Genomic DNA, 112,116 nt, shown 5'->3' with positions numbered 1-112,116 from the left:
GCGGCACGCCGTTTCACGCGCGCCGCCGTGCGAGCATTCAGTTTCGCGAGATGGCGGTCAACGCCGCCTGCAGTTCGGCGTCGCTCATGCGCTCGAGCGGCAGCGGCAGCAGTTGCAGCATCCGGTAGCCGAGCGCCTCGCGCGTCAGTTCGAACGCGAGCCGCTTGCCGGCATCGCCGCCCTCGGCGTTCGACGGATCGGCGTAGCCCCAATGCACTCTCACCGGGCTGCCCGGCCAATACGGGCAGGCCTCCGCGGCCGCGCTGTCGCATACCGTGATGACGATACGCAGGCGCGGCGCGCCGTCGCCGACGAATTCGTCCCAGCTCTTGCTGCGGTATCCGGTGACGTCGACACCGGCGCGCGTGAGCGCATCCAGCGCGAACGGATTGAGCCGGCCGCTCGGCGCGCTGCCGGCGCTGTAGGCGCGCACGTCGCGGCCGAGTTTCCCGGCCCAGTGGTTGAGCATTCCCTCCGCGAGCACGCTGCGCGCGGAGTTGTGGGTACAGAGAATCAGGACGTTGGTGGTCATGGGCGGGCGGGTGTATGCGTGCTCAGGTTTGGCCGGAGCAGGACGTCGAACAGGCGGACACCGGCGTGCACGGATTGCCGCCGCAGCAGTTCTCGGTGAGGTAGCCGATCAGCCCGTTCATCGTTGCGAAGTTCGCGCAATAGAACACGAAGCGGCCTTCCTGGCGGCTCGTGACGAGCTGCGCATGGGCCAGTTCCTTCAGATGAAACGACAGCGACGACGGCGGCACGTCGAGCAGCGTCGCGATTTGCCCGGCCGGCAAGCCTGACGGGCCGGCCTGCACGAGCGCGCGAAAGACGGCGAGGCGCGACTCATGCGCGAGTGCCGCCAGCGCGGCGATGGTCTGGTTCGTTTCCATATTTCGATAATACTCGAAATATGGAAACGATGGCAGGAATGCATCGCTTCCCGCCGCGGCGCGTCACACCGTCACGACCATTCTTCGGGCGGCATCGCGCCGCCGTCATCCTCCCACTGCGGCTCGCCCGCCCCTTCCTTGCGGGTCGGCGCCACCGGCCCGTTCCCGCTGCTGCGTTCGTTTCGCCGCGTGTCGCGGGAGGTCGCCGCGCGCACGCGCGCCCGCGTGCGGGTCGGTGCGACCGTCCGCTGTTCGCTGCCGCGGCGCTCGTCGGTCGACGCCGCGCCCTGGGTCTGTCGCGCATTCGAAGCTGCGTTCATGTGTGCCCTCCCGGCTCATTGAAAGAGACCTTCGTTGAAACGCGCAGCAATTCGGGTGCCGCCCGCCGGGCAAGCGCCTTGCTCCCCCGTTTCGTACCGCAACCCTTTCCGGAGCCGACCATGCCGATCGACCGCAGCACGCCGCCCGCAACGCGTCACCGTCTCGGCGAATGGATGGCCCGCGAGGAATCGCAGATGGCCGGGTACCGCGCGAACATCGCGAACGCAGCGCGCGCGCAGGCCGGCGAACAGCTGCGCACGCCGGCCGTGCAGGCGCTCGCGCGGCTGTTCGACGACAACGCGGTGCTGCGCATGAGCCTCACCCGCGCGATCGACGAGGCGCTCGAAGCGGGCCGCATGCTCGGCTACGCATCGATCGGCGAACTGATGACCGTGATCGACCACCTGATGACCTACACGCCGCCGTTCAGCGAAACGAGCCTGGTCGTGTGCCCGCTGAACGCGTTCCTCGACTGGCCGATGTGCATGCCGTCGGGCCACGCGGTGTTTCGCGACGCGGCGGTCAACGCGCACCTGAAGCAGGTGCTGAACGTGTGGTGCGACTTCCTCGGCGGCCCGCATTCGCGCGCGCATCTCGATACGTCGTCGCCCGACGGCTGGTTCTGCGATGCAGCGCGCACGCGCCTCGGCCTGTCGCAGTTCCAGTATCGCGAGGACCAGCCGCACTGGGGCTTCGACTCGTGGAACGACTTCTTCACGCGGCGCTTTCGCGCGGGTGCGCGGCCGGTCGCGGCGCCGGACGATCCGCACGTGATCGTCAGCGCGTGCGAGGCCGCGCCGTATCACACCGAATCCAGCGTGAAGATCCGCGACAGGTTCTGGATCAAGGGGCAGCCGTATTCGCTGCGCGACATCTTCACGCCCGCGCGGCTGCCGCTTGCCGAGCGCTTCGTCGGCGGCGACCTCTACCAGGCGTATCTGAGCGCGTACAACTATCACCGCTGGCACGCGCCGGTGCGCGGCACCGTCACGCACGCGTACCGGGTCGACGGCACCTACTACTCGGTCGCGGAAGCGGAAGGCCCGGACCCGGCCGGGCTCAACGACTCGCAGGGCTACATGACGGCCGTCGCCGCGCGCGCGGTGGTGGCGATCGACTGCGACGATCCTGGGATCGGGACGGTCGCCGCGGTGTTCGTCGGGATGGGCGACGTGTCGTCGTGCGTGATCGAGGTCGTGCCGGGGCAGCGAATCGACAAGGGCGACGAGATCGGCTATTTCCAGTACGGCGGCTCGACCTGCTGCCTGCTGTTCGAACCGGGCGTGATCGACCGCTTCCAGTGCGCGCCGCCGTTCGACGGCGATACGCCGGCCGTGCAGGTCAACGCACCGGTCGCGATCGCGCACTGAGCCGCGCGGTTCGGCATCACGCGTCGGCACTGCCGAACCCGCGCCCGGCGTGCCGCAGCATGCGCTGCACGATCGACAGCCCGTCCGGCGTCAGGGCGAGCCGGCTCGCGCCCGATGCGTCGGCGCGCATCTCGATCAGGTGTTGTTCCACCAACGCGACGATATCTTCGCGGTCGGCCTGGATCTGTTCCGGCGCGCGATGGACCAGGAATAGTGCGGCAAATTCATGTGCGGTCAGCATGTTGTCTCCCCCATTTGACGGCTTGGCGCGATACGACGATGGCATCGCGCCGGCGCAGGCGCGAATCGTGCGCCGCGATTTGAGGAGACATGCAGGGAGTGTGCCAGTATCTGGGACGGAGCGGCCCGGCGCCCGGCCGGCGCGCGGCGTGATGTGTCACTTCAAGGCGCTCGGGAGCCGCTGCAAACTTTTCAACGGCGTGTAATGGCGCCCAATGGTGCGAATGGAACGGCACGGGCGCACTGCGGCACGCGCCGCATGCCCCACGGACTCACGACTTCCGCGAACGGAACATCCCGGCGCGGGCGGTTTTGCCCGCCGCCTTGTCGCGCACGCGGAAGTAGCCGCTGTGGAGTTCCACGCCGCCCTTGCCGTCGACCAGCACGTCCGCGCACGCGGCCTCGATGCGCGCACGGCCGCGCTCGAACGCGTCGCGCAAGTCGGCTTCGAGCGCGGAGCGCGCGCCGAAATGATCCTCGAGCGCTTCGACCGTGATCGTGCAGGTTTGCGGCTTCCCGTCGACCTCGACGACGAAACGCATCAGCAGCGCCGCGCCGTCGAACTCGGGCGGCGCGTCGGTCAGCGTCACGTGGCGAACGGGTTCGGCCGGCATCGCTCAGGGCCCCCGCGACGCGAGGCACTGCACCAGCGCGCCGTTGAATGCGGGCAGGTCGGCCGGCTTGCGGCTCGTGATCAGGTTGCCGTCGCGCACGACCTCCTGGTCGACCCACTTGCCGCCCGCATTGCGGATGTCGTCCTGCAGGCTCGGCCAGCTCGTCATCGTGCGGCCGTCCACCAGCCCGGACGACACGAGCAGCCAGCCGCCGTGACAGATCGCGGCAATCGGCTTGCCCGCGCCGACGGCCGCGGTCACGAATTCGCGCGCGGCCGGCAGCATCCGGATCGCGTCGCCGTTGACCACGCCGCCCGGCAGCACGACCGCGTCGTAATCGCCTTCGCGCGCATCGTCGAACGTGCGGTCGACCTTCACGCGATCGCCCTTGTCGACGTGCCTGAACCCCTGGATCTCGCCGCGCTTCTGCGAAATCACGTCGACCTGCGCGCCCTCTGCCGTCAGCGCGCGCTGCGGTTCGACGAGCTCGGCTTCCTCGAAGCCGTCGACCGCGAGTATCGCTACCTTGCAATGATCCAGCTTGCCGATCATGAATCGCTCCCTTTCGTGTTGTCGCACCGGGTGTGCCGTACCCTGCCGTATCCATCGACGCAGCAACGGGCGTGCCGCGCCCGTCGGGATGGCGGCCGGCGCGGTGCCGCCTTGATGGGGCGCGACCCGCGATCGGCGGTTGGCGGCGCGCACGCGCGTCGCGGCGTGATGCGTGCCCCCATTGGATAGCGCCGCGCGGCGCCTGCAAAGATTTCAACGGGATGTAACGTGACGCCGGCAATACCCGCGACTATCGGCGGCAGCCGCCCGGTGGCCTGCATGCGAGGCCGTACCCGCCGCCGGCCGGTGCCGGCCCGCCGCGCTCACTGCAGGTGACGCGCGGCGTCGAGCATCGCGTCGGTCAGCTCGATCGTCAGCGTCAGGTCCTCGGTGACGTCGGGCAGCGCGTCGAGCGTGGCCTGCACGCTGTCGTGCAGCATCGCGTGCACGCGCATCCGCGCGGGCTCGTCGAGGTCCGCATAGCGCTCCATCGTGTCGCAGTCGAGCGCGAGCACGACCGCGTGCCGCGCGGTATCGCGCGGCGCATCGGGCGCGAGCGCCCACGCCGCATGAAACATGATCCTGCCGGTCGCGACGTCGACATGAACCGTCGTATCGAGACCCTCGGTCTCGGCGGCGTCGGCGTCCAGCGCATCGTCGTCGAGCGAGATCCGGGAATTCGATTGCATGTTGTCCTCCTGCGTGGTGGCGACTGGCCGGCCTCGCGCGCGGCGTCCGACAGCGCGCCGCGCCGGGCGCCGGCGCGGCGCCGTGATCGTCAATAGCTGCTGGAACCCGCGCTGCCCGTGCCGCCGCCCGAGCCGGTCGCCCCCGGCAAGCGGCTAGTGCCGGCGCCCGCGCCGGTTCCGCCCGGGGCCGCACCGGCACCGCCCATGCCCGCGCTGCCGCCGGCACCGCTCGTACCGGTGCTGCCCGTACCGGGGGTGCCCATTCCGGTGCTACCGGTACCGCTGCCGGTACTGCCCGTTCCGGTGCTGCCGGTGCCGCCCGTCGCGCCGCCGCCCATGCTGCCGGTCCCGGCGCCGGTCATGCCGCCGGGCTTGCTGCGCACGTCCGGTTGACCGCGCGGACCCGTGCCGCGCGGCGCCTGCATGCGGGTCGCGGGCGGCGGCGCCGCCGTGTTGCCGTTCGACAGGTTGCCGCCGCTGCCCTGCGCCGACGTGTCCGGCGGCGACAGGATCGGCGCGCCGGTGCCCTCGTCGGAACGTTGCGAATTCTGTGCCCATGCGGCCGGTGCGGCCGCGACGAGCGCGACGGCCGCGCACGCGAGGATCCGGCGCGCGGCAGATTTCGATTCGGATGCTGGCTTCATGGAGCGCTCTCCCTCAATGGAACCGCCGTAGTGGAATGGCCTGCGCCTTCGATTCAGCAAGGCCCGTGCCGCCACCGACAGGCGGCACGCGAATTGCGGCACCACCCGGACACCCGAGACCCGCGATCCATCCCGATTCCATAGGGAGAGCCCTGCCATGCCTTCAGCTTCCGCTTCCCATCCGCACGGCAAACGCGCGACGCGCCGCCCGGGCCGTGCGCGCAGCAACGATCCGCAGCACCGCAAGCGCTGGTCCGCCGACGTCATGCAAAGAAGCGATGCGCTCGACATCGAGCCCGAGATCTTCAAGTCCGACGACCCGGGCAGGATCGCCGCGTCGCTCAAGCGCTCGGCCGAACACAGCCGCCGACGCAAGGGGACGCCGTTCCAGTCGGCGATGTCGATGCTGAACTTCTACGTGAACCGCGCGGGCCGCAACCTGCCGAAAACGCGCCGCGCGACGCTCGAACGCGCGAAGCGCAAACTGCGCGAGGCGTTCGGCCGCAAGCCGTGACGGCCCCCGCCGGTTCGCCGTCGACCTGCCCGGCCTGCCCGCATGCATGAAACGCTGTGGTATCTGATCATCGGCGCGGTGCTGATGGGCATGGGCATCGTGACGTCGGCGCTGCGTCATCTGCCGTGCAGCAGCGCGATGATCTATCTTGCTCTCGGTGTCGCGCTCGGCCCGTCCGGCGCCGGGCTCCTGCATCTCGACATCCAGCGCGACGCGCCGCTGCTGCGCGAGATCGTCGAGGTCGCGCTGCTGGTATCGCTGTTCGCGATCGGGCTGCGGCTGCGCGTGCCGCTGTCCGACCCGCTGTGGCGCGTGCCGTGCCGGCTCGGCCTGCTCGCGATGATCGTCACGGTGCCGCTGCTTGCCGGCTGCGCGGTCCTGACGCTCGGGCTCGGCTGGGGCCCCGCGCTGCTGCTCGCGGCGATCCTCGCGCCGACCGACCCGGTGCTCGCGCACGACGTGCAGGTGCATGATCCCGGCGATCGCGACCTGGTGCGCTTCGCGCTGTCCGGCGAAGGCGGGCTGAACGACGGCATCGCGCTGCCGTTCGCGCTCGCGGGCCTCGCGCTGTGCGGCGCGTCCGATGCGCCGCACGGGCCGCCACCGCTGTCGGGCGCGTTCGCACTGGCCGCGCTGTGGGGCATCGCGGGCGCGGCCGCGATCGGCGGCATGCTCGGCGCGGCGACCACCACCGCGATCGGCTGGCTGCGCACCCGTCATGCGCAGGCACTCGGCTTCGAAGGCTTCTTCGCGCTCGCGTTGATCGTGCTGTCGTTCGGTGCCGCGCAGCTCGCGCATACGTTCGGCTTCATCGCGACGTTCGCCGCGGGCGTCGCGATGCGCCGCGTCGAGCATCGCGCGAGCGGTGACCGCCGGCCGCGCGAAGTGATCGGCCGGGTCGATTCGGAAGACGTGGTCGCGACCGAGAAGCACCCGGAAAAGGCGCACGCGTTCATGACCGAATCGGTGCTCGACTTCACGATCGAGCTCGAGCGGATCGCCGAGGCGCTCGTGATGACGATGATCGGCGGCGTGCTCGCCACGCTGACGACGCCGCTCTTCACGTGGGGCTCGGCCGCGCTCGCCGTCGCGCTGTTCGTCGCCGTGCGGCCGCTCGCGGTGCTGCCGGCGCTCGCCGGCTCGCGCGCGACGCCGGCGCAGCGCCGGCTGCTGGCGTGGTTCGGGATACGCGGAATCGGTTCGTTCTACTACCTGCTGTTCGCGCTCGAGCACGGGCCGTCGAGCGCCGTGCGGCCGCTCGCGGCGCCGGTGCTGGCAGTCGTGTCGGCGTCGGTGATCGCGCACGGCGTGTCCGCGACGCCGCTGATGGACTGGTATCACCGTCTGCAGCAGCGTCGGCGCTGACGGCGCCGTCACGACATGCCGAGACGCGCACGCATCTGCGCGGTGATCCGCTGCCGCGTGCCGGCATAGTCTTCCCAAGGGTCGCGCTTGAGCCGGTCGAGCCGCTCGTGCAGCGTGTCGATCGTCCATTGCGCGCCGCCCGTGGTGGTTGGCACCTCGTCCCAGCGCAGCGGCACCGACACGCCCAGCCCGGGCCGCGCACGCACCGAATACGCGGCGATTGTGCTCGCACCGCGGCCGTTGCGCAGGTAGTCGATGAAGATCTTGCCGCGCCGGTGACGCGCGCCCATCGTCGCGGTGAAACGGTCGGGCAGCGCGCCCGCGACATGCCGCGCGAGCGCGCGCGAGAAGTCCTTCGCGTCGTCCCAGCCCAGGTGCCGCGCGATCGGCACGACGACGTGCAGCCCCTTGCCGCCGCTCGTCTTGCAGAACGACGCGAGGCCCAGTTCGTCGAGCAGCCCGCGCACGAGCTGCGCGGCGTCGGTCATCGCGCGCCACGGCAGCGCCGGATCGGGATCGAGGTCGAACACGATCCGGTCCGGCCGCTCGATGTTCGACGCGTGCGCGTTCCATGTATGCAGCTCGATCGTGCCCATCTGCGCGGCGCCGAGCAGCGCGTCGACGCTGTCGAGCGACAGCAGCGGACCGTGGCCCGGATCGAGTCCTGCGTGCTGCGTGACGAACGGGATTTCGCGGCGCTCCGCGTGCTTCTGGAAGAACAGCTCGCCCGCGATGTCGCCGGGCGCGCGCACGAGCGCCACGGGCCGGCCCTTCAGGTCCGGCAGCAGCCACGGCGCGACCCATTGCCAGTAATGCGCGAGATCGATCTTGCGCGTGCCGCTCTGCGGATCGAGCACGCGCTCGGGATGGGTGATGCGCACGCGGCCGAGCATGTCGGAACCGGTATCGTCGCGTGCTGCGTGGGGGGACGGGCGTGAACGTGCGTGGTGCTTGCGAGCGCTTGGATCGTGCTTGGCGCGATCTGCGTGATCTGCGTGATCGGCATGCTCGGCGTGCGACGTATGCGACGTATGCGACGTGCGATCGACGTGCGCCGCGTGCTTGCGTTCGTGCTTTTCGTGATGCGTGGTCTGGCGTCGCTCCATCACCCCCTCCGTTTCCGGTTGCTTCGGCACTTCGCGGACGATCTGCGACGCCGGCTTGTCCTCGCGCAGCGCGATGAACGCGGCCTGCCGCACGATGCCGTCGCCGGTCCACTCGGCGAATTCGCATTCGGCGACGAGCGTCGGCTCGATCCAGTGCACGCGCGTGCGCGAGCGTTCGCGCGGCGGCGGATCGAACGGCGTCGTGTCGCGTTGCTGCTTGCGCAGGATCGGTGCGAGCCGGTCGAGCATCCGCGTGTCGAAGCCGGTGCCGACGCGGCCGACGTAGCGCAGCGGCGCAGGCCCGCGCCGCCGCTTGCCGGCCGCTGCCGGCTCGTGCACGCCGAGCAGCAGCGCGCCGAAGCCGTGCCGGCTGCCCGACGGCTCGGTGTAACCGCCGATCACGAACTCCTGCCGGCGCCGGCATTTGAGCTTGATCCACGCGGGCGAGCGACCGCCGCGATAGCGCGATTCCGCGCGCTTGCCGATCAGCCCTTCGAGGCCGGTATCGCAGGCGCTCGCGATCAGCGATGCGACGTCGTCGCCGAGATCCGGCGAAAAGCGCAGCCGCGCGGGGTCGCTGTCGGCGAGCAGCGCTTCGAGCAGGCCGCGGCGCGCGGTGAGCGGTGCGTCGCGCAAGTCGTAACCGTCGAGACAAGGCAGGTCGAACACGAACAGCGTGATCGCATCCGAGTGTCCGGCGCCGATCGCGTTCTGCAGCGCCTGGAAGTCGGGGAGACCGTTCCTGCCGAGCACGACGGCCTCGCCGTCGAGCCAGGCGTCGTCGACGTCGAGCGCCGCGAGCGCGTCGCGCTGCGCGCGCAGCTTCGCGGTCCAGTCGCGGCCTTCGCGCGTCATCAGCTTCACATGCCGGCGGGCGCCCTTGCCCGCAATGCGCGCGAGGATCCGGTAGCCGTCGAATTTCAGTTCGTAGCGCCAGTCGCCCTGCGTCGGCGGGCCGTCGACCAGCGTCGCGAGTTGCGGCGCGACGCGCTCGGGCAGCGGCACGCGTACCGCACCGTCGATCTCGGACGGATCGGCGGGCCGGCGGGCGCGGCTTTCTCTGCTTTCTCTGCTTTCTCGGCTGTCTCGGCCATGATCGTCATGCGCTGCGGCGCGCGTGTCGGTCGAGTCGCGCCGGCCGCGTTGCGCTCCGCGCGCGCGCGTCGAGCGGCTCGCGGCATCCGCACGCGTCGCCGACGCCGCCCCGTCATGCACACTCCCCGGCAGTTCGCCGACGACGTCGAATTCGGCCTCGCTGCGCGCGTCGTCGTCGCGCTCCTTGATCAGCAGCCACTGAACCTGCCGCCCCTCCTGCCGTCCGCTGCGCACGAGCGCCCAGCCGCCGTGCAGCTTTTCGCCGTCGAGCCGGAACGTCAGCTTGCCCGCGCGATAGCCGTCGCGTGCCTGCGCGAGGCCGCCGTCCGGCGTCCACGTGCCTTCGTCCCATACGACGACCGCTCCCGCGCCGTAATGCCCGGCCGGAATCTCGCCTTCGAACGACGCGTATTCGAGCGGATGATCCTCGACCTGCACGGCGAGGCGCTTCACCGACGGATCGACGCTCGGCCCCTTCGGCACGGCCCACGACTTCAGCGTGCCGTCGAGTTCGAGCCGGAAGTCGTAATGCAGGCGCCGCGCGTGGTGCTCCTGGATCACGAAGCGCAGCGGGTGGCCGGCACGCCGGGTCGCCCGCCCGGAAGGTGTCGCGTTCGCCTTCGCGCGCCGCCGCCCGTGCGCGCCTTCGGGTTCCGGCGTCGCGTCGAAGCGGCGTTTGCGGCGATAGGGATCGAGCTTGCCGGCCATCGTGTCACCTCGCGTCGCCGCGCATCATGCGGCGTGCTTGCGGCGCGCGGCGGTTTTCTTCGCCGCATGCTCGCCGGTCGCGGCACGTTTCGCGGCCGTCCGCTTCGCCGCCGGCGTCTTCTCGGCGGAGCCCTTCGGCACGGCCTTCGAAGCCGGCTTGCGGCGCGCGCCGCCGCGCGACGACGCAGGGGAAGACGACGCGTCCGCCTCCGCGCCCTCGTCGTCGCCCGCATTGCGCGGGCCCGCCGCGCGCGCGCCGCCGCCGCCGCCGCCCTTCAGGCTGCGTTTCAGCAGCTCGGTCAGGTCGACCACGTTGGTCGCCGCGCGGCCCGTCTGCGGTGGCCGCTCCTCGATCTCCTCGATCTTGCCCGCGCGCACCTTGCGCTCGACCAGCTCGAGAATGTCGTCGCGAAACGTGTCGTGATACTCGTCCGGCGTCCACTTGCCCGCCATCTCGTCGATCAGCTTCTTCGCCATCCCGAGCTCGCGCGCGGTCACGCCCGCGTGTTTCGCGTCGTCGGCCGGCACCGTCAGTTCGTCGAGCGGCCGCAGTTCTTCCTGCCAGCGCAGCGTGTCGAGCGCGAGCAGCGGCCCGACCGGAATCAGCGCGCCGAGATGCTGGCGGTCGCGCATCACCACGAGCGCGATGCCGATCTTGCCGCTGTCCTTCAGCGCGTCGCGCAGCAGCGCATAGACCTTCTCGCCCTTGCGGTCCGGCACGAGGTAGTACGGCGTGTCGAGATACAGGAACGATACCGCGTCCGCGTCGACGAACGTCAGGATGTCGACGGTTTGCGTCGATTCCGGATTGGCCGCGCGAATCTCCTCGTCGGTCAGCACGACGTAGCGTTCCTTCTCGTACTCGTAGCCGCGCACGATGTCCTCGCGCGCGACCTCCTTGCCGGTGCGCTTGTTGATCTGCCGATAGCCGACCGGGTCCATCGAGCGCTTGTCGAGCAGCCGGAACGACGGCTTCACGGTGCGCGTCGCGGGAAACAGCTGCACGGGCACGTGAACGAGCCCGAAGCTGATCGCGCCTTTCCAGATCATCCGCGATGCCATGCGTGTTCTCCTTTGCCGGGTGCGCGAGCGCGTGGCGGCACACACCAGAAGCCGTCACGGGCATGGATGCGCCGCACGGCGCGTGTCGCGACGGCGGCTAAAGCGTCGATGCGGGCTGCGTCGGTCAGGGCGCGCGCAACGCGCGGTCGAGTTCGGCGCGCGTCACGTCGAGCGCGACGCTGCATTCGATCTCGGCGTCCTCGACACGCGGCTTGTGCTCGTCGACCGCGCGCCGCGCGAGGTCGCACAGCTGCGTGCGCACGCGCAGGCGATCGGCCGCGCCGAGCGACGCATAGCGCGTGAGCACGTCGGGATCGAAACGCAGGTCGACCGCGCAGCGCCATTGACGCGCGTCCTCATCGGACGGCATACGGACCCACGACACCTGGATCGTCAGCCGCCCGGACGCGTCGTCCGCATGCACGACGACGGTAGACTGCGACGGAAAGCCGTTCGCGAGCGCATGCTCGATTTCCGCGATGCGCTGCGAACGGTCGGGGGCGGTCGTCATCGCCTGACAACCCCCAGCAGCAGCGTGACCAGGAAGATCACGACGAAGATGTAGAACAGGATCTTCGCGATCTCGGCCGCGCCGGCCGCGATGCCGCCGAAGCCGAACAAGGCGGCGACGAGCGCGATGATGAGGAAGATGATGGCGTAACGAAGCATGAATGCCTCCTGGAGTCCTGAAGAACGGTGATCGCCGATGCGTGTCGCCGTCGATCACGAATCGTGCTTGTGCCTGGGTTTGCCGTGGACCGGCGTCGAAGCCATTTTTTCGAGTTCCTTTTCGCTCATCGACTTGGCCATCGACTTCGCAGGCGGCTTCAGGTCCTTCATTTTCGTGTCGCCGCGCTTGGCCGACAGGGCGGCTCCTGCGGCGCGTTGCTGTGCCTGGGACTTGGCTGGCATGGCTTTCCTCCTCTCGGTGACGCGCGACGTCCGTGTGGCTCACGGGCGGGCCGCGCGCGGTTCGGACGGTATCGTCATGCGGCGTCGCGCCGGCGCAGGTCGGCCGGCGGAATCTTCATCGCCTGGCGATACTTCGTGACGGTACGACGCGCAAGAAGGATGCCGCGGCCCGCGAGGTTCTGCGCGAGCGCGACGTCGGACAGCGGATCGTTATGGCGCTCGGCGGCGATCATGTCGCGGATCAGCACCTTCGCGGCGGACGCCGAGCACACGCCCTTGCCGGCCGCCTCCAGCTTGCGCGGGAAGAAATGCTTGAACTCGAACGTGCCGTGCGGCGTGGCCATGTACTTGTTGCCCGTCGCGCGCGAGACCGTCGATTCGTGCAGGTCGAGCTCCTCGGCGATGTCGCGCAGCACGAGCGGCTTCATCGCGATCTCGCCGTAGCGGAAGAAGTCGCGCTGCCGGGCGACGATGCACTCGCCGACCCGCTGGATCGTGTCGAAGCGCTTCTGCACGTTGCGGATCAGCCAGCGCGCTTCCTGCAGCTGCTGGCCCAGCGGCGAATCGCGCTCGCCGCTCGACTGCGCGAACAGCGTCGCGTAGCGCTCGTGCAGCCGCGCGCGCGGCAGCACGGCCGGGTTGATCGTCACGATCCATTCGTCGCGCACCTGGCGCACGATCACGTCGGGTATCACGTAGTCGCCGCGCGTGCTGCCGTAGTGATTGCCGGGGCGCGGATCGAGCGCGCGCACCAGCGCGCAGGCGGCCTGCATCGTCGCCTGGTTGCAGCCGAGGCGCCGCTGGATCTCCGCCGTCTCGCGGCGCGCGAGCCGTTCGAGATGGTCGCGCGCGATGGCCTTCGCTTCCGCGAGCGCCGGCGTGCCGGCCGGAATCGCGTTGAGCTGCAGCAGCAGGCACTCGGACAGCGAGCGCGCGGCGATGCCCGGCCGGTCCAGCATCTGCACGAGCCGCAGCGCGACCGTGAGATCCTGTTCCGACAGCAGCCGCGCCGGATCGGCCGCGATCAGCAGCTCGCCCAGCTCCTGCCGCAGGTAGCCGTCCTCGTCGAGCGCGTCGATCACGATGCGCGCGGCCTCGCGGTCGCGCCGGTTCAGCGGATAGAGCCGCAACGCGTCGTGCAGCTGCTGGTGCAGCGACGGCTCGGCGGCCATCCACTCGCCGGGCGACTGATCGCCCGCGTCGTCGGCCTGTCGCCCCGTGCCTCGCGTCGTCGGCGCGGCCGTGTACGACACGTCGCCGTCCGGCGGGCGCACTTCCTCGTGCTCGGGTGGCGGCTCGGGCGGTGCGGCTTCGGCCTCGGGTTCGGGCGCGTCGGCGGCTTCTTCGTCGCCCTGCCCGTCTTCGAGAAACGGATTCGAGTCGAGCGCCTGTCGCAATTCCTGCTGGAATTCGAGCGAAGACAACTGCAGCAGGCGAAGCGACTGCTGAAGCCTCGGCGTGAGTGCCAGATGCTGTCGCATCTGGAGCGCAAGCGTGACGGACATCGATGCCCTCCTGACGGTGTGCGGAATGCGTTTATGCGAATCCATGCAGCTACCGTGCCAGGAAGGCGAAGCGCCGTCCGGCGGGGCTCTCGCGGGTTCGTACCCCGTCGGCCGCGGCCCCGGGCGCCCCCTTTTTTACAAGCGCCAGCAAGTTAGGGGGCACGGCATTCGCTCCGCGCGGATATGCCGTCGCCGTCGCGCGAATATGTCCTCGCAGGCAGTATCGTTGCGCGGCATCCGTGCAGGGTGCCGCGGTCAGTACTGCATCGGCGGCGGCGTGCCCGGCAGCGTTTGACCGCCCTGCACGCCGTTCGGCCCCGGCGGCGGCACGTCGACCGGCTCGCCGCCGGTCGCGCCCGGCGGCAGCGTGTTGTACGGCGACGGGCGCGTGTCGTAACGCGTATTCGCGTCCGGCATCGTCGTGGTCGGCGACGCGCCGTGGCCGTCCGGTGGCGCCGGCGGTGCGCCACGCGTGCCGTAGGGGCCCTGCGGTTGCGTGCATGCGCCCAGTGCGCACGCCGCGGCGAACGCACAGGCGCACACGCGTATCGTCTGGATCGGTTTCATCGGAACCTCCTCCGTGAAGTGCGGTGCGCGGCACCGGGCCGGCCGTGACGGCACGGCTCAGAGCCGGTTGAAATGGAAATCGCCCGCATACGCGTTCGGTGCGCGACGGGCCATCATCGTGTCGAATTCGGCCGCGACGCGCATCAGTGCGCCGCGTTGCCGCTCGATACCGGCCTGCTCAAGCGCCGCGAACGCGTCGGCGTCGAAGGTCACGGTCAGCGACGCCGGATGACCGTCGACGCGAAAGCCGAAATGCAGCGCGCCGGCCGGCTGCTCCTCGGCATGGAACGGCATCGCGCGCGCCTCGAAATGACGGCCGAGCGTCTCGGCCACGTCGCGCAGCATGCCGGGTTTCACGCTGATGCTCATCGTGGGCTCTCCGTGGGTGGGATGGACGCAATCGGCGGCCCGCCGGTCGACGGCGTGTGGACCGGCGGCGCGTGAATGGGCCGCACATGAATCGGCAGCGCGTGAATCGGCCGCACAGGAATCGGCGGCGCAGGAACCGGCAGCCCGTGGTTCGGCCGCGCGTGAATCGGCGGCGCCCGCGTCGGCGGCTCGCGCTCCGGCGGCGGATGCCCGGGCGGGTCGCCTTCCGGATCCTGATAAGGTTCCGGCGTGCCGGGCGGCAAGTCATCCGGCGCGGGCGGCTCGGGGTCCGGTTCGACGTCGGGTATCGGCGGTTCGGGCCGGTGCAGCGACTGGGCGGGGTCTCGGTTCATCGGGGGGCATTCGATCGTTGCGTCGTCCTCGCGGGGCCTGATCGATTGGCGCGGCGTGCGCCGCCCGATCGTCCACGAAAGGCAGGGCCGCAAGCTGCGTGCCGTCTGCGTGCCGGCGTGCACGCCGCCTCGCACGCCGCCTTTCCGCGCGCCGGCGCGCGGTCGCGCGCGCCATCCCGCCGTACGCCGTGCCTTCGCTACACCGCGCGCTGCAATTCTTTCAAGGGCAGCGCGCTACGCGTCGTACGCGGCCATCACGAGCCACAGCTCGTGGTCGTCGTCGCGCACCCGCGCGGCGAGCGCATACGGATCGGCCGGCTCGCACGCGCGCTGCAGCGCGAACCGCGCCGGCTCGGTCGAGCCGAACGTCTCGTCGCCGAGCGGCCGCACGTCGGCCTTGCCTTCGAACATCCGGCGATCCGGCCGGTAGATCAGCGGCTCCTGTTTCCACGCGCTGAAATGGCTCTTCACCGACTCGAACCCGCCGCCGCATACGTTGATCTCATAGCGCACCCCTGGCCGCCGTTTGGGAATCGTCATCGTGCCTCCCGCTTGATTTGCGTGTGTGTGTGCGGAGCATTGCACCGCGCGTTGTGGCCGGCATCCCGCGTCGTCGTCCTGCGTGGTCATCCATCGAAGAAGCGGCAAGTCCCGTGCCGCGCGGTCGCGACGGGCACGGCCGTTGCGCGATCACCGCGTCATCGTCACCGCCTCGGAGCCCAGCTATGAAGGAATCGACCCGAACCGGCCGCGACGCGCCGCACCAACCGCAGCGCGATCCGTCGCCGCCGTTGAAGAACCAGGATCAAACGAAGACGCGCCACTCGGAGCGCCATATCGACAAGCAGCTCGAGGACACGTTCCCCGCGAGCGATCCGCCCGCGACCGGCGGCGTCACGCGCATCGAGCCCGACACGCCGCCGGGCACGCACGACGACGGCCCGTGGCAGGACCCCGCCCGACGCCGCGACGAATGACGGCCGGCACTCGACGGACACCGCTGCCGAACGGCACGCCGCTTGCTGCCCGCTTGTTGCCCCGTACGGCCCGGACTCGCCGACTCACACGGCCCGGACTCAACCCGCAAGGAGGACTTCATGCAACGCGTCAACGAAATCATGTCGCAGGACGTCGTGCGCATCGCGCCGACCGACTCGATCCGTCATGCGGCGCAATTGATGGAGCGCTATGACATCGGCGCGCTGCCCGTATGTGACAACAACCGGCTGATCGGCATGGTCACGGACCGCGATCTCGCGGTGCGCGCGATCTCGGCCGGCAAGCCGCCGGAAACGCGGATCCACGAAGTCGCGTCGGGTCCGATCGAATGGTGTTTCGAGGACGATTCGCTGGAAGAGATCCAGCACTACATGGCCGACGCGCAACTGCGCCGCCTGCCCGTCGTCGATCACGACAAGCGGCTCGTCGGCATGCTGTCGCTCGCGGACATCGCGACGCGCACGGCCGGCCCCGCACGCGACGACGTCGCGAACACGCTCGAAGGCGTGTCGCAACCGAAGCAGACGTGACGGGGCCATTCGCGCCCCGCCCCGACTACCCGCGCGACCCGCAGGGCCCATCCCGGGCACGGTCGCGCTCCACGCAGCCAGGAGGACAACCATGCAGACTCAAGGACAGACCCGCATCGTCGGCAAGGGGGCCGCAACCGCGGCCGGGCCCGGCCCGGACGTGATGGCAGCCGACACGCTGGAAGGCGACAAGGTCTATACGACCGATGGCGACGACGTCGGCAAGATCAAGGACATCATGCTCGATGTGCGCTCGGGCCGCGTCGCGTACGCCGTGCTGTCGAGCGGCGGCCTGCTCGGCATCGGCGACAAGCTGCTTGCGATTCCGTGGAGCGCGCTCACGCTCGATACCGAGCGCAAGTGTTTCCTGCTGTCGGTCTCATCCGAGCGAATCCGCAACGCGCCGGGCTTCGACAAGGATCACTGGCCGGCGATGGCCGACCCGCAATGGGCCGAGCCGCTGCACGAGTACTACGGCAGCACGCCGTACTGGAGCGCGGGCGACGAGCTCGGGCTGACCGATCCGACCGAGGACCTGAACGATCCGCGCGCGCGCGACCAGCATTGATCGCTCTCGATTTGCCGGTGTATTAGCCGACGTGCCCCGCGAAAGCGGGGCTTTTTTTGGGCTTTCTTCGTGACGGATCGCCGGGCCGGCCCGGTCCCGTGAAGCCGGCGTCGCAGGCCGCCGGCCGGGCGTACGGCGCGCCGCACGATTGATAACCAAACAACATCAATCCTTCCAAAATTCGCACTTAACGTTTCCCCGTCTCCGGGCGAACATTGCCAAAACGACAATCGGTCGCGCCCCGCGCCATTCCCGCATTCTCTGGAGACACCCTGATGCACCCCTCGCCCAGCCTTTCGACCGGACGTTCGAAGGCCGCCGCGGTATTCCGCGTGACGGCCGGCAACTTCCTCGAGCAGTTCGACTTCTTCCTGTTCGGCTTCTACGCGACGCAGATCGCCGCCGTGTTCTTTCCCACCGCGAACGAGTTCGCCTCGCTGATGATGACCTTCGCGGTCTTCGGCGCCGGCTTCCTGATGCGGCCGCTGGGCGCGATCGTGCTGGGCGCGTACATCGACGACGTCGGCCGTCGCAAGGGCCTGATCGTCACGCTCGCGATCATGGCGAGCGGCACCATCCTGATCGCGTTCGTCCCCGGTTATGCGACGATCGGCCTGCTCGCGCCCGCGCTCGTGCTGATCGGGCGACTGCTGCAGGGCTTTTCGGCAGGCGCGGAACTGGGCGGCGTGTCGGTCTACCTCGCCGAAATGGCCACGCCCGGCCGCAAGGGCTTCTTCACGAGCTGGCAGTCGGCCAGCCAGCAGGTCGCGATCGTCGTCGCGGCCGGCCTCGGCTTCGCGCTCAATCAATGGCTGAGCGCATCGGCGATCGCCGCGTGGGGATGGCGCGTGCCGTTCTTCGTCGGCTGCATGATCGTGCCGTTCATCTTCATGCTGCGCCGCAACCTCGAGGAAACGCAGGAGTTCAAGGCGCGCCGGCACCGCCCGAGCATGAAGGAAGTGTTCGGCACGCTGGCTCACAACTGGGGTGTCGTGGTCGCCGGCATGATGCTGGTCGCGATGACGACCACGAGCTTCTACCTGATCACCGTCTACGCGCCGACGTTCGGCAAGACGGTCCTGCACCTGAGCACCGCGGACAGCCTGCTCGTCACGCTGTGCGTCGGCGTGTCGAACTTCGTGTGGCTGCCGATCGGCGGCGCGCTGTCCGATCGCATCGGCCGCCGGCCGCTGCTGGTCGGCATGACGCTGCTCGCGATCGCCACCGCGTACCCCGCGCTGTCGCTGCTCGCGCATGCGCCGTCGTTCATCAACATGCTGCTCGTGCTGCTGTGGCTGTCGTTCATGTACGGGATCTACAACGGCGCGATGGTCGTCGCGCTGACGGAAGTGATGCCCGTCGAGGTGCGCGTGGCTGGCTTCTCGCTCGCCTACAGCCTCGCGACGGCCGTGTTCGGCGGCTTCACGCCTGCCATCTCCACGGCGCTGATTCACATGACGGGCGACAAGGCCGCACCCGGTTACTGGATGAGCCTCGCCGCGGTGTGCGCGCTGCTCGCGACGTTCGTACTCTATCGCCGCCACCCGGCGACGCTGACACCGGCGCACTGACGCCGCATTCCGAACCCCTGCCCCGACTTCGCACGACCCAGGCCACGACCACGACCATGAAGAATCTGCTCCTGAAACTGTGCGCGACCGCACTCGTCGCCACCTCCGCAATCGCCGCGAACGTGCAGGCCGCCGAGCTGCACGTGATGAGCTCGGGCGGCTTCACCGCCGCCTACAAGCGGCTCGGCCCGCAGTTCGCGGCCCGCACGGGCAACACGCTCGACACCGCGCTCGGCCCGTCGATGGGCAAGTCGCCCGAAGCGATTCCGAACCGGCTGGCGCGCGGCGAGCCGGCCGACGCGGTGATCATGGTCGGCTACGCGCTCGACGACCTGATCAAGCAAGGCAAGGTGATCCCCGGATCGCGCGTCGAGCTGGCCGATTCGCGGATCGGCATGGTCGTGCGCGACGGCGCGGCGAAACCCGACATCAGCTCGGCCGACGGCCTCAGGGAAGCGCTGCTGCATGCGAAGTCGATCGCCTACTCGGACAGCGCGAGCGGCGTCTACATCGAGCGGGAATTGTTCAAGAAGCTCGGCATCGAAGACCAGGTGAAATCGAAGGCGAAGATGATCCCGCGGATCCCGGTCGCCTCCGTGGTCGCGAACGGCGACTACGAAATCGGCTTTCAGCAGGTGAGCGAACTGCTGCCCGTGAAGGGCGCGACCTTCGTCGGCAAGATTCCCGAAGCGCTGCAGTCCGTCACGCGCTTCGCGGCCGGCATCCCGGTCGGCGCGCAGCATCCGGAGGAAGCGAAGGCGCTCCTCGACTATCTCGCGTCGCCCGACGTGCAGGCGGAAGTCAAATCGACCGGGCTGGATTCCGTCTCCGCGCATTGAGCCCGCAAGCCGGGAAGGCGCGCGTCAGACCGCCTTCCCGTCGCGCCCGGCGCCGGCCCCGGCATCGTCGGCGCCATTCGGGCCTTCCGGCCCGGCCGCGTTCAGCACCCGCACGAGACGCGCACGATCGCACGCCCCTTCCCACGACGATACGAAGATCACCGCGCACGCATTGCTGATCACGCTCGTCAGCGCACGCGCCTCGGACATGAAGCGATCGATGCCGACCAGCAGCGCGACCCCGGCAACCGGCAGGTCGGGCATCACGGCAAGCGTCGCGACGAGCGCCACGAGCCCGCTGCCGGACACGCCGGCCGCGCCCTTCGACGTCAGCAGCATGACGGCCAGCATCGCCGCGATCTGCGGCGCGGACAGCGGCACGTCGCACGCCTGCGCAATGAACAATGCCGCGAGCGTCAGATAGATCGCGGTGCCGTCCAGGTTGAACGAATAGCCGGCCGGCAACACGAGCCCCACCACGCCCTTGTCGCAACCGAGCGACTCCAGCTTGACGATCAGCCGCGGCAATACCGGCTCCGTCGACGAGGTCGCGAGGACGATCAGCAGCTCCTCGCGCAGGTAGCGCAGCAGCCGCCACAACGCGAATCCGTGCAACCGCGCGAGCGGTGCGAGCACCAGCGCGACGAACAGCCCGCAGGCCATGTAGAACGACATCATCAGCCGCGCGAGCGAGCCGACCGAGCCGATGCCGAAGCGGCCCACCGTGAAGGCCATCGCGCCGAATGCGCCGAGCGGGGCGAGCCGCATGATCATCGCCAGCACGCGAAAGACGATCTGCGCGACGCCGTCGATCAGCGCCAGCACGGGCCGGCCCGCCTGCGGAGCCGCATTGAGCGAAAAGCCGAACAGCAGCGCCAGCAGCAGCACCGGCAGCACCTCGCCCTGCTGGAACGCGCCGAGCATCGTGTCCGGGATCACGCTCAACGCAAACTCGACCAAGCCGCGCGGCGGCGCATGCCGCGTATAGGGCGCAAGGACGCTCGCGTCGAGATGGCGCACGTCCACGTGCATGCCGGCGCCCGGCTGCAGCACGAACGCGGCGACGAGCCCGAAGGCGAGCGCTGCGGCGGTCAGCAGATAGAACAGCACCAGCGCGCGGACGATCGTGCGCCCGATGGCCGTTCCGTTCGCCAGCGACGTGATGCCCGACACGATCGTGCAGAACACGACCGGCGCGATCATCATCCGCACGAGGCCGACGAAGGCATCGCCGAGCGGCTTGAGCATCGCGCCCGCCGACGGCCAGAAATGGCCGACGCTCACGCCGAGCACCATCGCCAGCAGAACCTGCACGTAGAGCGAACGAAGCGGTCTTGCCAGCGTCACGATGCGGTCTTGCCCGATGTTCCGGCCGTATTCGCCGTATGCGCCACCTGTTTCGATCCATCGCCGCGCTTCGCATCGACGACCGCCTGGTGGAACGCTTCCGCGGCCGGTGTGAGCGGGCGTCCGCGCCGTTTCACGATGCCCACGCGGCGCTTGACCGCCGGCTCGACGAGCGGCACGCTCGTGAGCAGCGGATGGTCGTGCCCGGGCATCGCCATCGACGGTACCGCGGCGACGCCGAGCCCTGCCTCGACCAGCCCGAGCATGGTCGTCACGTGGCGCGTCTCGCACACGCTCGGCGCCCGCGGCGCGACGCTCGTCAGCGCCTGGTCGAGCAACAGGCGGTTGCCGGACGTCTTGTCCACCGACACGTACTCGTACTCGTAAAGCTCGTTCCAGGTCACGCGCTTCTTGCGCGCGAGCGGATGGTCGCGCCGGCACGCGGCGACGAACCGCTCCTGCAGCAGCAGCTTGAATTCGACCTCGGGCTCCTGGCTGCCCATGAAGCTCACGCCGAAATCGGCCTCGCCGCTGATGACGGCGCTCAGCACCTCGTTCGCGCTCGCGTCCAGCAGCTTGACCCGAATGCGCGGAAAGCGGCGGTGATAGCTTGCGATCACGTTCGGCAGAAAGTAGTAGGCGACCGACGGCACGCACGCGATCGTCACGTGACCGAGCCGGCTCGACGAAACGTCGCGGATGCCGAGCAGCGCGACGTCGAGATCGTCCAGCAACTGCTCGGCGCTCGGCGCGAACACGCGGCCGACGGTGGTCAGCGAGACGCTGCGCGTGGTGCGCTCGAACAGACGCACGCCGAGCGCTTCCTCCAGTTTGTCGATCCGGCGGCTCAACGCGGGCTGCGAAATGCTGATCGCCTCGGCGGCCTTCCGGAAGCTGCCCAGCTCCACCACCGCGCGAAACGCCTGCAAATCGGTCAAATCGAAGTTGATTCCCACGGGCCGTGTCTCCACATCTCGAATGCCCGGTATTTTGCATGATTCGGGCAGCCACACCCAGCCCGGAGATGCCCGGCTCCGCCGCCCCGCTACGCGCGATGCCGCAACGCATCGATCACGATCGAAAACGCGCGCGACGCCTGGCGGCGGCTCGGGTAGTACGCGTGATAGCCGGGAAAGACCGGGCACCAGTCCGGCATCACGATGCGCAGCCTGCCGGCGTGCACGTGGTCGAGCACGATGTCCTCGGTGACGAACGCGATGCCGAATCCGTCGAGCGCCGCCTGCAGCATCTGCGGCTGCGTGTTGCAGGTGATCCGCCCATTCACGCGCGCCTGGATCTCGTTCCTGCCCTTCTTCAGCTCCCATGCGTAGATGCCCTTCGCGGTCGCGAGCCGCAGCGTCACGCAATCGTGATCGAGCAGGTCCTGCGGCGTCTTCGGCGGCTTGCGGCCGTCGAAATAGGCCGGCGACGCAACCATCGCCATCCGGATGTCCGGGCTGATGCGCACCGCGATCATGTCCTTCGCGACCTGGTTGCCGTAGCGCACGCCGATGTCGTAGCGCTCCTCGACGATGTTCGACAGCCCGTAGTCGACCGAGAACTCGACGCGGATGTCGGGGTAGTCGGGCAGCACCTTCCTGAGCTTCGGCCAGATGATCGTGTCGATCGGATGCTCGGTGGCCGTGATCCGCACGACGCCGGCCGGCTTGTCGCGGAAATCGGCCACCGCGGCGAGCTTCGTTTCGATCTCGTCGATGCGCGGCGCGACGGTCCGGAACAGTTCCTCGCCCGCTTCGGTCGTCGCCACGCTGCGCGTCGTGCGCGTCAGCAGCCGCACGCCGAGCCGCGCTTCGAAATCGCGCACCGTCTGGCTCAGCGCCGATTGCGACACACCGAGGCGCGCCGCCGCGCGCGTGAAGCTCCGGTCGCGCGCCACAGCGAGAAACGCCAGCAGATCGTTGAGGTTTTCGCGCGGCATATCGGGCGGCTCCTGTCGAAACGGACGCCCATCCTAGCACCGACGCCGCCGCGCGCCACCCGGTATGGCCTCAGTCGATTCATTAGACTGACTTATAAGTCCAAGCGCGCCGCGCTACTTAATCGATCGATCGTGGGTCGATAGACTGCGAAGCCTTCGGGTCCCCGTGCGGCCGTAGCCGACTTTGGGGATCTCCCCTGCATTCCTTTCCGGAGTCCGTCTCGTGAAATCCACTCTTCTCCTCCTCGTCGCCGCACTCGCCGTGTCCGGCCCGTGGTTCGCCCATGCGCAAGGCTTGACGCGCGAGCAGGTGCGCGAGGACATGATTCGCTACGAAGCCGCCGGCTTCAATCCGGCACGCGCGAATCCGCGCACGTGGGTGGACGATGCCCAGGCCGCGTCCGTACGCGTCATGGCCGCGCACGATGCCGGCGCCCGCACGCATCTGGCCGATCGCGGCGCGGCCGCCGCGCGCTGCGACTGACCGACGCCGCCCCTTCGCCCACGATCCGCACCGCTTCGACGATGCAAGCCGTTGCCACTTCCGACCGGCGCCCCGCGCCCGTTCAAACCGCCGCATGGGGCGCCGTCCTCGCGATGGCGCTCGGCGCGTTCGCGCTCGTCGCGTCCGAATTCATGCCGGTCAGCCTGCTGACGCCGATCGCCACGGACCTGCACGTCAGCGAAGGCCAGGCGGGCCAGGCCATTTCCGTGTCCGGCGCCTTCGCGCTCGTGACGAGCCTGTTCATCGCGTCGCTGGCCGGGCGGCGCGATCGCAAGCGGCTGCTGCTCGTGCTGACGCTGCTGACGATCGTCTCCGGCACGATCGTTGCGTTCGCACCGAATTACGTTGCCTTCATCGCGGGGCGCGCACTGATCGGTGTTGCGATCGGCGGGTTCTGGTCGATGTCGGCCGCGACCGCGATGCGGCTGGTGCCCGATGCCCAGGTGCCGCGCGCGCTGGCGATCGTGAACGGCGGCAACGCGCTCGCGACCGTCGTCGCGGCGCCGCTCGGCAGCTTTCTCGGCGGCATCGTCGGCTGGCGCTGGGCATTCTTCTGCGTCGTGCCGGTCGCGGCGCTCGCGTTCGGCTGGAAACTCGTCAGCCTGCCGCCGATGAAAGCCGCATCGCACGCGGCGCCCGCCAATGCGCTCGCACTGCTCGGCCGCGTGCCGGTCGCGCTCGGCATGGCGGCCGTCAGCCTGCTGTTCATGGGACAGTTCGCGCTGTTCACGTACCTGCGGCCGTTCCTCGAAACGGTGACGCACGTCGGCAATGCCACGCTGTCGCTGATGCTGCTCGCGATCGGCATGGCCGGGGTCGCGGGGACGATCCTGATCGGTGCGTGCCTGAAGAACGGGCTGTATCGCACGCTCGGCGTCACCCCGCTGCTGATGGCCGCGATCGCCGTCGCGCTCGTGTGGTGCGGCGCGTCGACCGCCGCCACCGCGGGCCTGCTTGCCCTGTGGGGACTGACCGGCACGGCCGCGCCCGTCGGCTGGTGGACGTGGCTCGCGCGCACGCTGCCGCATGACGCGGAAGCCGCCGGCGGGCTGATGGTCGCGGTCGTGCAGTTCGCGATCGCGCTCGGCGCGACGACAGGCGGCCTGCTGTACGACCTGCACGGCTATCGCGCGACCTTCGCGATGAGTGCGGCGCTGCTCGTTTGCGCCGGCGTGGCGGCGTTCGCGGCGGGACGCGCCGCCGCTGCGCGCACGGCAGGCGGCTGAGCACCGCACGACGGCGCTCTAGGCCGCTCCGGGCCGCTCGATGCCGTTTTGCAAGTCGTACCGTGCAAGGCGGCTGGAGCATCGCCGGGGGCTGCTTGGATCCCCTGTCCCCCGCCATCACCGGACGCGGTTCCGACACACGACGCGTCCATCGCGACCGCACGCGGCATGCCGGTTGCTGCATCTCGTCGATATCGTCGATACGGGAGCCGCCGATGCACACACTGCCGATGTTCCGCCCCGGCAACGCCTTCGATCGGCCTGTCGCGCGCGCCCGAGCATGCCGCTTCGCGCGCGCGGCGTCGGCCTGCACCGGAGGACTGGCATGAAGCGCGACGCGAGCACGAAACCGGCGGCGGTCCCGGCCGCCGCCGACACACCGGCCACGCTCGACGCATGCCGCCGCTGCGGGCTGTGGGAACATGCGACCCAGCCGGTGCCCGGCGCCGGGCCCGTCGACGCACGCATCATGCTGGTCGGCGAACAGCCGGGCGACCAGGAGGACCGCGCGGGCATCCCGTTCGTCGGCGCGGCGGGCCGCATGCTCGACCGCGCGCTCGACGAGGCCGGTATCGCACGCACGAGCGTCTACCTGACCAACGCGGTCAAGCACTTCAAATGGGAACCGCGCGGCAAGCGGCGGCTGCACAAGACGCCCGCGCAGCGCGAGGTCGCCGCCTGCCGCTACTGGCTCGAACGCGAGCTCGACGCGGTGAGCCCGCGCGTGATCGTCGCGCTCGGCGCGACGGCGCTGCGCGCGGTGCTGCAGGACAACGACGCGACGGTGGAGCGCACGCGCAAGCCGGTGCGCTCGCCGGACGGCTGTCTCGTCGTCGCGACCTATCACCCGTCCTACGTGCTGCGCACGCGCGGCGCCGATTCGCGCGAGCATGCGTACCGGACGCTCGTCGACGCGCTGCGCACCGCGTCGCGCCTCGCGCGCGGCAACGGCGGCGCGCACGAGGCATCGGGAGACGCGGAATGAGCAACCTGCGCGGCGGCGCGTCGCGCGACACCCCGGCCACCACCACCGCCGCGAAGCCCTGGTACCGTCGGCTCGGCCCCGGCCTGCTCGCGGGCGCGTCCGACGCCGATCCGAGCAACGTCGCCGTCTATGCGCAGGCCGGCAGCCAGTTCGGCTTCCACATGCTGTGGATGATCGTGATCACGCTGCCGATGATGGTGGCCGTGCAGCTCGCGGCGGCATTCATCGGGCGCGCCAACCGCGAAGGCCTCGTGGCCGGCATCCGCGAGCAGTTCTCCGTCCGCCTCGCCAAGGCCCTGATCGTCATGGTGGTGATCGTCAATGTCGTGAACGTCGGCGCCGACCTCGCCGCGATGGGTGATGCGACCGCGCTCGTCGCCGGCGGCCGCAGCTACTGGTATGCGCCCGTCTACGGCATCGCGTCGCTCGCGCTGCAGGTGCTGCTGTCCTACGAACGCTACGCGCGCTGGCTCAAATGGATGACGTTCGGCCTGCTCGCCTACGTGCTCGAACTCGGCTTCGTGCACATCGACTGGCGCGGCCTGCTGCACGCGATCGTCCTGCCGCACATCGCGTTCACGCACGACTATGCGACGACGGCGGTCGCGGTGCTCGGCACGACACTGAGCCCGTACCTGTTCGTATGGCAGGCCGCGCTCGAAGTCGAGGAAACCCAGGTCGAGCGCCGCAACGGCGACACCGCGTGCACGCCCGGCGCGCGCCGTGAAACCGGGCGGCGCATCACGTTCGACACCTGGACCGGGATGATCGTCACCAACGCGGTGTCGTTCTGCATCATGGTGATCGGCGCGGCGGTGTTCTTCTCGCACGGCAAGCACGACATCGGCTCCACCGCGCAGGCTGCCGAGGCGCTGCGCCCGATCGCCGGCGAGGCGGCATTCGTCGTGTTCGCGTTCGGCATCGTCGGCTGCGGGCTGCTCGCGATCCCCGCGTTCGCGGGCAGCGCCGCATACGGTTGCGCGGAGGCGTGGCGGTTCCGCGAAGGGCTGAACGAACCGGTGCGGCGCGCACCCGCGTTCTATGCGGTACTGGCCGGCTGCGTGGTCGTCGGCATCGCGATCTGCTTCAGCCCGGTCGATCCGATCAAGGCGTTGTACTGGAGCGCGGTGCTCAACGGCGTCGCGGCGGTGCCGATGCTGGTGCTCGTGATGCTGCTGTCGCAGCGGCGCGATTCGGCCGGCCAGCCGGGCAGCGGCATCGCGTCGAAGGTGTTCGGGTGGCTGGCGGTCGCGCTGATGGCGGCATCGGTGGTCGTGATGGCCGCGGACATGCTGAGCTGATCAGGACGGCATGGTTGCGCCTGCAACCGTTCACGCGTGACGGACGGCGTGGAAAGCGAACGCCCCTGAGGGTCGGGTGACAACCGGGCACGCCGCGCGAGCGGCGTCGCCCGGTTGCCCGACCGGCAGCGTCACATCATCTTGCCGCGCGACTTTTCGGCCCGCGCCGCATCGGCCGCCGACTCGACCTTCTTCACTTCTTCCGGCGGCGGCAGCACCGCCTTGAAGCCCATCGAGTCGATCCACATCTCGCGCGCCCAGCCGCGGGTGTGATACAGGTGATGGTCCTCGTCCGCCTCCACCTCGTCGTGCGCGGCCTTCAGCGCCTTCGCCGCGTCGCGATCGCGCAACTGGTCGGCCGCATAGCCGATCAGCTCCCAGTTCAGGTGGTCCTTCGTCTCGGCGAGCACCACGCACTCGGCCGCGACGATCTGCGCGACCGCCGGGTCGGCCTGCTTCTTCGCCTGCTCGATCACCTGGACGAGCGACTTGCCGGTTGCCGCCACGGCGGCGCGCCCCGGCGACTGCGTATCCGGATCGAGGCCGAGCGTGTCGAATACCTTGCGCAACACTTCCTGGTGATGCATCGTTTCGCGGTGGTACTTCTCCCATTCCTTGTGCAGGTCCTCGTCGGTCGCACACTTGAGCGCGGCCTCGTAGATCTTCGCGCCGCCGAGCTCGGTTTCGTATGCCTGGCACAGCAACGCCAGGATGCCTTCGTGCTTCGATTGCCGTTGGCCCATGACTGCTTCTCCGAAAAAACGGGCCGCCCGCGCGGCCCTGGGGTTGAACCGGGCACGCGTTACTGCGCGCCCACCTTGCGCTGAAGTGCTTCCGCCATGCTCAGGTGATGCCTGAGCGTCGGCAGCGCGGCGGTCGCGAACGCCCGCAGCTGCGCGTCCTGGCCGCCACGCGCCTCGTCTTCGAACAGCGCGACCGCCTTCTTGTGCGCGTCCGGGCCGGCCGCGGCCACATACGCCGTGTCGAAGTCGTGTCCGCTCTTGCCGCGCAACGCTTCGACGTCCGGGTCGTGGATCTGCTCGACCTGCGGCTTCATGCCCGCGCGCGCGGCGACCTCGTCGAGCTTCGCGTTCGCCTTGCCGTGGTCGGCCACCATGCGTTGCGCGAACGCGCGCACGTCCGGCGACCGCGCCTGCTTCAACGCGAGCTGGCTCGCCTGCACTTCGGCCTTGCCGGCCAGCGCGGCCTTGTCGACGAATTCCGCATCGCCGCGCTGCGGCGCCTTCGCGATGCCCGGATCGCCCGCGCCGGCGGCGCCCGACGACGGGTTGATCACGCCGCCCGGCACATGCGAATTCGACGCGGGCGGCTCGCTCGGCGCCTGTGCCTGCGCGAGCCCCGCCATGGCGAGTACGCCCGCGGCGAGCGCCGCGATCGTCCAGTTGGGTTGTTTCATGCGCTTTCTCCTGGTGTGGCGGGCATCGTCACCCGCCGACGATCGAGCCGCCGTTCGGATGCAAGGTCTGTCCCGTCATGTAGCTCGCGCCGTCCGACGCGAGCAGCACATAGCAGCCGATCAGCTCGTCCGGCTGCCCCGGCCGCTTGAGCGGCACGTTCGAGCCGAACGTCGCGACCTGTTCGGCGGTGAAGGTCGACGGGATCAGCGGCGTCCAGATCGGCCCCGGCGCGACGGCGTTCACGCGAATGTCGCGCTCGGCCAGCTCGATCGACAGCGAACGCGTGAACGCGACGATCGCGCCCTTGGTCGCCGAGTAGTCGGGCAGCTTCGGGCTGCCGTGATATGCGGTCACCGACGCGGTGTTGACGATGCGCCCGCCCGCTTTCATGTGCGGCAGCGCGGCCTGAGTGCAGAAAAACATGCCGTACACGTTCGTGCGGAACGTGCGCTCGAGCTGCTCCTCGGTCACGTCCTCGATGCCCGGCTGCGGGTGCTGTTCGCCCGCGTTGTTGACCAGCACGTCGAGGCGCCCCAGCCGCTCGACCGTGCGCGCGACGGCGTCGCGCGCCTGCCGGCGGTCGCCGACGTCGCAAGCGATGGCCTCGCAGCGCCGCCCCGCCTCCTCGATCAGGCGCTTCGTGTGCGCGGCATCGTCGGATTCGTTCAGGTAGACGATCGCGACGTCCGCGCCCTCCTTCGCGAAACCGATCGCGATCGCGCGGCCGATCCCGCTGTCGCCGCCCGTCACGAGCGCGACCTTGCCGGCGAGCCTGCCGCTGCCGACGTAGTCGGCCGCCTCGTCGCGCGGCTTCGGATGCATGTCCCGCTCGGTGCCCGGCTGCCGGGCCTGTTCCTGGGGTGGCAGGGTCTTTGCCGTCGTCATGGGTTCCTCCTTGAACGAGTGTCGGCGAGACGTCGCAAGCGGCATGCCGCGCGGCGGCCCGGCCCGGTGCACGTGCGATGCCCGCGCGCCGCACGCCGCGTTGCAAGCGCGTGCAGAAACGGCATGCTCAGCGCGGCGTGCCCTGCGTCGTGCCGTCCGGCCGGCGCACCGGATCGAAGTCGCGCCATTCGCCGTCCTGCCAGTCGCCTTCGACACGTTCGATCGCTTGCGCACCGGTCGCACGCAGCACGTCTTCCGCGGTGGCCGCGGTCGTCGACGTCACGCGCGCGGCCAGGATCACGCCGGTTTCGGTCTTCGCGAGCGCGCCCTTGCCTTCGGCCTGCTCGCCGCGCATCCGGCCGAGCGCGCCGCCGAACGCACCGAGATAGGCACCGGTGAGCGCACCGGCGGCCGGCACGAACCAGTAGCGCACGCCGAACGCATAGACGATCAGCCCGACGATCGCGCCGATCAGCAGCCCGCGCAGCGCGCCGACCAGCGCGCCGCGGCCGCCGGGCTTCGCAGCCGTATCGGCATACACGTCGCCGCCGATCGGAAAGCGCGCGTGCTGGCCGCCCGGGTTCAGGAAAAAGATCGACACGTCGTCCGGGCCGAACGCGCGCTCGTAAAGGTGGCGCGCCCCACCTTCCGCTTCATCGAACGTCGTGAAGCGGCCTGCGACGATCATCGCCATGGTCGTGCTCCTCGTGGCCGTAGGGTGCCGCACACGCGAGCGCGGGCGCGACGCGACGCGGGGGCGCTCACATCAGCCGCCCGAGCTCCTTGGATACCGATGCCGGCGTGCCGTATTCGCGATCGGGGATCTGCCTGAGCATGTCGAGTACGCGCGGGTCGGCATGCGAGCGCTCCGCGCACTGGACCACCTCCGCCTTGCTCGCCGGATAGTCCATCCCCTTCAGCGCCTTCTGCACGTCGACCGGGCTCGGCGCCTTGCCGTGCCCGCTCTGGTGGCCGCCCTTGTCGTGATCCTGCTGCTCGCGCTCGCCTTCATGCGCGCGCGCGTGGCTGTATTCGTGGCCCGTATGTTGTCGGGATGACATGGAAACCTCCTTCGAATGAAAAACGGAAAGGCACGCCATTACGTCGGGGTGCGCCGCGACCGCGCGAACGCGGCAACCATCAGCGCCGCCGCGCCCAGCGCGACCGCGCCCGCGACCTTCGGCCGCTGCACCACCGCGTTGTATGCGCAAGCGCGCAGCACGGGCCCGTCCATCCCTTCGCGTTCGTGCAGCGCATGGCGGGACTCGTACAGCGCGTTGTCGTCGCGCGGCCGCGCGGGGCGCACCGTGCGCTGGCCGCGCGAGAACAGCGTGGCCGCGATGCGATCGAACAGGCGCGGCGCGTGATACGCGCCGGCCGACGTGAGCTTCGCGGCACCGCCGACGAACAGCGCGCGGCGCGGGTGCGCCGCCGCGAACAGGATCGCGTCGGCGACGAGCTCCGGGTCGTAGATCGGGGGCGGCAGCCGCGCCTCGACATTCATGTAGTTCTTCGCGTGCATCACGAACATCGTGTCGATCGCGGCCGGCTTGATCAGCGTGACGGACACCGGCAGGCGATCGGACTCGAGCTCGAGGCGCAGCGAATCGGTGAAACCCTTCACCGCGTGCTTCGATGCCGCATACGCGCTCTGCAGCGGCACCGGCGCGTCGGACGCCTCGCTGCCCATGTTGATGATCGCGCCGCCGTGGAAATCGCTCTTGCGCCGGAAATGATCCGACGCGACGAGCGAGCCGTGCACGACACCCCAGTAGTTGGTGTCGAACAGCCGGCGCTGATCCTCGAGCGGCACCGCCGCCGCCGTGCCGAAGATCGACACGCCCGCGTTGTTGACCCAGGTGTCGAAGCCGCCATAGGTATCGGCCGCCGTCGCGGCCGCGCGCTGCAGGTCCTCGAGAATGCCGACGTCGCCGGCGACCGGCACCGCGAGGCCGCCGTGCTGGCGGATTTCCTCGCACAGCGTGTTCAGCGCGTCAGCGTTGCGCGCGAACAGCACCAGCTTCGCCCCGCGCCGTGCCGCCTTGCGCGCGGTGACGAGGCCGATGCCGCTGGTGGCGCCCGTGATCACGATCGTCTGCTCGCCGACCGGTTTGAGCATGCAGTTCATCACTGGACTCCTTCTGCGGGGCCGGTTATTTCGGGCGGATGGTCAGCTGGTCGCGCACGTCCTGCACGCCGTCGATCTGCCTGACGACACCGACGGCCTGCGTGCGCTGCTGCTCGTCCGGCACGCTGCCGGTCAGCATCACGACGCCGTGACGCGTCTTCACGTGAATGTCGCCGGCCGACAGGCCGCTCGTGCCGACCAGCTCGGCCTTCGCCTTGGTCGTGATGGTCGCGTCGCGGATCTTCGTGCCGGTGCTCGAATGCGTCATCGACGACGATGACGACGACGACATGGATGACGATGCCGAGCCGTCGTCTCCGGCGGCGAACACGTTCGGCGCGACGGCGATACAGGCGGTGGCCGCGGCGATCGCGACCGCCATGCCGAGACGGCTGGCGGGATGACGGCGGAATCGCGGTGCGCGGGCTTGCAGCGGGAATACCTTCATCGTGACCTCCTATCGTGAGGCCGGCGTGGCCGGCGGACGTCCGGGTGTCGCAAATCGCGTGCCGCGCGCACCCGGCCGCATCCACGCGCGGCCCGCCGATCGGACGCCCTTTCATCCAACCCGTTGTAATTATTTCGGCACCTGGGCGGGGCGTGTCCCCCGCAAAGTGACGGGCATGGCGATTGCCGCAGAGGGACGCAACGGGGCTCGCCGGCGCGGGCCCCGACCTCGGGAGCCATACCATGCAAAGAATCGCGTTGATCAGTGAACATGCGTCACCGCTGGGGGTGATCGGCGGCGTGGACGCGGGCGGCCAGAACATCTACGTCGCGAACGTCGCGAAGCAGCTGGCCGAGCGCGACCTCGACGTCGACGTCTACACCCGCTGCGACGATCCGCACCTGCCGGAAGTCGTGCAGATCGGCCCGCGCATGCGCGTGATCCACGTGCCGGCCGGGCCGCCCGCCGCCGTGCCGAAGGAACGGCTGCTGCCGTACATGGGTGCGTTCGCGGACTACATGACCGCGCGCATGCGGCGCGAGCCCGACCCGGTCGACGTGATGCACGCGAACTTCTTCATGTCGGGCGAGGCCGCGCTGCGCGTGAAGCAGCGTCTCGGGATCCCGCTCGTCATGACGTTCCATGCGCTCGGCCGCGTGCGCCGGCTGCATCAGGGCGCGGCCGACGGTTTCCCCGACGAACGCTTCGCGATCGAGGACACGCTCGCGCGCCGCTCGGACCGGCTGATCGCCGAGTGCCCGCAGGATGCGCTCGACCTGACCACGCACTATCGCGCCGATGCCGCGCGCATCGAGATCGTGCCCTGCGGGTTCGATGCGGGTGAATTCCGGCCGGTGCCGCGCGTCGATGCGCGTGCGCGGCTCGGCTGGCCCCACGATGCGTTCGTCGTGCTGCAGCTCGGGCGGCTCGTGCCGCGCAAGGGCATCGACACCGTGATCGACGCGCTCGCGCGTATGCCACGTGACCCGAACCGGCCGACGCGGCTCTACATCGTCGGCGGCAGCCACGCGACGCCCGACCCGGCGCGCGATCCGGAACTCGCACGCCTCGCCGCGCTCGCGCACGACGCCGGCATCGCGGAACGCGTGACGTTCGTGGGCCGGCGCGAGCGCGACGCGCTGCACCTGTACTACAGCGCGGCGGACGTCTTCGTGACGACGCCGTGGTACGAGCCGTTCGGCATCACGCCGGTCGAGGCGATGGCATGTGCCGCGCCGGTGATCGGCAGCGACGTCGGCGGCATCCGCACGACGGTCGACGACGGCGTCACCGGCTACCTGGTGCCGCCGCGCGATCCGGCCGCGCTCGCCGGGCGGCTCGTGCAGCTGCGCGCGCAACCGGCGCTGTGCGATGCGCTCGGCCGGGCCGGTTACCTGCGCGCCCACCGCTTCTACACATGGCGCGGCGTGACCGACCGCCTCGTCGACATCTACCGCGACGTCGCGCATCCTCAACGTGCCGGCACGGCGGCCGGCAGCCGCCGCACGCCCGTCGCGACCACGCCGGGCGTACTCGCCCACCGCAAGGAGAATGCATGATGAAGGGCTATGATCGCAAACGGGTGCTCGTCACCGGCGGCGCCGGGTTTCTCGGTTCGCATCTGTGCGAACGCCTCGTGACGGCCGGGCACGACGTGCTGTGCGTCGACAATTTCTACACGGGCGCGAAGGACAACATCGCGCACCTGCGCGATGCGCCGAACTTCGAGCTGATGCGGCACGACGTGACGTTTCCGCTGTACGTCGAGGTCGATGAAATCTACAACCTCGCATGCCCGGCGTCCCCCGTGCACTATCAGCGCGACCCGGTGCAGACGACCAAGACCAGCGTGCATGGCGCGATCAATTTGCTCGGCCTCGCGAAGCGCGTGAAGGCGCGCATCCTGCAGGCATCGACGAGCGAAGTGTACGGCGACCCCGACGTGCATCCGCAGGACGAGCGCTACTGCGGCCGCGTGAACCCGATCGGCATCCGCGCGTGCTACGACGAAGGCAAGCGCTGCGCGGAAACGCTGTTCATGGACTATCACCGCCAGTACGGCGTCGACGTGCGGATCGCGCGGATCTTCAACACGTACGGGCCGCGCATGCATCCGGCCGACGGGCGCGTCGTGTCGAACTTCATCACGCAGGCGCTGGCCGGCGAAGCGTTGACCGTCTACGGCGACGGCAGGCAGACGCGCTCGTTCTGCTATGTCGACGACATGGTCGATGCGCTGATCCGGCTGATGGACGAACCCGGCGACGCCTGCGAGCCGGTGAACCTCGGCAGCGACGACGAGATCGCGATGATCGACGTGGCGCGCGAGGTCGTGAGGATCGTCGGCGCGACGGTCGCGATCGAGTTCCGTCCGTTGCCGTCCGACGATCCGCGTCAGCGCCGGCCCGATCTCGACGCCGCGCACCGGCGCCTCGGCTGGCGCGCGACGACGCCGCTCGCGAGCGGGCTCGCGCATACCGCGCGGTATTTCATCCATCGGCAGGTCGCGAATCACACGCCGGGCGATCTCGTGCGCAGCACGCGGATCGCGTCGCACATGCTCGCGCAGATCAGCACACGGAACCGGCCGGGGGCGGCGACGTGAACGGCACGACGTGACACGACGCCGCGTCGTCGCACGCCCGGGGCGACGGGCGCCGCGCATCAGCCGACGCGCATCAGCCGTCGCGCGTCGTCACGCGCGCGATCCGGCGGGCCAGCTCGCGCACGTCGACCGGCTTGCACAGATAGCCGTCGAAGCCCGCTTCCAGCGCGCGGCGTTCGTCGCCGAGGCCCGCGTGCGCGGTGACCGCGAGCACGCGCAGGTTGGGCGGGCTGCCGCCGTTCGCGCCGCCGCGGCGCAATGCATCGAGCAGCCAGAAGCCGTCGCCGTCGGACATCGCCAGATCGGACAGCACGACGGTCGGCTTCACCTCCGCGACGATGGCGAGCGCGTCACGGCCCGACGACGCGACCGCGACGACCGCACCGAGCGTCGCCAGCGCGGCGGTCAGGCTCGCACGCGTGGTCGGGTCGTCGTCGACGATCAGGATGCGCTGCGACTCGAGCATCGGCGTACCGCGCGCGACGTCGTCCGGCGTGACGCTCCACGCCATCGCCCCCGCCGGCTGCCAGCCGGCCGGCAACGTCACGGTGAACGTGGCGCCGCGATTGCGGCCCGGGCTGGCGACGCTGACCGTGCCGCCGTGCAGCTCGGCGATATGCCGCACGATCGACAGGCCGAGCCCGAGCCCGCGCCGCGACGAGGCAGGCGATTCTTCCGCGCGGCGGAACATGTCGAACACGTACGGGATGAAATCCGGCGCGATGCCTTGCCCGGTATCGGCGACGGTCAGCATCGCGTGCCCGGCGTCGCGCGACAGCGTGACCGTCACCGCGCCGCCGGCCGGCGTGAATTTCAGCGCGTTCGACACGAGGTTCGACAGCATCTGCCGCAAGCGCTCCGCGTCGCCCGACACCACGCATGCGGACGTGGCGCAGTCGAATTCGAGCGCGATGCCGGCCGACGACGCGGCCGTCTGGAACGTGCCCGTCGCATCGGCGAACAGCCGCACCACGTCCACCGGCATCGAATCGATCCGCAGCTTGCCGGTCGCGAGCGACGATGCGTCGAGGATGTCGCCGACCATGTGCGTGAGCGAACGCGCGCTGCGATCGATCGCGTCGATCGCCTGCTGCTGCAATCCGTCTTCGCGCGAATTGCGCAGCACCTCGACCCAGCCGTAGATCACGTTCAGCGGCGTGCGCAGTTCGTGCGACACGGTCGCGAGCAATTCGTCCTTCAGGCGGTTCGACGTATCGGCCTGGTCGCGCGCGTCGCGCGCGCCCTGCAGCGAGCGGTGCGCGCGAAGGTCGCGGCGGCGCTGCGCGCCGGTCTCGCGCAGCGTCAGCGACAGCGCGACGCTGGCGCGCAGGTCGCCGCGCACCGGGCATGCGGACACCGTTGCGCGAAAGCGCCGGCCGTCGCGGCGCACGCACAGCAGTTCGAGCGGGCCGACCGGTTCGCGCATCGCGTCGAACGTTTCGGCCAACGGATTGCGCTGCAGCCAGCGCATCGCGACGAGCGATTCGAACGGGCGCCCGTAGGCCTCGGACTCGTCGTACCCGAAGATCCGCTGCGCGGCCGGGTTCCAGCTGACGATGCGGCCCTGGCCGTCGACCCCGACGATCGCGTCCGGCGATGCCTCGACGACCGCGAGCTGCAGCCGCGACTTGTCGGCGCGCGCGCGCGCCACGCCGGCATCGCAGAACAGCAGCACCGCGCCGTCGATGTTGCCGTGCGCATCGGCGATCGGCGCCGCCGCCTCGGCGATCGGCACCGGCGTGCTGCCGGCGGCGCCGTGCAGCCAGTGCCGGTCGGACAACGCATGCACGCCGCCGAGCGCCCGCTCGAGCGGCGTCGCCTGCACGCGCCGGCCGTCGTGATCGAACAGGCGCAGCACGTCGCTCACGGGCCGGCCCGTCGCCTCGTCCACGCCGCAGCCTGCCAGCTCGGCCGCCACCGCATTCAGGTAAGTCACCCGGCCTTTCCCGTCGGTCGCGATCACACCGTGCGGCAGCGACTGCAGCACGGCTTCGAGCTGCCGCCGCGCGGCCGCGTCACGCCGGCGCGCGACGTCGTTCGTGAGCCGCGCGTGGTGCAGCATCGCCGCGCCCGCGCAGACCAGCGTGCCGACCAGCAGGAAGACGAAGAGCTGCACGAGCCGGGCCGACAGCGGCCCGGTGTACGCGGCCGGATCGGACAGGAACAGCGCCCAGATCAGCAGCCCGCTGACCACGGTCGACACGATCCCGAACAGGAACGACGTCACCCAGGCCGCGCCGGCCAGCATCGGGTAGTACAGGATCAGCGACAGGTTCACGCCGCCAAAGCGGATCGCCAGCGCCTGCAGCACGGTGGCGATCGCGACGAACATCACGGCGGTTGCGTAATTTCCGACCTGCGGCCGTGCAAATTCAAACATCGGACACGCTCCTGCCGACCCACCGGCGGCAGCCGGCCACGCGCAGCCGGACGGGCACGTCACCTGCTCGGCCGCCTGTGCTGACCTGGGAGACCTTCATACCATGACCGCTCCGACACGCTGGCTCGTCGTCTCGCCGCACCTCGACGACGCCGTATTCAGTTGCGGGCAGCTGCTCGCGCAGGCACCGGGCTCGGTCGTCGTCACGGTGTTCGCGGGCATTCCGGAACACGGTACGGCCGCGCCGCCGTGGGACCGTCGCGCGGGATTCCGCACGGCCGACGACGCGATGCGCAGGCGCCGCGACGAGGACCGTCATGCGCTCGCGCTGCTCGATGCGCGGCCCGTCTGGCTCGACTTCCTCGACGACCAGTACGGCACGCCGGCCGCGTCGGCGGCAATCGCCGCGCGCGTGGCCGACGTGATCGACGCGCACCCGGGCTTCGGCGTGCTGGCGCCGGCCGGCCTGTTCCATCGCGATCACCTGCAGGTTCAGCAGGCCGCGCTGGCGCTGCTGCGCGATCACGGCCGGGCCGGCGACGCAGCGCGCGTGTGGCGCTTCTACGAGGATGTGCCGTACCGGCGGATCGACGGGTTGATGGCCCGGCGCGTGACCGGCTGGCGCGAGCACGGCTGGATCGGCCGCCCGGTCGGCGCGCCGGCCGGCAACGGCATGGACACGGCGGCTGCGAAGGCCGCCGCCGTCGACGCGTATGCGAGCCAGATTGCGCTGTTGGAGCCTCATATGCGTGCCGATCTCCGTGAACCCGAAACATACTGGCGGCTCGAATGCGACGGCACGTCCGCGTGACGCCCGCGCGTGTCGTGCTGCCGCCGCGCGAACCACGCGTGACCGCGGTGGTGCTGACCTGCCGGCGCTCGATGGAGCTCGCGCGCACGCTGGCGCGGCTCTCCGCGCTGCCCGACCGGCCGGCGATCGTCGTCGTCGACAACGGCTCGGACGACGCGACCGCGGCGCTCATGCACAGCCGCTTTCCTCATGCGACGCTGGTGCATGCGCCGGCCAATCTCGGGGCCGCCGGCCGCAATCTCGGCGCGGCCGTCGCCCGCACGCGCCACGTCGCGTTCTGCGACGACGACACGTGGTGGGCGCCCGGCTCGCTCGCCGAAGCCGCGAACCTGCTCGATGCGTACCCGCATGTCGCGGCCGTCACCGCGCGCGTGCTGGTCGGCCCCGACCGGCGCGAAGACCCGACCTGCCGGCTGATGGCCGACAGCCCGCTCGATGCGCCCGTCGCGCTGCCGGGCCGCCCGATCCTCGGGCTGCTGGCCGGCGCGAGCGCATTCCGGCGCGACGCGTTCGTGGCCGCGGGCGGCTATCATCCGCGCTACTTCCTCGGCGGCGAGGAAGCGCTGCTCGCGCTCGACCTGTATCGCGCGGGCGCGTGGCTCGTCTATGCACCGCGTCTGACGGTTCATCATTACCCTTCGAAGCAACGCGACGTGCAGACGCGCGCGAGCGTGTCCGCCCGCAACGCGGTGTGGACCGCGTGGCTCAGATGGCCGGCCCGCGCCGCGCTCGCGCATACCGTCCGCATGCTGCCGCGCCTGTGGCGCGAACGCGGCATCGTGCCCGCCTTCGCGGGCCTGCCGTGGATCCTGCGCGAACGGTGCGCGCTGCCGCCGCACGTCGAACGCATGCGCCGCCGGCTCGACGACGACGCGCGTCGCCGCGCGGGCGGGCGCGCATGAGCGCGCCCGGCACGACATCAGGAGTCCGGTTTTTCCGCTTCGTCTTCCAGTTGCGCGAGCCGGTTGTAGATCGTCTTCAGGCTCACGTCCAGCACTTCGGCCGCCTGCGCCTTCACGCCGCCGCATTTCGCGATCGTGCCGAGAATCAGCTTGCGGTCGACTTCCTCGAGCGGCGTGCCGAACGGCACCGTCACGCGATCCTCGTGCGCGTCGACCATGTTCGACAGTTCGTCCATGATCAGCGGCGGCAGCGTGTCGATCACGTCCGCGTCGGCGAAGATGCTCGCGCGCTGCACGAAGTTGCGCAGCTCGCGCACGTTGCCGGGCCATGCGTAGGACTTCAGCGCTTCGCGCGCGGCGGGCGCAAAGCGCAGATTGCGGCCGCTTTCCGCGTTGTAGTGCTGCAGGAACGCGTCGGCGAGCATCGGGATGTCGTCGCCGCGCTCGCTCAGCGACGGCAGCGGAATCGGGAACACGTTGATCCGGTGATAGAGGTCGGGCCGCAGCTTGCCGTCGGCCATCGCGGCTTCCGGATCGCGGTTGGTCGCCGCGACGATGCGCACGTCGACGTCGATCTCGCGCGTCGAGCCGAGCCGCGTGAGCCGCCCGGTTTCCAGCACGCGCAGCAGCTTGACCTGCGATTCGACCGGCATCTCGGTGATTTCGTCGAGGAACAGCGTGCCGCCGTCCGCGCGTTCGAAGAAGCCCTTGTGCTGCCGCTCGGCGCCGGTGAAGCTGCCGCGGTCGTGGCCGAACATCTCGCTCTCGACGAGATTCGCGGCGATCGCGCCGCAGTTCACCGCGAGGAACGGGCCGCGGCGGCGCAGGCTCAGGTCGTGCACCGTCTGCGCGGCGAGTTCCTTGCCGGTGCCCGACTCGCCGGTGAGCAGCACCGACGCCTCGGTGCGCGCGACGCGACCGATCGCATCGTAGACGGCCTGCATCGCGGGCGAGCTGCCGAGCATCCGGCCGAAGCGGCCGAGACGCTTCAGTTCGGAGCGCAGTTCGGCGATTTCCTCATGCAGTGCGGTGGTGCGCGGCACGCGCGCGAAGATGCTGTTCAGCCGCTGCATGTTGATCGGCTTCACCAGATAGTCGGTCGCGCCGCGCCGCAATGCGTCGATCGCGGTTTCGAGGCTCGCGTGACCGGTGGTCAGCACCATTTCGCAATGCGCGCGCTTCGGCAACGCGTCGAACAGATCCATGCCGTTGCCGTCCGGCAGCACGAGATCACACAACACGAGATCGGGGGTGTGCGTCGAGACGAGCGTGCGCGCTTCCTCGAGGGTCGCGGCCGTGTCGCATGCAAGCTGCTGCGCTTGTGCGAGCGTCGCGAGCATCGTTCGCGTATCGGCGTCGTCTTCGACGATCAGGACATAAGGCATCGAAGCTCCTGGTGGGTGCGGCCCGGGCGCAAGGCGTCGGCCGAAACCGCGGCGGGCGTGCGATGCGGGGTACGACGCCGGAACTCCGGCGGCACATCCGCACCGCACACGAATGAGCAAATTAGCTGTCCTGCAGTGACAAACGCGTGCCTAGAAGTATAGAAGAAGTGCGTCGTGCCTTCGCCGATCATCGAATAAATCTATCTGTCGTCGACCACCGCATTGCCAGATTCAATCCGGCGAAACGGGCATAAAAGGTATGCTTTCCACATGAAAAAATGATGCGTGGCGGTCATTTTTTCGCCTGCTCCTCGACGGTTTCGGTCAATACTTCCAACTCGATACACTCATGTCGAAATCCGACGATGACGGCGCGCGGCTGTTCGGCCGCTCGCCAACGATTCAGGACCTGCTGCTGAAGGTAGCGCGTGTCGCCGCGACGCGCGTCAGCGTCCTGGTGGTCGGCGAGAGCGGCGCCGGCAAGGACATCGTCGCGCGGCTCATCCACGACATGAGCCCGCGCCGGCGCGGGCCGTTCGTGCCCGTCAACTGCGGGGCGATTCCGAAAGACATCGCGGAATCCCATTTGTTCGGACATGAAAAAGGCAGCTTCACCGGCGCGATCGCGCAACATGTGGGCATGTTCGAAGCCGCGCGCGGCGGCACGCTGTTTCTCGACGAAATCGCGGAAATGCCGGCGGAATTGCAGGTGAAACTGCTGCGCACGCTGGAGACGAACACGATCGTGCGCGTCGGCGGTCACGAAGCGATTCCGCTCGACGTGCGGATCGTCGCGGCCACCCATCACGATCCGGTCGAGGCCGTGCGCAGCGGCCGGCTGCGCGAGGATCTGTTCTACCGGATCGCGACGATCGCGCTGCACGTGCCCGCGCTGCGGCAGCGCGAGGACGACGTCGGCGACATCGCGCTGCAGATCGTCGAACGGCTGAATGCACGGCATCGCACGCGCAAGCGTCTGTCGCTGCAGGCGATGAAGGCGCTGCGCGCCTATACGTGGCCCGGCAACGTGCGCGAGCTGCGCAACGCGCTGGAGCGCGCGTTCATTCTCGCCGACGAGCAGATCGAACTGCAGCTGCCGCGCCGCCAGCCGCCGCGCGAGGAGGTGCGTCACAACGCGATGACGCTCCATATCGGCACGACACTCGCGCATACGCAGCAGCGCTTCATCGTCGCGTCGCTGCGCCATTTCAACGGCGACAAGCCGCGCACCGCGAAGGCGCTCGGCATCAGCCTGAAGACGCTGTACAACCGGCTCGCGCTGTTGCCCGAACACGAGCGCAACGCGGCGAGCGGCGCGGCTGCGCCGACGCCCGCCGCGAGCAGCGCAAGCGGCGCCAGCGGGACCGACGCTGCGGCCAGTGCCGCCGGCAGCCCGAGCGCCGGTATGCCGCCGGGCGCAACGAACCCGTAAGCGGGCCGCGCCGGCGGCCGCCCGGTCTACGCCGCGACGTCGCACAACGCGCTGTCCCACTCGCGCACGAACCGCTCGATCCCGAACCGCTCGCACGCGTCGCGCTTCGCCGCCGCGCCCCACTCGCGCGCGAGATCCGGATCGCGGAGCAGCATGCGCATCGCGTCGATCAACACGGCAGGCCGCGTATCGGCGACCCCGTTGCAGCCGCTCCTCACGAGCTGCGCCATCTCCGTCGTTGCGAGCGCAACGATCGGCAGCCCGATCATCATCGCCTCGATCACCGCGAGCCCGAGGCTCGTGTAGCGGATCGGATTGAAGAAGAAGCGGTAGTGCGACAGGAACTGCGGGAGCGCCGGATTCGGCACCTCGCCGATGCCGCCGAGCTCGGCCGAGCCCATCCCGACCAGATCGAGCGGCACGCTGTGACGCACGGTCTCGAACAGGTCCGCGCCGAGACGCCGCCCGCGTCGCGCGAGGTGGTTCACGACCGTCACGCCCTTGGGCAGCGTGCCGCGATACTCGACACCGTCGGGCAGCAGCACGCCGTGCTCGATCACGCGCGTCGGCGTGACGCCGCTGTCCCACATCAGCGCGTTGAACGGCGTCACGTGCACCAGCAACACGTTCGGGTCCTGCACGGGGTGCAGCGTGTCGGTCGGATGCTCGCGCGGCGGATCGTGTTCGACGAACAGCGCCGGCAGCGCACGCTGCGCGTCGCTCAGGAGCCGCAACCGGTCGTGCGCGTAGTGATTGTGATGCTGGTACAGCACGCAGTCGAACTCGGTGTCGCGCACGCACTCGACGGGCACCTCGTACACGTTGTCGCCCCACGGCAGGTGCCCGACCCGACCCGCGTAACCGGGCGGATGCTGCGGCTTCGTCACGATGTAGAAATCGTGCGGCACCTGCGACAGGTAATACAGATAGTTGCCATGCACGTGCCAGGTGAGCACGCGCAAGCGCTTACGTGACATGACGTCTCTCCTCCGCGAGCAGCTTGCCCGCCCGCTCCATCACGTCGTCGACGCCGATCGCCGTCGCGCACTCGTGCCCGTACGGGCAGGTATCGAACGCGCACGGCCGGCAGGCCGGATAGTGCGCGAGCACGCGATGGCGTTCGGCGTCGAGCGGCGCCCAGCGGGCCGTGTCGCTGCCGCATGCGACGACGATGCTCGGCGTGCCGAACGCCGCCGCGACATGCGACACGCCCGTGTCGTTGCACAGCACGAGTCGCGCGCGGCCGATCAGCGCGGCCAGCGCGCCGAGCGGCGTGCGCCCGCACAGGTTCACGCACGGCCGCGCGAGATGTTCGACGAACGCGCCGGCCAGCGCGAGTTCCGCGCGCGTGCCGGTCAACACGATCTGCCAGCCGTCGTCCGCGAGCTGGTGTGCCGCGCTCGCGAAACGCTCGACCGGCCAGCGCCGCGACGCCATCCGCGCGCCCGGATGAACGATCACGTAGCGGCCCGGATCGAGCGCATGCTCGTCGCACAGCACGTGCCACAGCGCGTAGTCGAGGCCGCCCAGCGGAAACTCCAGGTAGTCGCCCCAGTCCGGATAGCCGAGCTTGCGGGTCAGCGCCAGGTAGCGCGTGACCTCGGGCTCGCCGTCGCGCCAGACGAGCGCACAGTCGAGCGCGGTCGTGCCGCCGTCGGGCGGCACGAAACCGGCGGTGCGCGTCGCACCGAGCGACGCGACGATCGCGTTGGTCTGCACGCCGCTGCCGTGCAGCTGGATCGCGAGATCGAAGTCGCGCGCGCGGCATTCCGCGACGAACGCCTCGCGCGCGGCCGGCTCGGCGTCCGGCTGCTCGCCGAGGCCCGGCGCGCCGGGAAACGCGATGAAATTGTCGATGTAGTCCGAGAAGCGCGATGCGAACTCGCGCGCCCACGGCAAGCCGATCAGCGTGATGCGCGCATCCGGCTCGCCGCGCCGCAGCGCGCGCAGCGCCGGCACCGCGCACAGCATGTCGCCGAGCTGCAGCGCGCGGAACACCGCGATGCGCATCGGACCGGACGACGAAACGGATTCGAGCATCATAGGAAGAACACCCGGAAGTGGAGCGCACCGCGCACGCGCCAGTACAGCGACACGGGCGGAATCGCGATCGACGTGACGATCATCTCGGCGACATGCGACGGCGTGAGCCGCGTGCCGCGCAGCCGCTTCGCGCAGAATGCGGCCGTGATCACGGCCCAGGCCGCCGCGCATGCGATGCCCGGCACGCGCCATCCGGCCGCGAAACAGCCGAGCGCGCCGAGCGCGAACAACACGGCCGCGTAGTAATTCCACGGCGGCATCGCGCGGATATGACGCCGGTAGGTCGCGCGATGCTTCTTGTACAGCAGCGCGTCGAAATACACCTTCGACTGCTGGCCGATGCTCGCGCCCCAGCGCGCGGGACGCACCGGATGCACGATCCGCGCGGCATCGACGCCGACGATCGGCCCCGCATGCTCGCGCAGCGCGAACATCAGGTCGGCGTCCTCGCGCCATGCGCGCGTGAAGCGCTCGTCGAACCCGCCGACGCGCTCCAGCGCCGCGCGCCGCACGAAGCAGTTCGCGGTCGCGAATTCCGCATGCGCGAGGCCGGCCGCGTCGCGCTCGTGGTCGGTCGGGCGCGCTCGCAGCGGCACGTCGATGCGCCCCGCCGCGGCCGCTGCCGACGGTTCGGCCAGCAGCGCGGCCGCGCCGTGGCGCAGCCAGGTCGGATCGGGAATCGTGTCGTCGTCGGTGAACGCGATCAGCGCGCCGCGCGCGCTGCGCCAGCCGATGTTGCGCGCGCCCGCCGGCCCCTGCGTATCGGGCGCGGTCATGTAGCGGATCACCGGCACGTCGGTCATGCGCGCACGGCACGCGTCGACGGTTTCCCATGCGCTGCCGGCCGGGTCGTCGTCGACGACGACGATCTCGTAGGTGGTCGGATCGAACACCTGCGCGCACAGCGCGTCGAGGCAGCGTTCGAGCAGGCGGGGCCGCCGGTACGTCGGCACGACGACCGACACGACCGGCGGCAACTGCGTGTCGCGCATGTTCATCTCGGCTTCTCCAGCAGGAACGAACCGATCACGAGCGCGTCGAGCGGCGAAGTCCAGAAGCACTCGAGCGCGTCGCGCGGCGTGCAGACGATCGGTTCGCCGCGCGTGTTGAACGACGTGTTGACGAGCACCGGCACGCCGGTCAGCGCGTCGAACTCGGACAGCAGCGCGTGCAGCAGCGGATGCTGGTGTGCGTCGACGGTCTGCACGCGCGCGGTGCCGTCGATGTGGCGCACCGCCGGAATCGTCGCCTCGGCGCCGGGCGCGATGTCGTACACGAACAGCATGAACGGCGCGCGCAGCGGCGTGCGCCGCCCGCCGTTGAACCAGTGGTGTGCGTGGCTTTCTAGCACGACCGGCGCAACCGGCCGGAAGTCCTCGCGATCCTTGATCCGGTTCAGCTTGCGCTGCATGTCCGGATCGATCGGCGACGCGAGGATCGAGCGCGCACCGAGCGCGCGCGGCCCGAACTCCATGCGGCCCTGGAACCAGCCGATCACGCGGTTTGCCGCGAGCAGCGCGGCCGTCTGGCTGGCGACGTCCGCGAGCCGCCGGTACGGCAGCCGCGCTTCCTTCAGGAACGCCTCGATCGCATCGTCGCCGTACGACGGCCCGAGATACGCGTGATCCATCCGCCAGTCGCCGCGCATCCCGCGCATCCGGAAATCGGTCCACAGCGCGGCGCCGAGCGCGGTGCCCGCGTCGCCTGCCGCCGGTTGCACCCACACGTCGTCGAACGGGCCGCGATCGCGGATCTTCGCGTTCATCACGCAGTTCAGCGCGACGCCGCCCGCCATCGCCAGTTGCTGCTCGCCGCTCTCGGCCGCGAGCCAGTCGACCGCCTGCAGCGTCGTTTCCTCGAGCACCAGCTGCAGCGCATGCGCGATGTCGCAGTGATGCGGCTCGATCGGTCCGCCGCGCTCGCGCGGCGCGCCGAACAGCGCGACGAGATCGCCGTCGGCAACCTCGTAGCGCCCGTCGCCGTTGTAGCTCACCAGCTTGCGCATCGCGTCCGCGAACACCGGCTTGCCGTACGACGCGAGCGCCATCACCTTGTACTCGTCCGACGAATGCAGGAAGCCGAGGTAGCGCGTCACGCGCTCGTACAGCAGGCCGAGCGAATGCGGCAGGTTGACCTGGCCGAGCCGCCGGTACGACTGGCCGTCGAACACGCCGTAGCTCGTCGTCGCGCGTTCGCCGCGTCCGTCCATCGTCATCACCGCGCAGTGCTCGTACGGCGCCGCGAGAAACGCGCTCGCCTCGTGCGCGAGGTGGTGCTCGATGAAATGCCAGCGAAACGGCCCGTCGTGCGCGACGCCGCGAAAGCGCCGCTGCAGGTGGTGCGGCGCGCCGCCCGCGAGCTGGCGCGGCGCGTTCACGATCGACGACAGGAACAACGGATGCCACGGCGATGCGCCGTCGGCACGCCGCGCATGCGCGGACGGCGCGAGCGGCAGCGTCAGCTCGGGCGCGTCGCCGTGACGGTCCAGTTCGAGCCACGGATCGTACGAATATGCGACATGGTCGACGTCCGCGAGCGCGATGTCCGCTTCCGCCAGACAATAGTCGATCGCGTGAAACGGCAGCTCCCAAGTCGAGAACGGCACCGGCCGCTTCGCGTGCTTCACGTGCGTGAAGCGTTCGTCCTCGGCCGCCGCGATCACCGCGCCGTCGCGCACGAGGCACGCGGCGCTGTCGTGAAAGGCGGCATTGATGCCGAGCGTATAGGTCGGAGCAGGCATGCGTCAGGTCCTCGTGATGACTTGCGCGAACGGAATCACGTTCGACACGCTCGACGCGTTCGCCGCGACCGGCTCGGCAGCGTGCAAGGTGGCGCGCGCGGCCGCGTGTTGCGCATGGCGCGCGCTACGGCGCAACAAGCCGTGCGTCGCCTCGACGACATCGTCGACGCTCACGCCGAGCAGGCACGGATGGCCGGGCTGGTTGCAGACGCTGCGGTAGCAGTTGCGGCACGGCACGTCGACGTTCAACGCGCGGTGCGGCACACGCCACGGCGTGTGCTGCGGATTGGTCAGCGCGTACAGATCGACGACCGGCGTGCCGAGCGCGGCCGCGAGATGCACGGGGCCGCTGTTGTTCGTCAGCAGCAGGTCGGCCGTCTCGATCAGCGCGCCGAGCTCGCCGAGCGGCAGCACGCCGGCGAGCGGCACGGCGCGCGGCCGGGGGGGGTGTTTGTTTCGTCCCCGCCGGGGGGCCCGTCTCTCTCCGGCGCCCCTGCCCCCGTCGCGCACCCCGCCGGGGGTGGGGCCGGGCGCGCGGCCCCGCGCGTTCGCACACGGCATCGACGAGCGCGCGCTCGTCGGCGCCGCCCGTCACCGCGATGCCGTCGAACAGCGGCGCGAGCCGCGCGGCCACGTCGCCGAAGCGCTCGGCCGGCCAGCGCCGCGATGCCGCGCTCGCGCCCGGATGCACGACCAGCCAGCGCGTGCGCGCCGGCGCCGGCCGGCGCGGGCCGCCGATGCGCAGCAGCGCCGCGCGCAAGCGCGAGTGCAGCGCGCGTCTCGCCGCATCGCCCGGCTCGAACGCCATGCGCCAGTCGCACGTCTTCGCGCCGATCGCGCGGACCAGCGCAAGCTGGCGCGCGACTTCGTGGCGCACGCGCGAATCCGGCTCGGTCTCGGGCACGCGGTCGGTCAGCAGTTCGTAGGGGTTCTCGCGGCAATGCGCGAGCCGCAGCGGGATGCCCGCGAGCCAGCACATCATCGCGGCCGGCAACGGACTCTGGCTGTATACGGTGAAGATCACGGCCGCGTCGAAACGGCCGGCCAGCAGCCGGTCGATCATGTCGAGATCGACGACCGGATCGCCGCGCACGTCCGGATGCTTGACCCACGGCGCGTCGTACGTCCACACGTCGTCGACCATCGGCAGGTGTTTCGCCAGCGCGGCGCCGGTGCGCGACGTCAGCAGCGTGAGCCGGCGGCCGCGCCCGCTCTCCTTCAGCGCGCGCAGCGCGGGGGTCGTCATCAGCACGTCGCCGAGGCTGTCGAGGCGCACGCACAGAATGCGTCGCGCGCGATCCCAGGCGGCGCTCATCGCCGCACCCACGAGCCGTGGCGGCGCACGGCCTCGCGCGCGACGAGGTCGGCGGCGAGGTCGAGCCGGTCGACCACATGGTGCGGCGTGCGCGCGGCATCGAGCCGCCATTGCGTCTCGTTGCCGCGGTCGACGAGTATCGTGCCGCAGCGCGCGGCGCGGCCGGCCTCGACGTCGTCGAGAATGTCGCCGATCATCCAGCTCCACTCGGCGACCGCGCCGAGCGTGGCGATCGCGCGGCGCACCATCCCCGGGCGCGGCTTGCGGCAGATGCAGTCGCAGGTGTAGCGCGGCACGCTGCCCGCCGGGTGATGCGGGCAATAAAAAAAGTCCGCCAGCACCGCGCCGTTCGCTTCGAACAATTCGGCGAGACGCTGACGGACCGCGCCAAGCTTCGATTCGGCAAAGTAGCCGAGCGCGACGCCCGGCTGGTTCGACACGACCGCGATCGGCATGCCCGTCGCGCCGAGCGTGCGCAATGCGCGCGCGGCGCCCGGCGCAAGCTGCATCCGCGCGGGGTCGACGTTGTATGGCAGGTCCTCCAGCAGCGTGCCGTCCTTGTCGAGCAGCACCGCGCCGGGCAGCCGTCGCGCGCGACTCACGGCCATGACGTCTCCTTCATCGGCAGCACCATCAGTTCCGGCACGACGGTGCCCGGCGGCTGCGTCAGCACGAAACGCACGGCCGCCGCGACGTGTTCCGGCGGCTGCAGCGTGTCCACGTCGATGTCGGGGAAGCGATCGAGCAGGAACGGCGTGCGCATCCCGCCCGCGACGATCGCCGACACGCTCACGCCGGCCGGCCGAAGCTCCGCATGCAGCGCATGCGACAACCCGAGCAGCCCCCACTTCGTCGCGTGATACGCGGACGCATTCGGCCATGCGCGCTTCGATGCGGTCGACGCGATGTTGACGATGTGGCCGCTGCCGCGGGCCTTCATCATCGGCACGGCCGCGTGGCACATCAGGTACGGGCCGAACAGGTTGGTCATCATCACCTGCTGCCAGGCGGCGACGCTGACGTCGTCGATCGGCGCGGTCACGTCGATCGCCGCGTTGTTGACGATCACGTCGACGTCGCCGAGCGCCTCGCGCGCGTCGTGCATGACCTGCAGCACCGACGCCTCGTCGCGCACGTCGAGCGGCCGTCCGACCGCGCGGCCGCCATGCCGCTCGAGGCGCTGCGCGACGGCCGCCGCGCGATCGCCGTCGAGATCGGCAACGATCACGTGTGCGCCGTGTTGCGCCAGTTCCTCGCAGATGGCCTCGCCCAGGCCGCGACCGCCGCCCGTCACGAGCGCGGTGCGACCGGCGAGCGACGCTCGCGCTGGATCGTGAGTCGCGTTCAACATGCACCTCCTGTAAGCGTCCGGAATATCGAGGCGTTGACACTTGTCGTGACAAACGTCGTACCAGAGGTACAGCGAAAACCGTGCCATTGCGCGAACGCCCGCGCCACATCGCGCTCCCCCCGCGCGCCCGCTGGCTTTTTTATAACCGGCTGTAAAAACGGGCCCGCTCGCCTGCGCTCAGATCGCGAGCGCGTCCGGCGTCGCCTGCGCGCGGTGCTTCGCGAGCGCACGCAGGCAGTGCGCGATGCAGCCCGCGAACGCCTCGTCGAACCAGGGCTGCGCGCCCGACACGCCGACCACGATGCCGTGCTGCGCGACGCCGCCCCACAGGTTCGTGTCGCCCGCGCGCAGCCGGTACGGCTCGAGCGCCTGCACGACGTGGCCGTCGCGGCCGGTTTCCCATGACAGCCGCGCCTTCGCGCGGGCGTACGCACGATAATCGGCATCCCAGTCCTTCGGATCGGGCAGCGAGAACTCGTACAGGATCGCATCCTCGAACGCCGCGTCGCGCGGCCCGAGCGCCGGATCCATGATCACGACGTGCAGGCAGCCGCTGTCGCCGACGAAGTCGCTCTGCAACGCGGCCGACAACGTCGGCAACAGCAGCTCGACGGCGGCGACCGCGGCCTGGCGGTCGGCGAACGCGCTACCGGCGCGGCGCTCGGTCAGGACTTCGGGGGGCGTCGGATTCGAAAGGTTCGGCATGGATATCTCCGGAGGAAAGCGCGAGCGCCCGCAGCGTCGCGATCAGGTCGGCCGCTGCCGCGGGCTTGGTCAGATAGGCGTGGAAACCCGCTTCGACCGCGCGCGTGCGGTCGCGCTCGCGGGCATGGCCCGACAACGCGAGCGCTTCGAGCGGCGCCCGGCCGTCGCGCGCACGCTCGGCGTCGAGCTGGCGCACGCGGCGCATCACCGTGTAGCCGTCTTCCTCGTCGGCGCCAAGGTCGATGTCGCATACCAGGAGCGCCGGCCAGTCCGCGCGGCGCGTGTTCCGCATCTCGTCGAGCAGCGCGTGGCCGGACGCGAACACACGCACGTCCGCACCGGCGACCTGCAGCAGCGCGGCAAGCGCTTCGCGCGCCTCGTCGTGATCGTCGACGCACGCGATGCGCACGCCGTCGAGCGGCTTCGCGTCCGCGGCCGCAACGGCGCCCGGCCCGGGATTCGGCGCGGCAGCGTCGGCCGGTTGCAGCGACGCCGGCGCAACCGCGCACAGCGGCAGCGACAGGTGCAACGTCACGCCGACGTCGTCGCGCTCGCGAACGACGTAGCCGCCCGCGTCCTCGATCGCGCCCTGCAGCCGTTCGAGATCGGCCAGCGACAGCTCCGGCGCGTCGACACCGGTGCACGTGATCGTGATCCGCGCGTCGGGGTCGTGCCGCGCGGTGCGCACCTCGACCCGCCCGCCGCCGCTCGTGTCGATCCCGCCGCGACACAGCTCCCACACGAAGCGCCGCAGTGCGGCCGGATCGGCCTTGACGACCAGATCCTCGTTCGACAGCTCGCGGAACACCGGCACGCCGCGGCGCGCGGCGGCTTCCGCCAGCGCATCGAGCACCTGCGCCACCAGCGGGTTGATCCGCACCGGCTGCAGCGCGAACTTCGCCTCGGTGCGCTCCAGTTCGCGCTGCTTCGCCTGCAGCGACCACATCTGCGCATACACGCCGTCGCTCGCCAGCAGTTCGTCGTGGGTGCCCTGCTCGACGAGCCGGCCATGCTCCATCACGAGGATCCGGTCCGCGTCGACGATCGTCGACAGCCGGTGCGCGATGACGAGACTCGTGCGGTGCCGCGCGACGCGCATCAGTTCCTGCTGGATCGCGCGCTCCGAGCGCGTATCGAGCGCCGACGTCGCCTCGTCGAACACGACGATCGGCGGCGCCTTCAGCAGCGCGCGCGCGATCGCGACACGCTGCCGCTCGCCGCCGGACAGCCGCACGCCGCGCTCGCCGACACGCGTGTCGTACGCATCGGGCAGCCGCTCGATGAACGCGTCGAGTTGCGCGTCGCGTCGCGCTTGCCGTATGCGATGTTGTAGGCCAGCGTGTCGTTGAACAGGATCGTGTCCTGCGGCACGATGCCGAGCGCATCGCGCAGGCTGCGCTCGGTCACGAGGCGCAGGTCCTGGCCGTCGATCCGGATCGTCCCCGCATCGGGCTGGTACAGCCGGAACAGCAGCCGCGCGAGCGTCGACTTCCCCGAGCCGCTCCCGCCGACCACCGCGACCGACTGTCCCGGCTCGACCCGAAACGACACGTCCCACAGAATCTGCCGGCTCGGCTCGTAGCCGAAGTCGACGTGCTCGAACTCGATCGCGCCGCCGCGCACCGCGAGCGGCTGCGCGCCCGGCGCGTCGCCCTCCTCGCCCGGCTCGCCGCGGGCGTCGAGCAGCCCGAACAATCGTTCGATGTTCGTCATCGCGTCGTGCGCCTCGCGGAACACGAAGCCGAGCGCATTCAGCGGCAGGCTGATCTGGATGATGTACGCGTTGATCAGCACCAAATCGCCGACCGTCATCGTGCCGCGCGCGACATGCTGGCCGGCGAGCAGCATCACCGCCGCGATGCCCGCGCCGATGCATGCGCTCTGCCCGATATGCAGCGTCGACAGCGCGTACTGGTTGTCGACGCCGGCCTCGCGCCATGCGTCGAGCACGCGTTCGAGCCGGCTGCGCTCGACGTCCTCGCGCGCGAAGTACTTGACCGTATCGACGTTGAGCAGGCTGTCGACCACGCGCGCGTTCGATTCGGCCTCGAGCACGTTCACGCGACGCTGGTAGCGCATCCGCCGGCGCGTGAAGACGGTCGTGTAGGCCGCATAGACGGCGAACGTGACGAGGATGATCGCGGTGAAGCCGCCGCCATACTTGCCGATCACGATCACCAGCACCGAGCCGATCTCGATCGCGGTCGGCACGACGGTAAACACCGCGACGCCGAGCAGGTAGCCGATCCCGGCCGTGCCTTTCTCGAGGTCGCGCACGACCGCGCCGGTCTCGCGCTGCGAATGAAAGCGCGCGCCGAGCCGGTGCAGATGACCGAACGTGCGGACCGTAAACGACGCGACCGCGTGCTGCGTGACCTGCACGAACGTCATGTCGCGCACTTCGTTCAGCGCGTTCGCCGCGAAGCGCACGACCGCATACGCGAACAGCAGCAGAACCGGCAGTGCGACCGGCTGGCCGGCCGTGCGGCCCAGCCCGTCGACGATGTCCTTCAGCAGCAGCGGCACCGAAACGGCCGCCGCCTTCGCGAGCAGCAGCAGCGCCAGCGCGGCCAGCACGCGCGCGCGGTAATGCCGGATCGCGCGCCACAGCTCGACCGCGATGCGCGCGCGCAGGCCACGTGCGGCGCGGCCACGACCGTCGCGCGGCGCGCTGGCGCTCGAGTCGCGATCGTCGCGATCGTCGCGAATGTCGCCGTCGTCACGCGGTCCGTCGTCAGAGCCGGTCGTCATGCGCGCATTGGCTGTGTCCGTGGCCTTGGCCGGGTCGTCCCGCGCATCGGCCGTCAACGGCGCGGATCGCGCTCGCGACCGGCGCCGCTACCCGGTTCGGGATCGCGCGCCGCAGGCTGCGTCGGCGTGACCGTGCGTTGGGACGGATGCAGCACCATGCCCGTATCGGGTTGTTCGCCGTCGCGGCGCACGCGCACGCGGTTCTCGACGTCGCGCACGCCCATGCAGCCGTCGGCGATGTCCTCGATGTCGTGCTTCATCCAGCGCTGCGGCACGGTGCCGTCGAGTTCGACGCGGCCGTCGCGCACCTGCACGGAGACATCGCTCACGTCGATGTCGAGCGCATGCGCGAGCCGTTCGCAGACGTCCTCGCGAATTCGCTCGTCCGAACGCGTATAGCCTTTCGGGCCGCGCCGATGCCGCATGGCCTCGCGTTGCGCGGCGTCGCCGAAGCGCGACAGGCCGGACGCATCGGCTCGGCGCTGGTCGCGCCCGTTGTAGGCGTCGTAGTCGCCCTCGCCGCCATGCCAGCCCGTCCGGTGCTGGCCGCGGAACCGCTGCTGATCGGCATGGGCGCCTTCACGTCCCTGGCCGCCTTCCGCTGTGCGGCCGCGGTTGCCGTAGCCGCGCCCTGACTCCCACGCCGGATCACGCGAACCGCCGGGGCCGCCCGGCCCGCCCGGCGCACCGCGCCAGTCGGCGCCGGCGTCTGCGCCGCGCTGTTCGGCCGACGAGCGGGCCGAGCGCTCGCTCCATTCGCTGCCCCAGTCTTCGGGGCCGACGTCCTCGCTCGCGAAGCGCCGGTACGCGGATTCGTAGTCGGCATCGTGGCGCCGGGATTCGTCGCCGCGAAAATCGCGCTCGCCGGTGTCCCGGTACGCGCGTTCGCCGCGCTCCTGCCAGTCGGGCGGGCCGCTCCGTTCGGCTTGCCGTCCGGGAGATCGTCGTTGCATCGTGTCCCTCCTTGATCGCGCCTGTGCCTGATCGCGCCTGTGCCGCGTGCGGACCGGGACCCATGTCGCGTCGCGGCGCACGTCGGTCAGGTTGATGCAAGTCGCGTGCCGCCCGTTGGCCAGCACACCGCGGGGGCGCGGCGAAGCCCAGGGCGGCACGCCCGCGCCGACGATCGCGGTCCACGTCGCGATCGCCGCGCAGCGCGCTGACGGGGGCAATGCGGATCGTCGCGCCTCGGCGGGTGTCCCTGGCAGGGCGCACCTGGCCGGGCACCCTTTGCGCGGTGCCCCTGGCCGGACGCCCCTATCTGCAACGCAATTGCAGTTTTTGCGCGGAGGGTCGCCGTGCAGCGACCCTATGCGCCGCCCGCACCCGGTTCGTCCGGCGCATCCGGATCCTCGGCGCCGCCGGGCTCGCTCAGCCGTTCCGTGCGATCCGGCTCGATATCGGCGCCTTCCTCGAGCCCCGCGTCGCCGTCCGCCGACGCGCGCTCGCCGGTGCCCGCGCGGTCCGTATCGCTGTCGAGGGCCGCGTCGCCGCGCTCCAGCGCGTGCTCGTCGAGCGGCGAATCGACGTCGAACGGATGGCGCCGCGCGCCGGCCGTGTCGCTGCCGCTGTCGGACGAATCGCTCGGACCCAGCGCGCGGCCGTCGCGGCCGCGCCGTACGTTGTCGTCGTCCGGGCCGGCCGGTTCGTTGTCGGGGTTCAGTGTGCTGTTCATGTCGATGCCCTCGGGTAGCCGTGAAGCGGCGCGCCGCCGGCGGAGGCCGGCTTTCGCGCCGGGCCGGCCGCGGCGTGCGGACCGGAGGGCGACGCAATCGGCATGCCGCGCCGCCGTCGCCGGGCCGCCACCGGCAGGATTTCGCACTGCGGGCGCGACGCGGCACAGGCCATGCGCCCCCATTGATCAGGCGATTCGACCTCCCTTATGCTTTCGGGGTGTCAATCCGATTTGAATGGCCGCAGCCGGCGCGTCCGGCCGCGGCGGGGCGGCGTTCCTCCGCCCGCATCCGACTTGCCGTTCCGATGAAGAAAGACGACGCCATTTCCGATCTCCACCCGCCGCTCGGGCCCGCCGATGCACGCGACCTGCTGCACCGCTTCGCCGAGTTCCGTTTCGAGACCGTCGTCGGTGCGATCACCGACTATGCGGTGTTCATGCTCGACGCGCACGGTAACGTCGCGACGTGGAACGCGGGCGCGGAGCGCATCAAGGGCTATCGCACGGCCGACATCGTCGGCCACCATTTCTCGCGTTTCTATCCGCCCGATGCGATCGCCGCCGGGCGGCCCGCATTGGGGCTCCGCGAAGCCGTCGCGCACGGCCGCTTCGAGGACGAAGGCTGGCGCGTGCGCAAGGACGGTTCGCTGTTCTGGGCCAGCGTGACGATCACGGCCGTGCACGACCATGCGGGCCAGCTGGCCGGCTTCATCAAGATCACGCGCGACATGACCGAGCGCAAGCGGCTCGCCGAACTCGAGGTGTCGACGCACCGGCTCAGCGTGTTCATCGCGATGCTCGCGCACGAGTTGCGCAACCATCTCGCGCCGCTGCGCAATTCGGTCGGCGTGCTGCAGAGCCTGCCCGATCCGGCGCCCGCGCTCGCGCAATGCCGCGACGCCGTGCATCGCCAGGTCGGACAGCTGACGCGGCTGGTCGACGACCTGCTCGACGTCGGGCGCATCACCGCCGGCAAGGTCGAGCTCGACCATGCGCCGGTGACCGTGCGCGACGTCGTCTGCCGCGGCGTGGAAAGCGTCCAGCCGAAGCTGGCCGCACGCGAGCAGAACATTCGCGTCGACCTGCCGGCCGATCCGCTGGTGGTGCGCGGCGACGCCGCGCGGCTCGTGCAGGTGCTGCACAACCTGCTCGACAACGCGTCGAAATTCTCGCCGCAGGGCGCGCGCATCGACGTCAGCGCGAGCGCCGAAGGGTCGGTCGTCGCGATTCGCATCACCGATCACGGCGTCGGCATCGCGCCGGGTTCGCTCGAATCGATCTTCGACCTGTTCGAACAGGAAAGCGTGCCGGGCCGGCGCGCGTCGGACGGCTTCGGGCTCGGCCTCGCGATCTGCCGGTCATTCGTCGAACTGCACGGCGGGAGGATCGCCGCGGAAAGCGCCGGCCCCGGCCACGGCGCGACGTTCACGGTGCGGCTGCCGCTCGAGCGCGCGATGCGCCCGACGCCCGGCGACGCGCCGGCGCCGGCGCCGCGCACGACCGAGCCGCCGGCCGGCGCGCCGCTGCGCATCGTCATCGTCGACGACAACCGCGACTCCGCCGACACGCTCGCCGTGCTGCTGCAGATCAAGGGCCACGCGCCGCGCGTCGCGTACCACGCGGACGACGCGCTGGCGCTCGCGCGCGACATCGTTCCGCACCTGATGCTCGTCGACTTGTCGATGCCCGACGTCGACGGCTTCACGCTGCTGCGCGAACTGCGCGCGATCGATGCGCTGGCCGGCACGACCTGCGTCGCGTTGTCCGGCCATGCGAGCCCGGCCGACTTCGCACGCACCGCGAGCGAGGGCTTCGACGATCACCTCGTGAAGCCCGTGGAGATGGCGGTGCTCGACGCGCTGCTGGAGCGCGTCGCGCGCAAGGTTCACGGCGCGCCGTAGCCGCTCATGCCATCGCGCGGCACATCGCCGCGCACGCATCGCATGCCAGCGCGCAGCGCCGGCAATGGTCGTGCGCATGCAGCAGGCATTCGGCCGCGCACACCTCGCACGCACGCGCGCACAGGGCGCACACCTGCGGCGCGAGCACGCTGTCGCGCGCCATCGCGGCCGAGGCAAGGCGGCACAGCTGCGCGCACTCGATGTCGAGCGCGATGCAAGCGGCCAGCGCGTGCGTGTCGGGGTCCGCCAGGCACCCCGCCGTACACGCGTCGCATGCATGCGCGCACGCATCGCACGCGGCCATGCAGTTGTCGTAGAGATCATGGAACTCGTTCATGGCAGCACTCCTCGTTGCGGTTCGCAGCGTCATGGCGTCAGCTTCACTTTCAGCCAGCCCGGCTCGCGCACGTCGAACGCGCGATACGCGTCGATCGCGTTCGTCAGCGGCTCGCAGCGCGTCAGCACGGACGCCGGGTCGAACGCACCGCTGCGCACGAGCTCGATCAGGTGCGGCGTGACGGTCCGGTGATTGCAGTTGCCCATCTTGATCGTGAGGTTCCGGTTCATCGCCTCGCCGACCGGAAACACGCGCGCCTGCGGCGGATACACGCCGATCACCGCGACCGTGCCCGCCTTCGCGACCGCGCGCACCGCCCATTGCAGTACCTGCGAGGGCCCGTCGCCGGGCGTCCAGTAGCGGCCGTCGGGCTTGCGGCGCGGCGCGACGGCGTCGACTTCCGCATCGAACGCACGCGCCGCGTCGTGGTCGGCGGCGGCCGGCCCATGCGTCGCGCGCATCGCGTCGACGCCCACCGCATCGATCGCACGATCGACCCCGATCCCGCCGGTGAGCCGCAGCACCGTGTCGACGGGGTCTTCCTCGGAGAAGTCGATGGTCTCGGCACCTTGCGCGCAGGCCGTCTCGAGCCGCGACGCGATGCGGTCGATCGCGATCACGCGCCCGGCGCCCATCAGCTTCGCGCTCGCGATCGCGAACTGGCCGACCGGCCCGGCGCCGAACACGGCCACCGTGTCGCCCGGCTTCACTTCCGCGAGCTGCGCGCCGAAGTAGCCGGTCGGAAAAATGTCGGACATCAGGATCGCCCGGTCGTCGTCGATCGCGTCCGGCAACCGGATTAGGCTCGCGTTCGCGAGCGGCGTGCGCGCGTATTCGGCCTGCAACCCGTCGAACGGCCCCGTGTCGGCCGGGCCGCCGTAGAACGCGGTGCCCGCGCGCGGCCCGCCCGGGTTCGCGACGTCGCATTGCGCGGTGTAGCCCGCGCGACAGTACACGCAGCTGCCGCACGCGATCGTCGACGGAATCAGCACGCGATCGCCGCGCCGCAGGTTGCGCACGTCGCGCCCGACCGTCTCGACGATGCCGACACCCTCATGGCCGAGGATCGTGCCGGGCTTCATCCCGCCGAGCGTGCCGCGCACCATGTGCAGGTCGGTGCCGCAGATCGCGCTGGCCGTCAGGCGCACGACCGCATCGGTCACGTCGACGACTTGCGGGTCGGGTACGGTATCGATGCGAATGTCGCCGATGCCGTGAAATACGACTGCTTTCATGTCAGGCCCTCCTTGTCGAAAGCGGTAACGGTGCAAGTACCGTCACACTGTTCGAGCAAGGCGCGCGCCCGTGCGCGCAGGGGTCGGTGCGGTGCGTTATCAGCACGGCCGGTGCGTCGTCGTCGATCGACATGCCGATCGCGGCCGGCAGCGCGGCCGTGCGGCGCATCGTGTCGACTGCACCTCCATGTCGGCACCGGAAATTCCGGATTGTTCACGCTCGGGTTCATGATCGCGAACAGCGCCGCGATCACCTCGATCGAGAAACCGCAGTCGGGAGTCACGGGAGTCTGTCCGGCTCGGCGGTCTCTGCGCATGTCGCAACGATGCGACGACCATTGTGTACGCAACGACTTCACCAGCGCGCGCACCGGTCAGCGCACAGTCGGCAGCCCGTTCACGCGCGCGTCGCGCTCTGCTGCTCGAGCGCCGCTTCCGCGCGCAGGCAGTCGAGATCCCGGCCGATCGTCGCGACCGCGAGCCGTGCGTTGCCGCGCCAGAACGCGACCGAAGCGTCATGCGCGCGCAGGTCGCCGTCGATCTCGACGCGGTCCCATTGCTCCGCATGTCCGACATAGCGGACCGTCAGGTCGTAGTGCTGGCTCCAGAAGAACGGCACCGCGTCGAACGGCCGCTGCTGGCCGAGCATGTTGCGCGCCGCGGCGATGCCCTGCCGCTCCGCGACGACCCAGTGCTCGACGCGTATGCGTTCGCCCGTCAACGGATCAGGCCAGCGCGCGATGTCGCCGGCCGCGTAGATGTCCGGTGCGCTCGTCTGCAGGAAACGGTCGACCGTCACGCCGCGATCGACGGCGAGCCCCGCATCCTGCGCGAGCGCCAGGTCCGGATGCACGCCGATGCCGACCACCACCACATCGGCCGGCAGCGCGTCGCCGTTCGACAGCGTCACGCGGTCCGGCGCGATCTGCGTGGGCGTCGCGCCGAGATGGAACACCACGCCGTGCGCTTCGTGCAGCGCGCGGATCGTGTCGCCGAGCGCTTCGCCGAGCACGCGCGCCATCGGATGCGCGTCGGGCGCGACCACCTGCACGTCGAGCCCGCGCGTGCGCAGCGCGGCGGCCGCTTCGAGGCCGATGAAGCTCGCGCCGATCACGACGCAGCGCCGCGCCGTCTTCAACTTGCCGATCAGCGCATCGCAATCGGCGCGCGAACGCAGCACGCACACGTGCGGCAGATCCGCACCCGGCACGGTCAGCCGGTTCGGCTCGGCGCCGGTGGCCAGCAGCAGCGCGCCGTAGCCGACGCGGCTGCCGTCCGCGAGCTCGACCGCGTGCTGCGCGGGATCGATCCGCGTGACGCGCATGCCGCAGCGCACGTCGATGCGCTGCTCGGTATAGAACGACGCGCCGCGCAACGGCAGCCAGTCGGCCTCGGCCGTGCCGGCCAGATAGTCCTTCGACAGGTTCGGCCGGTCGTACGGCGGCTCGCTGTCCGCGCTCAGCAGCGTGATCGTATGCGGATAGCCTTCCTGGCGCAGCGTCACGGCCGCCGCGATCGCGGCCGCACCGCCGCCGACGATCACCACCGATGCGGGCAGCCCCGCCGCGTTCAGCGCGGGCGGCGATGCGGCTGGCCGCGCATCGAGCACGACCGCGCGGCCGTCGCGCCGCTCGACGCGCCAGCACGTCAGGCCGTCGAGCGCCGGCGCGCGCAACAGCTCGCCGGTGCGCAGGCAGAACGCCGCGTGATGCCACGGACAGCGGATCGTATCGCCGACCAGCAGCCCGTCGGCGAGCGGCGCGCCGTAGTGCGGGCATTGCGCGCTCACGGCAAACAGTTCGTCGGCGCGGCGCACCAGCAGCACCGTGGCGTCGCCGACCTGGCCCTCGATCATCGCGCCGTCGGCGAGGTCGTCGAGCGCGATACCCTGCGCGAGATCGGGACGTGAAGACGAGGCGTCGCTTCCGGACATGGCGTGGCTCCCGGAGTGTGGGGTAACGATCCCATTATCGGCGTCCTTCCCGAAAAGAACAGGTACAGACGACCCCGCAGCGCACGCAAACACGGACTGTGGCTTGTACGCGATCCGCGACCGGCGTAGAACGTCATCGACGTTGCGGCGCAACACGCCGGATGCGCGTGCGCGGGGGGCCGGCGAGCCGAGCAATCCGCGTACCGCCCCGCCTTCATCCCGTCACGAGGAGCGACCCGATGGCGACCGTTCTATGCGTGCTCTATCCCGACCCGGTCGACGGCTAGCCGCCGCATGGCGTGCGCGACGCGATTCAGGTCATAACGCGAGCTTCCCGACCGTGACGATCGCGCGTTCGATCTCCGGCGACCACGGGCTGCTGTAGTTCAGCCGAATGAAATTGCGGTAGGTGTCCGCGATCGAGAACATGTAGCCGGGTCCGATCGTGATGCCCTGCTCCAGCGCGAGCTGGTACAGCCGCATCGCATCGACCTGGCCCGGCAACTCGACCCACAGCACGTAGCCGCCCGCCGGGCTCGAGATGCGCGTGCCTTCCGGAAAGAACCGCGACACCATCGCGCGCATCAGGTTCGCCTGCTGCGCATACGCCTTGCGAATCCGCCGCAGGTGATGCTCGTAACCGTCGCGTTCGAGAAACTCGGCGATCGCCAGCTGCGGCAGCGACGGCGTCGCCAGCGTGTTCAGGAACTTCAGCTTCTCGACCTGTTCGCGATAGCGGCCCGGCAACGCCCAGCCGATCCGGTACGCGGCCGTCAGGCTTTTCGAGAACGACGCGCAGTGCAGCACGATCCCGTTGCGGTCGAACGCCTTCAGCGCACTCGGGTGCGCATTGCCGAAATACAGTTCGTTGTATACGCCGTTCTCGATCACCGGCATATCGGCTTTCGTTGCGAATTCAACCAGTTCGCGCTTGCGCTCGTCGGGCATCTGGAAGCCGAGCGGATTCTGGAAGTTCGGCATCACCATGCATGCGGCGATCGGCTGCGACTTCGCGATCGCCGCCAGCGCCGCGATGTCGATTCCGTATTCCGGATGCGTCGCGACCTCGATCGCCTTCATCCCCATCCGCTCGATCGCGTGGAGCATCGCGTAGAACGTCGGCGACTCCACCGCGATCGTGTCGCCCGGTTTCGCGACCGCCTGCAGGCACAGGTTGATCGCCTCGGTCGCGCCGACCGTCACGATGATCTCGTTCGGGTCGACCGACATCCCGTTTTCCAGGTAGCGCCGTGCGATCTGCCGGATCAGGCGCGGATGGCCGGGCGGCAGCCCGTCGGTCACGCCCCACAGCGACTTGTCGCGGCCGGCCGCGTACGCGTAGCGGTTCAGCTTCTCGAACGGAAACAGGCTCGGGTCCGGGTACGGCGAGCCGAGCGGCACCGCGTCGTCGGTGCCGATCGCGCGCAGCGTGGACAGCACGAGCCGGCTCATGTCCACCGACGACGAGATCGCGATCGGCTTCGACGGCCGCAGCTCGCGCACCGGCGCGTGCCCGTCGTCGTTGCGCAGGTTGACGAAGTACCCCGACTGCGGGCGGCTCTCCAGCAGCCCGCGGCTTTCGAGCAGCAGGTACGCGTGCAGCACGGTCGTGATGCTGATCCGGTGCTGCTGGCTCGCCTGCCGCACCGACGGCACACGATCGCCATGTCGATACACGCGTTGCCGGATGAGTCTCTCTATGTCGTTCGCGAATTTCTCGTAGAGCTTCATCCGCCTCGCCCCGCCAGCGGTGAACCAGCCTGCGACGCACAGGTGCGCGTGCCGTGCCGCTGCACGAAGCCGGATAGCCGTGTCCGGCCGCGGGCGTTCCGGTGCGAGCCACGTCCATTACCGAAATTGAAGGCGGATAGCAATGCGAAATCCATCATGAGAAGGATCGGCATCCTACTGCGTCATTTCGGCGAATGTAAGTGACAGTTTGGCGATCAAACCTCAAATCGCACACGTGTGGTGAACAGATGGAAACGCGGCAGCCGCGAGTCGGCGCCGCACCGAATCAATCTCGGTATAACGAAATGAACTGCCGAACCGACACCCCCATCGATCGGCCCCGCACACACACGCATCACCGACGCGCATGCACATCGTCCTCGACGTCGTCGACCTCCGCTGGAAAGCGATGCTGGCCGAAGCTGAGGATCAGCACGCCTACCGCGAGCAGCACGATTCCGAACGTGGTCATCAGCATCCGCTCGGGGCTGTCGGTGGCGCCGCGCAGGATCAGGTCGCGCGCGAGCGACGTCATCGCAATGAACAGCGGAAAGCGCACCGGCAGCCGGCCGAGCCGCAGGTAACGCACGTTCATCGCGAGCACTTCGAGATAGAGGAACATTAGCAGCAGGTCGGTCAGCGACACCTCGCCCGCGAGCACGACCTTCCACGCTTCCTGCGTCATCGCGAACGCGGTCGCGAGGCCGATCACGATCAGCCCGGCCAGCTCGGCCGCGTGGAGGAAGTGTCCGAAGCGGCGGCGGATGCGCTCGGCGGCCGTATCGGCGGAAACAGTGGACGTATTCAAGGCGATGACCGGTGCAATGAGGGTTGTGCCGCGATCGACGCTGCGTCGACACGGCGGATGGTTTCGGGCGGCGGAAAGCCCGCGACGCGCGCATCGGGAAAGGTTGCGCACGCACCGGCCGCGGTGGTGGCCTGCGCGACCGCGGACAGCGTGCGCCGGCAGCATTGGTGGAACGCGACGCCCGCATCGGTACACGCCACGTCGCCGCCCGCACGCGCCAGCAACAGCCGGCAGCCGAGATACCGTTCGAGGCAGTCCAGCCGCTCGCTGACTTGCGCGCGGCCGAGCTTCAGTTCGGACGCCGCGGCGGACACCCCGCCATGCTCGACCACCGCGACATAAATACGCATCGCTTCCAGCAGGTTCATCATGATGGTCCTCGTCGGCGGGCGGAGCGAACCTAATCTACTGCACGCGCCACGCCCGCTCAAGAGCACAGCGCCGCGGGTTTCAGGAGTACAGCTGCACGCCCGCGACGCAGAATCGGACCCCGATCAACCCATTCGAATGACAGATTGGCGATACGTGTTCCAAAGACCCGCCGAAGCTGCTAGATTGCATGCTCGACGACGTTACGCGGTGCGGCGAGGTCGCGCGCCGGGCGAACGCGCGGCCACCGAGCCTGCCTCCCCCTTGCGCGCCCGGGCGGCAGGCCGCCGCCGCTGCGGCCCGTTGCGCGATGCCCGCGCAACGTCCTTCATCCGCATGTCACAAAGAGAACAGTCGCATGACACAGTCCAACCGTTCGTCTTCGCGCGCCGCGGCATCCGCGGCCCGTCCGTCCCGACATGACTGACCGGCAGGCCGCGATGCAAACCCGTCCCCCGCTTTCCCAGGCCGTTCACAGCCCGGTCACGCGCAGCGCGATCTTCCTCGTTGCCACCGTCAACCCCGGCGCCGAGCGCGCCGACACGATCCGCGCGTGGTGCGGCGACATCGCCGCGCTCGTGCGCTCGGTCGGCAAGCGCGTGCCGGACGGCAACCTGTCCTGCGTATGCGGCTTCGGCGCCGACGCCTGGGATGCGCTGTTCGGCGATCCGCGCCCCGCGTCGCTGCATCCGTTCCGCGAATTCGGCGCCGGCCAGCGCGTCGCGATCGCGACGCCCGGCGATATCCTGCTGCACATCCGCGCCGACGCGATGGACCTGTGCTTCGAACTCGCGACCCAATTGCTCGGCGCGCTCGGCGACGCGGTCACGGTCGTCGACGAGGTGCACGGCTTCCGCAACTTCGACCAGCGCGCGATGATCGGCTTCGTCGACGGCACCGAGAACCCGGAGGGCCGCGACGCGGTCGACTTCACGGTGATCGGCGACGAAGATGCCGAATTCGCGGGCGGCAGCTACGTGATCGTGCAGAAGTACCTGCACGACATGGCCGGCTGGAATGCGCTCGCGGTCGAGACGCAGGAGCGCATCATCGGGCGCACCAAATTGTCCGACATCGAGCTCGCGCCGGACGTGAAGCCGTCGTGCTCGCACAGCTCGCTGACCACGCTCGACGAGAACGGCCAGGAAGTGAAGATCCTGCGCGACAACATGCCGTTCGGGCGCCCCGGCTCCGGCGAATTCGGCACCTACTTCATCGGCTACGCGCGCTCGCCGGCGCCGATCGAGCAGATGCTCGAGAACATGTTCGTCGGCCGCCCGCCCGGCAACTACGACCGGCTGCTCGACTACAGCCGCGCGGTCACCGGCTCGCTGTTCTTCGTGCCGTCGGCCGACCTGCTCGAGGCGCTCGCCGATCGCCCCGCACCGGGCGCCGAAGCCACCGCCACCGCCGCGCAGCCGGCCCCCGCATCGCCCGAGTCGCGTCGTGACGGCTCGCTGAACATCGGATCGCTGAAAGGAGCCAAAGCCTATGAATAACCTGCACCGCGAACTCGCGCCGATTTCCTCGTCCGCCTGGGAGCAGATCGAGGAAGAAGTCGCACGCACCTTCAAGCGCTCGGTGGCCGGGCGCCGCGTGGTCGACGTCGAGGGCCCGGCCGGCCCCGAGCTGTCGGCCGTCGGCACCGGGCATCTGCGCGAGGTCGCCGCGCCGCGCGAGCTGGTCGGCGCACGGCTGCGCGAAGTCCGCACGATCGTCGAGCTGACGGTGCCGTTCGAGCTGAGCCGCGACGCGATCGACAGCGTCGAGCGCGGCGCGCGCGATGCCGACTGGCAGCCGGCGAAGGATGCCGCGCAACGGCTCGCGTTCGCGGAAGACGGCGCGATCTTCGACGGCTATCTGGCCGCGGACATCGTCGGCATCCGCGAAGGCACGTCGAACCGCAAGCTCACGCTGCCGGCCGACGTCAGCGCGTATCCGGACGCGATCAGCGACGCGCTGGAAGCGCTGCGGCTCGCCGGCGTCGACGGCCCGTACTCGGTCGTGCTCGGCTCGGACGCCTACACGGCGCTCAGCGAGGCGCGCGACCAGGGCTATCCGGTCCTCGGCCACATCAAGCGCATCGTCAGCGGCGAGATCATCTGGGCGCCGGCGATCAGCGGCGGCTGCGTGCTGTCCACCCGCGGCGGCGACTATGAACTGCACCTCGGCGAAGACGTGTCGATCGGCTACACGAGCCATACCGACAAGGTCGTTCGCCTTTACCTGCGCGAAACGTTCACGTTCCTGATGCTGACGAGCGAGGCATCGGTGGCCGTGGCGCCGCAGGGCAACCCGGCGACCTGACGTTCCGCCCGCGCGATGCCCGACGGGCATCGCGCCCACCGGCCGCATGGCCGGCCGCACGTTCGTCGCCGATCGAACCATCCTGCATGGAGCGAGAAATGAGCGAATCGAATGAAGCACTACAGGCACTGCAAGCGTCGATCGACAGCCTGAAGCAGGCCGTCGACGCGAACGCGAGCCGCCAGGCCGGCGACACCGCCGTATTGTTCACCGTGGTGGCGCTGATGCTGGCCGAACTGCCGCCCGACTCCCGCAACCTGATCGAGGATTCGTTCTCCGTCTGGGCCAATGGTCTGCAGAATGCGGCACTGTCAACCGACGTGAAGCAGATCGCACGGCAGAAACTTGCGATGACGCTCTCCGACTGACGCCGCCGCCTCGTCACGGTTGGGCCATGTCCGGCCCGCACCGTGCAACCCGCCCGCTTCGCCAGCGGCCGCGCGCCACGCACCGGTTGCGGTGCGCGCGCGGCCAGGCCTGACCCGTGCGCGCACGCTGCCGCGCTGCGCGCTCGCGCCGATGCGCGCGCGCCGCGTTGCGTCGCGCGTCCCCCTTCCCGTTGGCTCCCTGCCGGCGCCCTGCGCGCCGATGTCGCACCGCGCTTCGCGCGCGTCGCACGCCGCCACGTTTGCGCAGCCCGCACGCCGCACCCGCATGCGCGCTCGTCTGTACTCCTTGTGTCTCATGCTCGCACGCTTGTGAGGGTGCAATTCCCGGCCGGGCCGATGCGGAACTGTGTCTTGGAGGCCCTGGGCCGATTCGCTATTTTGAACGCAGTCGAAGTGATGGCGCAGGCGCCGCGAAGCAGCGGTATTGCCGGCGTCGAGCACGGCCGGTCGCCATGCCGGCGCGCACGGCGCGACGGCGCCGGCCTGGCGCGCGCGCCGCCGGTCGCGTCGTGCGGCAGGCACGCCCCGGCGCCCTCGCGCATCGGGACTTCCGTTTCGATTCACGTTCATTGACAGGAGCCAGACCACCATGCCCGCACTTTGCGACATCTGTCACGCCCGGCCGGCCGTCGCGCGCGCCACCGTGATGCAGGACGGCGAGCGCAAGACGATCTCGATCTGCGACTACCACTTCCGTCAGCTGATGCGGCATCAGAGCATGCTGAACCCGTTCGACTCGCTGCTGGGCGGCGGCGCGTCGTCGCTGTTCGGCGAGTCCAGCGACACGTCGCCGCTTGCCGCGGAGATTCCGCGCGAGTCGGTCGACCCGACCGACGCGTTCAGCGAGCAGACGCTCGAACTGCTGCAGCGCGCGGCCGAGAAGGCGCACGAGCTGCGCCGCAGCGAACTCGACACCGAACACCTGCTGTACGCGCTCGCGGACACCGACGTGTGCGCCGCGCTGCTGAAGGAACTGAAGCTGTCGCCGCAGGACATCAAGTCGTACATCGACGAGCACGCGCACACCGGCACGGCCTCCCCCGATGCGTCGCTCGACAAGCTGTCGATCTCGCCGCGCGTGAAGAAGGCCGTGCAGTACGCGTTCCAGGCGTCGCGCGACCTCGGTCACTCGTACATCGGCCCCGAGCACCTGCTGATCGGTCTCGCGTCGGTGCCGGACAGCATCGCCGGCACGCTGCTGAAGAAATACGGCGTGACGCCCGAGGCGCTGCGCCAGAAGGTCGTGAAGGTCGTCGGCAAGGGTGCGGAAGACGGCCGAGTCGATGCGCCGACCGGCACGCCGAACCTCGACAAGTTCGGCCGCGACCTCACCGCGATCGCGCGCCAGGGCAAGCTCGACCCGGTGCTCGGCCGCGCGCAGGAAATCGAAAGCACGATCGAGGTGCTCGCGCGCCGCAAGAAGAACAACCCGGTGCTGATCGGCGAGCCGGGCGTCGGCAAGACCGCGATCGTCGAAGGCCTCGCGCAGCGGATCGTGAACGGCGACGTGCCCGAAGTGCTGCGCGGCAAGCGGCTCGTCGAAGTCAACATCAACTCGATGGTCGCCGGCGCAAAGTATCGCGGCGAATTCGAGGAGCGCGCGAAGCAGCTGATCGACGAAGTGACCGCCAAGCATGACGAACTGATTTTGTTCATCGACGAGCTGCATACGATCGTCGGCGCGGGCCAGGGCGGCGGCGAAGGCGGGCTCGACATCGCGAACGTGCTGAAGCCGGCGCTCGCGCGCGGCGAGCTGAGCCTGATCGGCGCGACCACGCTGAACGAATACCAGAAGCACATCGAGAAGGACGCGGCGCTGGAGCGGCGCTTCCAGCCGGTGTTCGTGCCGGAGCCGAGCGTCGAGCAGACGATCGTGATCCTGCGCGGGCTGCGCGACAGCCTCGAGGCACACCATCAGGTGACGTTCGCCGACGACGCGTTCGTCGCGGCCGCCGAGTTCGCCGACCGCTACATCACCGCGCGCTTCCTGCCCGACAAGGCGATCGACCTGATCGACCAGGCCGCCGCGCGCGTGCGGATCGGCGCGACCTCGCGCCCCGTCGACATCCAGGAAGGCGAAGCGCAGATCGCGCAGCTGAAGCGCGAGCAGGACTACGCGACGTCGCGCAAGCGCTTCGACGAAGCGAAGCAGTTCGAAGAACAGATCAACGAGAAGCAGAAGTCGCTCGACGAAAAGATGGAAGCGTGGCAGCGCAAGACCGGTTCCGAGACGCTCGAGGTGACCGTCGAATCGGTCGCCGAGGTCGTGTCGCGGCTGACCGGCATCCCGGTGTCCGAGCTCACGCAGGAAGAGCGCCAGAAACTGCTGAAGATGGAAGAGCAGTTGCGCGAGCGCGTGGTCGGCCAGAACGACGCGGTGGTCGCCGTCAGCGACGCGGTGCGGCTATCGCGCGCCGGGCTCGGCCAGACGCACCGGCCGATCGCGACGTTCCTGTTCCTCGGGCCGACCGGCGTCGGCAAGACCGAGCTCGCGAAGGCGCTCGCCGAGACCGTGTTCGGCGACGAGCAGGCGATCATCCGCATCGACATGTCCGAGTACATGGAGCGGCACGCGGTCGCGCGGCTGATCGGCGCGCCGCCCGGCTACGTCGGCTACGACGAAGGCGGCCAGCTCACCGAGCGCGTGCGGCGCCGCCCGTACAGCGTGATCCTGCTCGACGAGATCGAGAAGGCCCATCCGGACGTCTACAACGTGCTGCTGCAGGTGTTCGACGACGGCCGGCTGACCGACGGCAAGGGCCGCGTGGTCGACTTCAGCAACACGATCATCATCGCGACGAGCAACCTCGGCGCCGCGATCATCATGGACAACCTCACGCAGCCGGAAGCCGCGCGCAAGACCGACAAGGCGATCCGCGAGCAGCTGATGCAGGTGCTGAAGGGCCATTTCCGCCCCGAGTTCCTGAACCGGATCGACGAGGTAATCGTGTTCCATGCGCTGTCGAAGGAGAACATCCGCTCGATCGTGCAGATCCAGCTCGACCGCGTGGTGCGCACCGCCGCCGCGCAGGACATCACGCTCGTGATGGGCGACTCGCTCGTCGAACACCTGACCGAAGCCGGCTACCAGCCGGAGTTCGGCGCGCGCGAGCTGAAACGCCAGGTGCGGCAGATCATCGAGACGAAGCTCGCGAAGGAGATCCTCGCGGCCAAGCTTCAGTCGGGCGACCGCGTCGAAGTCGACTACGACACGGCCGGCGACACGGTGACGTTCAACAAGCTCGCGCCGCCTGATGCGAAGGACGCGAAGCAGGACGCCGACGGCAAGGCCAGGCCGAACGGCAAGGCCACGAAGGCATCGGCCAATGAAAAGGATAACGAAGCAAATGCCGATACGCCGCCGCCCGTCGCGAAGGCATCCGGCAAGAAGTCGTCCGGTGCGAAGAAGGACGCGCACTGATACCACGCGGGCCCGCATGTCCGGGCCCGCATGACCGGCGCCGTCCGCCGGACGGCGCCGCCCCACGCCGCGACGCGGCGCAACCCGAGCCACCCCGCAGCGGGCCCGGCTCATGGAGATTCACATGACAAATCGACGCGAAGTGCCAGGCATCAGGAAGTACGATGGGCCCGCCGGCGGTTGGGGCGCGCTTCGCGCGACAGCCGAGGCCGTGCGCACGCAGATGGAAACCATCGAGGCGCCGATCGTGCTGATGCGGACCAACCAGCCCGACGGTTTCGACTGTCCCGGCTGCGCGTGGCCCGACAAGGAACACAAGTCGACGTTCCAGTTCTGCGAGAACGGCGCGAAGGCCGTCACGTGGGAGGCCACGACCAAGCGCGTGACGCCCGAGTTCTTCGCGGCGAACACCGTGTCGTCGCTGCTGCGGATGTCCGACTACGAGCTGGAGAACATGGGCCGGCTCACGCATCCGCTCGTCTACGATCGCGCGACCGACACGTTCCGCGCGGTCGAATGGGACGACGCGTTCGCGCGCATCGGCGAGGTGCTGCGTGCGCTGCCGCCCGAGCAGGTCGAGTTCTATACGTCGGGGCGCGCGTCGAACGAAGCCGCGTACCTGTATCAGCTGTTCGCGCGCGAGCTCGGCACCAACAACTTCCCCGACTGCTCGAACATGTGCCACGAGCCGACCAGCGTCGGCCTGCCGCAGTCGATCGGGATCGGCAAGGGAACGGTGTCGCTGGAGGATTTCGACCACTGCGAGCTGATCATCTCGATCGGCCACAACCCCGGTACGAACCATCCGCGGATGATGGGCACGCTGCACGAGTGCGCGCGCCGCAACGTGCCGATCATCGTGTTCAACCCGTTGCGCGAGCGCGCGCTCGAACGCTTCGCCGATCCGCAGGACATGATCGAGATGGCGTCGTTCGGTTCGACGCGCATCGCGTCGACGTACTACCAGGTCGACGCGGGCGGCGACGCGGCCGCTCTGAAGGGCATCATGAAGGCGCTGCTGCAGCTCGAGGCCGAGCGCGGCGACGTGCTCGACCGTGACTTCATCGCGCAGCACACCAGCGGCTTCGACGCGTTCTCCACCGACCTGCAGGCCACGTCGTGGGACGACATCGAGCGCGCGAGCGGCCTGAGCCAGGCGCAGCTCGAGCAGGTCGCGCTCGCCTATGCGAAATCGAACGCGACGATCGTCACGTACGGGATGGGCGTCACGCAGCACAACAAGGGCACCGCGACCGTGCGGCTGATCGCCGACCTGCTGCTGATGCGCGGCAACTTCGGCAAGCCCGGCGCGGGCGTGTGCCCGCTGCGCGGCCACTCGAACGTGCAGGGCAACCGCACGGTCGGCATCACCGAGAAGCCGTCGGCCGAGTTCCTGCAGAAGATCGAGGACGTGTGCGGCTTCAAGCCGCCCGCGCATCACGGGCACGACGCCGTGCAGGCCATGCAGGCGATGGTCGACGGCCAGGCCAAGGCGCTGCTGTGCCTCGGCGGCAACTTCGCGGTCGCGCTGCCCGATCCCGAGCTGTCGTTCCCCGCGATGGCGAAGCTCGATCTCAGTGTGCATCTCGGCACGAAGCTGAACCGCTCGCATCTGCTGGTTGCGAAGGAAACCTACATCCTGCCCGTGCTCGGCCGCACCGAGCTCGACATGCAGGCGAGCGGCCGGCAATCGATCACCGTCGAGGATTCGATGTCGATGGTCCACGCGTCGGCCGGCAAGCTCAAGCCGGCGTCCGACGCGTTGCGCTCGGAGCCCGCGATCGTCGCGGGGATCGCGCATGCGACGCTGCCGAACAGCAAGGTCGCGTGGCTCGACCTGATCGCCGACTACGACCGCATCCGCGACCTGATCGACAAGACGGTGCCCGGCTTCGAGGCGTTCAACGAACGGATCCGCACGCCGGGCGGCTTCCGCCTGCCGCTGCCGCCCACCGAGCGCGTGTGGCCCACGCCGACCGGCAAGGCGATGTTCTCGGTCTACACGGGCGTGAAGGAAGACGCGGACGTGCTCGGCGCCGAACAGGTGCTGCGGCTGATCACGCTGCGCAGCCACGACCAGTACAACACGACGATCTACGGGCTCGACGACCGCTATCGCGGCGTGTTCGGGCGGCGCGACGTGCTGTTCATGAACGCGGCCGATCTCGCGAAGTACGGGCTCGAACACGGCGACCTCGTCGACATCGAGACGATCACCGCCTCGGGCCGCACGCTGCGCCTCGAGAAGATCACCGCGATCGAGTACGACATCGCGCCGGGCTCGGTCGGCGCGTACTATCCGGAGGCGAACGTGCTCGTGCCGCTCGACTACATCGACAAGGAAAGCGGCACGCCGTCGTACAAGTCGGTGCCGGTGCGGGTCGCGCGTTCCGCGGTCGTGTGATCCGCGGGCGGGCAGGTTCGCGACGTACGGCACGCATGCGACATGCCGTGACGCCGAGAACCTGCCTGCCGCCCCGCCTCCCCGCTCTCACGGCCGCTGCATCGCCTCCGATGCGGCGGCCGCTTCGTTTTCACGTGGCGAACGGCACGCGCCTTACCGCGCCGTCGACGGCGGCAGAGCCGCGCCCGTCTGCCGGCGACGGTACGCGCTGTCGCGCGTCGCGAGCCAGTAGTACAGCGGCGACGTCAGCGCGAGCCCGACGAGCCAGGACAGGTCGGCGCCGCCGAGATGCGCGGGAATCGGGCCCGCGTACATCGGCGTGTTCATGAACGGGATCTGCACGACGATCCCGATCGCATACGCGAGCAGCGCCTGCGGATTGAAGCGGCCGTACACGCCGCCGTCCGCCATGAAGATCGACTGGATGTCGTACTTGCCCTTGTGAATCACGTAGAAGTCGATCAGGTTGATCGCCGTCCACGGCACCAGCACGACGAGCAGCGCGAGCACGAGATCGACGAGATTGCCGACGAAGTTGCTCGACGCGCCGATCGCCGCGTAGCAGCACGCGATGAAGATCACCACCGACACCACCGCGCGCGTCTTCGCGGTCGGAATCCACTTGTACGCGAAGGTCTGCACCGACGTGATGACGGCGAGCACCGCGCCGTACAGGTTCAGCGCGTTGTGGCTGATCACGCTCAGCAGGAACAGCACCAGCATCAGCGGGCCGAGCGGGCCCGTTGCCTGCTTGACCGCGTCCATCGTGTCCGCGCCGGCCGGCACCGCGAGCACCGCGACCGCGCCGAAGATGAACGCGAGCGTCGAGCCGATCGTGCAGCCGAGATAGGTCGCCCAGAACGTCGACGCGACGCCGGCGTCTTCCGGCAGGTAGCGCGAATAGTCCGATACGTAAGGCGCGAACGCGATCTGCCACAGCGCGGACAGCGACACCGTTGCCAGCCACCCGGCGAAATCGAAGCCGCCGCGCGTGAGGAAATCGGCGGTGCTCACGTGCGACAGGATCATCCAGAAGCCGACCACGATGCCGATGCCGAGCACCCACGTGCCGATCCTGTTCAGGATGTGGATGAACCGGTAGCCGACGATCCCGATCAGCCCGGACCCCACCGCGCCGATCACGATGCCGACGGGCACCGGCACCGACGACGCGATGCCGTGCACCGACTTGCCGGCCAGCACGATGTTCGACGCGAAGAAGCCGACGTACATCACCGCCGCGATCACCGTGACGAGCAGCGCGCCCCACGAGCCGAACTGCGCGCGGCTCTGGATCATCTGCGGGATGCCCATCTGCGGCCCCTGCGCCGAATGCAGCGCCATCAGCACGCCGCCGACCGCCTGGCCGACGACGATCGCGACGATCGCCCACATCAGGTTCAGGTGAAAGAGCTGCACGCCGAGCGCGCCGGTCACGATCGGCAGCGGCGCGATGTTGCCGCCGAACCAGAGCGTGAACAGGTCGCGCACCTTGCCGTGGCGTTCTGCGGGCGGCACGTAGCCGATCGTGTGTTTCTCTATCATGGGGGACGCGTTGCGGTCCGCGGTCGTCATGGCGAAGTCTCCTGTGCTGCGCGGCGATGCGCGCGTGCCGTTTCAGCCGGCGCGCGACCGTGCGCGCGCCTGCAATCGGGTCCGGATACGCGGGCGACGCCGATCGGCGCGCCGGCACCCACTACGCCACTACGCGCGGGGACGGATGACATGCCCCGCCGGTGCGTGCGCGCTTTTGTCGCGATCCGGATTGGAGACGATGGTGCGCCACGCATGCGGCGAGCCGAAAATACTAAAAATATTTCCGGGACATACGAAAAAGCTCTGCAGCGGAAACGGCGGCGCCGATTTTCTTCGGTTAAGGTGCTACCCGAAACGATGGACCGGTTGCGCGCGCCGGCGACGCGTGCGCGCCGGAGCCGAGTAACAGGGGTATCAGGGGTAACAGCGGTAACAGGGGTGCTCGTGGCTCACTACACTTTGCGGCAACTGAAATATTTCGTGACGACGGTGGAATCCGGCAGCGTCGCCGAGGCGTCGCGCCAGCTCTTCATCGCGCAGCCGTCGATCTCCAGCGCGATCAAGGGGCTCGAGGAGAGTTTCGGCGTGAAGCTGTTCATCCGCCATCACGCGCAAGGCGTGTCGCTGACGCCGAGCGGCACGCGTTTCTACCGGAAGGCGCAGGAACTGCTGCGCATCGCGCACGAATTCGAACAGAATGCGCTCGCCGACAACGACGTGGTCACCGGCCAGATCGACATCGGCTGCTTCGAGACCGTCGCCCCGCTCTACCTGCCGCAACTGATCGCGGGCTTTCGCGAGCGCTACCCGGGCGTCAACATCCGGCTGCGCGACGGCGACCAGCAGGAGCTCGTGCAGGGCCTCACGGCCGGCACCTTCGATCTCGCGTTCCTCTACGATCACGATCTCGACGGCACGATCGAAACCGAGCCGCTGATGCCGGCGCAGCAGCCGTACGTGCTGCTGCCGGAGAACCACCGGTTCGCGGGCCAGTCGCACGTCTCGCTGCGCGACCTCTGCGTCGAGCCGATGATCCTGCTCGACGTGCTGCCGAGCCGAACATACTTCGTCAGCCTGTTTCACGAACTCGGGCTCACGCCGAACATCGTGTTCGCTTCGCCGTCGATCGAGATGGTGCGCGGGATGGTCGGCCAGGGGTTCGGCTTCTCGCTGCTCGTCACGCGGCCGCATTCCGAATACACGTACGACGGCCGGCGCGTCGTGACGATCGCCCTCAGCGAAACGGTCAGCCCTTCGGGGCTCGTGAGCGCACGGCTCAAGCGCGGGCAGCTGACGAAGCAGGCGCAATCGTTCGTCGAGTTCTGCCGCGAGCGGCTTGCGCAGATCGTCGCGGAATCGGTGCGGTAGAACGACGGGGAAACACGCACGCGCCGTGGGGCGCGCAGCGTGCGGTTTGCGGCCCGACTACGCGACCGACTCAGTCGACTGAATCCGCTGAGTCGGCTGAGTCGTGCGGATCGATCGAATCAACCCGCTTCAGCGAGATACGCCGCAAGCCGGGCGAGCATCGCGTCGCATCCGTGCAGCTGTTCGACCGTGACGAACTCGTCGGGCTTGTGCCCCTGGTCCATGCTGCCCGGCCCGCACACGACGGTCGGAATGCCGGCCTGCCCGAACAGCCCGCCCTCGGTGCCGAACGCGACCGTGCCGAACGCGTCGGAGCCGCTCAGCATCGCGAGCAGTCGCGCGGCTTCGCTGTCCGGCGACGTCGCGAGCCCCGGATACGCGCCGAGCGGCTCCAGGCGAATGTCGGTATCGGGCTGCACCGCGCGCATCTTCGGCAACAGTTCGGATTCCGCATAATCCTGCAGCTTCATCGGTACGTCGTGCGCATCGAACGCCGGCAGCGCCCGCACCTCGAAGTCGAACTCGCATTCGGCCGGCACGATGTTCAGCGCGCGGCCGCCCTTGATCAGTCCCGCCTGCACGGTCGAGAACGGCGGATCGAAGCGGTTGTCGCGATGCTCGGGCCGCGCGAGCGCCGCGCCGATCTCGCCGAGCCGGCCGATCAGCTTCGCCGCGTAGTCGATCGCGTTGACGCCGAGCGGCGCGTACGCCGAGTGGCACGCCGCGCCCTTCACGTGGCAACGCATCGCGAGCTTGCCCTTGTGACCGAGCACCGGCTTCAGTTCGGTCGGCTCGCCGATCAGGCACAGCCGCGGCCGGTGCGCACGCGCGGCCAGCGCGTCGAGCATCGGCCGCACGCCGAGACAGCCGACTTCCTCGTCGTAGGAAAACGCGAGATGCACCGGCAGGCCCAATCCACGCGCGACGAGCGCCGGCACCGCCGCGAGCACCGACGCGATGAAGCCCTTCATGTCGGCCGTGCCGCGCCCGTACAGCCGGCCGTCGCGTTCGGTCAGCCGGAACGGCTCGACCGTCCACGCCTGCCCGTCGACCGGCACCACGTCGGTATGGCCCGACAGCACGATGCCGCCGCGATCGCGCGGCCCGATCGTCGCGTACAGGCTCGCCTTCGTGCGTTCCGCGTTGTAGAACAGCTCGCTCTCGACGCCGAAGCCGCCGAGGTAGTCGCGGATGAATTCGATCATCGCGAGGTTCGAATCGCGGCTGACCGTCGCGAAGCCGATCAGCCGCTCGAGCAGTGCGCGGCTCGACGTGTCACTCATCGCCCGGCACTCCGTAGCTCGGCGCGGCGGTCGGGTTCAGCGCGCGCGTCTGGTAATCCTGCATCTGCGGGCGATACGCGTGCCACAGCGCATCGAGCTGCCCGATCGGATCGGCATCGGCCCAGTCGACGCGCAGGTCGACGATCGGCCAGGTCACGTCGCCGGCCACCTTCAGCGCGGCCGAATGCACGGGCCCCGCCTCGCCGCCCGCCGCGATCGCTGCGTGCATCGCGGCCAGCAGGCGATCGGCCAGCAGCCCGGGCGCCTGCTCGAACGCGCGCGCCATCGCATCGATCACGGCCGGCGCGGCCAGCAGATTGCCGGCCGCCACGCATTGCTCGCCCTGCACCGCATGGTGCGTGCCGAGCGCTTCCTTGCCGGTGAAGCACGCGGTCTGCCCCTGCCCGTCGATCACCGTGACCTGCCGGTACTGGCTCCAGCCGTTCGCGCTGAGCGCGTGGTCGAGCGCGGCGGCCGGCGCGAGTTGCCGATGCTCGATCAGATCGAGGATCTGCGGGCCCAGCGCCGGCAGCGTGATGTTCTGCGTCGCGACCGCGCCGACGCCCGCGCGCACCCAAGGGCAGCGTGCGCCCACCGCGATGCTCGACGAGCTGATCGCGATCCCGAGCTGGCCCGTTTCCGGGCAGCGCCCGACGATGGAGAAAGTCATGTCGGCTCCTATGCGCGGTTCGGCTGCCAGTTGTCCGGGATCACGGCGATCACGTCGATCTCCATCAGCCACTGCGGCTGGCCGAGCGCCGACACGACGAGCCCCGTCGAGATCGGATAGACGCCCTTCAGCCACTTGCCGACTTCCTGGTACACCGGCTCGCGATAGCGCGGGTCGATCAGGTAGGTCGTCGTCTTCACGATGTGCGTGATGTCGCTGCCGGCTTCCTCCAGCAGCTGCTTCACATTCTTCATCGCCTGCGCGGCCTGCGCGCGCGGATCGCCGAGGCCGATCAGGTTGCCGTCGAAATCGGTGCCGACCTGGCCGCGCACGTACACGGTATTGCCGGCGCGCACGGCCTGGCACAGGTCGTTGTCGAGCGTCTGGTTCGGGTAGGTATCCTTCGTGTTGAACATGCGGATACGGGTGTGGGTAGGCTGGCTCATCGAGGTCCTTCGATTGACGGTGGGTGCGCCCGCCGCAGCGGAAGCTGTCGCGGCGGGTTCTGGTTGTAGCGAGGGCGCCGCGTACGGGCTGCTTGCCGCGCGCGGGCCGTGGCGTGAGCGCGTATCAGTCGATCGTGTCGACGAGCGGGCAGGCATCGACCCGCGCCGTGTGCGCCGTGTCGTCGTGCGCGATGCGCGTCTCGACGCGGCGTCGCGATGCGTCGTGATAGTCGAGGTACTTGCGCTGCGTGACGATGTGGTCGGCGATGTGTTTCGCATCGTGCCACACGCCCCAGATGAAGCTGGAGCCGCGTCGCGACAGCCACGGCAGTCCGAGGAAATAGATGCCCGGCTCTTTCGACACGCCGCGCTGATGCTGCGGCTTGCCGTTCGCGGCGAACGCGTCGACGTTCAGCCAGCCGTAGTCGACCGCGTAGCCCGTCGCCCAGACGATCGACGTGACGCCGGCGCCGGCCAGGTCGAGCGCGAGGATCGGCTCCGCGACGCAATCCGGATCCGGCAGGATGCGGCGCGCTTCTGGTTCCTCGGGCAGGTCGAGGCCGTTGCGTGCCGCGTATGCGTCAGCCGCGTCGAGCAGCGACAGGTAGTTCTCGTCGCCGCGGGCGAGATTGGCCGCGAGATCGCGTTCGAACACCGCGACGCCGCCGTCGAACGACTTCGTCAGCCCCACGAGCGTCACGCCCTGGTGCGCGAGTGCGCGGAAATCGACCGTGTGGCCGCCGCGCGCACCGCTCACCGCGATCGTCACGTGTTCGCGTCCGGGCGTCGCGACTTCCTTGTCCCATTCGCCGAGCACGCCGAGCCACCAGCAGAAATCGCGGCCGCGATACGCGCGCGGCGGGCGGTCATGCGGGCCGACCGACAGGTAGACCTGCCGGCCCGCGCGCTGCAGCTCGTCGGCGATCTGCACGCCCGACGAACCCGCGCCGACCACCAGCACCGCGCCGTCCGGCAATTGCGCCGGGTTGCGATAGTCGGCGGAGTGGATCTGCACGAGGCTGGCATCGTCCGGCGCGATCGGCGGGATGACCGGGCGCTGGAACGGACCCGTCGCGACGACCACGCGGTTCGCCTCGATCGTGCCGTCCGAGGTTTCGACGATGAACCCCGGCTTGCCCGTGTTGCGCACGACGTTCTTCACTTCGACGCCGGTGCGGATCGGCGCGTCGAACTTGCGCGCATAGGCTTCGAAGTAGTCGGCGACCTGGTCCTTCGACGCGAACGCATCGGGATCGAGGCCGTCGAATTCGAGGCCCGGAAAGCGGTCGTGCCACGCGGGGCCGTTCGCGACCAGCGAATCCCAGCGCCCGGTGCGCCAGCGCTCGGCGATGCGGTCGCGCTCCAGCACGAGATGCGGCACGCCGAGCTTGCCCAGGTGCTCGCTCATGGCCACGCCGGCCTGGCCGGCCCCGACGACCAGCGTATCGATTGAGGTTGTTTCCACTGCCACGGCTGTCTCCTTGAAGTACGGCTCGCGGCGATGCTCGTGTCGTCGCGCGAGGGGGAATGGAGACATTCTGCTGACAGGCTCGCTAGGGCGAAACGATCATTTTTGTGGTTGTTGACGAGAAAAAAGCTGGGGCGATCGAGCATGGCTGGCGGAACGGGCATACCGCGCCGCGTTCGGTCCAGACGGCCCAACGCTATTCCTGCGTATGTGCGCGGTCAATGCGATGCCCGGAGGAAACGGGAAGCGTGTCCGAAATCGGCAGCGTCGGTTTCGCCGCATCGATCAATGTCGCTTTGTTGCCGTCCCACTTGGGCAGTTTGGCCGGCGGCAGCGGCACGACCTTGTCAAGGTTTGGCAGACGAAGGTCCGGATCGCGCTCGAGGCGGTCGGCGAGTACGCTGTAACGCTCGGCACGAGCACGATCCTTCACGTTACCAACCACCGGATCACCATCGTCGAATGCGCCGAACAAATACCCGGCGCTCTTGGCGCTCCCGTATTTCACGCCATCATGCAGAATCTTGAGGGCTCGGTCGTTGTCTTCGCCAAGCGACTTGTCCGCGCCCACGAGTGTTGTCCCGAGCGCATAGGCGGCATCTCCGCTACCTTGTGCATATCCGCATTCCAGCATTTGAAGCGCAATCTTGCGATTATCCCAAAAGCCTGCTTTGGGATCGTCATAAATTGCGTCCATCTTGCCCCCAAGATATGCCATCGCATTCGGACTCCCCATATCCGCAGCCAGTTGCCAGAATGCATAGGCTCTGCTCGCATCCTGCTTCACCCCCATCCCGTCCATGTAATACGTACCCATCAAATCGTAGGCCGCCGGAATGCCGAGTTTCATCGCCTGTTCAGCGATTTGAACGGCATGTTCGGAATCACCATCCACGCCTTCGCCGCGAGCGTACGCATTCGCCAGATTCAGCATCGCCTTCCAGTGTTTGCGCTCGGCGGCCTTCGCCCATAACTCGACGGCCCCCCTATAGTCGCGCTGATTCGGCCACAGCAACGAACTGGTGAGCGCGATCGCTCGCGTATTCCAACGATCTGCCTCTGGATCGATCCGAGGAACAACGTCGGCTTCATGCTTGCATTCGAACGCTTCGCGGTGCGGATTGAACGCAGTCAGCGACATGTTGCGAGGAAGCGAATCGCTCCTTGAACAGGCGGCACATCCAACGATCAGAAGAACGGAAGCCAATCGGATCAGCCGGCCACGGTCCACGGTAATCAGACGCAATCGAATTCGCACGATATCGAATACCTTGCACGACAAGAAATGAATGCACAGTCACGTGCGCAGTATGGAACGGCGCAAACGGCCTGCTGACAAGGCCCTCATCCGGCAATTTCATGGGCCGTCGGCAATGGCCCGCAGTCGGGACAGCATCTCCGTTCATATGCCGCTGATTTTACGTTGCGTCCCCTTAACCTGTCCCCACCCCACAATTCTTGACTATGCGCACGCCGTCGAACTGGTAGGATGCGCATCACTAGGCGAGACGCATCCGGCGCACCTGATCGTTCCCCTTTTCGATCTCCCGCACGCGATCCCTTGCCGCGCCGAGCCGCCGGCTCAGCCCCCCGTCGAACCCCGCAACACCCCGGCGTCGGCCCCACCCGACCCGTTGCAGCAACCGTTGGAGTAGCGCACGTTGCGCCTGCAAGCATGAAGAAACTGAAGCAGCACATCCGCATCCTGGGCGAGATCGACCGCACGCCGCTGGTACGCGCCGGCGCGCTGCTGTTGATGGCCGGCCTGCTGTACCTGCTGTGGCCGTCGGCCGAAACCGCCTACCTCGCGATGGAGTCGGTCATACGCTGACGCAACACGCCCATCCCCGCACTACGCTATACTCGCGCAATGGAAACCAAACCTGCCTCGCCGAACGTGCATCGCTGGTGGCGCGCCTGACCCAGGCGGCCCGTTTCCTTTTGCATGTCCCGAACGTGATGCCGCCAGCCATGGCGGCATTGTCGTTTCTGCGCCCGAATCATGGCTGGTGGCTTCGATAACCCGGAGCCAATCCACACCATGACGCACCCGACCCGACCGACCATCCTCACCGGCGACCGCACGACCGGCCCGCTGCATCTCGGCCACTACATCGGCTCGCTGCGCGCGCGCGTGCAGATGCAGCACGACGCGACGCAGTTCCTGCTGCTCGCCGACACGCAGGCGCTGACCGACAACATGGGCCGTCGCCAGCGCGTCACCGAGAACGTGATCGAGGTCGCGCTCGACTACCTGGCCGTCGGCATCGACCCGGCAATCTCGACGATCGTCGTCCAGTCGCAGGTGCCCGAGCTCGCCGAGCTGTCGCAATACCTGCTCAACCTCGTCACGGTCGCGCGCCTCGAGCGCAATCCGACCATCAAGGAAGAGATCCGCCTGCGCGGTTTCGAGCGCGACATCCCGGCCGGCTTCCTGACCTATCCCGTCAGCCAGGCCGCCGACATCACCGCGTTCAAGGCGACGCACGTGCCGGTCGGCGACGACCAGCTGCCGATGATCGAACAGACCAACGAACTCGTGCGCCGCTTCAACGCGACGGTCGACAAGCCGGTGCTGGTGGAATGCGAGGCCGTGCTGTCGGCGGTCACGCGGCTGCCGGGCATCGACGGCAAGGCGAAGATGAGCAAGTCGCTCGGCAACGCGATCACGCTCGGCTCGACGCCGGACGAGATCACGCAGGCCGTGAAGGACATGTACACAGATCCGAACCACCTGCGCGTGAGCGATCCCGGCCAGGTCGAAGGCAACGTCGTGTTCACATTCCTCGACGCGTTCGAGCCCGACGTGCAGAAGGTCGACGAACTGAAGGCGCACTATCGCCGCGGCGGCCTCGGCGACAGCGTCGTCAAGCGCGTGCTGAACGAGCGGCTGCAGGCGCTGATCGAGCCGATCCGTGCGCGCCGCCGCGAATTCGAGGCGGACAAGGCGGAGGTAATGGGGATCCTGAAGCGCGGCACGATGCATGCGCGCGAGGTGGCCGGCGCGACGCTGGCCGAGGTGAAAGGCGCGATGGGGCTCACGTATTTCGATTGAGCCGTGCGCGGCAAACGCGGCCGGGCGGCGTGGCGTGGCGCGATGCCGGCGCCGCCCTTACCCCGATGTCCACCGGCACACCGCGAAGCCGCGGTCAGTCGTCCGCAAGCACCGTCACGACCGCTCGTGCGCCGACGGCGCTACGTGGCACACGGCCTCGATCCGGTTGCCGGCAGGGTCGACGAGAAACGCCGCGTAGTAGTCGGCGTGATAATGCGGCCTCAATCCGGGATCGCCGTCGGACTGGCCGCCCGCGGAAAGCCCTGCCTCGAAAAATGCATGTACCTGCTCGCGAGAAGCGGCCTTGAAGCACCAGTGCCGCTTGCTCGTTCCAACTTCGGCGGGATCGAGATACACGGCCAGGAAAGTCGAGGTGGTGTCGTTTGCATTGCAGCGTTCGCCATAGCCGAGTGCGTTGGGCCGGTCGTAAACCTTGGCCGCGCCTAGTGCGGCCATGACACGGTCGTAGAAGGGGCGTGCCCGGTCGATATCAGGAACGCCGATGGACACGTGGTCGAGAAGTTGCATGGTGTTGGCTCCATTGAACGAGCACGAGTCTACACAAACATGTCACTTCGAACCGGCTACCGGTACAACCAGATTGCAAAACCGGAGGACAGGATTCCATGACGGACGACCGCCACATTTGGGAAGCACTGGAAGCATTCGTTCGCGAGGAGGCGGCAGTATCGAGCAAACAGCGGATTACCGCGGAGACCTCGATCGCCGACGATCTCGGACAAACCGGAGACGACGCGGACATCTTCATGGAGCGCTTCTTCGCCCGATTCGGTATGGATCGCGGCGACTACGATTTCGGGCGTTACTTCCTGATGGAGGGTGAAGGGCTCCTGTATCACCTGGTTCGCAAGTTCATTCTCAGGAAGCCCCATACGTTCGATCGAGACGCATTGACAGTCGGCATGCTGGGCAAAGCCATCGCGCTGGGTGCGTGGGACGCCGATGCGATCAGGAACTGATCCTCACGCAGCGTCACCGACGCTTTGATCGGCACGTCGAACACGGCGCCCGCCACGCGTCACTTCATCTGCATCAGCTGCACGAGGTTGCCGCACGTATCGTCGAGCACCGCGACGCGCACGGGCCCCGCGTCCATCGGCGCCAGCGTGAAGCGCACGCCGAGCGCGTCGAGCCGCGCGAACTCCGCGTCGAGATCGTCGACCTGGAACGACGCCGCCGGAATGCCGTCCTCGTAGAGCGCCTGACGATAAGGCCCGACCGCGCGATGATGGCTCGGCTCGAGCATCAGCTCGGTGCCGTCAGGCTGGTCCCTCGACACGACCGTCAGCCAGCGGTACTCGCCCACCGGCACGTTGTTCTTCAACCGGAAGCCGAGGGTGTCGGTATAGAACGCGAGTGCCTTGTCCTGATCGTCGACAAAGATGCTCGTCACGTAGATGCGCATGTGATGTTCTCCGAATCACGCGTGCCGTCGCGCGCGTCGTCGCCGTGCCGCTCACGTGATCTGATACGTCGATGCCGGCACGAATTCCTCCGGCATCGCGCGATCGCCCAGCTCGAGCACCGACCGTTCGATCGTGCGCGCCATCGCATCGAGCGCGAGCGCGTTCGGCGCGAGGCCGAACGGCTCCGCGACCTCGTTCGCGATCGCTTCGAGCGCGATCAGCGTGTACGAAATGAACACGCAAATCAGCGGCGTGAAAAACTCCGTCGAATCGACGAGGCCGAACGGCAGCAGCACGCAATAAGCATAGACGGTGCGATGCAGCAGCACGCTGTACGAGAACGGAATCGGCGTCGTCAGGATCCGCTCGCAGCCGCCCACCGCCTTGCCGAGTTCGACCAGCTGCGCATCGAACATCCAGCACGTCGCGTCGCTGCCGGGCGCGCGGCCCAGCGCGCGGACGATCCCGCCGCGCAGTTCGTCGAGAATCGCGACGGGCTGGTAGCACTTGTGCGCGAACGCGGCGGCGCGCTCGGCGCCGAGGATGCGCTGCAGGTCTTGCGCCGGATCGGTATGACGCAGCTGATGCTTCAGCGCATACGTGAACGCGATCAGCAGATCGGCGAGCCGGTTGCGCTCCGCGTCGCCGACGCTGTCGGGCAGGTAGCGCCGCAGTTGCGACGTGACGGTGCGCGCGGCGATCAGCAGGTTGCCCCACAGAAGCCGCGCCTCCTTGAAGCGCTCGAAGCTCGCGTTGTTGCGAAACGCGAGAAAGATCGCGAGCGCGAGCCCGAACAGCGTGAACGGCGCGGTGTTCAGCGGAATCTTTTCGCCGAAGATGCGCCCGTTCGTGAAGACCGCCAGCGTGCTGACGACCGCCATGAACACGAGTTGCGGAATGATCGACTGCAGCACGGAGCCGTTCCATACGAACAGCATCCTGAGCCAGTTTTGTCGTGGTCTGACGATCATGGTGTTGTCTCGACTGCCAAGGGAATATGCAATGCGGCACGCCGCCGCCCGATGTGCGACGGCCCGCGCGTGGCGGGCCGCTGTCCGATCGCTACCGGGCCGGGTGACGAGCCGCACGGCGGCTGCGCGAGATGATACGCCCGCGCACGCCGCACGCCGTCACCGGCCGCGCCGGTCAGTGATAGCCGGCGTCGCCCTCGCGCACCTTGCCGCGGAACACGCGGTACTGCATCGCGTTGTACACGAGGATGATCGGCAGCACGATCACGGTGCCGACGAGCGCGAACAGCTGGCTCGAATGGCTCGACGACGCATCCCAGATCGTCAGCGACGGCGGCACGATGTTCGGCCAGATGCTGATCACGAGCCCGGTATAGCCGAGGAACACGAGCGCGAGCGTCAGCAGGAACGGCGTTGCCTCGTGCCGGCGCTTCAGCGTATGGAAGATGCCCCACACGCATGCGACGACGAGGACCGGCACCGGCAGGAACCAGCCGAGGTAGCCGCTGCCGAACCAGCGGTGCGCGACGGCCGGCAGCCCGATCACGGTCCACAGGCTGACCACGCCCATCACGGCGAGCAGCACGCCCGCGAGCGGCTTCATCAGCACGCGCATCTTGCGCTGCAGTTCGCCGTCGACCTTCAGGATCAGCCAGCCGCAGCCGAGCGTCGCATAGGTGACGAGCACGCCGATCCCGCAGAACAGGCTGAACGGCGACAGCCAGTCGAACGGCCCGCCCGCGAACTGGTTGTTCACGATCCGGATGCCCTGCAGCAGCGAACCGAGCGTGACGCCCTGGCAGAACGCGGCCAGGGCGGAGCCGCCGATGAACGCGAGATCCCACAGGTGTTGCGTGCGGTTCGCCTTCGCGCGCAACTCGAACGCCGCGCCGCGGAAGATCAGCCCGACCACCATCAGGATCAGCGGCAGGTAGTTCGCCGGCAACAGCGTCGAGTAGACGACCGGGAATGCGCCGTACAGGCCCGCGCCGCCGAGCACCAGAAAGGTCTCGTTGCCGTCCCACACCGGCGCGACGGTATTCAGCATGACTTCGCGTTCGACCTTGGCGTCGAAGAACGGAAACAGCAGGCCGATACCGAGGTCGAAGCCGTCCAGCATCACGTAGATGAACACGCCGAGGCCGATGATCGCGGCCCACACGACAGGAAGATCGATCTGCATGGCTTACTCCGCTTCGGTGACGTTCAGCGGCGTGGACAGCGCGCTCTTGCGCAGCCCCGGATGCCGGTGCAGCTCGATGTATCCGGCGTGGGCAGCCGGTCCGCGCTTCATCAGGTTCAGCATGTAGTAGATACCCGTTCCGAACACCAGGAAATACACGACCACGAAGATCAGCAGCGACACGCCGACCTGCTGCGCGCTGAGCGGCGCGACCGAATCGACGGTGCGCAGCACGCCGTAGACGGTCCACGGCTGCCGCCCGACCTCGGTCGTGATCCAGCCGGCCAGCAGCGCGACGATGCCCGACGGCCCCATGCACACGACGAACCACTGGAACCAGCGCGTTTCATACAGGCGTCCGCCCTTTCTCAGCAGCAGGCCGAGCAGCGCGGTGAGCAGCATCAGCATCCCGAGGCCGGCCATGATCCGGAAGGTCCAGAACACGATCGGCGAATACGGACGGTCCTGCGCCGGGAATTCCTTCAGCCCGCGAATCTCGCCGCTCCAGCTGTGCGTGAGGATCAGGCTGCCGAGGTGCGGCACCTGGATCGCATAGCGCGTCGTCTCGGCCTGCATGTCGGGCAGGCCGACGAGGTTCAGCGCGGTGCCGCCCTTCTCGGTTTCCCACAGCCCTTCGATCGCCGCGATCTTCGCCGGCTGGTATTCGCGCGTGTTCAGCCCGTGCGCGTCGCCGACGACGATCTGGATCGGCGCGAGCAGCAGCAGCATCCACAGCGCCATCGAGAAGCTGCGCTTGACCGGCTCGTCGCGGCGCCCCTTCAGCAGGTGCCACGCGCCGCACGCGGCGACGATGAAGCCCGCGACGATGAACGCGGCGATCGTCATGTGCACGAGGCGATACGGGAACGACGGGTTGAAGATGATCTTGAACCAGTCGACCGGCACGACGAGGCCGTTCTCGATCTTGTAGCCCTGCGGCGTCTGCATGAAGCTGTTCGACGCGAGGATCCAGAACGTCGAGATCAGCGTGCCGACCGCGACCATCAGCGTCGCGAAGAAGTGCGCACGCGGGCTGACGCGCTGCCAGCCGAACAGCATCACGCCGAGGAAGCCGGCTTCGAGGAAGAAGGCCGTCAGGACTTCGTACGTGAGCAGCGGGCCGGTGATGTTGCCCGCGACGCGCGAGAAGCCCGCCCAGTTCGTGCCGAACTCGTAGGCCATCACGACGCCGGAGACGACGCCCATCCCGAAGCCGATCGCGAAGATCTTCGACCAGAACTGGAACATGGATTTGTAGGCGGCGTCGCCGGTGACGAGATAGCGCCATTCCAGCACCGCCAGGAAGCTCGCCATGCCGATGCTGATCGCCGGAAACACGATGTGGAACGACACCGTGAACGCGAATTGCAATCGGGCGAGATGGAACGCATCGAAGATTTCCATGACCGTAATTTGCTCGTGGTTGTGAGGACGTCAGCTCGAAGCAGGAAATCGCGCGACGGCTTCGCGACGGCACGTGCACACAACGACGGATCGCAGTGCACGGCAACGAAGCGTGAATGACGATATCGCGTTTCAGACGATACTCGCAATCGCGCGGACATGCGCTGAAACTGTGCTTTCCCCGGGGCCGAAGATGTGTGTACGGAAAACCCGTTTCGGCGCCGCGAGGCCCTCGGCTGTACTGCTTTCCGCTCTGCAACGCTGTGCATCCGCGGCACCGCCGAACGCCCGTACCATCGGCTCCTGGCCTGCCCGTGGCGAGCGAGCGCGACCCCGCGCACCGCCCCCGCAGAATCCGTTTCGATCGCCCGGCGCCCGCGCCGGCCGATCCCCCTGGAGAAACCCGCATGGAGCCCAGCGAACGCCCCGACGATCCGGCCGGCACCCGCGCGTGTCATGTGACGCGTCATCGTGCCGGCGACGCGCGGGACACCGTCGATCGCGTCGTCGACGAAACGCCGGTTGCACTCGTATTCAACGGCATCGCGCACACGGTGATGATGGCGACGCCGATCGACCTCGACGCGTTCGGCCTCGGCTTCGCGCTGAGCGAAGGGATCGTCGAGCGCGCGTCGGACGTCTTCGATATCGAAAGCGAATGCCGGCGCGGCAGCGCCGAAGTGCGGCTCACCGTGGCGCAGCAGGCGTTCATGGCGCTGAAGGCGCACCGGCGCGCGCTGGCCGGCCGCACCGGCTGCGGCGTCTGCGGGATCGAGAGCATCGCGCAGCTCGACCTGCATCCGCCGCGCATCGCGGCCGCGGGCGCGGCGGCCGGCATCGGCGCCGACGCCGTCGCGCGCGCCGCCCGCGCGCTGCCGCAGCGGCAGCCGCTGATGCACGCGACCGGCGGCATCCACGCGGCCGCGTGGTGCGAGCGCGACGGCACGGTGCTGGAAGTCGTCGAGGACGTCGGCCGCCACAACGCGCTCGACAAGCTGATCGGCCGGCTCGCGCGGCGCCGCGCCGACCTGGGCGCGGGCTTCGTGTTCCTGTCCAGCCGCGCGAGCTACGAGCTCGTGCGCAAGGCCGCACGCGTCGGCATCCCGATGATCGCGACGATTTCTGCGCCGACCTCGCTCGCGATCGACGTCGCCCGCGAAGCCGGCGTGCGGCTGCTCGGCTTCTGCCGCAACGACGGCTTCGTCGAATACGTGTCGCCCGACCCGCTCCCGTTACCCGAACCGACGCCTGCGCAACCGCAGGCGCTCACCGCTTGATGAAACCCCTGACCGATTTCGACACCGCCCAACGGCAGTTCGCCGGCGTATTCGCGCCGTCGCATGCGGCCGTCTCTATCCCGGTCGCGCAGGCGGCCGGCCACGTGCTCGCCACGCCGCTCACCGCCGTGCTCGACCAGCCGCCCGCCGACCAGAGCGCGATGGACGGCTACGCGGTCCGTCACGCGGACCTCGAATACGGCGAGCCGCTGCGCGTCGCGCAGCGCTGCTATGCGGGCGACGCGCCGGCGCCGCTCGCGCCGCGCACCGCCGCGCGCATCTTTACCGGCAGCCTGATTCCGCCGGGCGCCGACACCGTCGTGATGCAGGAGCACGCGCACGAACAGGATGGCTGGGTTGCGTTCGACACACCGCAGCGCAGCGGATCGCATATCCGCAGCCGCGGCGAGGAAGTGCGCGCGGGCGCCCTGCTGATGCCGGCCGGCATACGGCTCGGCGCGATGCACGTCGGCGTCGCCGCAGCGCAGGGTTGCGCGCGCATCGACGTGCGCCCGCCGCTGCGGGTCGGCATCCTGACGACCGGCGACGAGCTTGTCCCGTGCGGCCAGCCGCGCGCGCCGCAGCAGATCTACAACAGCAACGCGCCGATGCTCGCCGCGCTGGTGTCGGGAACCGGTGCCGTCGTCGCGGCGAGCGAGCACGCCGCCGACACGCCGGCCGCCGTCGATCAGGCGCTGCGCGGCATGGCCGCGCGCTGCGACCTGGTCGTCTGCGTCGGCGGCGCATCGGTCGGCGACAAGGACCTGCTGCGTCCCGCGCTGACCGCGCTCGGCGCCGCGTTCGTGGTGTCGGGCGTGCGGATGAAACCCGGCAAGCCGGTCGCGCTCGCGCGGCTCGACGAACGGCCCGTGGCGCTGCTGCCCGGCAATCCGGGCGCCGCGATGACCGCGTTCGCGCTGTTCGTCACGCCGCTGATCCGCTGCCTGCAGGGGCGCGACGACTGCCTGCCGGCCGTGCCGTCGCTGCCGATCGACATCGACGTCGAACCCGATGCGCAGCGCGAGCGCTTCGTCCGCGTGCGCCGCACCCTCGACGCCAACGGCGCGCCCGTACTCGATACGCTGCGGCAACAAGGCGCCGGCACGCTGCAATCGCTCGTTCAGGCGAGCGGGCTCGCGCGGCTGCCGGCCGGCCGACGCATCGCGCGCGGCGACGCGGTGCCGTATTACGATTTCGCGCACTGGCTCGCGTGAGCATGCCCATGCGCGTCATGTCCGCCTTGCGTGCAGGCAGGATCACGAACTGTATTCCTGCATTTCGGGCGGGATTGTGTCCCTGTCGGAAAAATCCGGCGGACTATCCTCACGAAGAGGCTCGTCACGACCCGTGCGCCGACACGTCGGCACACAGGCGGCCGACCGGCGACGCCGTTCCGCTCACTTCATGCAGGTCGAAAAACCGATCGTGAATGCCATCGCTCCCGCACCGGCCGCCACTGCATCCGGCGGCGCATCGCCCGGCGCCTTCTCCCGCCCGCTCGACACGCTCGCGCGGCCGCTGCGCGATCTGCGGCTGTCCGTCATCGACCAGTGCAACTTCCGCTGCGGCTATTGCATGCCGCGCGACAGCTTCGGGCCCGACTATGCGTTCATGCCGTCGTCCGAGCGGCTGTCGTTCCCGCAACTGGAGAAGATCGCACGCGCGTTCGTCTCGCTCGGCGTCGAGAAGATCCGCCTCACCGGCGGCGAGCCGCTGCTGCGCCGCAATCTCGAAGCGCTGATCGAACGGCTCGCGACGCTGACGACCGTCGACGGCAAGCCCGTCGAAATCGCGCTGACGACCAACGGTTCGCTGCTCGCCGCGAAGGCACGCACGCTGCGCGATGCGGGCCTGTCGCGCGTGACCGTGAGCCTCGACGCGATCGACGATGCCGTGTTCCGCCGGATGACCGACACCGACGTGCCGGTCGCGCGCGTGCTGGCCGGCATCGAGGCTGCGCAGGCGGCCGGGCTCGCGCCCGTGAAGGTCAACGCCGTGATCGAGCGCGGTGCGAACGACGACCAGATCCTGCCGCTCGTGCGCCACTTCCGTCATAGCGGCGTGGCCGTGCGCTTCATCGAATACATGGACGTCGGCGGCGCGAGCGCGTGGTCCGGCGACAAGGTCGTGCCGGCCGCGCGGATGCGCGAACGCATCGACGCGAGTTATCCGCTCGTGCTCGTCGGCGAACCCGGCCACGACGCCACCGCCATCCGCTGCCGGCACATCGACGGCGCGGGCGAGGTCGGCTTCATCGCGAGCGTGTCGCATCCGTTCTGCGGCACGTGCTCGCGCGCCCGCGTGTCGGCCGACGGCCAGCTCTATACGTGCCTGTTCGCGACGCAGGGCACCGACCTGCGGCCGTGGCTCGACGACGGCGCATCGGTCGACCACCTCGCCGACGCCGTGCGCGCGCGATGGACGCGGCGCGACGACCGCTATTCCGAGCGGCGCGCCACGCGTGCGGCCCGGCCGTCGGGCAAGACCTATCCGACCGTGCGCATGTCGCTCGTCGGCGGCTGACGGCTGCCGCGCTCGGCGGCGCGCACCGCTTACTGGAGAACCGTCATGACGAGTTTCACCGAATCCCGTGCCGCGTCACCCGACGATCCGTCGCGTGACGCCACCCATGCCGAACCCGCCGAGCCACACGCCGAGCCGCCGCCGGCGATTGCCGCCGGCTTCGAGGTGCGTGTGCAGTACGCAGCGATCGACGCCGGCACCGAGATCGCACCGATCGTTCGGAATCCGAATGTCGGCGCGGTCGTGAATTTCCTCGGTGTCGTGCGCAACGAGGGCGACGTCGACGACGTGATCGCGCTCGAAGTCGAACACTATCCGACGATGACCGAGCAGGCGCTCTGGAGCATCGTCGAGGAAGCCAGCGCGCGCTGGCGGCTCGAAGCGGTCAGGATCGTGCATCGCGTCGGGCGCATTCCGCTCGGCCAGCCGGTCGTGATCGTCGTGGTGGCCGCCGCGCATCGCGCGTCGGCATTCGATGCGTGTGAATTCATCATGGACTTCCTGAAGACGCATGCGCCGTTCTGGAAGAAGGAGATCCGGCACGACGGCGTGGCCGGCTGGGTCGAGCCGAAGGCGCACGACGATCAGGCGATGCGGCGGTGGGGTTGAGCGTGCCGGTCAATGCGTTGCCGATTCCGCCCGTTTCGCCCATTCCGCCCGGGACATTTCAATGAAACTGACGATCAAATACTTTGCGAGCATTCGCGAACAGCTGCATATCGATCAGGAAGTCGTCGAGATCGATGCGCACGAGGTCACCGTCGACGCGCTGCGCGGCACGCTCGCCGCACGCGACGCGCGCAGCGGCGAAGCGTTGCGGATGGACCGGCCCGTGCGGGCGGCCGTGAATCTCGAGATGGTGACCGGGGGATTCGTCGTGCGGGAGGATAGCGAGGTGGCATTTTTCCCGCCGGTGACGGGCGGGTGATCCGTTCGCATCGGGCGGCGACCGGCAGGCTTCGGCGGCCCGATGCCTGACTGGCGGCTAGACGAGCTCGCGAAGAAAATCCGGGACGGGTGGTCGATCGACGTCGGGTAGCCGGCCGGCGCGCCGGCCGCTTTCCGCACGGCCGGACGCGCGGGCATCCGTTCGCGCCGGGCGAGCCGGTTCGGTGTTTCGGCCGTCGTCGGCGCGCCCTTGCGCGCGCCGAACAACTGCGTCATGTCGAACGCGATGTGCGCGTACGAAAAGGCCGCATCCGGACCCCAAATCGGGGTCGACTACATCTCCGGTCGTAACGAAGTTGTCATGAAACCCCGCCCACGAAACAGGCAAATGGATCATCAAGCCACACGACTTGCCGTGACCTGCGTCCAGCCTCACTTCTCCTGATTTTTATATTCAGAGTATTTTCGCGAGTCGCCCCTCACTCTGTCAGCCGGATACTTTGCCCGGTTGAGCTCCATCTTCTCAAGCACCGCCTGAAAAAGATCGACATCCATCTTGTCCGCGAGGCGAACCAGATACACCAATACGTCGGCCATCTCGTGACGAACGGCCGTCAGGTTGGCTTCGCCAAGTTCGCTCTTGTCGCCCGAAACGAGCCATTGAAACGGCTCCAGCAATTCACTCGCTTCGATGCTGAGCGCTGTCGCCAGGTTCTTCGGCGTGTGGAATTTGTCCCAGTCGCGCTCGTCGACAAACTGGCGGACGAGTTCGCGCAACTCCACCAGATCATTCCGCAACTCTGACTTTTCCACGTAGCGACTCCTGGTGCATATCCAAAATCTATCGATGCCTTCGACGGCATGCGGGCATGAGAAATCCGCCCTTCGGCCTGCAAGTACAGCTCCCCCGCACGGACAGACCCGAATGATATAGGAGCTGGAAGCTGCCACGGCAAGCGTCGCACCAAGGGCAAGCGAAATGCCGTCCCGCCGTCAGGGCATCGTAGCGACGGCCCAAATTCACGATCACGCCCCTGCGTCGAACCGTCCCGCTCCGGCCCACGCAGGTCGCAATGTTCCGCCCCCTTCGCATCCAGGCTTCGATGCGCCCCGCCGGATACCCGGCAAGACGGCTCAGCCACCACGCGCCTCAACTCTTATATAAGACATAAGACATTTGACGCCTGACCATATTGCGACTAGAATCCCGTCAAAGCAGTGAAGCAGTGTCCGGAACAGCAGCCTCGGCGTGCCTGGAAAGCCCTTCCCCTGAAACGCAATCTCAGCAGGTCCCCCCATGCTTGAAAACTTTCGTGCTCACGTGGCCGCCCGCGCCGCGCTCGGTATTCCCCCCCTGCCGCTGACGGCCCAGCAAACCGCCGAACTGGTGGAACTGCTGGCGCACCCGCCCGCAGGCGAAGAGCAGACGCTGCTCGACCTGATCACCCACCGCGTGCCCGCCGGCGTCGACGAAGCCGCGCGCGTGAAGGCCGGCTTCCTGGCCGCCGTCGCGAAGGGCGAGACGGCCTGCCCGCTGATCTCGCGCGAGCGCGCGACCGAGCTGCTCGGCACGATGCTCGGCGGCTACAACATCCAGCCGCTGATCGAGCTGCTGTCCGACGAAGCGGTCGCGGCCGTCGCTGCCGACGCGCTGAAGAAAACCCTGCTGATGTTCGACCAGTTCCATGACGTGAAGGAACTCGCCGACCAGGGCAACGCGCACGCGAAGGCCGTGCTGCAGAGCTGGGCCGACGCCGAATGGTTCACGAGCCGTCCGGAAGTGCCGGAAAGCCTGACCATCACGGTGTTCAAGGTCACGGGCGAAACCAACACCGACGACCTGTCGCCGGCCCCGGACGCCACCACCCGCCCGGACATCCCGATGCACGCGCTGGCGATGCTGAAGAACGCGCGCCCCGGCATCACGCCGGAAGAAGACGGCAAGCGCGGCCCGGTCAAGTTCATCGAATCGCTGAAGGAAAAGGGTCACCTGGTCGCCTACGTCGGCGACGTGGTCGGCACCGGCTCCTCGCGCAAGTCGGCCACCAACTCGGTGCTGTGGTTCACCGGCGAAGACATCCCGTTCGTGCCGAACAAGCGCTTCGGCGGCGTGTGCCTCGGCGGCAAGATCGCCCCGATCTTCTACAACACGATGGAAGACGCCGGCGCGCTGCCGATCGAACTCGACGTGTCGCAGATGAACATGGGCGACGTGGTCGAACTGCGCCCGTACGAAGGCAAGGCGCTGAAGGACGGCAACGTGATCGCCGAATTCCAGGTCAAGTCCGACGTGCTGTTCGACGAAGTGCGCGCCGGCGGCCGCATTCCGCTGATCATCGGCCGCGGCCTGACCGCGAAGGCGCGTGAAGCGCTGGGCCTCGCCCCGTCGACGCTGTTCCGCCTGCCGCACCAGCCGGCCGACAGCGGCAAGGGCTTCTCGCTCGCGCAGAAGATGGTCGGCCGCGCATGCGGTTTGCCGGAAGGCCAGGGCGTGCGCCCGGGCACGTACTGCGAACCGAAGATGACCTCGGTCGGCTCGCAGGACACCACGGGCCCGATGACCCGCGACGAACTGAAGGATCTGGCGTGCCTCGGCTTCTCGGCCGACCTCGTGATGCAGTCGTTCTGCCACACCGCCGCTTATCCGAAGCCGGTCGACGTGAAGACGCACCAGACGCTGCCGAACTTCATCAGCACCCGTGGCGGCATCGCGCTGCGTCCGGGCGACGGCGTGATCCACTCGTGGCTGAACCGCATGCTGCTGCCCGACACCGTCGGCACCGGCGGCGACTCGCACACGCGCTTCCCGATCGGCATCAGCTTCCCGGCAGGCTCGGGCCTGGTCGCGTTCGCGGCCGCCACCGGCACGATGCCGCTCGACATGCCGGAATCGGTGCTGGTCCGCTTCAAGGGCAAGATGCAGCCGGGCGTCACGCTGCGTGACCTCGTCAACGCGATTCCGCTGTACGCGATCAAGCAGGGCATGCTGACGGTCGCCAAGCAAGGCAAGAAGAACATCTTCTCGGGCCGCATCCTCGAAATCGAAGGCCTCCCCGACCTGAAGGTCGAGCAGGCGTTCGAGCTGTCGGATGCGTCGGCAGAGCGTTCGGCCGCCGGTTGCACGGTGCGCCTGAACAAGGAACCGATCATCGAATACCTGAACAGCAACATCACGCTGCTCAAGTGGATGATTGCGCAGGGCTACCAGGATCCGCGCAGCCTGCAGCGCCGTATCGCGGCGATGGAGCAATGGCTGGCCGACCCGCAACTGCTCGCGCCGGATGCCGACGCCGAATACGCGGCCGTCATCGAGATCGACCTCGCCGACATCCACGAGCCGATCGTCGCATGCCCGAACGACCCGGACGACGTGAAGACGCTGTCCGACGTGGCTGGCGCCAAGATCGACGAAGTGTTCATCGGCTCGTGCATGACCAACATCGGTCACTTCCGTGCCGCGTCGAAGCTGCTGGAAGGCAAGCGCGACATTCCGGTCAAGCTGTGGGTCGCGCCGCCGACCAAGATGGACCAGAAGCAACTGACGGAAGAAGGTCACTACGGCGTGTTCGGCACGGCCGGCGCACGCACCGAAATGCCGGGCTGCTCGCTGTGCATGGGTAACCAGGCACAGGTGCGCGAAGGCGCGACGGTGATGTCGACGTCGACCCGCAACTTCCCGAACCGCCTGGGCAAGAACACGAACGTGTACCTCGGCTCGGCGGAGCTGGCGGCGATCTGCTCGCGTCTGGGCAAGATCCCGACCAAGGAAGAGTACATGGCCGACATGGGCGTGCTCACGGCAAACGGCGACAAGATCTACCAGTACATGAACTTCGACCAGATCGAAGACTTCAAGGAAGTCGCCGACACCGTGCAGATCTAAGCATGCTGTCGCGCTGCGGCGGGCGATGCCCGTCGTGGCGACACGCAATGGCGCCGCGGGCTGAATGGCCGCGGCGCCATTTTTTTTTGGATTTTTGAATGTCGCCGGCGCTATGAAACGGTCCGGCTCACACGTCAGGCCATCGCCTTCAGCCAGCCGAGCAGATCCGACTGCGCGCTTCCGTCCTCCACGGGCTCCGGCGTCAGCAGGCAATAGTGCGAGCCGTCCTCGACGAAACCCATCGGCGCGACCAGCACGCCGCTTTCGAGGTCGTCGCGAACGAGATGCCACGGCCCGATCGCGACACCCAGCCCCGCGACGGCCGCCTGAAGGCTGAAATAGAAATGGTCGAACACCTGCCCGCGTCCGCTTCCCGCCGGCTGATCCGCGGCCGCCGCCCATTCCTTCCACGCGTCCGGCCGCGTCCGGGTATGCAGTCGCGGCGCGCCCCGCTTCAACGCGCGGTCATGCCGACTGCCTGAAAACCACGTATCGACCTTGTCGGGCCGGCACACCGGACCGACCTTCTCCGCGAACAGTCGCTCCGCGTGATAGCCGGCGGGCCACGCAAAGTCATTGCGGCGGATCGCCATGTCGATGCCGTTGTCGAACGAGAACGGGCCGCCCGCCGCGGCGAGATGGATATCGACGCCCGCGTAAGCTGCCTGGAAATCCGGCCAGCGCGGAATCAGCCAGCGCATCAGCAGCGTCGGTTCGCACGACAGCACCCAACGCTGCGCGCGGGCCGCCTCGGTCCGCAATTCATGAGCGGCCTGTTTCATCAGATGCAGACCGTCATGAACGGCCTGCGCCAGCTTGCGGCCCGCGTCGGTCAGGAAGACCCGACGACTGCGCCGCTCGAACAACGCCACACCGAGATCGTCTTCGAGCAGACGCACCGCGCGACTGACGGCGCCGTGCGTCAGATGCAGTTCATCGGCGGCACGGCTGAAATGCTCATGGCGCGCCGCCGCTTCGAAGCAGCGCAGGGCCATCAACGACGGCAGATTGGCTCTAATTTCATGTGAGTCAAACTCACCATCCTGGTCAGAAAACATCGCTTTTCCTCGCGAATCGTGATCCCTAATATTCGCTCATCACGATGAATTTCAAAAGGACGATGCAATGACGGAATGGATAGTCGTAGTCACCATCACGCTGCTGGCCGTCGTCAGCCCCGGGCCGGATTTCGCGATGGTCACACGCAACAGCCTGATGCTGTCGCGCCGCTCGGGCCTGCTCACCGCGTGGGGAATCGGGCTGGGCGTGACGGTTCACGTGAGCTACACGCTGCTCGGCGTAGGCCTCCTGATCCGCCAGTCGCTGTGGCTCTTCAATGCCGTGAAGCTCGTCGGCGCGCTCTACCTGATCTACCTCGGCGTGAAGATGCTCGCGGCCAAACCCGTGGACGGCCGCCCCGCGACGCAGGCCGCGCCCCTGTCGGATCTGGCGGCGCTGCGCACCGGCTTTCTGACGAACGCGCTGAATCCGAAAACCACCGTGTTCATCGTCAGCCTGTTCATGCAGGCGGTCCGCCCCGACACGCCATTACCGGTGCAGATCGGCTACGGCCTGTTCATCGCGCTGGCGCACGCGGGCTGGTTCAGTCTCGTGGCGCTCTGTTTTTCCGCCGACGCCGTCCGCGATCGCTTGCTGTCCCTGCGTCACTGGATCGATCGCACGTTTGGCGTGTTGCTCGTCGGCTTCGGCGTGATGCTGGCCATCGCGCGCGGCAGCCGCTGATCGCCGCACGCCGACACCCGGGCGCGCATCAGCCCGGATATCGGCATCGAGCAGGCCGGCGCACGCGACGCGCACCGGCCTTCGCCTCACCGCATGCACGACGCCGCGAGCTTGCCGACCGCGATCACCGCCTGCTCGATCTCCGGCGACCACGGGCTGCTGTAGTTCAGCCGGATGAAATTGCGGTAGTTGTCGGTGATCGAGAACATGTAGCCCGGACCGATCGTGATTCCCTGCTCCAGCGCGAGCTGGTACAGGCGCATCGCATCGACCTGCGCCGGCAACTCGACCCACAGCACGTAGCCGCCCGCCGGGCTCGAGATGCGCGTGCCTTCCGGGAAGAACCGCGACACCATCGCGCGCATCAGGTTCGCCTGTTGCGCATACGCCTTGCGCAGGCGCCGCAGGTGATGCTCGTAGCCGTCGCGTTCGAGAAACTCGGCGATCGCCAGCTGCGGCAGCGACGGCGTCGCCAGCGTGTTCAGGAACTTCAGTTTCTCGACCTGATCGCGATACCGGCCCGGCAACGCCCAGCCGATCCGGTAGGCGGCCGTCAGGCTCTTCGAGAACGACGCGCAGTGCAGCACGATCCCGCTGCGGTCGTAGGACTTCAGCGTGCTCGGATGCGACTCGCCGAAATACAGTTCGTTATACACACCGTTCTCGATGATCGGCATGTCTATTTTAGTTGCGAACTCAACCAGTTCGCGCTTGCGCTCGTCGGGCATCTGGAAGCCGAGCGGATTCTGGAAGTTCGGCATCACCATGCACGCGGCGATCGGCTGCGACTTCGCGATCGCCGCCAGCGCCGCAATGTCGATTCCGTATTCCGGGTGTGTAGCGACCTCGATCGCCTTCATCCCCATCCGTTCGATCGCGTGCAGCATCGCGTAGAACGTCGGCGACTCCACCGCGATCGTGTCGCCCGGTTTCGCGACCGCCTGCAGGCACAGGTTGATCGCCTCCGTCGCGCCGACCGTCACGATGATCTCGTTCGGATCGACCGACATCCCGTTTTCCAGGTAGCGCCGTGCGATCTGCCGGATCAGGCGCGGATGGCCGGGCGGCAGCCCGTCGGTCACGCCCCACAGCGACTTGTCGCGGCCGGCCGCATACGCATAGCGGTTCAGCTTCTCGAACGGAAACAGGCTCGGGTCGGGGTACGGCGAGCCGAGCGGCACCGCGTCGTCGGTACCGATCGAGCGCAGCGTCGACAGCACGAGCCGGCTCATGTCCACCGACGACGAGATCGCGATCGGCTTCGACGGGCGCAGTTCGCGCACCGGCGCATGGTTGTCGTCGCGCCGCAGGTTCACGAAGTAGCCCGACTGCGGGCGGCTTTCCAGCAGCCCGCGGCTTTCGAGCAGCAGGTACGCGTGCAGCACGGTCGTGATGCTGATCCGGTGCTGCTGGCTCGCCTGCCGCACCGACGGAATCCGGTCGCCGTGCCGGTACACGCCCTGGCGGATCAGGCGTTCGATGTCGTCCGCGAGTTTTTCGTAGAGCTTCATCGCATGCTCCCCGCCGGCGCGCGCATGCGCGCCGCTGCTCCGTGCGCGTCCGATGCGCGCGTGTTCTGCCCGCCGACCGGGCTGTCGTGACGCCTGATTGCTCCCTCCGGTTTTGCCTTTTCCATCGCCGTGGCTCGCTTTTGAAGATGCGCCGGGCAGCCCGTGACGTCTGGGCTTGCGGCACTGTGCACTTGATGCACGGATCTTAAAAGCAGAACAGTTGGCGCGGAGTACACACATCGGATACGCACACAAGAGTACAGTTCGGCGAGGATTTGCGATTTCGGGCGAACTGTACGTCTTATGAATTGGGCGCAGAGGCTGGGAAATTGATGCGGTGGCTGGGGATTCGAGAGCGGTACCGTGCGATCGCGCAGTTCGTGGTTGCGTCCGCGGCATCCTGCGATGCAGTCCGGGCCCGGCAGGAATGGGTCGCGCCGACCCGCGATCGTCCCGTCGTGAAAATCACGCCAGAACGCCGCGGCGATTGGCACGCGCGTGAGCGCGTGTCTCGATGGTCGAGGAATCGGGCCCGGACGAGGTGCGGTCGCGCTCCGGTGAGAACAAGGCATGCGGGCCGTTCGCCGACGCCCGGCGTGGGATCACCATCGGCTGGCCCGATACAGGCAGCGAACCGTCAGCCGCCAGCCGCTGCACGCGATATCGCGCGCTGCGTGACGGCACAGCGCCGCTGCCGCGGCGGATCGTCGAAGTCGTTGCGGGTTGGCTCGGCGCGAACGGCGCGCGTCAGATCGACCCGAACAGCGCGCGCGGCCGGTCCTTCAGCGTGCCGGCCAGAATGCGCAGCCCGTTCACGAGTTCGTCGCGGGTCGCCGGACACGCGAGATTGATGCGCACGCCGTGCTCGATTTCCGCGCGATCGACCGCGAACGTCGACGACGGCATCACGATCACGCCGCGCGCCTTCGCGTTCGCGGCGAAGTCGTCGGCCCGCCACGGCGGCGGCAGCCGCAGCCACACGAACATGCATGCGGGATCCGACTTCAGGTGACCGGCCGGCAGCAGTTCCCGCGCCAGATCGACGCGCGCACGGATCTCCGCCAGCTGCGCGCTCATGATCCGCTCGGCGGTGCCGTTCTCGATCCACACCGTCGCGATCAGCATCGACGTCGGCGCGGGCATCCACGCGGTGGTGCGCACCGCTTCCGCGCACAGCGCGACGCTGTCGCGCGGGCAGCTCAGGTAGCCGAGGCGCAGCCCGGGCGCGAGGATCTTCGACGTCGCGCCGATATGGAACGTGAGCTCGGGACACAAGCCCGCGATCGCCGGCAGCCGGTCGCGCACGAGCGGCCCGTACACGTCGTCCTCGATGATCGTCACGTGATGGCGACGCGCGACGTCGACGAGCGCCATGCGGCGCGCGAGGCTCATCGTCGTCACGGTCGGGTTCTGCAGGTTCGGCACGACAAAGATCGCCTTGACGGGCATGCGCTGGCAGATCCGCTCGATCTCGTCGGGCAGCAGGCCGTCGTCGTCGGCCGGCGCGCTGACGATCTCGAACTGGAACACCGGCGCGAGCGCCTTCAGGCCGTAATACGTGAGCCGGTCGGCGACGATCACGCCGTCGGTGCCGATCAGGCTGTTCAGCACCGCATAAAGCCCGTGCTGCGCGCCGCTCGTGACGACCACCTGGTCGCGCGACGGCGTGAAGCCTGGCGCGGCCAGCCACTGCGCGCCCGCGGCGCGCGCCCAGTCGGGGCCCTGCGGCGGCTGGTATTCCTGCAGCGAGGCGAACCGCGGATCGGCCGGCAGCGTGCCGAACGTCTGCGCGAGGCACGTCAGAAACTCGCCGGTCGCCGGCCGGTTCACCGTCAGGTCGATCACCCCGTTGCCCGCCGCGAGCGACGCGCGGGCCGGCTCGATGCTCGGCATCGCGCCGCCGGTGACGAGCGACCCGCGCCGCTTGCTGCCGATCACGAGGCCGCGCAGCTGCAGCTCCTTGTACGCGCGCGACACGGTCGACACGTTGATGCCGAGCTCCGTCGCGAGCTGGCGCTGCGGCGGCAGGCGGCTGCCCGGCGGGTACATGCCGTTGCGGATTTCCGCCTCGATCGAGCTCGATACCTCGACATAGGTCGGCCGCTTCGCCTGCGCCGGCGCGTCGCCGTCGCGCTCACCGGAAAATTTGTCTGCTGCCATTCGTCGCCTGTATCCACACAAAAAGCGTTTGTCTGCCGTTCAAGCCTGCCCAGCGATTGTATATGACATCCCCTTCCGGTCAAACGTCAGCCGAAAGGTCAGTCGAAACAGTGACTTGAAATCGGGTAAACGCTAGCGCCATACAATCGCTTTTTGATTGCACACAAAAAATTACTGTGTGATTCTTTATCCCATCTTTGTGTGAATCACGCGTGCCGGAGGAGAGGCGACATGGCGAACATCGCCATCGTGGGTGCAGGTTTCATCGGACTCGGCGCGGCGGCCTGGCTGCAGCGCGACGGGCACCGCGTCACGCTGTTCGATCCGGCCGGCGTCGGCCATGGCGCATCGTTCGGCAACGCCGCGACGTTCGCGCCGTATGGCTGCGTGCCCGTCAACGGCCCGTCCGTGTTCCGCGACATGCCGCACTTCCTGTTCGGCGCCGACAGCCCGCTGCGCATCCGCTGGCCTTACCTGCTGCGCGGCGCGCCGTGGCTCGCACGGTTCCTCGTCGCGTCGACGCCCGCGCATCACGTGCGCAGCGCGAGCGCGCTGGCCGCGCTGCTGACGCACGCCGCCGACGGCTATGCGCCGCTGCTCGCACCGTCGCGGCTCGCGGCATTCGTGCGGCCGCGCGAATGTCTGTATCTGTACGCACGGCAGGCGTCGTTCGACGCCGCGCAGCCGTCGCTCGCGCTGCGGCGCCGGCTCGGCGTGCCGTTCGACACGCTCGACGCGGACGCGATCCGCCGGCTCGAGCCCGCGCTCGCGCCGATCTTCACGCGCGGCGTGCTGTTCCACGGGAGCTGGCATTTCTCCGATCCCTGCGGGTTCCTCGACGAACTGTTCGCGCACCTGGCAACCGGCGGCGCGACGCTCGAACGCGCGCAGGTCGAACGGATCGAGCCCGTCGGCGACGGCGTGAGCCTGCATGCGGGCGGCACCGTGCGCCGCTTCGATCATGTGGTGATTGCCGCCGGCGCCCGCTCGCGCGCATTCGCCGCCGCGTGCGGCGACGCCGTACCGCTCGACACCGAGCGCGGCTACCACGTGCAGTTCGCCGCGCACGAGCAGATCGTTACGCGGCCGGTCGGCTGGGCCGAGCGCGGGTTCTACATGACGCCGCTCGACGAAGGATTGCGCGCGGCCGGCACCGTCGAACTCGGCGGCTTCGACGCCGGCATGAACCGCTCGCTGGTCGCGCTGCTCACCCGCTCCGCGCGCGAGGCATTGCCATCGCTCGGCGCGCCGACGCGCAGCTGGCTCGGCTTTCGGCCCACGCTGCCGGACGGCGTGCCCGTGATCGGCCGCGCGCGGCGCAGCGAGCGCGTGATCCACGCGTTCGGCCACCAGCATCTCGGCGTCACGCTCGCCGGCATCACCGGGCGGATCGTCGCCGATCTCGTCGCGCAACGCGCGCCGCCGCTGGATCTCACCCCATACCGGGCCGCGCGATTCTGACGCGCGCCGCCACTTCCACCACTGCAAGGAGGCATCATGAATCGTCGTAACTGGCTGGCATGGCTGGCCGTCTGCTCGATCGGCACGGTCACCGCGTCCGCGCAGGCCGCGGACCCGGAAACCGTCAAGATCGGCTTCGCCGGCCCGCTGACGGGCCCGGTCGCGCGCGTCGGCAAGGACCTGCAATACGGCGCGCAGCTCGCGCTCGACGAGGAGAACGCGAAACACCCGACCATCGGCGGCAAGCCCGTGCGCTTCGTGCTCGACGTGCAGGACGACCAGGCCGATCCGCGCATCGCGATCCAGGTCGGGCAGAAGCTCGTCGACGACGGCGTGGTCGGCGTGGTCGGCCACTACAACTCGGGCTGCAGCATCCCCGCGTCGGCCGTCTACCGGCAGGCGAACGTCGCGATGATCACGCCCGGCTCGACCAACCCGCAACTGACGATGCAGGGCTTCAAGAACGTGTTCCGCACGATGGGGCACGACGGCGTCGGCGGCGTGGTCGCCGGACGCTTCGCGGTCGAGCAGCTGAAGGCCAAGCGGATCGGCATCATCGACGACCGCACCGCATTCGGCCAGGGGCTCGCGGACGCATTCGAGAAAGGCGTGAAGGACGCGCACGGCACCATCGTCGGCCGCGAATACACGAACGACAAGGCGGTCGATTTCCGCGGCATCCTGACCACGATGAAGAGCAACAACATCGACCTGCTGTTCTTCGGCGGCCTCGACGAACAGGGCGCGATGCTCGTCAAGCAGATGCGCTCGCTCGGCATCCGCGCGCAGCTGTTCGGCGCCGGCGCGCTGAAAAGCAATGCGTTCCTGAAGATCGCCGGCAATGCGGGCGAAGGTACGCAGGATCTCGAACCGGGGCCGGCGCTCGACAAGCTGCCGTCGGCGATCGCGTTCGCGCAGCGCTACAAGGCGCGCTTCAACCAGGACGTCGAGCTGTATGCGCCGTTTGCGTACGACGCGACGCTCGCGATGATCGCGGCGATCCGCAAGGCCGATTCGCTCGACCGCAGCAAGATCGTCGCGAGCCTGCCGGGCGTGTCGGTCACGGGCGTGACCGGGAAGATCTCGTTCGACGAGCGCGGCGACCTGATCAAGCCGCCCTACACGCTGTTCCGCGTCGAACAGGGGCAGTGGCACAGCATTCGCACGGTTGGCGGCGCGTCGAACTGATCGACGCCGAGCAGCGCGCGGCAGGCGGCGTCATCGCGCCGTCTGCTGCCGCTGCACCTCCTGCGCCTTCATCTGCAGATACGCGCCGCGCTCGACTTCGTGCAGTTGCTGCGGATACTGCTCGGTCGCGTCGAACCAGCGCGCGAGGCGCTGGTCGAGCGGCTTGTCGAGCGTCGCGAGATACGTGTCGATCGCGAGGTAGTAGCGCATCGTGTTGCGCTCCAGCAAGCCGCGCACGCCGCCGATGTATTGCGGCTGCGCAGCCGATGCGCCGCTCGCGGCCGTGAACCCGACCTTGTCGCTGCCAACCGTCGCGAGGTAGGTCTTCATCGCCATGCGGCCGACCGTGCCGAAGCCGTACGAATACGTGAGGTGCAGGAACGTGCGCGACGCGCCGACCGGCACGGCCTCCAGCGCGATCCGGTAATCCTTCGTGCCCATCGGGCCGCTGTCGGCGGTCAGGTCGACCTGGAAGTAGTCGGGCGTCGCGGCGGCCACGCGGTAGCGGAACTGCACGCGGTAGGTGTCCGACAGCTTCTGCTCGATCTTGCGGCCGAGGTTCACGTCGAGCACCGGACCGTTGCCGCCGGTCGACGCGTGACAGTACTTCGTGTTCAGGTGCAGGATCAGCACCGCGCACCAGTTCGCGGGGCCCTGCGCGGGATCGTTCAGCTTGCCGTTGACGACGGCGAACGGATAGTCGACGACCGCGTAGATATCGCCCTTCAGCGATGAAGATGCCTCGGACGATTCGAGGTACAGCGGGCGGTGGAACGGGTTGTTCTTCAGTTGCTCGCCGAGGCTGTGGTAACGGTCGAGCAGGGCCGCCGCGCCTTCGGCGCCATCCGCGCCGAACGACAGCGCGCTCCAGCCGACGCATAGCGCCGCGACGAGCGCGTGCCAGGCGCGGCGGGCGTAGCGCGGGGCTTGCGGGTATGTGGATGTCTCCATTCTTGTGCTCCAGCGGGGGCGCGGGGGAAGCGCGCATGGTTCACAGAATACGCCGACCGCTATCGGCTCCGCTTCACCGGCACCGGCAGTTGCGCGGCCGTGATCCGGATCAGCGTCGACAGCCATTCGCGGTCGTCCCAGCGCTCTCCTCCGATGACGAGATGCGGCTTCGCCGACGGATACGGCGGACCTTCCTCGCACGCACCGAGAAACGCACGCCCGTCGGGCGTCGGCTTGACGAACAACCGGTCGTCGCACACCAGCGCGACCATCTTGCCGTCGCAGTAGATGCCGTATTCGCCGAACATCTTGCGGGCCGACACGGCGCCCGCCGCAGCCATCTGCTCGACGATGAAATCGACGGTTCCCTGACTCGATGCCATTCATGCGCTCCGTGATCGAATAACCGTTCTGACCGTCACCGATGCGGTGTCGTTCCGTTCAATCGTCGCGCAATCGCTCGTGCACCGTGCTCCCCCTGCTCCCCAGCTCATTTGTCAGCCGAAAACGCACTCGACATCTGCCGCGCCCGCTTCACGTCGTCCCCATGCAGATAGATCGACGTCGTCGAGATCGACGCATGCCGCAGGTTGTCGCGCACCGTCGTCAGCTCCGCGCCGCGCGCGAGCGCATGCGTCGCGTGCGTATGGCGCATCCAGTGCGGGCTGGCCTGCCGCAGCTTCTGCGCGAGCGCAGGATTGTCGTCATCGACCAGCGCGGCCGTCTGCGCGAAGAACCGCTGCATCACCTTCCACAGCCGCACGCTCGTGATGCCGGCCGCGCCGTCTTCCGCGAGGCTCGGAATCAGCGGCGTATCCGGCCGCCAGCGCACCGGCGTCACCGGCAGCCGCCGCGCGACCAGATGCCGGTCGAGCGCCGTGCGCGCGAGCGGCGGCAGCGCGACACGCGCTGCCTTGCTGCCTTTGCCGATCACCTTCAGCCATGCATCGCCGTGCGCGTCCGTTTCGATGTCGCCGAGCGTCGCGCCGACCAGCTCGCTCGCACGCAGCCCGGTCGCATAGCCGAAATCGAGGATGAAGCGCAGCCGTTGCGCGGCGGCCGGCGTCCAGCCGGACCGCGGCGCGCCGGAGGGTTTGTCCTTGCGGAACTCGAGCCCGTCCGCGATCGTGCGCACGAGCAGCCACTCGCCTTCGGTGAACGCATGCGACGTGTCGAGCGCATTCGCGCCGCGCGTGTCGCGCACCTTGACGCCCGCGAACGGATTCGCGAGCAGGTAGCGCTGCTCGATCAGCCAGCGGAACAGCGCGCCGAGCACCGACAGCGTGTACGCGGCCGAGCGCGCGGACAGCCCGCCCGAAAACGGCCGCCAGTCCGGCGCGCCGCGCGGCCGCACCGGCCCGACCCAGCGCTCGTGCGGCGCCGGGTTGCGCAGGAACGCGCGATACGCGACCGCATCCTCGGTGGTCAGCGACGACAGCGCGCGCCCGCGCTCGACGATCGCCCACAGGATCAGCCGCTCGGCTTCCTTCCGGTACGCGCGGCGCGTCGCGGCCGATTCGTGCAGCGACAGCCACGCGTGCACGGCCGCGTAATCGTTGTCCGCGTCGAGCGTGCTGGTTGCGCGCGGGGCGCGGAACGTGCCGTTCGATCCGTCGACTTCGTGCGGCAGCTTCAGCTGCTCCCACGGCACGATGCCGCTGCGCGGCGTGGCCGCGATCAGCGCGCGCGCCCGCTCGGTCAGGTCGGGATGCGCGGAAAAGAACGCCTCGATATGCCGCGCGCTCGCCATGCCGAGCCCCGCGATCGCGCGCCACCACTGACGCCGCCGCGGAATCCGCACGGTCAGGTCGGCCAGCGTCGCGATCCCGTGCGCACGCAGCGCGACGACGGCGCGCGCCCGCAGCCACAAGCCGACGTCGTCGCTGATCTGCGGCACCGGCGCGCGCGCATGGCGCAGCACGCCGATCGCATCGGTCGCGGCCTTCGCCATCCGGATGCGCGCACTGTCGGCATGACCGAGCTGCTCCGCGAGGTCGGGTCGCCCGGCCTGCCGCGCGACGCGCACGAGGCCGCGACGAATCCCGCCGATCACGCCGCGCGCCGACCGCCCGTCGCCAAGACGATCGGGCAGATAGCGCTCGACGGCCTGGCGCACGGTCATGCCCGCATACCACGCACGCAGCGCGGCCAGTTCGTCGGCATCGGGAAAGCCTGCGGGCGCAGGCGCGGAATCGGAGGAAGGCGGTGAGGCGAGGCGCGGTGTCATGGGCGCCAGTTTGACAGAACTGCCGACGCTCGAAAACGCCTCGAGCGCTGCGAGACACGCGCGCGATGCCGGGGTTTACGGCTTCGCGCGGGAACGGTCAGCCTGTCACAGGCATGCGCCGCATGGGCACAACCGACGCCGGCCGCGCGTCACCCCTCGCCCTTCGGCCCCGGGTTGAGCATCACGACAAAGCAGGCCACGCCGACGATCAACGCGATTGCACCGCCACGCAGCGCGATCGTCGTGTCGAACAGCAGCCCGGTCACGACGGCCATCATCCCCGCGAGCGACACGAACACGGCGATCGCCGCGACGACGATCCGGTACTGGCGACGTATCATCGCGCGCTCGCGTCAGGCTGCCGCGGCGGACGCCGGCTCGCCGGCATCGTCGCCGCGAATCAGCAGCACCGGGCACTTCGCGCCGCGCACGAAGCGCTCGGCGACGCTCCCGAGCAGCACGCGCCGGATGCCGCGCCGCCCGTGCGTGCCGACCACCGCGAGATCGATCCCACGCTCCGTCACGTAACGCTGCAGGCGTTCCGCGACGTCCTCGCCGATGCTCTCGGTTTCGACGAGCTCGCCCTCGCCCTTCGCGCCGGCCAGCGCGATGATCTGTTCGGCTTCACGCAGCACCTTGCGCCCGTCGTCGCGGATTTCCTCGATGAGCGCGTGCGGGTCGAAACGGCCCGCGTACGTGAACAGCACCGACTTGTCGACCACATAGACGGCGCTGACGTGCGTGTCGCCCGCCAGTGCCACCTTCACTGCCTCGGCAAGCGCCTGTTTCGACGAAGCGCTGCCGTCGACGGCCACCATGATCTTCTTGTACATGCGAACCTCGCTGGGGTGAGTTGCCGGGCGCGGTCGCGCGCGGCCATGTGCTCATCATCGGCGGACGGGCGGCTCGAAGGTTGACGGCGATCAAGATTCCCCGAAAGCGGGTCGTGCGGCAAAGCGCCACGCGGAGCAGCCGGGGCGCCGTCCCGGTGGCCGAACCGGGCTGCCGAGCGGCCATGCCGCCGAAGGCGCTATCATCGACGTTACGACCTTCGTCCGGCCCTTTTTTGCCGGCTCACTTTCAACTTGCTCAACCGACATGACAACGACTACCGAACGCGTGGACGGCGCCGCCCAGCATCTCGTCGCCGCCCGCCATGCCGGCGTGCCCGGCCCGCTGCTGCCCGACGCCTTGCGCCCCGAGAACGTCGATACCGCACTCGCGATCCAGCATCGCGTCGCCGACCTGCTCGGCGAATCCATCGGCGGATGGAAATGCGCGCTGCCGCCGCCCGACCGCGTGATCGTCGCGCCGATCTTCGCGTCGACGATCCGCGCGGCCGATGCGCCGTACCGCGTCGTCGGCGGCCCGATCGTGCGGATCGAGCCGGAGATCGCATTCGTGCTCGATCGCGACCTGCCCGCCCGCGCGCAGCCGTACGACGAGCACGACGTGCGCGGCGCGATCCGCGAAGTGCGCATCGTGCTCGAGGTGCTGGGTTGCCGCTATGCGGAGCCCGCGCGCGCATCGAAGTTCGAACTGCTCGCCGACGGGCAGTTCAACCAGGGATTGTGCGTGGGTCCCGTCGTGCCGGACGGATTGAACGTGCCGCTCGAGACGCTCGCGCTGTCGTTCGAGGGTGCGCTGAATCGCACGATCGACGGCCGCCATCCGGACGGCGATCCGCTCAAGCCGCTGGTATGGCTGGTCAATTTCCTCGCATCGCGCGGCGCCGGCGCGCAGGCCGGCCAGATCGTGACGACCGGTTCGTATGCGGGTGCGATCGACGTGCCGCTCGGCGATGCGCTGACGGTGCGCTTCGGTGAACTCGGCAGCCTGTCGGTGACGCTGACGGCTTGATGGGCTGACGGCCTGACGTTCAGCGGCGGGGGCGGCTCGCGACGAACGCGGCGCCCGCCCCGCCTGCCGACGCTGCGTGATACCGTTGCACAACGCCCGTCACGCTTGAACCGCGTGCCTTTCCGTCATTCGCCATGCCGCCGACACCGTTGCCCGCCCTGCTGGACGAAGTCCTGCGCACCGTCGATCGCCGCTACCGGTTGCCGCCGCTCGTGCGCGCGCCGTCGCTGGCCGACGCCGCGAACCCGGCCGTCGTCATCGCCGTCGCGATCGAGGAAGCGCGCCGGATGCAGGCCGACGGCCGCACGCCCGACCCCGCATTGCAACGCCGCTTCATCGATGCGCTCGCGCGGATGATCGGCGACGCGATGGACCCGCAATCCGGCGACCCCGCCTTCCAGGCCGCGGTGCTTCGGCATCGCGCGGCGGCCGTGCGCGAATACGCATCGCTCGCCGCGCATGCCGAGCAGGACCGGCGCGCGCTGCGCTCGGCCGTCAACACGATCGCGCATCCGGCCCGGCTCGAACGGCATGCGCAGGCATGGCAACGCGAGCCGCTCGCGCGGCTGCATGCGGCCGCGGCCGGCGCGTCGTGGGATGATCTCGACGCCGCGCTGCGGCAGCTGCTCGCGCGACCGGAGATGGCGACCGACACCGCGTTCGAACAGGACGTCGCCAGACTGAAGGACAGCGCCGCACTCGCCCGGCTGCGGCGTCTCGATGCGCTGGCGCCGGATCCGGACGTCCGGCAGTACCGCACGCTATGGAGCCGCCAGGGTCCGCTCGAAGGCAGCGCGCTCGCCGTCGCGCAAGGTGTCACGTCGCAACAGCGGGGCGCGGCCGTCGAGGCGCTGGCCGCGCAGGCGCTCGACGCCCTGGCCGCGCAGCTCGACGCGAGCGATGCGCAGCGCACGTATCGCGTGGTCACGTCGATGCGCGTGCCGGCCTCGATACCGGCCAAGCACGACCGCGCGAAAACCGAGTGGGATGCGGTGCTGCTCGGGCACGCGCGCAGCGACGATCCGTCGGCCGCGTGGCACGTCGTGTTTCTCGTCGAAGCGAAAGCGTCCGCGGATGCGGCGACGACCGATCTGCCGCGCCTGCTGCGCGGCCTGAGCCTGCTCGCGCAAGCCGATCCGGACACCGTCTATGCGTTCGACACGCGCGAAGGCACGGTACGCCTGCACGGCGCGTCGCTGCGCGCGCTGACGATCGACGACGCGGCCTTGCAGCGCGAAGTGCTGTACTGCTGCGATGCGTCGGCAGACCCGGCGCCGCGCCTGCTGGGCGCAGCAAGCCGGATGCAGTTGCTGTCGGCGCCGGCGAGCCTCGAATACGCGAGCGCGCTCGCGCAATGCACGGATGCCGATCCGCACGGCCTCGGCGCCGTCTGGCAAGCGCTGCTGGAACTGCCGTCATGGCGCACGGTGCTGCATCAGTACGAATCGCTGCGGCAGGTTCGGGCGCTGATGGTGAGCGTCGACGATCTGATGGCCGCGATCGAAGGCGACCTGGGCGACAGCGCTGCGAACGAGGCGTGACGTGCGAGCGCGAATGGAACGAATGGCACGACTTCCGCGTTGAATCGTCACGCGACATCCGCTCAGTTGTTGAGTACCCCGAACGGTAGCGTCCACCCCTTCAGTCGCCCGCCGTCTCCCCAGCGGCTTTCATCGTCCGCGCCGAACGGCAGCAGAACCGGCGCCGCCGCGCATGCCGGCGTTTCCTTCGGCGTATGGCCGAACTCGGCCTTGAACAGCCGATGGAAGTACTTCTCGTCCGGAAAGCCGTGCGCCCATGCAATCTCCGCGATACGCTGGTGCCGGCGCTGCGGATCGCCGAGCACGTGGTACGCGTGACGCAGCCGCCTGCGCGTGAGCTGCCGCATCACGCCGCCCTCTTCCTTGAACAGCTGATAAAGCCGCGCCCGCGACACGCCGATGTCCCGGCAGATCCGCTCGGGTGCGAGGTCGGGCTCCAGCAGGTGCGCGTCGATATAGCGCCGCACGCGCTCGATCAGCGCGGTGTCGATCGGGCCGCGCGCCTCGTCGAACGCCTGTGCGCTCGGGGCGACGGCCGCGCTCATGAGCAGCAGCAACGATTGCACGACGCTCGGCAATTCGTGCGTGCGCAGGTTCGGCAGGTTGCGGTGCAGCGACAGCATCTGGTCGCCGAGCAGCCGCCCGACACCGCTCGCCAGCGTCTGCCCGTGCGCGTTCGCCGCATGGGCCGGCAGCAGATAGCGCGGCACCACGAGGCTGATCACGTCGCCGGCCTCGACCCGGCAATCGTTGACCTGCGCGACGTCATAGACGAACAGGTCGCCCGCGCGCTTGACCAGCTCCGGCCCGCCGGTGCGGCACGTGAGATGCCCGCCCAGCAGCAGCGTGAAGCGGATCGAATCCTGGCCGTCGAGCCGGATCCGCCGCGTCGTGCGGTGCACCGAGTAGGTCGGCGCGCGCGACCGCCAGCGCCGGCTCGAGAAGATCAGCGGGCCGAGCGCCGCGCCGGTCGCTTCCGCGTTGAACGCGCCGTAGCCGCCGACGTCGTCCAGCCGGTAGTCGCAGAGCATGTCCTTGACCCACACGTGGAATCGGTCCCGCACCGGATAGTCGGTGGTACGAAACTTGAAGACGGGGATGGCATCCGCTTGATCCATGGCAGTTTTCATTCGAGCCGACAGGAAAGGAAGGGATCGGTTCGTCGATTATCGGACCAAAATGCGGCGGTGGACAGCGGGTTCGTCGCAGTGCCCGCCGCGCCGTCGATCGACAGGCGCGCGGCGGGCAGCGCGGGCGTCAGCGACGCGGGTGGCATTCCCAGTCGTTGTACGTCGGCCGGTCGATCGGCGTGAGACCGGGAATCATGAACACGGTGCAGGTGAAGCGCCGTCCCTTGCCGGTGGTCGCGTCGTAACTCACCGGCTGGCCGCCGAGCCCGTTCTTCTTCCCGTACTGCACGTTGGCGATCGTGATTTCGTCCGACGACGCAAGGCCGATCGTCTTCGCGGTCGATGTCTGCACGTCGGTCATGTTCATCTGCGTCGTGCCGCAACCGGCCAGCGCGAGGCCGGCGGCCGCGGCGCCCAGCGCGGTCCGTACGGTGCAAAGCAAGGTCTTCTTCATGGCTTCTCCTTCGGTTTCCCGTGCAACGCGATCACGAGCCCGGGGTATAGAAACTGGACTGCAGCTGGCTGCCGATACTCGCGACGTACGATTGCCAGAGGAGTGCCATCGACCCCGTCGCGTTGACGGCCAGCGCCGGCCACGATGCGCTCTGTGGCGCCACCGTCGACGCGCTCCACGCCCCGTCCCGGTAGCGGGCCGCGATGACGGCCGACGCGCCCGGCAAGCCCGTGTCCTGCCATGCGACCGTCACGTGGCCCGCCGCGTCGATCACCAGCGGCGGGTACTGGGCGGCCGCCCCGTTCAGGTGTTCCGTCAGCCGCTGCAGCGGCCCCCAGTTTCCGCCGGCATCGGACACGCTCGCCTGCAGCACCGCGCCGCCCTCCGCCCACATCACGGCCGCGATGCCGTTGTCGTTGACGGTCAGCATCGGCGTCGCGATGAAGCCGGTCGGCTCCGTGATCGCCGGCGCCACCGGCGCGGCCGGCTGCCACCCGGTGCCGGCGACGAAGCGTTGCGCCATCGTGGTCGTCTCGAGATGCCCGCCGGTCACGTCGAGCTGCCCCCACACCAGCGTGATGTTGCCCTTCGCGTCCATGCCGGCCGCCGGCGAGATGATCGTCGTAAACAGGCTCGTGTTCGACACGGCCTGGTTGACGTCGGTCCAGCCGTTGGTCGGGTCGTACGTGGCCGTCCACAGCGCCGAATGCGTATGGTTGGTCTGCCGCCACGCGAGCACCGCGCGGCCGGACGACAGGACCGACATCATCGGCCTCACGTTGTCCGTATCGCCGGTCACCGCACCCGGCCCGGTCTGCACCGGCATCTGGATCAGCGCCGTGGGCGACCACTGTCCCGCCTGCGTATAACGCGTCCAGGCGATGCGCGTATCGAGCAGGCTGATCGACTGCGTCCAGGCGACGAGCGCGTTGCCCTGGCTGTCGATCCCGGCCGTATAGGACGAACCGCTCATGTCCGCTGCCAGTTCGGACGCCGTGCCCCAGCCGGCGCCCGGGCTGTACGGGCGCGCCCACAATGCGTACGTGTTGGGGCCCGGCATCCATTCGGTCCAGAACGCGACCGCCTGGCCGCTCGCATTGCCGACCAGCTGCGGCGGAACGCCGGTCAACCCGTTCATCGAATGCGTACCGTCGCTCGTGTCGAGCCGCGTCGCGCTTTGCCAGCCCGAACCGGGGACATAGCGCGCGCCCCACATTTCGTTGCCGTACGGACTGGCCGGGTCGACGGTCATCCAGGTGGCGAGCGCATTGCCGCTCGCGTCGATCGTCACGCTCGGGTCGCCTTCCGGCCCCTTGCCGTCCACCGCGACGGCCGTCGACCAGCCGGCCTGCGGCTGCGTGGTTCCGCCGCCGGTCGGCCCGCCATTCGAGCCGCCGTTCGAGCCGCCGCCGGGCGATGTCGTGCCGGAAGGTGATCCGGGAGAGGTCGGTGTCGACTGCGACGCACCGCTCTTGGTCGAGACGTCGTCGCCGCCGCATGCGGTCAACGCAAGAACGACGGCCATGGCCGTCCAGGTAACGGGTTTCATCACAATCCTCTTGTTCTGGATTGACGGCATGTGCTTGCCCGTGCAGCAGGTCGAACCTGCCGCACATATTGATAAGCAGTGCCATTCAATGGATATGGAATGCCGCGCTTTCGTCGAGCCTCGCCCGGTTCGATCGCGCGGACGGCCTTTGCTTCCGGTACGGGCGACGGCTTGCGTACTGCCTCTGTCGCCCAGCGCCGGACACCCCGAAGTGCCGGCTGCATCTTAATTCATACGATCCGGAATCAAGGTGGGGTTGCGTCTACAGTGAGTGGAGATGCATTTCGCCGGGTGTCGGCACGCGCATGAGCCGGTGATGCGCGGATGCGGATTGCCGCGTCGGCCGCAGGGTGCGGGGTGCGGGGTGCGGGGTGCGGGGTGCGGGGTGCGGGGTGCGGGGTGCGGTGGGCGGGGGGCGGTGGGCGGGGGGCGGTGGGCGGTCGGCGGAGGGCGGGGCGCTGAGG

Annotated in this window: 107 protein-coding genes and 2 pseudogenes; 38 read left to right on the top strand and 71 right to left on the bottom strand. The window is 69.0% G+C overall.

Annotation, left to right across the window (positions count from 1 at the left end):
• Positions 1-37 precede the first annotated feature (37 nt).
• The 3 genes from DIE16_RS03970 to DIE16_RS03960 all read right to left on the bottom strand — a co-directional run bounded on the left by DIE16_RS03970 (position 38) and on the right by DIE16_RS03960 (position 1,210).
• Positions 38-532 carry an arsenate reductase ArsC gene (locus DIE16_RS03970; protein WP_124891845.1) on the bottom strand — a complete coding sequence of 165 codons (495 nt, stop codon included), beginning with the start codon at positions 530-532 and terminating at the stop codon, positions 38-40.
• 22 nt (positions 533-554) lie between these two features.
• Positions 555-890 carry a helix-turn-helix transcriptional regulator gene (locus DIE16_RS03965; RefSeq protein WP_124521825.1) on the bottom strand — a complete coding sequence of 112 codons (336 nt, stop codon included), beginning with the start codon at positions 888-890 and terminating at the stop codon, positions 555-557.
• Between the two features lie 71 nt (positions 891-961).
• The gene (locus DIE16_RS03960; RefSeq protein WP_124891844.1) at positions 962-1,210 is read right to left on the bottom strand and encodes a hypothetical protein; all 249 of its coding nucleotides are present in this window, start codon (positions 1,208-1,210) and stop codon (positions 962-964) included.
• Between the two features lie 120 nt (positions 1,211-1,330).
• On the opposite strand from DIE16_RS03960, the gene DIE16_RS03955 reads away from it, so the two are divergent.
• A complete protein-coding gene (locus DIE16_RS03955; RefSeq protein WP_124891843.1) occupies positions 1,331-2,581 on the top strand; it encodes a phosphatidylserine decarboxylase family protein in 1,251 nt (416 codons plus the stop codon).
• 16 nt (positions 2,582-2,597) lie between these two features.
• Here DIE16_RS03955 and DIE16_RS03950 read toward each other — a convergent pair whose 3' ends face one another.
• The 5 genes from DIE16_RS03950 to DIE16_RS03930 form a co-directional block, all read right to left on the bottom strand.
• Entirely contained in the window at positions 2,598-2,822 is a 225-nt protein-coding gene (locus DIE16_RS03950; RefSeq protein ID WP_044843397.1) for a hypothetical protein, read from the bottom strand.
• 271 nt (positions 2,823-3,093) lie between these two features.
• Positions 3,094-3,435, bottom strand: coding sequence for a DUF1488 domain-containing protein (locus tag DIE16_RS03945; protein WP_044843396.1), 342 nt, complete (start codon positions 3,433-3,435; stop codon positions 3,094-3,096).
• A gap of 3 nt (positions 3,436-3,438) precedes the next feature.
• Positions 3,439-3,987, bottom strand: coding sequence for a type 1 glutamine amidotransferase domain-containing protein (locus tag DIE16_RS03940; RefSeq protein ID WP_044843395.1), 549 nt, complete (start codon positions 3,985-3,987; stop codon positions 3,439-3,441).
• Between the two features lie 323 nt (positions 3,988-4,310).
• A complete protein-coding gene (locus tag DIE16_RS03935; protein ID WP_124485804.1) occupies positions 4,311-4,676 on the bottom strand; it encodes a DUF3022 domain-containing protein in 366 nt (121 codons plus the stop codon).
• A gap of 89 nt (positions 4,677-4,765) precedes the next feature.
• Positions 4,766-5,320, bottom strand: coding sequence for a hypothetical protein (locus DIE16_RS03930; RefSeq protein WP_124891842.1), 555 nt, complete (start codon positions 5,318-5,320; stop codon positions 4,766-4,768).
• A gap of 157 nt (positions 5,321-5,477) precedes the next feature.
• Here DIE16_RS03930 and DIE16_RS03925 point away from each other — a divergent pair, with 157 nt between their 5' ends.
• On the top strand, positions 5,478-5,834 hold the full coding sequence (locus DIE16_RS03925) for a DUF3175 domain-containing protein (protein ID WP_124485802.1): 357 nt from the start codon (positions 5,478-5,480) through the stop codon (positions 5,832-5,834).
• A gap of 42 nt (positions 5,835-5,876) precedes the next feature.
• On the top strand, positions 5,877-7,199 hold the full coding sequence (locus DIE16_RS03920) for a sodium:proton antiporter (protein WP_044843391.1): 1,323 nt from the start codon (positions 5,877-5,879) through the stop codon (positions 7,197-7,199).
• Between the two features lie 8 nt (positions 7,200-7,207).
• Here the strand turns inward: DIE16_RS03920 and ligD are convergent, their stop codons facing one another.
• The 10 genes from ligD to DIE16_RS03870 form a co-directional block, all read right to left on the bottom strand.
• On the bottom strand, positions 7,208-10,108 hold the full coding sequence (gene ligD / locus DIE16_RS03915; protein WP_124891841.1) for a DNA ligase D: 2,901 nt from the start codon (positions 10,106-10,108) through the stop codon (positions 7,208-7,210).
• A gap of 24 nt (positions 10,109-10,132) precedes the next feature.
• Positions 10,133-11,170: a Ku protein gene (locus tag DIE16_RS03910; protein WP_124891840.1), complete on the bottom strand. Its 1,038-nt coding sequence runs from the start codon at positions 11,168-11,170 to the stop codon at positions 10,133-10,135.
• A 124-nt stretch (positions 11,171-11,294) separates the two neighbouring features.
• Positions 11,295-11,681, bottom strand: coding sequence for a DUF3022 domain-containing protein (locus DIE16_RS03905; RefSeq protein WP_124891839.1), 387 nt, complete (start codon positions 11,679-11,681; stop codon positions 11,295-11,297).
• A complete protein-coding gene (locus DIE16_RS03900) occupies positions 11,678-11,839 on the bottom strand; it encodes a DUF1328 domain-containing protein (protein WP_044843387.1) in 162 nt (53 codons plus the stop codon). Before DIE16_RS03900 ends, DIE16_RS03905 begins: the two co-directional genes overlap by 4 nt.
• 54 nt (positions 11,840-11,893) lie before the next feature.
• Positions 11,894-12,082, bottom strand: coding sequence for a DUF3008 family protein (locus tag DIE16_RS03895; RefSeq protein WP_044843386.1), 189 nt, complete (start codon positions 12,080-12,082; stop codon positions 11,894-11,896).
• 74 nt (positions 12,083-12,156) lie between these two features.
• A complete protein-coding gene (locus DIE16_RS03890; RefSeq protein ID WP_044843385.1) occupies positions 12,157-13,587 on the bottom strand; it encodes an RNA polymerase factor sigma-54 in 1,431 nt (476 codons plus the stop codon).
• A gap of 255 nt (positions 13,588-13,842) precedes the next feature.
• Positions 13,843-14,154 (bottom strand): hypothetical protein, encoded by a 312-nt coding sequence (locus DIE16_RS03885; RefSeq protein WP_124485798.1) that lies wholly within the window; start codon positions 14,152-14,154, stop codon positions 13,843-13,845.
• A gap of 57 nt (positions 14,155-14,211) precedes the next feature.
• A complete protein-coding gene (locus DIE16_RS03880) occupies positions 14,212-14,523 on the bottom strand; it encodes a hypothetical protein (protein WP_044843383.1) in 312 nt (103 codons plus the stop codon).
• Positions 14,520-14,876, bottom strand: coding sequence for a hypothetical protein (locus DIE16_RS36980; RefSeq protein WP_260434332.1), 357 nt, complete (start codon positions 14,874-14,876; stop codon positions 14,520-14,522). Before DIE16_RS36980 ends, DIE16_RS03880 begins: the two co-directional genes overlap by 4 nt.
• Positions 14,877-15,110: 234 nt before the next feature.
• Entirely contained in the window at positions 15,111-15,416 is a 306-nt protein-coding gene (locus tag DIE16_RS03870) for a hypothetical protein (RefSeq protein ID WP_044843382.1), read from the bottom strand.
• 185 nt (positions 15,417-15,601) lie between these two features.
• On the opposite strand from DIE16_RS03870, the gene DIE16_RS03865 reads away from it, so the two are divergent.
• The 5 genes from DIE16_RS03865 to DIE16_RS03845 all read left to right on the top strand — a co-directional run bounded on the left by DIE16_RS03865 (position 15,602) and on the right by DIE16_RS03845 (position 19,383).
• Positions 15,602-15,853, top strand: a complete 252-nt coding sequence (locus tag DIE16_RS03865; RefSeq protein ID WP_044843381.1) for a hypothetical protein — start codon at positions 15,602-15,604, stop codon at positions 15,851-15,853.
• 120 nt (positions 15,854-15,973) lie between these two features.
• Positions 15,974-16,405 (top strand): CBS domain-containing protein, encoded by a 432-nt coding sequence (locus DIE16_RS03860; protein WP_044843380.1) that lies wholly within the window; start codon positions 15,974-15,976, stop codon positions 16,403-16,405.
• A gap of 91 nt (positions 16,406-16,496) precedes the next feature.
• Positions 16,497-16,973: a PRC-barrel domain-containing protein gene (locus DIE16_RS03855; RefSeq protein WP_044843379.1), complete on the top strand. Its 477-nt coding sequence runs from the start codon at positions 16,497-16,499 to the stop codon at positions 16,971-16,973.
• Between the two features lie 275 nt (positions 16,974-17,248).
• Positions 17,249-18,544 (top strand): MFS transporter, encoded by a 1,296-nt coding sequence (locus DIE16_RS03850; protein ID WP_124521708.1) that lies wholly within the window; start codon positions 17,249-17,251, stop codon positions 18,542-18,544.
• Positions 18,545-18,600: 56 nt separating this feature from the next.
• Complete coding sequence (locus DIE16_RS03845) at positions 18,601-19,383, top strand: substrate-binding domain-containing protein (RefSeq protein WP_124666141.1); 783 nt, start codon at positions 18,601-18,603, stop codon at positions 19,381-19,383.
• Positions 19,384-19,407: 24 nt separating this feature from the next.
• On the opposite strand, the gene dctA is transcribed toward DIE16_RS03845, so the two are convergent.
• From dctA to DIE16_RS03830, 3 genes are all read right to left on the bottom strand, one after another.
• A complete protein-coding gene (gene dctA, locus DIE16_RS03840) occupies positions 19,408-20,730 on the bottom strand; it encodes a C4-dicarboxylate transporter DctA (protein WP_082088427.1) in 1,323 nt (440 codons plus the stop codon).
• Entirely contained in the window at positions 20,727-21,686 is a 960-nt protein-coding gene (locus tag DIE16_RS03835; protein ID WP_124485792.1) for a LysR family transcriptional regulator, read from the bottom strand. The genes dctA and DIE16_RS03835 overlap by 4 nt, the downstream gene beginning before the upstream one ends.
• An 89-nt stretch (positions 21,687-21,775) precedes the next feature.
• The gene (locus DIE16_RS03830; RefSeq protein WP_124528740.1) at positions 21,776-22,669 is read right to left on the bottom strand and encodes a LysR family transcriptional regulator; all 894 of its coding nucleotides are present in this window, start codon (positions 22,667-22,669) and stop codon (positions 21,776-21,778) included.
• 223 nt (positions 22,670-22,892) lie between these two features.
• Here DIE16_RS03830 and DIE16_RS03825 point away from each other — a divergent pair, with 223 nt between their 5' ends.
• The 4 genes from DIE16_RS03825 to DIE16_RS03810 all read left to right on the top strand — a co-directional run bounded on the left by DIE16_RS03825 (position 22,893) and on the right by DIE16_RS03810 (position 26,686).
• Entirely contained in the window at positions 22,893-23,153 is a 261-nt protein-coding gene (locus tag DIE16_RS03825; protein ID WP_124891838.1) for a DUF4148 domain-containing protein, read from the top strand.
• A 41-nt stretch (positions 23,154-23,194) separates the two neighbouring features.
• Complete coding sequence (locus tag DIE16_RS03820) at positions 23,195-24,400, top strand: MFS transporter (RefSeq protein ID WP_124891837.1); 1,206 nt, start codon at positions 23,195-23,197, stop codon at positions 24,398-24,400.
• A 325-nt stretch (positions 24,401-24,725) separates the two neighbouring features.
• On the top strand, positions 24,726-25,385 hold the full coding sequence (locus DIE16_RS03815; RefSeq protein ID WP_124891836.1) for a UdgX family uracil-DNA binding protein: 660 nt from the start codon (positions 24,726-24,728) through the stop codon (positions 25,383-25,385).
• Positions 25,382-26,686: an NRAMP family divalent metal transporter gene (locus DIE16_RS03810; protein ID WP_124891835.1), complete on the top strand. Its 1,305-nt coding sequence runs from the start codon at positions 25,382-25,384 to the stop codon at positions 26,684-26,686. The genes DIE16_RS03815 and DIE16_RS03810 overlap by 4 nt, the downstream gene beginning before the upstream one ends.
• 131 nt (positions 26,687-26,817) lie before the next feature.
• On the opposite strand, the gene DIE16_RS03805 is transcribed toward DIE16_RS03810, so the two are convergent.
• From DIE16_RS03805 to DIE16_RS03775, 7 genes are all read right to left on the bottom strand, one after another.
• The gene (locus DIE16_RS03805; protein ID WP_044843370.1) at positions 26,818-27,429 is read right to left on the bottom strand and encodes a DUF892 family protein; all 612 of its coding nucleotides are present in this window, start codon (positions 27,427-27,429) and stop codon (positions 26,818-26,820) included.
• A gap of 59 nt (positions 27,430-27,488) precedes the next feature.
• Positions 27,489-28,103, bottom strand: coding sequence for a DUF4142 domain-containing protein (locus tag DIE16_RS03800; RefSeq protein WP_124666137.1), 615 nt, complete (start codon positions 28,101-28,103; stop codon positions 27,489-27,491).
• 28 nt (positions 28,104-28,131) lie between these two features.
• Complete coding sequence (locus DIE16_RS03795; protein ID WP_124891834.1) at positions 28,132-28,989, bottom strand: SDR family oxidoreductase; 858 nt, start codon at positions 28,987-28,989, stop codon at positions 28,132-28,134.
• A 127-nt stretch (positions 28,990-29,116) separates the two neighbouring features.
• Entirely contained in the window at positions 29,117-29,683 is a 567-nt protein-coding gene (locus DIE16_RS03790) for a hypothetical protein (RefSeq protein ID WP_124891833.1), read from the bottom strand.
• 67 nt (positions 29,684-29,750) lie between these two features.
• Positions 29,751-30,050: a DUF2795 domain-containing protein gene (locus DIE16_RS03785; RefSeq protein WP_124891832.1), complete on the bottom strand. Its 300-nt coding sequence runs from the start codon at positions 30,048-30,050 to the stop codon at positions 29,751-29,753.
• Between the two features lie 38 nt (positions 30,051-30,088).
• Positions 30,089-31,117 carry an SDR family oxidoreductase gene (locus tag DIE16_RS03780; RefSeq protein ID WP_124666136.1) on the bottom strand — a complete coding sequence of 343 codons (1,029 nt, stop codon included), beginning with the start codon at positions 31,115-31,117 and terminating at the stop codon, positions 30,089-30,091.
• A 25-nt stretch (positions 31,118-31,142) separates the two neighbouring features.
• On the bottom strand, positions 31,143-31,565 hold the full coding sequence (locus tag DIE16_RS03775; protein WP_044843364.1) for a BON domain-containing protein: 423 nt from the start codon (positions 31,563-31,565) through the stop codon (positions 31,143-31,145).
• Between the two features lie 242 nt (positions 31,566-31,807).
• On the opposite strand from DIE16_RS03775, the gene DIE16_RS03770 reads away from it, so the two are divergent.
• On the top strand, positions 31,808-33,124 hold the full coding sequence (locus DIE16_RS03770) for a glycosyltransferase family 1 protein (protein WP_044843363.1): 1,317 nt from the start codon (positions 31,808-31,810) through the stop codon (positions 33,122-33,124).
• Positions 33,124-34,170: a UDP-glucuronic acid decarboxylase family protein gene (locus DIE16_RS03765; RefSeq protein WP_044843362.1), complete on the top strand. Its 1,047-nt coding sequence runs from the start codon at positions 33,124-33,126 to the stop codon at positions 34,168-34,170. Before DIE16_RS03770 ends, DIE16_RS03765 begins: the two co-directional genes overlap by 1 nt.
• A 73-nt stretch (positions 34,171-34,243) precedes the next feature.
• Here the strand turns inward: DIE16_RS03765 and DIE16_RS03760 are convergent, their stop codons facing one another.
• Positions 34,244-36,550, bottom strand: coding sequence for an ATP-binding protein (locus DIE16_RS03760; RefSeq protein WP_124891831.1), 2,307 nt, complete (start codon positions 36,548-36,550; stop codon positions 34,244-34,246).
• 103 nt (positions 36,551-36,653) lie between these two features.
• On the opposite strand from DIE16_RS03760, the gene DIE16_RS03755 reads away from it, so the two are divergent.
• On the top strand, positions 36,654-37,361 hold the full coding sequence (locus DIE16_RS03755; protein WP_124891830.1) for a PIG-L deacetylase family protein: 708 nt from the start codon (positions 36,654-36,656) through the stop codon (positions 37,359-37,361).
• Positions 37,340-38,263 (top strand): glycosyltransferase family 2 protein, encoded by a 924-nt coding sequence (locus DIE16_RS03750; RefSeq protein ID WP_124485781.1) that lies wholly within the window; start codon positions 37,340-37,342, stop codon positions 38,261-38,263. The genes DIE16_RS03755 and DIE16_RS03750 overlap by 22 nt, the downstream gene beginning before the upstream one ends.
• A gap of 17 nt (positions 38,264-38,280) precedes the next feature.
• Here DIE16_RS03750 and DIE16_RS03745 read toward each other — a convergent pair whose 3' ends face one another.
• The gene (locus DIE16_RS03745; RefSeq protein WP_124891829.1) at positions 38,281-39,648 is read right to left on the bottom strand and encodes a sigma-54 dependent transcriptional regulator; all 1,368 of its coding nucleotides are present in this window, start codon (positions 39,646-39,648) and stop codon (positions 38,281-38,283) included.
• Positions 39,649-39,997: 349 nt separating this feature from the next.
• Here DIE16_RS03745 and DIE16_RS03740 point away from each other — a divergent pair, with 349 nt between their 5' ends.
• Complete coding sequence (locus tag DIE16_RS03740; RefSeq protein ID WP_124891828.1) at positions 39,998-41,080, top strand: sigma-54-dependent Fis family transcriptional regulator; 1,083 nt, start codon at positions 39,998-40,000, stop codon at positions 41,078-41,080.
• A 26-nt stretch (positions 41,081-41,106) separates the two neighbouring features.
• Here the strand turns inward: DIE16_RS03740 and DIE16_RS03735 are convergent, their stop codons facing one another.
• The 11 genes and pseudogenes from DIE16_RS03735 to DIE16_RS03685 form a co-directional block, all read right to left on the bottom strand.
• Positions 41,107-42,057 carry a glycosyltransferase gene (locus DIE16_RS03735; RefSeq protein WP_124666130.1) on the bottom strand — a complete coding sequence of 317 codons (951 nt, stop codon included), beginning with the start codon at positions 42,055-42,057 and terminating at the stop codon, positions 41,107-41,109.
• A complete protein-coding gene (locus tag DIE16_RS03730) occupies positions 42,047-43,123 on the bottom strand; it encodes a glycosyltransferase family 9 protein (RefSeq protein ID WP_124891827.1) in 1,077 nt (358 codons plus the stop codon). The genes DIE16_RS03735 and DIE16_RS03730 overlap by 11 nt, the downstream gene beginning before the upstream one ends.
• The gene (locus tag DIE16_RS03725; RefSeq protein WP_124485777.1) at positions 43,120-44,121 is read right to left on the bottom strand and encodes a glycosyltransferase family 2 protein; all 1,002 of its coding nucleotides are present in this window, start codon (positions 44,119-44,121) and stop codon (positions 43,120-43,122) included. The genes DIE16_RS03730 and DIE16_RS03725 overlap by 4 nt, the downstream gene beginning before the upstream one ends.
• On the bottom strand, positions 44,118-45,863 hold the full coding sequence (locus DIE16_RS03720; protein ID WP_124528766.1) for a carbamoyltransferase C-terminal domain-containing protein: 1,746 nt from the start codon (positions 45,861-45,863) through the stop codon (positions 44,118-44,120). Before DIE16_RS03720 ends, DIE16_RS03725 begins: the two co-directional genes overlap by 4 nt.
• A 252-nt stretch (positions 45,864-46,115) precedes the next feature.
• Positions 46,116-47,178, bottom strand: a pseudogene (locus DIE16_RS03715) (glycosyltransferase family 9 protein); the annotation flags it as partial.
• Positions 47,175-47,786: an HAD-IIIA family hydrolase gene (locus DIE16_RS03710; protein WP_044848165.1), complete on the bottom strand. Its 612-nt coding sequence runs from the start codon at positions 47,784-47,786 to the stop codon at positions 47,175-47,177. The pseudogene DIE16_RS03715 and the gene DIE16_RS03710, both read right to left, overlap by 4 nt.
• Positions 47,777-48,529, bottom strand: coding sequence for an SDR family oxidoreductase (locus DIE16_RS03705; protein ID WP_124485774.1), 753 nt, complete (start codon positions 48,527-48,529; stop codon positions 47,777-47,779). The genes DIE16_RS03710 and DIE16_RS03705 overlap by 10 nt, the downstream gene beginning before the upstream one ends.
• Before the next feature lie 177 nt (positions 48,530-48,706).
• Positions 48,707-49,234, bottom strand: coding sequence for a hypothetical protein (locus DIE16_RS03700; RefSeq protein ID WP_082088721.1), 528 nt, complete (start codon positions 49,232-49,234; stop codon positions 48,707-48,709).
• Positions 49,176-51,985: pseudogene (locus DIE16_RS03695) on the bottom strand (ABC transporter transmembrane domain-containing protein). The gene DIE16_RS03700 and the pseudogene DIE16_RS03695 overlap by 59 nt, the downstream one beginning before the upstream one ends.
• Before the next feature lie 53 nt (positions 51,986-52,038).
• The gene (locus tag DIE16_RS03690) at positions 52,039-52,938 is read right to left on the bottom strand and encodes a BON domain-containing protein (protein ID WP_124891826.1); all 900 of its coding nucleotides are present in this window, start codon (positions 52,936-52,938) and stop codon (positions 52,039-52,041) included.
• Positions 52,939-53,294: 356 nt separating this feature from the next.
• Positions 53,295-53,660, bottom strand: a complete 366-nt coding sequence (locus tag DIE16_RS03685; RefSeq protein ID WP_124891825.1) for a chemotaxis protein — start codon at positions 53,658-53,660, stop codon at positions 53,295-53,297.
• A gap of 305 nt (positions 53,661-53,965) precedes the next feature.
• Between DIE16_RS03685 and DIE16_RS03680 the strand changes: the two genes are divergently transcribed.
• Positions 53,966-55,561, top strand: a complete 1,596-nt coding sequence (locus DIE16_RS03680; protein WP_124891824.1) for an ATP-binding protein — start codon at positions 53,966-53,968, stop codon at positions 55,559-55,561.
• Between the two features lie 4 nt (positions 55,562-55,565).
• Here the strand turns inward: DIE16_RS03680 and DIE16_RS03675 are convergent, their stop codons facing one another.
• The 7 genes from DIE16_RS03675 to DIE16_RS03645 all read right to left on the bottom strand — a co-directional run bounded on the left by DIE16_RS03675 (position 55,566) and on the right by DIE16_RS03645 (position 61,976).
• Positions 55,566-55,898 (bottom strand): four-helix bundle copper-binding protein, encoded by a 333-nt coding sequence (locus tag DIE16_RS03675; RefSeq protein ID WP_124485770.1) that lies wholly within the window; start codon positions 55,896-55,898, stop codon positions 55,566-55,568.
• 29 nt (positions 55,899-55,927) lie between these two features.
• Positions 55,928-57,133: a zinc-dependent alcohol dehydrogenase gene (locus DIE16_RS03670; protein WP_124891823.1), complete on the bottom strand. Its 1,206-nt coding sequence runs from the start codon at positions 57,131-57,133 to the stop codon at positions 55,928-55,930.
• Entirely contained in the window at positions 57,130-57,417 is a 288-nt protein-coding gene (locus DIE16_RS03665; protein ID WP_124891822.1) for a hypothetical protein, read from the bottom strand. The genes DIE16_RS03670 and DIE16_RS03665 overlap by 4 nt, the downstream gene beginning before the upstream one ends.
• 113 nt (positions 57,418-57,530) lie before the next feature.
• Positions 57,531-59,066, bottom strand: coding sequence for an FAD-dependent oxidoreductase (locus DIE16_RS03660; RefSeq protein ID WP_124891821.1), 1,536 nt, complete (start codon positions 59,064-59,066; stop codon positions 57,531-57,533).
• Positions 59,067-59,384: 318 nt separating this feature from the next.
• Complete coding sequence (locus tag DIE16_RS03655) at positions 59,385-60,797, bottom strand: PLP-dependent aminotransferase family protein (RefSeq protein ID WP_124891820.1); 1,413 nt, start codon at positions 60,795-60,797, stop codon at positions 59,385-59,387.
• 355 nt (positions 60,798-61,152) lie between these two features.
• Positions 61,153-61,605, bottom strand: a complete 453-nt coding sequence (locus tag DIE16_RS03650) for a phosphate-starvation-inducible protein PsiE (protein ID WP_044848158.1) — start codon at positions 61,603-61,605, stop codon at positions 61,153-61,155.
• Entirely contained in the window at positions 61,602-61,976 is a 375-nt protein-coding gene (locus DIE16_RS03645; protein WP_260434330.1) for a LysR family transcriptional regulator, read from the bottom strand. The genes DIE16_RS03650 and DIE16_RS03645 overlap by 4 nt, the downstream gene beginning before the upstream one ends.
• Before the next feature lie 417 nt (positions 61,977-62,393).
• On the opposite strand from DIE16_RS03645, the gene DIE16_RS03635 reads away from it, so the two are divergent.
• The 5 genes from DIE16_RS03635 (at position 62,394) to DIE16_RS03615 (ending at position 70,495) form a co-directional block, all read left to right on the top strand.
• Entirely contained in the window at positions 62,394-63,473 is a 1,080-nt protein-coding gene (locus DIE16_RS03635; RefSeq protein WP_124485766.1) for a Dyp-type peroxidase, read from the top strand.
• A complete protein-coding gene (locus DIE16_RS03630) occupies positions 63,466-64,281 on the top strand; it encodes a family 1 encapsulin nanocompartment shell protein (RefSeq protein ID WP_044848156.1) in 816 nt (271 codons plus the stop codon). Before DIE16_RS03635 ends, DIE16_RS03630 begins: the two co-directional genes overlap by 8 nt.
• A gap of 98 nt (positions 64,282-64,379) precedes the next feature.
• A complete protein-coding gene (locus tag DIE16_RS03625; protein WP_124485765.1) occupies positions 64,380-64,649 on the top strand; it encodes a hypothetical protein in 270 nt (89 codons plus the stop codon).
• Between the two features lie 610 nt (positions 64,650-65,259).
• The gene (locus DIE16_RS03620) at positions 65,260-68,091 is read left to right on the top strand and encodes an ATP-dependent Clp protease ATP-binding subunit (RefSeq protein WP_124891818.1); all 2,832 of its coding nucleotides are present in this window, start codon (positions 65,260-65,262) and stop codon (positions 68,089-68,091) included.
• A gap of 124 nt (positions 68,092-68,215) precedes the next feature.
• Positions 68,216-70,495: an FdhF/YdeP family oxidoreductase gene (locus DIE16_RS03615; protein WP_124891817.1), complete on the top strand. Its 2,280-nt coding sequence runs from the start codon at positions 68,216-68,218 to the stop codon at positions 70,493-70,495.
• A 153-nt stretch (positions 70,496-70,648) separates the two neighbouring features.
• On the opposite strand, the gene DIE16_RS03610 is transcribed toward DIE16_RS03615, so the two are convergent.
• Positions 70,649-72,070: a cytosine permease gene (locus DIE16_RS03610; RefSeq protein ID WP_124891816.1), complete on the bottom strand. Its 1,422-nt coding sequence runs from the start codon at positions 72,068-72,070 to the stop codon at positions 70,649-70,651.
• Between the two features lie 405 nt (positions 72,071-72,475).
• Between DIE16_RS03610 and DIE16_RS03605 the strand changes: the two genes are divergently transcribed.
• Entirely contained in the window at positions 72,476-73,399 is a 924-nt protein-coding gene (locus tag DIE16_RS03605; RefSeq protein WP_124891815.1) for a LysR family transcriptional regulator, read from the top strand.
• Between the two features lie 119 nt (positions 73,400-73,518).
• Here DIE16_RS03605 and argE read toward each other — a convergent pair whose 3' ends face one another.
• The 5 genes from argE to DIE16_RS03580 all read right to left on the bottom strand — a co-directional run bounded on the left by argE (position 73,519) and on the right by DIE16_RS03580 (position 78,512).
• Entirely contained in the window at positions 73,519-74,682 is a 1,164-nt protein-coding gene (argE, locus tag DIE16_RS03600; protein ID WP_124891814.1) for an acetylornithine deacetylase, read from the bottom strand.
• Positions 74,675-75,352: a DUF1028 domain-containing protein gene (locus tag DIE16_RS03595; protein ID WP_044848150.1), complete on the bottom strand. Its 678-nt coding sequence runs from the start codon at positions 75,350-75,352 to the stop codon at positions 74,675-74,677. The genes argE and DIE16_RS03595 overlap by 8 nt, the downstream gene beginning before the upstream one ends.
• A gap of 8 nt (positions 75,353-75,360) precedes the next feature.
• Complete coding sequence (locus DIE16_RS03590; protein ID WP_124891813.1) at positions 75,361-75,798, bottom strand: RidA family protein; 438 nt, start codon at positions 75,796-75,798, stop codon at positions 75,361-75,363.
• A gap of 124 nt (positions 75,799-75,922) precedes the next feature.
• A complete protein-coding gene (locus DIE16_RS03585; RefSeq protein WP_124891812.1) occupies positions 75,923-77,269 on the bottom strand; it encodes an NAD(P)/FAD-dependent oxidoreductase in 1,347 nt (448 codons plus the stop codon).
• A 193-nt stretch (positions 77,270-77,462) separates the two neighbouring features.
• Positions 77,463-78,512, bottom strand: coding sequence for a sel1 repeat family protein (locus DIE16_RS03580; RefSeq protein ID WP_260434329.1), 1,050 nt, complete (start codon positions 78,510-78,512; stop codon positions 77,463-77,465).
• A gap of 429 nt (positions 78,513-78,941) precedes the next feature.
• Here DIE16_RS03580 and DIE16_RS36495 point away from each other — a divergent pair, with 429 nt between their 5' ends.
• Positions 78,942-79,097: a hypothetical protein gene (locus DIE16_RS36495; RefSeq protein ID WP_185715783.1), complete on the top strand. Its 156-nt coding sequence runs from the start codon at positions 78,942-78,944 to the stop codon at positions 79,095-79,097.
• 210 nt (positions 79,098-79,307) lie between these two features.
• Positions 79,308-80,321, top strand: coding sequence for a tryptophan--tRNA ligase (gene trpS, locus DIE16_RS03575; RefSeq protein WP_124666116.1), 1,014 nt, complete (start codon positions 79,308-79,310; stop codon positions 80,319-80,321).
• A 114-nt stretch (positions 80,322-80,435) separates the two neighbouring features.
• Here the strand turns inward: trpS and DIE16_RS03570 are convergent, their stop codons facing one another.
• Positions 80,436-80,849: a VOC family protein gene (locus DIE16_RS03570; protein WP_124891811.1), complete on the bottom strand. Its 414-nt coding sequence runs from the start codon at positions 80,847-80,849 to the stop codon at positions 80,436-80,438.
• A 98-nt stretch (positions 80,850-80,947) separates the two neighbouring features.
• On the opposite strand from DIE16_RS03570, the gene DIE16_RS03565 reads away from it, so the two are divergent.
• Positions 80,948-81,301, top strand: a complete 354-nt coding sequence (locus tag DIE16_RS03565) for a DUF1493 family protein (RefSeq protein ID WP_124891810.1) — start codon at positions 80,948-80,950, stop codon at positions 81,299-81,301.
• A 59-nt stretch (positions 81,302-81,360) separates the two neighbouring features.
• On the opposite strand, the gene DIE16_RS03560 is transcribed toward DIE16_RS03565, so the two are convergent.
• From DIE16_RS03560 to DIE16_RS03545, 4 genes are all read right to left on the bottom strand, one after another.
• A complete protein-coding gene (locus DIE16_RS03560; protein WP_124891809.1) occupies positions 81,361-81,747 on the bottom strand; it encodes a VOC family protein in 387 nt (128 codons plus the stop codon).
• A gap of 51 nt (positions 81,748-81,798) precedes the next feature.
• Positions 81,799-82,719, bottom strand: coding sequence for a bestrophin family protein (locus DIE16_RS03555; protein WP_124485759.1), 921 nt, complete (start codon positions 82,717-82,719; stop codon positions 81,799-81,801).
• A 175-nt stretch (positions 82,720-82,894) separates the two neighbouring features.
• A complete protein-coding gene (cydB, locus tag DIE16_RS03550) occupies positions 82,895-83,902 on the bottom strand; it encodes a cytochrome d ubiquinol oxidase subunit II (protein WP_124572132.1) in 1,008 nt (335 codons plus the stop codon).
• 3 nt (positions 83,903-83,905) lie between these two features.
• Positions 83,906-85,306: a cytochrome ubiquinol oxidase subunit I gene (locus DIE16_RS03545; protein WP_044848141.1), complete on the bottom strand. Its 1,401-nt coding sequence runs from the start codon at positions 85,304-85,306 to the stop codon at positions 83,906-83,908.
• Between the two features lie 407 nt (positions 85,307-85,713).
• Between DIE16_RS03545 and fdhD the strand changes: the two genes are divergently transcribed.
• From fdhD to DIE16_RS03510, 5 genes are all read left to right on the top strand, one after another.
• Entirely contained in the window at positions 85,714-86,583 is an 870-nt protein-coding gene (fdhD, locus tag DIE16_RS03535) for a formate dehydrogenase accessory sulfurtransferase FdhD (protein WP_124891808.1), read from the top strand.
• Positions 86,583-87,797 (top strand): gephyrin-like molybdotransferase Glp, encoded by a 1,215-nt coding sequence (gene glp / locus DIE16_RS03530; protein WP_124891807.1) that lies wholly within the window; start codon positions 86,583-86,585, stop codon positions 87,795-87,797. Before fdhD ends, glp begins: the two co-directional genes overlap by 1 nt.
• 190 nt (positions 87,798-87,987) lie before the next feature.
• On the top strand, positions 87,988-89,106 hold the full coding sequence (gene moaA, locus DIE16_RS03520) for a GTP 3',8-cyclase MoaA (RefSeq protein ID WP_124891806.1): 1,119 nt from the start codon (positions 87,988-87,990) through the stop codon (positions 89,104-89,106).
• Positions 89,107-89,151: 45 nt separating this feature from the next.
• The gene (locus DIE16_RS03515; RefSeq protein WP_124666109.1) at positions 89,152-89,715 is read left to right on the top strand and encodes a molybdenum cofactor biosynthesis protein MoaE; all 564 of its coding nucleotides are present in this window, start codon (positions 89,152-89,154) and stop codon (positions 89,713-89,715) included.
• Positions 89,716-89,776: 61 nt separating this feature from the next.
• The gene (locus DIE16_RS03510) at positions 89,777-90,034 is read left to right on the top strand and encodes a MoaD/ThiS family protein (protein ID WP_044848136.1); all 258 of its coding nucleotides are present in this window, start codon (positions 89,777-89,779) and stop codon (positions 90,032-90,034) included.
• Positions 90,035-90,426: 392 nt separating this feature from the next.
• Here DIE16_RS03510 and DIE16_RS03500 read toward each other — a convergent pair whose 3' ends face one another.
• The gene (locus tag DIE16_RS03500) at positions 90,427-90,807 is read right to left on the bottom strand and encodes a nucleotide pyrophosphohydrolase (RefSeq protein ID WP_044848135.1); all 381 of its coding nucleotides are present in this window, start codon (positions 90,805-90,807) and stop codon (positions 90,427-90,429) included.
• Between the two features lie 484 nt (positions 90,808-91,291).
• Here DIE16_RS03500 and acnB point away from each other — a divergent pair, with 484 nt between their 5' ends.
• Positions 91,292-93,877: a bifunctional aconitate hydratase 2/2-methylisocitrate dehydratase gene (gene acnB, locus DIE16_RS03495; RefSeq protein WP_124521645.1), complete on the top strand. Its 2,586-nt coding sequence runs from the start codon at positions 91,292-91,294 to the stop codon at positions 93,875-93,877.
• A gap of 134 nt (positions 93,878-94,011) precedes the next feature.
• Here acnB and DIE16_RS03490 read toward each other — a convergent pair whose 3' ends face one another.
• Entirely contained in the window at positions 94,012-94,935 is a 924-nt protein-coding gene (locus DIE16_RS03490; RefSeq protein ID WP_124891805.1) for a LysR family transcriptional regulator, read from the bottom strand.
• Positions 94,936-95,002: 67 nt separating this feature from the next.
• Between DIE16_RS03490 and DIE16_RS03485 the strand changes: the two genes are divergently transcribed.
• Positions 95,003-95,620 carry a LysE family translocator gene (locus tag DIE16_RS03485; protein ID WP_124521641.1) on the top strand — a complete coding sequence of 206 codons (618 nt, stop codon included), beginning with the start codon at positions 95,003-95,005 and terminating at the stop codon, positions 95,618-95,620.
• A gap of 86 nt (positions 95,621-95,706) precedes the next feature.
• On the opposite strand, the gene DIE16_RS03480 is transcribed toward DIE16_RS03485, so the two are convergent.
• Both DIE16_RS03480 and DIE16_RS03475 read right to left on the bottom strand, forming a co-directional pair.
• The gene (locus DIE16_RS03480) at positions 95,707-97,131 is read right to left on the bottom strand and encodes a PLP-dependent aminotransferase family protein (RefSeq protein ID WP_044848131.1); all 1,425 of its coding nucleotides are present in this window, start codon (positions 97,129-97,131) and stop codon (positions 95,707-95,709) included.
• Between the two features lie 747 nt (positions 97,132-97,878).
• Complete coding sequence (locus DIE16_RS03475; protein WP_124485749.1) at positions 97,879-99,291, bottom strand: PLP-dependent aminotransferase family protein; 1,413 nt, start codon at positions 99,289-99,291, stop codon at positions 97,879-97,881.
• Between the two features lie 231 nt (positions 99,292-99,522).
• Between DIE16_RS03475 and DIE16_RS03470 the strand changes: the two genes are divergently transcribed.
• Both DIE16_RS03470 and DIE16_RS03465 read left to right on the top strand, forming a co-directional pair.
• Entirely contained in the window at positions 99,523-100,752 is a 1,230-nt protein-coding gene (locus DIE16_RS03470; RefSeq protein ID WP_124891804.1) for an FAD-binding oxidoreductase, read from the top strand.
• Positions 100,753-100,788: 36 nt separating this feature from the next.
• Complete coding sequence (locus DIE16_RS03465) at positions 100,789-101,940, top strand: branched-chain amino acid ABC transporter substrate-binding protein (RefSeq protein WP_124891803.1); 1,152 nt, start codon at positions 100,789-100,791, stop codon at positions 101,938-101,940.
• A gap of 30 nt (positions 101,941-101,970) precedes the next feature.
• Here DIE16_RS03465 and DIE16_RS03460 read toward each other — a convergent pair whose 3' ends face one another.
• From DIE16_RS03460 to DIE16_RS03440, 5 genes are all read right to left on the bottom strand, one after another.
• A complete protein-coding gene (locus DIE16_RS03460; protein WP_124521638.1) occupies positions 101,971-102,891 on the bottom strand; it encodes a hypothetical protein in 921 nt (306 codons plus the stop codon).
• Positions 102,892-102,950: 59 nt separating this feature from the next.
• A complete protein-coding gene (locus DIE16_RS03455) occupies positions 102,951-103,274 on the bottom strand; it encodes a TfoX/Sxy family protein (protein WP_044848126.1) in 324 nt (107 codons plus the stop codon).
• 107 nt (positions 103,275-103,381) lie between these two features.
• Complete coding sequence (locus tag DIE16_RS03450) at positions 103,382-105,118, bottom strand: site-specific integrase (RefSeq protein ID WP_124891802.1); 1,737 nt, start codon at positions 105,116-105,118, stop codon at positions 103,382-103,384.
• A gap of 149 nt (positions 105,119-105,267) precedes the next feature.
• Positions 105,268-105,459, bottom strand: a complete 192-nt coding sequence (locus DIE16_RS03445; protein ID WP_124485744.1) for a DUF2964 family protein — start codon at positions 105,457-105,459, stop codon at positions 105,268-105,270.
• A gap of 12 nt (positions 105,460-105,471) precedes the next feature.
• Positions 105,472-105,951: a universal stress protein gene (locus tag DIE16_RS03440; RefSeq protein ID WP_124485743.1), complete on the bottom strand. Its 480-nt coding sequence runs from the start codon at positions 105,949-105,951 to the stop codon at positions 105,472-105,474.
• A 265-nt stretch (positions 105,952-106,216) separates the two neighbouring features.
• On the opposite strand from DIE16_RS03440, the gene DIE16_RS03435 reads away from it, so the two are divergent.
• Positions 106,217-106,978 (top strand): 2-keto-4-pentenoate hydratase, encoded by a 762-nt coding sequence (locus tag DIE16_RS03435; RefSeq protein ID WP_124521803.1) that lies wholly within the window; start codon positions 106,217-106,219, stop codon positions 106,976-106,978.
• A 134-nt stretch (positions 106,979-107,112) separates the two neighbouring features.
• The gene (locus DIE16_RS03430; RefSeq protein ID WP_124891801.1) at positions 107,113-108,519 is read left to right on the top strand and encodes a 3-deoxy-D-arabino-heptulosonate 7-phosphate synthase; all 1,407 of its coding nucleotides are present in this window, start codon (positions 107,113-107,115) and stop codon (positions 108,517-108,519) included.
• Positions 108,520-108,581: 62 nt separating this feature from the next.
• Here the strand turns inward: DIE16_RS03430 and DIE16_RS03425 are convergent, their stop codons facing one another.
• From DIE16_RS03425 to DIE16_RS03415, 3 genes are all read right to left on the bottom strand, one after another.
• Complete coding sequence (locus tag DIE16_RS03425) at positions 108,582-109,637, bottom strand: helix-turn-helix domain-containing protein (RefSeq protein ID WP_124485741.1); 1,056 nt, start codon at positions 109,635-109,637, stop codon at positions 108,582-108,584.
• A 139-nt stretch (positions 109,638-109,776) separates the two neighbouring features.
• Complete coding sequence (locus DIE16_RS03420; protein ID WP_124891800.1) at positions 109,777-110,103, bottom strand: hypothetical protein; 327 nt, start codon at positions 110,101-110,103, stop codon at positions 109,777-109,779.
• Between the two features lie 31 nt (positions 110,104-110,134).
• A complete protein-coding gene (locus DIE16_RS03415; RefSeq protein WP_124891799.1) occupies positions 110,135-111,652 on the bottom strand; it encodes a hypothetical protein in 1,518 nt (505 codons plus the stop codon).
• Between the last annotated feature and the right edge of the window lie 464 nt (positions 111,653-112,116).

This window comes from Burkholderia sp. Bp9090 (genome assembly GCF_003857985.1).
GTDB lineage: Bacteria > Pseudomonadota > Gammaproteobacteria > Burkholderiales > Burkholderiaceae > Burkholderia.
This window is presented reverse-complemented; position numbering and strand designations above follow the sequence as displayed.

Excerpts from the sequence above, each read along its gene's own strand:
- DIE16_RS03970 (WP_124891845.1), bottom strand. The coding sequence starts at position 532 with ATGACCACCAACGTCCTGATTCTCTGTACCCACAACTCCGCGCGCAGC.
- DIE16_RS03965 (WP_124521825.1), bottom strand. The coding sequence starts at position 890 with ATGGAAACGAACCAGACCATCGCCGCGCTGGCGGCACTCGCGCATGAG.
- DIE16_RS03960 (WP_124891844.1), bottom strand. The coding sequence starts at position 1,210 with ATGAACGCAGCTTCGAATGCGCGACAGACCCAGGGCGCGGCGTCGACC.
- DIE16_RS03955 (WP_124891843.1), top strand. The coding sequence starts at position 1,331 with ATGCCGATCGACCGCAGCACGCCGCCCGCAACGCGTCACCGTCTCGGC.
- DIE16_RS03950 (WP_044843397.1), bottom strand. The coding sequence starts at position 2,822 with ATGCTGACCGCACATGAATTTGCCGCACTATTCCTGGTCCATCGCGCG.
- DIE16_RS03945 (WP_044843396.1), bottom strand. The coding sequence starts at position 3,435 with ATGCCGGCCGAACCCGTTCGCCACGTGACGCTGACCGACGCGCCGCCC.
- DIE16_RS03940 (WP_044843395.1), bottom strand. The coding sequence starts at position 3,987 with ATGATCGGCAAGCTGGATCATTGCAAGGTAGCGATACTCGCGGTCGAC.
- DIE16_RS03935 (WP_124485804.1), bottom strand. The coding sequence starts at position 4,676 with ATGCAATCGAATTCCCGGATCTCGCTCGACGACGATGCGCTGGACGCC.
- DIE16_RS03930 (WP_124891842.1), bottom strand. The coding sequence starts at position 5,320 with ATGAAGCCAGCATCCGAATCGAAATCTGCCGCGCGCCGGATCCTCGCG.
- DIE16_RS03925 (WP_124485802.1), top strand. The coding sequence starts at position 5,478 with ATGCCTTCAGCTTCCGCTTCCCATCCGCACGGCAAACGCGCGACGCGC.
- DIE16_RS03920 (WP_044843391.1), top strand. The coding sequence starts at position 5,877 with ATGCATGAAACGCTGTGGTATCTGATCATCGGCGCGGTGCTGATGGGC.
- ligD (WP_124891841.1), bottom strand. The coding sequence starts at position 10,108 with ATGGCCGGCAAGCTCGATCCCTATCGCCGCAAACGCCGCTTCGACGCG.
- DIE16_RS03910 (WP_124891840.1), bottom strand. The coding sequence starts at position 11,170 with ATGGCATCGCGGATGATCTGGAAAGGCGCGATCAGCTTCGGGCTCGTT.
- DIE16_RS03905 (WP_124891839.1), bottom strand. The coding sequence starts at position 11,681 with ATGACGACCGCCCCCGACCGTTCGCAGCGCATCGCGGAAATCGAGCAT.
- DIE16_RS03900 (WP_044843387.1), bottom strand. The coding sequence starts at position 11,839 with ATGCTTCGTTACGCCATCATCTTCCTCATCATCGCGCTCGTCGCCGCC.
- DIE16_RS03895 (WP_044843386.1), bottom strand. The coding sequence starts at position 12,082 with ATGCCAGCCAAGTCCCAGGCACAGCAACGCGCCGCAGGAGCCGCCCTG.
- DIE16_RS03890 (WP_044843385.1), bottom strand. The coding sequence starts at position 13,587 with ATGTCCGTCACGCTTGCGCTCCAGATGCGACAGCATCTGGCACTCACG.
- DIE16_RS03885 (WP_124485798.1), bottom strand. The coding sequence starts at position 14,154 with ATGAAACCGATCCAGACGATACGCGTGTGCGCCTGTGCGTTCGCCGCG.
- DIE16_RS03880 (WP_044843383.1), bottom strand. The coding sequence starts at position 14,523 with ATGAGCATCAGCGTGAAACCCGGCATGCTGCGCGACGTGGCCGAGACG.
- DIE16_RS36980 (WP_260434332.1), bottom strand. The coding sequence starts at position 14,876 with ATGAACCGAGACCCCGCCCAGTCGCTGCACCGGCCCGAACCGCCGATA.
- DIE16_RS03870 (WP_044843382.1), bottom strand. The coding sequence starts at position 15,416 with ATGACGATTCCCAAACGGCGGCCAGGGGTGCGCTATGAGATCAACGTA.
- DIE16_RS03865 (WP_044843381.1), top strand. The coding sequence starts at position 15,602 with ATGAAGGAATCGACCCGAACCGGCCGCGACGCGCCGCACCAACCGCAG.
- DIE16_RS03860 (WP_044843380.1), top strand. The coding sequence starts at position 15,974 with ATGCAACGCGTCAACGAAATCATGTCGCAGGACGTCGTGCGCATCGCG.
- DIE16_RS03855 (WP_044843379.1), top strand. The coding sequence starts at position 16,497 with ATGCAGACTCAAGGACAGACCCGCATCGTCGGCAAGGGGGCCGCAACC.
- DIE16_RS03850 (WP_124521708.1), top strand. The coding sequence starts at position 17,249 with ATGCACCCCTCGCCCAGCCTTTCGACCGGACGTTCGAAGGCCGCCGCG.
- DIE16_RS03845 (WP_124666141.1), top strand. The coding sequence starts at position 18,601 with ATGAAGAATCTGCTCCTGAAACTGTGCGCGACCGCACTCGTCGCCACC.
- DIE16_RS03830 (WP_124528740.1), bottom strand. The coding sequence starts at position 22,669 with ATGCCGCGCGAAAACCTCAACGATCTGCTGGCGTTTCTCGCTGTGGCG.
- DIE16_RS03820 (WP_124891837.1), top strand. The coding sequence starts at position 23,195 with ATGCAAGCCGTTGCCACTTCCGACCGGCGCCCCGCGCCCGTTCAAACC.
- DIE16_RS03815 (WP_124891836.1), top strand. The coding sequence starts at position 24,726 with ATGAAGCGCGACGCGAGCACGAAACCGGCGGCGGTCCCGGCCGCCGCC.
- DIE16_RS03810 (WP_124891835.1), top strand. The coding sequence starts at position 25,382 with ATGAGCAACCTGCGCGGCGGCGCGTCGCGCGACACCCCGGCCACCACC.
- DIE16_RS03805 (WP_044843370.1), bottom strand. The coding sequence starts at position 27,429 with ATGGGCCAACGGCAATCGAAGCACGAAGGCATCCTGGCGTTGCTGTGC.
- DIE16_RS03800 (WP_124666137.1), bottom strand. The coding sequence starts at position 28,103 with ATGAAACAACCCAACTGGACGATCGCGGCGCTCGCCGCGGGCGTACTC.
- DIE16_RS03795 (WP_124891834.1), bottom strand. The coding sequence starts at position 28,989 with ATGACGACGGCAAAGACCCTGCCACCCCAGGAACAGGCCCGGCAGCCG.
- DIE16_RS03790 (WP_124891833.1), bottom strand. The coding sequence starts at position 29,683 with ATGGCGATGATCGTCGCAGGCCGCTTCACGACGTTCGATGAAGCGGAA.
- DIE16_RS03785 (WP_124891832.1), bottom strand. The coding sequence starts at position 30,050 with ATGTCATCCCGACAACATACGGGCCACGAATACAGCCACGCGCGCGCG.
- DIE16_RS03780 (WP_124666136.1), bottom strand. The coding sequence starts at position 31,117 with ATGAACTGCATGCTCAAACCGGTCGGCGAGCAGACGATCGTGATCACG.
- DIE16_RS03775 (WP_044843364.1), bottom strand. The coding sequence starts at position 31,565 with ATGAAGGTATTCCCGCTGCAAGCCCGCGCACCGCGATTCCGCCGTCAT.
- DIE16_RS03770 (WP_044843363.1), top strand. The coding sequence starts at position 31,808 with ATGCAAAGAATCGCGTTGATCAGTGAACATGCGTCACCGCTGGGGGTG.
- DIE16_RS03765 (WP_044843362.1), top strand. The coding sequence starts at position 33,124 with ATGAAGGGCTATGATCGCAAACGGGTGCTCGTCACCGGCGGCGCCGGG.
- DIE16_RS03760 (WP_124891831.1), bottom strand. The coding sequence starts at position 36,550 with ATGTTTGAATTTGCACGGCCGCAGGTCGGAAATTACGCAACCGCCGTG.
- DIE16_RS03755 (WP_124891830.1), top strand. The coding sequence starts at position 36,654 with ATGACCGCTCCGACACGCTGGCTCGTCGTCTCGCCGCACCTCGACGAC.
- DIE16_RS03750 (WP_124485781.1), top strand. The coding sequence starts at position 37,340 with ATGCGACGGCACGTCCGCGTGACGCCCGCGCGTGTCGTGCTGCCGCCG.
- DIE16_RS03745 (WP_124891829.1), bottom strand. The coding sequence starts at position 39,648 with ATGCCTTATGTCCTGATCGTCGAAGACGACGCCGATACGCGAACGATG.
- DIE16_RS03740 (WP_124891828.1), top strand. The coding sequence starts at position 39,998 with ATGTCGAAATCCGACGATGACGGCGCGCGGCTGTTCGGCCGCTCGCCA.
- DIE16_RS03735 (WP_124666130.1), bottom strand. The coding sequence starts at position 42,057 with ATGTCACGTAAGCGCTTGCGCGTGCTCACCTGGCACGTGCATGGCAAC.
- DIE16_RS03730 (WP_124891827.1), bottom strand. The coding sequence starts at position 43,123 with ATGATGCTCGAATCCGTTTCGTCGTCCGGTCCGATGCGCATCGCGGTG.
- DIE16_RS03725 (WP_124485777.1), bottom strand. The coding sequence starts at position 44,121 with ATGAACATGCGCGACACGCAGTTGCCGCCGGTCGTGTCGGTCGTCGTG.
- DIE16_RS03720 (WP_124528766.1), bottom strand. The coding sequence starts at position 45,863 with ATGCCTGCTCCGACCTATACGCTCGGCATCAATGCCGCCTTTCACGAC.
- DIE16_RS03710 (WP_044848165.1), bottom strand. The coding sequence starts at position 47,786 with ATGGCCGTGAGTCGCGCGCGACGGCTGCCCGGCGCGGTGCTGCTCGAC.
- DIE16_RS03705 (WP_124485774.1), bottom strand. The coding sequence starts at position 48,529 with ATGTTGAACGCGACTCACGATCCAGCGCGAGCGTCGCTCGCCGGTCGC.
- DIE16_RS03700 (WP_082088721.1), bottom strand. The coding sequence starts at position 49,234 with ATGCCGAACCTTTCGAATCCGACGCCCCCCGAAGTCCTGACCGAGCGC.
- DIE16_RS03690 (WP_124891826.1), bottom strand. The coding sequence starts at position 52,938 with ATGCAACGACGATCTCCCGGACGGCAAGCCGAACGGAGCGGCCCGCCC.
- DIE16_RS03685 (WP_124891825.1), bottom strand. The coding sequence starts at position 53,660 with ATGAACAGCACACTGAACCCCGACAACGAACCGGCCGGCCCGGACGAC.
- DIE16_RS03680 (WP_124891824.1), top strand. The coding sequence starts at position 53,966 with ATGAAGAAAGACGACGCCATTTCCGATCTCCACCCGCCGCTCGGGCCC.
- DIE16_RS03675 (WP_124485770.1), bottom strand. The coding sequence starts at position 55,898 with ATGAACGAGTTCCATGATCTCTACGACAACTGCATGGCCGCGTGCGAT.
- DIE16_RS03670 (WP_124891823.1), bottom strand. The coding sequence starts at position 57,133 with ATGAAAGCAGTCGTATTTCACGGCATCGGCGACATTCGCATCGATACC.
- DIE16_RS03660 (WP_124891821.1), bottom strand. The coding sequence starts at position 59,066 with ATGTCCGGAAGCGACGCCTCGTCTTCACGTCCCGATCTCGCGCAGGGT.
- DIE16_RS03655 (WP_124891820.1), bottom strand. The coding sequence starts at position 60,797 with ATGAAGCTCTACGAGAAATTCGCGAACGACATAGAGAGACTCATCCGG.
- DIE16_RS03645 (WP_260434330.1), bottom strand. The coding sequence starts at position 61,976 with ATGATGAACCTGCTGGAAGCGATGCGTATTTATGTCGCGGTGGTCGAG.
- DIE16_RS03635 (WP_124485766.1), top strand. The coding sequence starts at position 62,394 with ATGACTGACCGGCAGGCCGCGATGCAAACCCGTCCCCCGCTTTCCCAG.
- DIE16_RS03630 (WP_044848156.1), top strand. The coding sequence starts at position 63,466 with ATGAATAACCTGCACCGCGAACTCGCGCCGATTTCCTCGTCCGCCTGG.
- DIE16_RS03625 (WP_124485765.1), top strand. The coding sequence starts at position 64,380 with ATGAGCGAATCGAATGAAGCACTACAGGCACTGCAAGCGTCGATCGAC.
- DIE16_RS03620 (WP_124891818.1), top strand. The coding sequence starts at position 65,260 with ATGCCCGCACTTTGCGACATCTGTCACGCCCGGCCGGCCGTCGCGCGC.
- DIE16_RS03615 (WP_124891817.1), top strand. The coding sequence starts at position 68,216 with ATGACAAATCGACGCGAAGTGCCAGGCATCAGGAAGTACGATGGGCCC.
- DIE16_RS03610 (WP_124891816.1), bottom strand. The coding sequence starts at position 72,070 with ATGACGACCGCGGACCGCAACGCGTCCCCCATGATAGAGAAACACACG.
- argE (WP_124891814.1), bottom strand. The coding sequence starts at position 74,682 with ATGAGTGACACGTCGAGCCGCGCACTGCTCGAGCGGCTGATCGGCTTC.
- DIE16_RS03595 (WP_044848150.1), bottom strand. The coding sequence starts at position 75,352 with ATGACTTTCTCCATCGTCGGGCGCTGCCCGGAAACGGGCCAGCTCGGG.
- DIE16_RS03590 (WP_124891813.1), bottom strand. The coding sequence starts at position 75,798 with ATGAGCCAGCCTACCCACACCCGTATCCGCATGTTCAACACGAAGGAT.
- DIE16_RS36495 (WP_185715783.1), top strand. The coding sequence starts at position 78,942 with ATGAAGAAACTGAAGCAGCACATCCGCATCCTGGGCGAGATCGACCGC.
- trpS (WP_124666116.1), top strand. The coding sequence starts at position 79,308 with ATGACGCACCCGACCCGACCGACCATCCTCACCGGCGACCGCACGACC.
- DIE16_RS03570 (WP_124891811.1), bottom strand. The coding sequence starts at position 80,849 with ATGCAACTTCTCGACCACGTGTCCATCGGCGTTCCTGATATCGACCGG.
- DIE16_RS03565 (WP_124891810.1), top strand. The coding sequence starts at position 80,948 with ATGACGGACGACCGCCACATTTGGGAAGCACTGGAAGCATTCGTTCGC.
- DIE16_RS03560 (WP_124891809.1), bottom strand. The coding sequence starts at position 81,747 with ATGCGCATCTACGTGACGAGCATCTTTGTCGACGATCAGGACAAGGCA.
- DIE16_RS03555 (WP_124485759.1), bottom strand. The coding sequence starts at position 82,719 with ATGATCGTCAGACCACGACAAAACTGGCTCAGGATGCTGTTCGTATGG.
- cydB (WP_124572132.1), bottom strand. The coding sequence starts at position 83,902 with ATGCAGATCGATCTTCCTGTCGTGTGGGCCGCGATCATCGGCCTCGGC.
- DIE16_RS03545 (WP_044848141.1), bottom strand. The coding sequence starts at position 85,306 with ATGGAAATCTTCGATGCGTTCCATCTCGCCCGATTGCAATTCGCGTTC.
- fdhD (WP_124891808.1), top strand. The coding sequence starts at position 85,714 with ATGGAGCCCAGCGAACGCCCCGACGATCCGGCCGGCACCCGCGCGTGT.
- glp (WP_124891807.1), top strand. The coding sequence starts at position 86,583 with ATGAAACCCCTGACCGATTTCGACACCGCCCAACGGCAGTTCGCCGGC.
- moaA (WP_124891806.1), top strand. The coding sequence starts at position 87,988 with ATGCAGGTCGAAAAACCGATCGTGAATGCCATCGCTCCCGCACCGGCC.
- DIE16_RS03515 (WP_124666109.1), top strand. The coding sequence starts at position 89,152 with ATGACGAGTTTCACCGAATCCCGTGCCGCGTCACCCGACGATCCGTCG.
- DIE16_RS03510 (WP_044848136.1), top strand. The coding sequence starts at position 89,777 with ATGAAACTGACGATCAAATACTTTGCGAGCATTCGCGAACAGCTGCAT.
- acnB (WP_124521645.1), top strand. The coding sequence starts at position 91,292 with ATGCTTGAAAACTTTCGTGCTCACGTGGCCGCCCGCGCCGCGCTCGGT.
- DIE16_RS03490 (WP_124891805.1), bottom strand. The coding sequence starts at position 94,935 with ATGTTTTCTGACCAGGATGGTGAGTTTGACTCACATGAAATTAGAGCC.
- DIE16_RS03485 (WP_124521641.1), top strand. The coding sequence starts at position 95,003 with ATGACGGAATGGATAGTCGTAGTCACCATCACGCTGCTGGCCGTCGTC.
- DIE16_RS03480 (WP_044848131.1), bottom strand. The coding sequence starts at position 97,131 with ATGAAGCTCTACGAAAAACTCGCGGACGACATCGAACGCCTGATCCGC.
- DIE16_RS03475 (WP_124485749.1), bottom strand. The coding sequence starts at position 99,291 with ATGGCAGCAGACAAATTTTCCGGTGAGCGCGACGGCGACGCGCCGGCG.
- DIE16_RS03470 (WP_124891804.1), top strand. The coding sequence starts at position 99,523 with ATGGCGAACATCGCCATCGTGGGTGCAGGTTTCATCGGACTCGGCGCG.
- DIE16_RS03465 (WP_124891803.1), top strand. The coding sequence starts at position 100,789 with ATGAATCGTCGTAACTGGCTGGCATGGCTGGCCGTCTGCTCGATCGGC.
- DIE16_RS03460 (WP_124521638.1), bottom strand. The coding sequence starts at position 102,891 with ATGGAGACATCCACATACCCGCAAGCCCCGCGCTACGCCCGCCGCGCC.
- DIE16_RS03455 (WP_044848126.1), bottom strand. The coding sequence starts at position 103,274 with ATGGCATCGAGTCAGGGAACCGTCGATTTCATCGTCGAGCAGATGGCT.
- DIE16_RS03450 (WP_124891802.1), bottom strand. The coding sequence starts at position 105,118 with ATGACACCGCGCCTCGCCTCACCGCCTTCCTCCGATTCCGCGCCTGCG.
- DIE16_RS03445 (WP_124485744.1), bottom strand. The coding sequence starts at position 105,459 with ATGATACGTCGCCAGTACCGGATCGTCGTCGCGGCGATCGCCGTGTTC.
- DIE16_RS03440 (WP_124485743.1), bottom strand. The coding sequence starts at position 105,951 with ATGTACAAGAAGATCATGGTGGCCGTCGACGGCAGCGCTTCGTCGAAA.
- DIE16_RS03435 (WP_124521803.1), top strand. The coding sequence starts at position 106,217 with ATGACAACGACTACCGAACGCGTGGACGGCGCCGCCCAGCATCTCGTC.
- DIE16_RS03430 (WP_124891801.1), top strand. The coding sequence starts at position 107,113 with ATGCCGCCGACACCGTTGCCCGCCCTGCTGGACGAAGTCCTGCGCACC.
- DIE16_RS03425 (WP_124485741.1), bottom strand. The coding sequence starts at position 109,637 with ATGGATCAAGCGGATGCCATCCCCGTCTTCAAGTTTCGTACCACCGAC.
- DIE16_RS03420 (WP_124891800.1), bottom strand. The coding sequence starts at position 110,103 with ATGAAGAAGACCTTGCTTTGCACCGTACGGACCGCGCTGGGCGCCGCG.
- DIE16_RS03415 (WP_124891799.1), bottom strand. The coding sequence starts at position 111,652 with ATGAAACCCGTTACCTGGACGGCCATGGCCGTCGTTCTTGCGTTGACC.